This is a genomic window from Novosphingobium sp. PhB55 (assembly GCF_004368805.1).
GTDB lineage: Bacteria > Pseudomonadota > Alphaproteobacteria > Sphingomonadales > Sphingomonadaceae > Novosphingobium.
On sequence record NZ_SODQ01000005.1, the window covers coordinates 55,878 to 167,249 of the forward strand.

The 111,372-nt window shown below is 66.0% G+C and carries 105 protein-coding genes, 2 tRNA genes and 2 pseudogenes (2 of these 109 running past the window's edge); 58 read left to right on the forward strand and 51 right to left on the reverse strand.

Going from position 1 to position 111,372, the window contains the following annotated elements; translation table 11 throughout:
* A protein-coding gene (locus EDF57_RS12915) for a dicarboxylate/amino acid:cation symporter (RefSeq protein WP_134094615.1) crosses the window boundary here: on the reverse strand, positions 1-467 show its 5' portion. The gene continues 853 nt to the left of window position 1, outside the view; 467 of the gene's 1,320 nt are visible here — the first part of the coding sequence; its start codon is at positions 465-467; its stop codon lies off the left edge, out of view.
* A 116-nt stretch (positions 468-583) separates the two neighbouring features.
* A complete protein-coding gene (gene dapE / locus EDF57_RS12920) occupies positions 584-1,732 on the reverse strand; it encodes a succinyl-diaminopimelate desuccinylase (RefSeq protein WP_132264874.1) in 1,149 nt (382 codons plus the stop codon).
* Positions 1,733-1,800: 68 nt separating this feature from the next.
* On the opposite strand from dapE, the gene EDF57_RS12925 reads away from it, so the two are divergent.
* Positions 1,801-2,265, forward strand: coding sequence for a cupin domain-containing protein (locus tag EDF57_RS12925; RefSeq protein WP_134094616.1), 465 nt, complete (start codon positions 1,801-1,803; stop codon positions 2,263-2,265).
* A 15-nt stretch (positions 2,266-2,280) separates the two neighbouring features.
* Here the strand turns inward: EDF57_RS12925 and EDF57_RS12930 are convergent, their stop codons facing one another.
* The 8 genes from EDF57_RS12930 to rpmH form a co-directional block, all read right to left on the reverse strand.
* Entirely contained in the window at positions 2,281-2,943 is a 663-nt protein-coding gene (locus EDF57_RS12930; RefSeq protein ID WP_132264871.1) for a glutathione S-transferase family protein, read from the reverse strand.
* A 261-nt stretch (positions 2,944-3,204) separates the two neighbouring features.
* On the reverse strand, positions 3,205-4,206 hold the full coding sequence (locus tag EDF57_RS12935; protein WP_132264869.1) for an inorganic phosphate transporter: 1,002 nt from the start codon (positions 4,204-4,206) through the stop codon (positions 3,205-3,207).
* Between the two features lie 16 nt (positions 4,207-4,222).
* Entirely contained in the window at positions 4,223-5,374 is a 1,152-nt protein-coding gene (locus tag EDF57_RS12940) for a DUF47 family protein (RefSeq protein ID WP_132264867.1), read from the reverse strand.
* Positions 5,375-5,708: 334 nt separating this feature from the next.
* A complete protein-coding gene (yihA, locus tag EDF57_RS12945) occupies positions 5,709-6,350 on the reverse strand; it encodes a ribosome biogenesis GTP-binding protein YihA/YsxC (protein ID WP_134094617.1) in 642 nt (213 codons plus the stop codon).
* Positions 6,351-6,357: 7 nt separating this feature from the next.
* Positions 6,358-8,124: a membrane protein insertase YidC gene (gene yidC, locus EDF57_RS12950; RefSeq protein ID WP_132264864.1), complete on the reverse strand. Its 1,767-nt coding sequence runs from the start codon at positions 8,122-8,124 to the stop codon at positions 6,358-6,360.
* 58 nt (positions 8,125-8,182) lie between these two features.
* Positions 8,183-8,398, reverse strand: coding sequence for a membrane protein insertion efficiency factor YidD (gene yidD, locus EDF57_RS12955; RefSeq protein ID WP_132265338.1), 216 nt, complete (start codon positions 8,396-8,398; stop codon positions 8,183-8,185).
* A gap of 26 nt (positions 8,399-8,424) precedes the next feature.
* Positions 8,425-8,910 (reverse strand): ribonuclease P protein component, encoded by a 486-nt coding sequence (rnpA, locus tag EDF57_RS12960; protein WP_134094618.1) that lies wholly within the window; start codon positions 8,908-8,910, stop codon positions 8,425-8,427.
* A gap of 214 nt (positions 8,911-9,124) precedes the next feature.
* Positions 9,125-9,259: a 50S ribosomal protein L34 gene (rpmH, locus tag EDF57_RS12965; RefSeq protein ID WP_086494189.1), complete on the reverse strand. Its 135-nt coding sequence runs from the start codon at positions 9,257-9,259 to the stop codon at positions 9,125-9,127.
* A gap of 310 nt (positions 9,260-9,569) precedes the next feature.
* Here rpmH and EDF57_RS12970 point away from each other — a divergent pair, with 310 nt between their 5' ends.
* A complete protein-coding gene (locus EDF57_RS12970) occupies positions 9,570-9,812 on the forward strand; it encodes a hypothetical protein (RefSeq protein WP_243654159.1) in 243 nt (80 codons plus the stop codon).
* Positions 9,813-9,874: 62 nt separating this feature from the next.
* On the opposite strand, the gene EDF57_RS12975 is transcribed toward EDF57_RS12970, so the two are convergent.
* On the reverse strand, positions 9,875-11,077 hold the full coding sequence (locus EDF57_RS12975; RefSeq protein ID WP_166675273.1) for an acyltransferase: 1,203 nt from the start codon (positions 11,075-11,077) through the stop codon (positions 9,875-9,877).
* Positions 11,078-11,170: 93 nt separating this feature from the next.
* Entirely contained in the window at positions 11,171-11,989 is an 819-nt protein-coding gene (locus tag EDF57_RS12980; protein WP_243841051.1) for an alpha/beta hydrolase, read from the reverse strand.
* Between the two features lie 250 nt (positions 11,990-12,239).
* Here EDF57_RS12980 and EDF57_RS12985 point away from each other — a divergent pair.
* Both EDF57_RS12985 and EDF57_RS25790 read left to right on the forward strand, forming a co-directional pair.
* Positions 12,240-13,522: pseudogene (locus EDF57_RS12985) on the forward strand (YifB family Mg chelatase-like AAA ATPase).
* Between the two features lie 64 nt (positions 13,523-13,586).
* Entirely contained in the window at positions 13,587-13,763 is a 177-nt protein-coding gene (locus EDF57_RS25790) for a hypothetical protein (protein ID WP_208324869.1), read from the forward strand.
* Here EDF57_RS25790 and EDF57_RS12990 read toward each other — a convergent pair.
* Complete coding sequence (locus EDF57_RS12990) at positions 13,749-14,648, reverse strand: hypothetical protein (protein WP_134094620.1); 900 nt, start codon at positions 14,646-14,648, stop codon at positions 13,749-13,751. The two genes, EDF57_RS25790 and EDF57_RS12990, sit on opposite strands and share 15 nt — an antisense overlap.
* Before the next feature lie 201 nt (positions 14,649-14,849).
* On the opposite strand from EDF57_RS12990, the gene EDF57_RS12995 reads away from it, so the two are divergent.
* Positions 14,850-15,473, forward strand: coding sequence for a recombinase family protein (locus tag EDF57_RS12995; RefSeq protein ID WP_243841052.1), 624 nt, complete (start codon positions 14,850-14,852; stop codon positions 15,471-15,473).
* Here EDF57_RS12995 and EDF57_RS13000 read toward each other — a convergent pair.
* The 4 genes from EDF57_RS13000 to EDF57_RS13015 form a co-directional block, all read right to left on the reverse strand.
* Positions 15,451-15,714: a hypothetical protein gene (locus EDF57_RS13000; protein ID WP_134094621.1), complete on the reverse strand. Its 264-nt coding sequence runs from the start codon at positions 15,712-15,714 to the stop codon at positions 15,451-15,453. The genes EDF57_RS12995 and EDF57_RS13000 overlap by 23 nt on opposite strands.
* A 4-nt stretch (positions 15,715-15,718) precedes the next feature.
* Positions 15,719-16,003, reverse strand: coding sequence for a hypothetical protein (locus tag EDF57_RS13005; RefSeq protein ID WP_134094622.1), 285 nt, complete (start codon positions 16,001-16,003; stop codon positions 15,719-15,721).
* Between the two features lie 216 nt (positions 16,004-16,219).
* A complete protein-coding gene (locus EDF57_RS13010; protein WP_134094623.1) occupies positions 16,220-17,164 on the reverse strand; it encodes a hypothetical protein in 945 nt (314 codons plus the stop codon).
* 169 nt (positions 17,165-17,333) lie between these two features.
* Positions 17,334-19,109 (reverse strand): recombinase family protein, encoded by a 1,776-nt coding sequence (locus EDF57_RS13015; RefSeq protein ID WP_134094624.1) that lies wholly within the window; start codon positions 19,107-19,109, stop codon positions 17,334-17,336.
* Here EDF57_RS13015 and EDF57_RS13020 point away from each other — a divergent pair.
* The 3 genes and pseudogenes from EDF57_RS13020 to EDF57_RS13030 all read left to right on the forward strand — a co-directional run.
* Positions 19,086-19,469, forward strand: a pseudogene (locus tag EDF57_RS13020) (ATP-binding protein); the annotation flags it as partial. The gene EDF57_RS13015 and the pseudogene EDF57_RS13020 sit on opposite strands and share 24 nt — an antisense overlap.
* A gap of 15 nt (positions 19,470-19,484) precedes the next feature.
* Complete coding sequence (locus EDF57_RS13025; protein ID WP_134094625.1) at positions 19,485-20,432, forward strand: hypothetical protein; 948 nt, start codon at positions 19,485-19,487, stop codon at positions 20,430-20,432.
* Positions 20,433-20,517: 85 nt separating this feature from the next.
* Positions 20,518-21,402, forward strand: coding sequence for an EamA family transporter (locus tag EDF57_RS13030; RefSeq protein ID WP_134094626.1), 885 nt, complete (start codon positions 20,518-20,520; stop codon positions 21,400-21,402).
* 44 nt (positions 21,403-21,446) lie between these two features.
* On the opposite strand, the gene EDF57_RS13035 is transcribed toward EDF57_RS13030, so the two are convergent.
* Positions 21,447-22,172 carry an alpha/beta fold hydrolase gene (locus EDF57_RS13035; RefSeq protein ID WP_132265334.1) on the reverse strand — a complete coding sequence of 242 codons (726 nt, stop codon included), beginning with the start codon at positions 22,170-22,172 and terminating at the stop codon, positions 21,447-21,449.
* 77 nt (positions 22,173-22,249) lie between these two features.
* A complete protein-coding gene (locus EDF57_RS13040; protein WP_134094627.1) occupies positions 22,250-22,819 on the reverse strand; it encodes a DUF3617 domain-containing protein in 570 nt (189 codons plus the stop codon).
* A gap of 205 nt (positions 22,820-23,024) precedes the next feature.
* Between EDF57_RS13040 and uvrB the strand changes: the two genes are divergently transcribed.
* From uvrB to EDF57_RS13060, 4 genes are all read left to right on the forward strand, one after another.
* Positions 23,025-25,211 carry an excinuclease ABC subunit UvrB gene (uvrB, locus tag EDF57_RS13045; RefSeq protein ID WP_132264852.1) on the forward strand — a complete coding sequence of 729 codons (2,187 nt, stop codon included), beginning with the start codon at positions 23,025-23,027 and terminating at the stop codon, positions 25,209-25,211.
* Between the two features lie 349 nt (positions 25,212-25,560).
* Positions 25,561-26,670, forward strand: coding sequence for a helix-turn-helix transcriptional regulator (locus EDF57_RS13050; RefSeq protein WP_243841053.1), 1,110 nt, complete (start codon positions 25,561-25,563; stop codon positions 26,668-26,670).
* Positions 26,671-26,814: 144 nt separating this feature from the next.
* Positions 26,815-28,320, forward strand: coding sequence for an acetyl-CoA hydrolase/transferase family protein (locus tag EDF57_RS13055; protein ID WP_134094628.1), 1,506 nt, complete (start codon positions 26,815-26,817; stop codon positions 28,318-28,320).
* A 204-nt stretch (positions 28,321-28,524) separates the two neighbouring features.
* Positions 28,525-30,027 (forward strand): peptidase S10, encoded by a 1,503-nt coding sequence (locus tag EDF57_RS13060; RefSeq protein ID WP_134094629.1) that lies wholly within the window; start codon positions 28,525-28,527, stop codon positions 30,025-30,027.
* 55 nt (positions 30,028-30,082) lie between these two features.
* On the opposite strand, the gene EDF57_RS13065 is transcribed toward EDF57_RS13060, so the two are convergent.
* The gene (locus EDF57_RS13065) at positions 30,083-30,754 is read right to left on the reverse strand and encodes a glutathione S-transferase family protein (protein ID WP_132264847.1); all 672 of its coding nucleotides are present in this window, start codon (positions 30,752-30,754) and stop codon (positions 30,083-30,085) included.
* 286 nt (positions 30,755-31,040) lie between these two features.
* Here EDF57_RS13065 and EDF57_RS13070 point away from each other — a divergent pair, with 286 nt between their 5' ends.
* A complete protein-coding gene (locus EDF57_RS13070; RefSeq protein WP_132264845.1) occupies positions 31,041-31,430 on the forward strand; it encodes a VOC family protein in 390 nt (129 codons plus the stop codon).
* 68 nt (positions 31,431-31,498) lie between these two features.
* Here EDF57_RS13070 and metW read toward each other — a convergent pair whose 3' ends face one another.
* From metW to EDF57_RS13085, 3 genes are read right to left on the reverse strand one after another with little or no spacing between them, the layout of a single operon-like run.
* A complete protein-coding gene (gene metW / locus EDF57_RS13075) occupies positions 31,499-32,086 on the reverse strand; it encodes a methionine biosynthesis protein MetW (protein ID WP_134094630.1) in 588 nt (195 codons plus the stop codon).
* Positions 32,083-32,529: a GNAT family N-acetyltransferase gene (locus EDF57_RS13080; RefSeq protein ID WP_166675274.1), complete on the reverse strand. Its 447-nt coding sequence runs from the start codon at positions 32,527-32,529 to the stop codon at positions 32,083-32,085. Before EDF57_RS13080 ends, metW begins: the two co-directional genes overlap by 4 nt.
* Positions 32,526-33,647 carry a homoserine O-acetyltransferase gene (locus tag EDF57_RS13085; protein WP_134094631.1) on the reverse strand — a complete coding sequence of 374 codons (1,122 nt, stop codon included), beginning with the start codon at positions 33,645-33,647 and terminating at the stop codon, positions 32,526-32,528. Before EDF57_RS13085 ends, EDF57_RS13080 begins: the two co-directional genes overlap by 4 nt.
* A 262-nt stretch (positions 33,648-33,909) precedes the next feature.
* Here EDF57_RS13085 and hisC point away from each other — a divergent pair, with 262 nt between their 5' ends.
* The 3 genes from hisC (at position 33,910) to EDF57_RS13100 (ending at position 36,867) form a co-directional block, all read left to right on the forward strand.
* Positions 33,910-35,025, forward strand: a complete 1,116-nt coding sequence (gene hisC, locus EDF57_RS13090; protein WP_134094632.1) for a histidinol-phosphate transaminase — start codon at positions 33,910-33,912, stop codon at positions 35,023-35,025.
* Positions 35,022-35,945: a prephenate/arogenate dehydrogenase family protein gene (locus tag EDF57_RS13095; protein WP_134094633.1), complete on the forward strand. Its 924-nt coding sequence runs from the start codon at positions 35,022-35,024 to the stop codon at positions 35,943-35,945. The genes hisC and EDF57_RS13095 overlap by 4 nt, the downstream gene beginning before the upstream one ends.
* Positions 35,946-36,087: 142 nt before the next feature.
* Positions 36,088-36,867 carry a transglutaminase family protein gene (locus tag EDF57_RS13100; protein WP_134094634.1) on the forward strand — a complete coding sequence of 260 codons (780 nt, stop codon included), beginning with the start codon at positions 36,088-36,090 and terminating at the stop codon, positions 36,865-36,867.
* 3 nt (positions 36,868-36,870) lie between these two features.
* Here the strand turns inward: EDF57_RS13100 and EDF57_RS13105 are convergent, their stop codons facing one another.
* The 4 genes from EDF57_RS13105 to ftsE form a co-directional block, all read right to left on the reverse strand.
* On the reverse strand, positions 36,871-37,566 hold the full coding sequence (locus tag EDF57_RS13105) for a 1-acyl-sn-glycerol-3-phosphate acyltransferase (RefSeq protein WP_134094635.1): 696 nt from the start codon (positions 37,564-37,566) through the stop codon (positions 36,871-36,873).
* A complete protein-coding gene (locus EDF57_RS13110) occupies positions 37,566-38,117 on the reverse strand; it encodes a YdcF family protein (protein ID WP_132264833.1) in 552 nt (183 codons plus the stop codon). The genes EDF57_RS13105 and EDF57_RS13110 overlap by 1 nt, the downstream gene beginning before the upstream one ends.
* 26 nt (positions 38,118-38,143) lie before the next feature.
* Positions 38,144-38,992, reverse strand: a complete 849-nt coding sequence (locus tag EDF57_RS13115; RefSeq protein WP_243654178.1) for a cell division protein — start codon at positions 38,990-38,992, stop codon at positions 38,144-38,146.
* A 125-nt stretch (positions 38,993-39,117) separates the two neighbouring features.
* Positions 39,118-39,831, reverse strand: a complete 714-nt coding sequence (ftsE, locus tag EDF57_RS13120; RefSeq protein ID WP_132264831.1) for a cell division ATP-binding protein FtsE — start codon at positions 39,829-39,831, stop codon at positions 39,118-39,120.
* A gap of 147 nt (positions 39,832-39,978) precedes the next feature.
* On the opposite strand from ftsE, the gene EDF57_RS13125 reads away from it, so the two are divergent.
* Complete coding sequence (locus tag EDF57_RS13125) at positions 39,979-40,980, forward strand: MJ0042-type zinc finger domain-containing protein (RefSeq protein ID WP_134094636.1); 1,002 nt, start codon at positions 39,979-39,981, stop codon at positions 40,978-40,980.
* Positions 40,981-41,206: 226 nt separating this feature from the next.
* Positions 41,207-41,293, forward strand: a tRNA-Leu gene (locus EDF57_RS13130).
* A 188-nt stretch (positions 41,294-41,481) separates the two neighbouring features.
* On the opposite strand, the gene EDF57_RS13135 is transcribed toward EDF57_RS13130, so the two are convergent.
* On the reverse strand, positions 41,482-42,354 hold the full coding sequence (locus EDF57_RS13135; RefSeq protein ID WP_134094637.1) for an NTP transferase domain-containing protein: 873 nt from the start codon (positions 42,352-42,354) through the stop codon (positions 41,482-41,484).
* Between the two features lie 180 nt (positions 42,355-42,534).
* Here EDF57_RS13135 and EDF57_RS13140 point away from each other — a divergent pair, with 180 nt between their 5' ends.
* Entirely contained in the window at positions 42,535-44,007 is a 1,473-nt protein-coding gene (locus tag EDF57_RS13140; protein WP_132264825.1) for an ATP-binding protein, read from the forward strand.
* A gap of 123 nt (positions 44,008-44,130) precedes the next feature.
* On the opposite strand, the gene nadB is transcribed toward EDF57_RS13140, so the two are convergent.
* Positions 44,131-45,759 (reverse strand): L-aspartate oxidase, encoded by a 1,629-nt coding sequence (gene nadB / locus EDF57_RS13145; protein WP_134094638.1) that lies wholly within the window; start codon positions 45,757-45,759, stop codon positions 44,131-44,133.
* Positions 45,760-46,016: 257 nt separating this feature from the next.
* Here nadB and EDF57_RS13150 point away from each other — a divergent pair, with 257 nt between their 5' ends.
* The gene (locus tag EDF57_RS13150; RefSeq protein WP_134094639.1) at positions 46,017-46,199 is read left to right on the forward strand and encodes a hypothetical protein; all 183 of its coding nucleotides are present in this window, start codon (positions 46,017-46,019) and stop codon (positions 46,197-46,199) included.
* Positions 46,200-46,201: 2 nt separating this feature from the next.
* Here EDF57_RS13150 and EDF57_RS13155 read toward each other — a convergent pair whose 3' ends face one another.
* From EDF57_RS13155 to EDF57_RS13170, 4 genes are all read right to left on the reverse strand, one after another.
* Positions 46,202-46,534, reverse strand: a complete 333-nt coding sequence (locus EDF57_RS13155; protein WP_166675283.1) for an SMR family transporter — start codon at positions 46,532-46,534, stop codon at positions 46,202-46,204.
* Positions 46,535-46,571: 37 nt separating this feature from the next.
* Positions 46,572-47,519: an ABC transporter ATP-binding protein gene (locus tag EDF57_RS13160; protein ID WP_134094882.1), complete on the reverse strand. Its 948-nt coding sequence runs from the start codon at positions 47,517-47,519 to the stop codon at positions 46,572-46,574.
* Between the two features lie 82 nt (positions 47,520-47,601).
* Complete coding sequence (locus EDF57_RS13165) at positions 47,602-47,850, reverse strand: hypothetical protein (protein WP_134094641.1); 249 nt, start codon at positions 47,848-47,850, stop codon at positions 47,602-47,604.
* Positions 47,851-47,884: 34 nt separating this feature from the next.
* The gene (locus EDF57_RS13170) at positions 47,885-48,310 is read right to left on the reverse strand and encodes a helix-turn-helix domain-containing protein (RefSeq protein WP_134094642.1); all 426 of its coding nucleotides are present in this window, start codon (positions 48,308-48,310) and stop codon (positions 47,885-47,887) included.
* A 120-nt stretch (positions 48,311-48,430) separates the two neighbouring features.
* Between EDF57_RS13170 and EDF57_RS13175 the strand changes: the two genes are divergently transcribed.
* The 5 genes from EDF57_RS13175 (at position 48,431) to EDF57_RS13195 (ending at position 50,918) form a co-directional block, all read left to right on the forward strand.
* Positions 48,431-49,000, forward strand: a complete 570-nt coding sequence (locus EDF57_RS13175) for an FMN-dependent NADH-azoreductase (RefSeq protein ID WP_134094643.1) — start codon at positions 48,431-48,433, stop codon at positions 48,998-49,000.
* A 174-nt stretch (positions 49,001-49,174) separates the two neighbouring features.
* Positions 49,175-49,387, forward strand: a complete 213-nt coding sequence (locus EDF57_RS13180; RefSeq protein ID WP_132264813.1) for a zinc-finger domain-containing protein — start codon at positions 49,175-49,177, stop codon at positions 49,385-49,387.
* Between the two features lie 167 nt (positions 49,388-49,554).
* Complete coding sequence (locus tag EDF57_RS13185; protein WP_243841055.1) at positions 49,555-49,953, forward strand: hypothetical protein; 399 nt, start codon at positions 49,555-49,557, stop codon at positions 49,951-49,953.
* Between the two features lie 85 nt (positions 49,954-50,038).
* Complete coding sequence (locus EDF57_RS13190; protein WP_132264811.1) at positions 50,039-50,386, forward strand: hypothetical protein; 348 nt, start codon at positions 50,039-50,041, stop codon at positions 50,384-50,386.
* A gap of 16 nt (positions 50,387-50,402) precedes the next feature.
* The gene (locus tag EDF57_RS13195; protein WP_243654155.1) at positions 50,403-50,918 is read left to right on the forward strand and encodes a thermonuclease family protein; all 516 of its coding nucleotides are present in this window, start codon (positions 50,403-50,405) and stop codon (positions 50,916-50,918) included.
* 86 nt (positions 50,919-51,004) lie between these two features.
* On the opposite strand, the gene EDF57_RS13200 is transcribed toward EDF57_RS13195, so the two are convergent.
* Positions 51,005-52,057 carry a ribonucleotide-diphosphate reductase subunit beta gene (locus EDF57_RS13200; protein ID WP_132264807.1) on the reverse strand — a complete coding sequence of 351 codons (1,053 nt, stop codon included), beginning with the start codon at positions 52,055-52,057 and terminating at the stop codon, positions 51,005-51,007.
* A gap of 330 nt (positions 52,058-52,387) precedes the next feature.
* On the opposite strand from EDF57_RS13200, the gene EDF57_RS13205 reads away from it, so the two are divergent.
* The 5 genes from EDF57_RS13205 (at position 52,388) to EDF57_RS13225 (ending at position 59,018) form a co-directional block, all read left to right on the forward strand.
* On the forward strand, positions 52,388-52,648 hold the full coding sequence (locus EDF57_RS13205; protein ID WP_132264805.1) for a DUF2171 domain-containing protein: 261 nt from the start codon (positions 52,388-52,390) through the stop codon (positions 52,646-52,648).
* A 141-nt stretch (positions 52,649-52,789) separates the two neighbouring features.
* Positions 52,790-53,017 carry a DUF2171 domain-containing protein gene (locus tag EDF57_RS13210; protein ID WP_132264803.1) on the forward strand — a complete coding sequence of 76 codons (228 nt, stop codon included), beginning with the start codon at positions 52,790-52,792 and terminating at the stop codon, positions 53,015-53,017.
* Between the two features lie 236 nt (positions 53,018-53,253).
* Positions 53,254-55,704, forward strand: a complete 2,451-nt coding sequence (locus EDF57_RS13215) for a PQQ-binding-like beta-propeller repeat protein (RefSeq protein ID WP_243841056.1) — start codon at positions 53,254-53,256, stop codon at positions 55,702-55,704.
* Between the two features lie 343 nt (positions 55,705-56,047).
* Positions 56,048-56,551 (forward strand): META domain-containing protein, encoded by a 504-nt coding sequence (locus EDF57_RS13220; protein WP_166675275.1) that lies wholly within the window; start codon positions 56,048-56,050, stop codon positions 56,549-56,551.
* 10 nt (positions 56,552-56,561) lie between these two features.
* Positions 56,562-59,018 carry a mechanosensitive ion channel domain-containing protein gene (locus EDF57_RS13225; protein WP_134094646.1) on the forward strand — a complete coding sequence of 819 codons (2,457 nt, stop codon included), beginning with the start codon at positions 56,562-56,564 and terminating at the stop codon, positions 59,016-59,018.
* A 42-nt stretch (positions 59,019-59,060) separates the two neighbouring features.
* Here the strand turns inward: EDF57_RS13225 and EDF57_RS13230 are convergent, their stop codons facing one another.
* Both EDF57_RS13230 and EDF57_RS13235 read right to left on the reverse strand, forming a co-directional pair.
* Positions 59,061-60,407: a TldD/PmbA family protein gene (locus tag EDF57_RS13230; RefSeq protein ID WP_132264797.1), complete on the reverse strand. Its 1,347-nt coding sequence runs from the start codon at positions 60,405-60,407 to the stop codon at positions 59,061-59,063.
* 104 nt (positions 60,408-60,511) lie between these two features.
* Positions 60,512-61,009, reverse strand: a complete 498-nt coding sequence (locus EDF57_RS13235) for a hypothetical protein (RefSeq protein WP_243841057.1) — start codon at positions 61,007-61,009, stop codon at positions 60,512-60,514.
* Between the two features lie 212 nt (positions 61,010-61,221).
* Here EDF57_RS13235 and lptB point away from each other — a divergent pair, with 212 nt between their 5' ends.
* The 4 genes from lptB to EDF57_RS13255 all read left to right on the forward strand — a co-directional run bounded on the left by lptB (position 61,222) and on the right by EDF57_RS13255 (position 66,076).
* The gene (gene lptB, locus EDF57_RS13240; RefSeq protein WP_243654152.1) at positions 61,222-62,034 is read left to right on the forward strand and encodes an LPS export ABC transporter ATP-binding protein; all 813 of its coding nucleotides are present in this window, start codon (positions 61,222-61,224) and stop codon (positions 62,032-62,034) included.
* A 56-nt stretch (positions 62,035-62,090) separates the two neighbouring features.
* Positions 62,091-63,572, forward strand: coding sequence for an RNA polymerase factor sigma-54 (rpoN, locus tag EDF57_RS13245; RefSeq protein ID WP_134094647.1), 1,482 nt, complete (start codon positions 62,091-62,093; stop codon positions 63,570-63,572).
* Between the two features lie 177 nt (positions 63,573-63,749).
* Complete coding sequence (locus tag EDF57_RS13250; RefSeq protein WP_134094648.1) at positions 63,750-64,448, forward strand: energy transducer TonB; 699 nt, start codon at positions 63,750-63,752, stop codon at positions 64,446-64,448.
* A 260-nt stretch (positions 64,449-64,708) separates the two neighbouring features.
* The gene (locus EDF57_RS13255; protein ID WP_134094649.1) at positions 64,709-66,076 is read left to right on the forward strand and encodes a glycosyltransferase; all 1,368 of its coding nucleotides are present in this window, start codon (positions 64,709-64,711) and stop codon (positions 66,074-66,076) included.
* Positions 66,077-66,136: 60 nt separating this feature from the next.
* Here the strand turns inward: EDF57_RS13255 and EDF57_RS13260 are convergent, their stop codons facing one another.
* The 3 genes from EDF57_RS13260 to EDF57_RS13270 form a co-directional block, all read right to left on the reverse strand.
* Positions 66,137-67,186, reverse strand: coding sequence for a hypothetical protein (locus EDF57_RS13260; RefSeq protein WP_134094650.1), 1,050 nt, complete (start codon positions 67,184-67,186; stop codon positions 66,137-66,139).
* Between the two features lie 88 nt (positions 67,187-67,274).
* Positions 67,275-68,105, reverse strand: a complete 831-nt coding sequence (map, locus tag EDF57_RS13265; RefSeq protein ID WP_134094651.1) for a type I methionyl aminopeptidase — start codon at positions 68,103-68,105, stop codon at positions 67,275-67,277.
* A gap of 74 nt (positions 68,106-68,179) precedes the next feature.
* Positions 68,180-69,034, reverse strand: coding sequence for a DUF4163 domain-containing protein (locus EDF57_RS13270; protein ID WP_134094652.1), 855 nt, complete (start codon positions 69,032-69,034; stop codon positions 68,180-68,182).
* A gap of 48 nt (positions 69,035-69,082) precedes the next feature.
* Here EDF57_RS13270 and EDF57_RS13275 point away from each other — a divergent pair, with 48 nt between their 5' ends.
* The 10 genes from EDF57_RS13275 to EDF57_RS13320 all read left to right on the forward strand — a co-directional run bounded on the left by EDF57_RS13275 (position 69,083) and on the right by EDF57_RS13320 (position 80,855).
* Positions 69,083-70,504: a leucyl aminopeptidase family protein gene (locus tag EDF57_RS13275; protein WP_134094653.1), complete on the forward strand. Its 1,422-nt coding sequence runs from the start codon at positions 69,083-69,085 to the stop codon at positions 70,502-70,504.
* Between the two features lie 117 nt (positions 70,505-70,621).
* On the forward strand, positions 70,622-70,921 hold the full coding sequence (locus tag EDF57_RS13280) for an SH3 domain-containing protein (RefSeq protein WP_134094654.1): 300 nt from the start codon (positions 70,622-70,624) through the stop codon (positions 70,919-70,921).
* Positions 70,921-71,844 (forward strand): N-acetyl-gamma-glutamyl-phosphate reductase, encoded by a 924-nt coding sequence (argC, locus tag EDF57_RS13285; RefSeq protein WP_134094655.1) that lies wholly within the window; start codon positions 70,921-70,923, stop codon positions 71,842-71,844. The genes EDF57_RS13280 and argC overlap by 1 nt, the downstream gene beginning before the upstream one ends.
* Before the next feature lie 572 nt (positions 71,845-72,416).
* The gene (locus EDF57_RS13290) at positions 72,417-72,755 is read left to right on the forward strand and encodes a P-II family nitrogen regulator (protein ID WP_008832116.1); all 339 of its coding nucleotides are present in this window, start codon (positions 72,417-72,419) and stop codon (positions 72,753-72,755) included.
* A gap of 248 nt (positions 72,756-73,003) precedes the next feature.
* On the forward strand, positions 73,004-74,413 hold the full coding sequence (gene glnA, locus EDF57_RS13295) for a type I glutamate--ammonia ligase (RefSeq protein WP_132264777.1): 1,410 nt from the start codon (positions 73,004-73,006) through the stop codon (positions 74,411-74,413).
* Between the two features lie 302 nt (positions 74,414-74,715).
* Positions 74,716-75,978 (forward strand): hypothetical protein, encoded by a 1,263-nt coding sequence (locus EDF57_RS13300; protein WP_134094656.1) that lies wholly within the window; start codon positions 74,716-74,718, stop codon positions 75,976-75,978.
* 21 nt (positions 75,979-75,999) lie between these two features.
* Positions 76,000-76,569, forward strand: a complete 570-nt coding sequence (locus tag EDF57_RS13305) for a fasciclin domain-containing protein (RefSeq protein ID WP_134094657.1) — start codon at positions 76,000-76,002, stop codon at positions 76,567-76,569.
* 74 nt (positions 76,570-76,643) lie between these two features.
* Positions 76,644-78,587 (forward strand): M1 family metallopeptidase, encoded by a 1,944-nt coding sequence (locus EDF57_RS13310; protein ID WP_134094658.1) that lies wholly within the window; start codon positions 76,644-76,646, stop codon positions 78,585-78,587.
* Between the two features lie 7 nt (positions 78,588-78,594).
* Positions 78,595-79,005, forward strand: coding sequence for a metallopeptidase family protein (locus tag EDF57_RS13315; protein ID WP_134094659.1), 411 nt, complete (start codon positions 78,595-78,597; stop codon positions 79,003-79,005).
* Between the two features lie 62 nt (positions 79,006-79,067).
* Positions 79,068-80,855 (forward strand): bifunctional metallophosphatase/5'-nucleotidase, encoded by a 1,788-nt coding sequence (locus EDF57_RS13320; protein ID WP_134094660.1) that lies wholly within the window; start codon positions 79,068-79,070, stop codon positions 80,853-80,855.
* Between the two features lie 64 nt (positions 80,856-80,919).
* Here the strand turns inward: EDF57_RS13320 and EDF57_RS13325 are convergent, their stop codons facing one another.
* The 3 genes from EDF57_RS13325 to lgt form a co-directional block, all read right to left on the reverse strand.
* The gene (locus EDF57_RS13325) at positions 80,920-81,477 is read right to left on the reverse strand and encodes a hypothetical protein (RefSeq protein ID WP_243654151.1); all 558 of its coding nucleotides are present in this window, start codon (positions 81,475-81,477) and stop codon (positions 80,920-80,922) included.
* Between the two features lie 105 nt (positions 81,478-81,582).
* The gene (locus tag EDF57_RS13330) at positions 81,583-82,650 is read right to left on the reverse strand and encodes an SAM-dependent methyltransferase (RefSeq protein ID WP_134094661.1); all 1,068 of its coding nucleotides are present in this window, start codon (positions 82,648-82,650) and stop codon (positions 81,583-81,585) included.
* A 10-nt stretch (positions 82,651-82,660) separates the two neighbouring features.
* The gene (lgt, locus tag EDF57_RS13335; protein ID WP_132264763.1) at positions 82,661-83,560 is read right to left on the reverse strand and encodes a prolipoprotein diacylglyceryl transferase; all 900 of its coding nucleotides are present in this window, start codon (positions 83,558-83,560) and stop codon (positions 82,661-82,663) included.
* A gap of 232 nt (positions 83,561-83,792) precedes the next feature.
* On the opposite strand from lgt, the gene EDF57_RS13340 reads away from it, so the two are divergent.
* The 3 genes from EDF57_RS13340 to EDF57_RS13350 all read left to right on the forward strand — a co-directional run bounded on the left by EDF57_RS13340 (position 83,793) and on the right by EDF57_RS13350 (position 88,626).
* Positions 83,793-86,543: a [protein-PII] uridylyltransferase gene (locus EDF57_RS13340; RefSeq protein ID WP_132264761.1), complete on the forward strand. Its 2,751-nt coding sequence runs from the start codon at positions 83,793-83,795 to the stop codon at positions 86,541-86,543.
* Positions 86,544-86,648: 105 nt separating this feature from the next.
* A complete protein-coding gene (locus tag EDF57_RS13345) occupies positions 86,649-87,839 on the forward strand; it encodes a patatin-like phospholipase family protein (protein ID WP_134094662.1) in 1,191 nt (396 codons plus the stop codon).
* A 4-nt stretch (positions 87,840-87,843) separates the two neighbouring features.
* Positions 87,844-88,626, forward strand: a complete 783-nt coding sequence (locus EDF57_RS13350) for a 3-hydroxybutyrate dehydrogenase (protein ID WP_134094663.1) — start codon at positions 87,844-87,846, stop codon at positions 88,624-88,626.
* An 85-nt stretch (positions 88,627-88,711) separates the two neighbouring features.
* Here EDF57_RS13350 and EDF57_RS13355 read toward each other — a convergent pair whose 3' ends face one another.
* The 3 genes from EDF57_RS13355 to EDF57_RS13365 all read right to left on the reverse strand — a co-directional run bounded on the left by EDF57_RS13355 (position 88,712) and on the right by EDF57_RS13365 (position 91,549).
* The gene (locus EDF57_RS13355) at positions 88,712-90,061 is read right to left on the reverse strand and encodes a glutamate--tRNA ligase (protein WP_134094664.1); all 1,350 of its coding nucleotides are present in this window, start codon (positions 90,059-90,061) and stop codon (positions 88,712-88,714) included.
* 32 nt (positions 90,062-90,093) lie between these two features.
* Entirely contained in the window at positions 90,094-91,275 is a 1,182-nt protein-coding gene (locus tag EDF57_RS13360; protein WP_134094665.1) for a benzoate/H(+) symporter BenE family transporter, read from the reverse strand.
* A 198-nt stretch (positions 91,276-91,473) separates the two neighbouring features.
* Positions 91,474-91,549, reverse strand: a tRNA-Ala gene (locus tag EDF57_RS13365).
* Between the two features lie 292 nt (positions 91,550-91,841).
* On the opposite strand from EDF57_RS13365, the gene EDF57_RS13370 reads away from it, so the two are divergent.
* A complete protein-coding gene (locus EDF57_RS13370; protein ID WP_134094666.1) occupies positions 91,842-92,084 on the forward strand; it encodes a hypothetical protein in 243 nt (80 codons plus the stop codon).
* A 313-nt stretch (positions 92,085-92,397) separates the two neighbouring features.
* Here the strand turns inward: EDF57_RS13370 and EDF57_RS25500 are convergent, their stop codons facing one another.
* Complete coding sequence (locus EDF57_RS25500; RefSeq protein ID WP_021232409.1) at positions 92,398-92,571, reverse strand: hypothetical protein; 174 nt, start codon at positions 92,569-92,571, stop codon at positions 92,398-92,400.
* Positions 92,572-92,739: 168 nt separating this feature from the next.
* On the opposite strand from EDF57_RS25500, the gene EDF57_RS13375 reads away from it, so the two are divergent.
* The 6 genes from EDF57_RS13375 to EDF57_RS13400 all read left to right on the forward strand — a co-directional run bounded on the left by EDF57_RS13375 (position 92,740) and on the right by EDF57_RS13400 (position 100,480).
* Positions 92,740-93,744 (forward strand): metalloregulator ArsR/SmtB family transcription factor, encoded by a 1,005-nt coding sequence (locus EDF57_RS13375; protein WP_134094667.1) that lies wholly within the window; start codon positions 92,740-92,742, stop codon positions 93,742-93,744.
* Positions 93,741-94,643 carry a methylenetetrahydrofolate reductase [NAD(P)H] gene (gene metF / locus EDF57_RS13380; protein ID WP_134094668.1) on the forward strand — a complete coding sequence of 301 codons (903 nt, stop codon included), beginning with the start codon at positions 93,741-93,743 and terminating at the stop codon, positions 94,641-94,643. The genes EDF57_RS13375 and metF overlap by 4 nt, the downstream gene beginning before the upstream one ends.
* Before the next feature lie 113 nt (positions 94,644-94,756).
* A complete protein-coding gene (locus tag EDF57_RS13385) occupies positions 94,757-95,803 on the forward strand; it encodes a homocysteine S-methyltransferase family protein (RefSeq protein ID WP_134094669.1) in 1,047 nt (348 codons plus the stop codon).
* A gap of 4 nt (positions 95,804-95,807) precedes the next feature.
* Positions 95,808-96,335 carry a GNAT family N-acetyltransferase gene (locus EDF57_RS13390; protein ID WP_132264743.1) on the forward strand — a complete coding sequence of 176 codons (528 nt, stop codon included), beginning with the start codon at positions 95,808-95,810 and terminating at the stop codon, positions 96,333-96,335.
* Between the two features lie 36 nt (positions 96,336-96,371).
* Entirely contained in the window at positions 96,372-99,059 is a 2,688-nt protein-coding gene (gene metH / locus EDF57_RS13395; protein WP_134094670.1) for a methionine synthase, read from the forward strand.
* A 227-nt stretch (positions 99,060-99,286) separates the two neighbouring features.
* Entirely contained in the window at positions 99,287-100,480 is a 1,194-nt protein-coding gene (locus tag EDF57_RS13400; protein WP_134094671.1) for a cation:proton antiporter, read from the forward strand.
* 13 nt (positions 100,481-100,493) lie between these two features.
* Here EDF57_RS13400 and EDF57_RS13405 read toward each other — a convergent pair whose 3' ends face one another.
* Entirely contained in the window at positions 100,494-101,408 is a 915-nt protein-coding gene (locus EDF57_RS13405) for an SDR family NAD(P)-dependent oxidoreductase (protein WP_134094672.1), read from the reverse strand.
* A 168-nt stretch (positions 101,409-101,576) separates the two neighbouring features.
* Here EDF57_RS13405 and recQ point away from each other — a divergent pair, with 168 nt between their 5' ends.
* Both recQ and EDF57_RS13415 read left to right on the forward strand, forming a co-directional pair.
* Entirely contained in the window at positions 101,577-103,352 is a 1,776-nt protein-coding gene (gene recQ / locus EDF57_RS13410) for a DNA helicase RecQ (RefSeq protein WP_132265313.1), read from the forward strand.
* A gap of 77 nt (positions 103,353-103,429) precedes the next feature.
* Entirely contained in the window at positions 103,430-103,885 is a 456-nt protein-coding gene (locus EDF57_RS13415; protein WP_208324870.1) for a YaiI/YqxD family protein, read from the forward strand.
* 93 nt (positions 103,886-103,978) lie between these two features.
* On the opposite strand, the gene EDF57_RS13420 is transcribed toward EDF57_RS13415, so the two are convergent.
* The 3 genes from EDF57_RS13420 to EDF57_RS13430 form a co-directional block, all read right to left on the reverse strand.
* Positions 103,979-104,278 (reverse strand): hypothetical protein, encoded by a 300-nt coding sequence (locus EDF57_RS13420; protein WP_134094673.1) that lies wholly within the window; start codon positions 104,276-104,278, stop codon positions 103,979-103,981.
* Between the two features lie 205 nt (positions 104,279-104,483).
* On the reverse strand, positions 104,484-104,834 hold the full coding sequence (locus tag EDF57_RS13425; protein WP_243841059.1) for a hypothetical protein: 351 nt from the start codon (positions 104,832-104,834) through the stop codon (positions 104,484-104,486).
* A gap of 144 nt (positions 104,835-104,978) precedes the next feature.
* Complete coding sequence (locus tag EDF57_RS13430; protein WP_243841060.1) at positions 104,979-106,490, reverse strand: L,D-transpeptidase family protein; 1,512 nt, start codon at positions 106,488-106,490, stop codon at positions 104,979-104,981.
* A 201-nt stretch (positions 106,491-106,691) separates the two neighbouring features.
* On the opposite strand from EDF57_RS13430, the gene EDF57_RS13435 reads away from it, so the two are divergent.
* Together EDF57_RS13435 and acnA are read left to right on the forward strand one after the other, a co-directional pair.
* Positions 106,692-107,654, forward strand: coding sequence for a DMT family transporter (locus EDF57_RS13435; protein ID WP_134094675.1), 963 nt, complete (start codon positions 106,692-106,694; stop codon positions 107,652-107,654).
* Positions 107,655-107,797: 143 nt separating this feature from the next.
* Complete coding sequence (gene acnA, locus EDF57_RS13440) at positions 107,798-110,470, forward strand: aconitate hydratase AcnA (protein WP_132264729.1); 2,673 nt, start codon at positions 107,798-107,800, stop codon at positions 110,468-110,470.
* 232 nt (positions 110,471-110,702) lie between these two features.
* On the opposite strand, the gene EDF57_RS13445 is transcribed toward acnA, so the two are convergent.
* Positions 110,703-111,372, reverse strand: the 3' portion of a protein-coding gene (locus EDF57_RS13445) for a PEP-CTERM sorting domain-containing protein (RefSeq protein WP_134094676.1). 260 nt of this gene lie beyond the right edge of the window; the window shows 670 of its 930 coding nt (coding positions 261-930); the start codon falls outside the window, past its right edge; it ends in the stop codon at positions 110,703-110,705.

The following is a 111,372-nucleotide window of genomic DNA, read 5'->3' on the forward strand; positions in this document are numbered from 1 at the left end:
ACCAGGATCTGCAGGATATTGTTTTCGGCCATCGCGTCGACGGCGCTGCTCGGGAAGATCTCCAGGATGAAGTGGCGCAGCGTCAGTTCGCCCACGTCCAGCTTGCCGAGGTCGGCCCCGGTATCCAGCCCGGCGCCAACGCCCGGCTTGAACAGGTTGACCAGCACCAGGCCGAGGCCCAGTGAGATCAGGCTGGCCGAGATGAACCAGCCCAGCGCCTTGCCGCCGATGCGGCCCAGTGCCGCACTGTCGCCCATGCCCGAGATGCCGGTGACGATCGTGGCGAAGACCAGCGGCGCGATGATCATCTTGATGAGCTTGAGGAAGACGTCCGGCAGCAGCCGGAAGTAGTCCGACCACTGCACCAGGCGTGGATCGTCGGCAGCCAGGGTGGCATGAAGCGCCCAGCCCACGAGAATGCCGAGCACCATGCCGACCAAGATATAAAGCGTCAGGCGCCTGCCCATTCCCACCTCGCAACAAAATTGCTGGCAAGACTAACAGCGTGACCCGTGCGGTCAACGTCGCCGGCCGGACTTACCGTCAGTTCCAGCCACCGGGCCGCTCCCGCAGGAGCCGGCGTTCAGCCCTTCGCCAGCGCCGCTTCGGTCACGCGGCGGAAGATGCGGACCAGCACTTCGAGATCGGGGATCGCCACGGCCTCGTCGCGCTTGTGCATCGTCGCGTTCGAGAGGCCGAACTCGATCACCGGGGATAGGTCCTTGAGGAACCGCGCGTCGGAGGTGCCGCCGCTGGTCGAAAGCTCGGGCTCCACCCCGGTCTCGGCGCGGATCGCTTCGGCGAGCATGGCGGAAAAGGCGCCGGGCTCGGTGAGGAAGGCCTCGCCGGAGATCACCGGGCGCGCGGTGCCGCCGTGGCGCTCCGCAATCTCGGCCACGCGGGCCGAGAGGCTCTCGCCGGTGTGGAGATCGTTGAACCGGATCGAGATACGCGCCGAGGCCCGGGCCGGGATCACGTTGGTGGCGACGTTGCCCACGGTGAGGTCGGTCACCTCCAGGTTGCTGGCCTGGAACCAGTCGGTGCCTTCGTCGAGCACGAGGGCATCGAGTTCGGCCAGCATGGCGACCAGCCTGGGAATCGGATTGTCGGCCAGGTGCGGATAGGCGACGTGGCCCTGCACACCCTCGACCTCCAGCCAGATGTTCACCGAACCGCGGCGGCCGATCTTCATCATGTCGCCGAGACGGTGTACCGAAGTCGGCTCGCCGACGAGGCATAGGTCGGGGATTTCGCCCACCGCGCGCATATGATCGATCAGCGCCAGGGTACCGAAGCGCGCGGGGCCTTCCTCGTCACCGGTGATGATGAAGCTGATCGTGCCCGCATCCGCCGGGATCTGCGCGGCCGCCGCGACCATCGCGGCGATCGACCCCTTCATGTCCACCGCGCCGCGGCCGTAGAGCAGTTCGCCGCGCACTTCGGGCGCGAAAGGCGCGCTGCTCCAGCCCTCGCCCGGGGGCACCACATCGAGGTGCCCGGCATAAGCGAAGTGGCGCGAGCCCTCGGGGCCCTTGCGGATCGCGAAGAGATTTTCGACCGGACCGTCCGGCGCTTCTCCCGCCAGGAAACGGTGGACGTGGAAGCCGAGCGGCGCCAACTGGCCCTCCAGGCAATCGAACACCGCGCCGGTGGCGGGCGTCACACTGGGGCAGGCAAGCAGGGCTTCGGTGAGTGCCAGGACACTCGCGGGGGTCTCAACGGCTTCGGTCATGCCGCGGGCCATTGCACAGGACCGCGCCCAAGACCATAGCGGAACGGCCGTTTCGGGGAGTGATCGCCATGCCCAAGATCGATGTCGAGACCATCGCCGCGTCCAATCGTACCGGATATCCGGAACCGTTCGATGCGGCGGTTGAAGGACGATGGTGGCGGCGGCTCGCTCCGGCCGGCGGACTCAGCGAGATGGGCGCCAGCCATGTCGTGCTCAAGCCCGGCGCCTGGTCGAGCCAGCGCCATTGGCACGAAGACGAGGACGAGCTTCTGGTCATGATCACCGGCGAAGCGGTGCTGGTGGAGGACGGCGGCCGCACCCCGGTCCGCGCGGGCGAGATCTGCGCCTGGCCCAAAGGCGTCCGCAACGGTCATCACCTCATCAACGAGAGCGACGCGGACTGCGTGTTCGTGGCCATCAGCGCCGGCAACCCGGACGGTTCCGGCGCCTATCCGGACATCGACATGACGTTCGACGCCGAGGGCTATCATCACCGGGACGGCAGGCCGTATCGCACGGCTCGCCCCCGCTGATCGGCCGCTGATCGGCTATTCGACCGGGTTCTCGTACTGTTCGATCACCCAGTCCTCGGCCTCGGCAGCGTTGATCCACTGCTGCATCCATTCGTGCTCCCACACCGCCTGCATATAGGCCTGCGCGAAGCCGGGCACGCCGATGCCATACGTGAGGAACCGGCTGACGACCGGCGCATAGATGATGTCGGCCGCACCGAACGTGCCGAACAGGAAGGGACCGCCCTTGCCGAACCGCGCACGCGCCTCGGCCCAGAGCGTGAGTATGCGCACCACGTCGGCGCGCACGTCGTCGCCCAGCGAGACGCCCTGAACCCGGCTGCGGATATTCATCGGGCAGGCCCGGCGCAGCGGCATGTAGCTGGAGTGCATTTCTGCCACCATCGAACGGGCCATGGCGCGCGCGGCATCGTCCTTGGGCCAGAACCGGTCGCGGCCGACCTTGTCGGCAAGATATTCGATGATGGCCAGGCTGTCCCAGACCACGGCTTCGCCGTCCCACAGGATCGGCACTTTGCCGTGACTGGGCGCGAGATCGTCGGAGCTGCGCTTGGCCTCCCAGTCGTCTCCGAACAGCGGCACCGTGATCTCCTCGAAGGCCAGGCCCGACTGCTTGCAGGCCAGCCAGCCGCGCAGCGACCAGCTCGAGTAGTTCTTGTTGCCGATAATAAGCTTCACTGCGCAGTTCCCCGTAGGTCGATCATCGGGCCTATCGGTTCAGACTGGCAAAGTCGAGGATGAACGGCGTCGCAAGATGTCGCAGGAGAGCGAGGATCACGGCCGGAGATCGCCGACCTCCTGCGCCGCCAATACCTCAGTCTCGCGCCTTGCACCGCAGGACATGTCGGCAGCCCCGGAAGAGGCCCACGGCGCCGGGCGCCAAGCAGCATCGCCGTTCCGCGCGCCTGGGGGTCATCCCCCAGGACCGCTCCTGCCCGGTCAGAAAAGCCGCGTCAGTTCGAAGAACAGGGCGCCGACGATCGCGCTGGCCGGGATCGTCACGAACCAGGCCACGATCACGCGGCTCGCGACCGACCACCGCACGGCACTGGCCCTGCGCGCGGCGCCGGTGCCGACGACGGCGCCGGTGATGGCATGGGTGGTCGAGACCGGAATGCCCATCGCGCTCGCCCCGAAGACCACGATCGAGCCCGCGGTCGAGGCGCAGAAGCCCGAGTGGTGGTTGAGCTTGGTCAGCTTGGACCCCATCGTCTTGATGATCTTCCAGCCGCCCGAGAGCGTGCCGATGGAAATGGCCGCGTAGCAGCTGATCACAACCCAATCGGGAACGTGGAAACCGCCCTCCAGATGCCCGGTCGAATAGAGCAGGACGGCGATGATGCCCATCGTCTTCTGGGCGTCGTTACCGCCGTGGCTGATCGAATAGGCGGCCGAGGAGAACAAGTGCAGGGTCTTGAAGATCCCGTTGGACGCGCGCGGCGTGGTGCCCTTGAACAGCCAGGAGGTCAGCAGCATCATCGCCATGGCAATGAGGAAACCGAGCACGGGCGAGGCGACGATGGCGATCACCGTCTTCACCGTACCTTCGGATTCGATGACCCCCGGCCCCGCCGCCGCCACACCGGCGCCCAGCAGGCCGCCGATCAGCGCGTGGCTGGACGAGGAAGGGATGCCCTTGATCCAGGTCAGCACGTTCCAGAACATCGCGCCTACCAGCGCTCCGAACACCACGGCGGGCGTCACGGCGTCCTTGTCGATGATGCCCTTGCCCACCGTCTCGGCGACATGAAGGCCCATGATCCAGTAAGCCGCGAAGTTGCCGAATGCGGCGAACAGCACGGCGACGACTGGCGAAAGCAGGCGCGTCGCCACCACGGTGGCGATGGCGTTGGCGGCATCGTGAAGGCCGTTGAGGAAGTCGAACGCCAGCGCGAGCGCGACGAGGCCGATCAACAGCGGCAGTGCGAGCGTATGATCCATGGTGAAAGGCCGCCGGTCAGGCGTGGTCGATCACGAGACCGTCGATCTCGTTCGCGATGTCCTCGAAGCGGTCGACCACGCGTTCGAGGCGCCGGAACATTTCCTGCCGCACGATGAAGTGCAGCGCATCTCCCTTTTCGCCATTGGGGCCGGTATCGGCCTTGAAAACGCGCTTCAGGCCGGCCGCGTGGATCTCGTCGGCATGGCCTTCCATGCGCACCAGGCGCTCGGTCAACTCATGCAGGCGATTGCCGTTGTCCGCGATCTTGCGCAGGAGCGGCATGATCTCTGCCGTCAGACGCGCGGCGTCGACGATGATCGCCGCCATGTCGATCATCTCCGGTTCGAACTCCGCGACCTCATAGAGGTTCACGGCGTTCGCCACCTGCTGCATCTCGTCGATGGCATCGTCCATCGTGGTGATGAGGCTGGTGATCGACGAGCGGTCGAACGGGGTCAGGAACGTGCGGCGCACCGTCTGGAGCACTTCGCGGGTGATTTCGTCGGCATCGTGCTCGCGCTCACCCACTTCGCGGATGTGCTGGGCGCGGCCGGCCCCGCCCTGCGCCAGGCGGGCGAGAGCGTCGGCACCGGCCACAAGCGTGGCGGCCTGCCGCTCGAACAACTCAAAGAAGTCGCCCTGCTGCGGCAGCAACTTCTGGAACCAGGCAAACATGGTATTGATCCCTGTCTTGTCCGCCATCCGGTCAGCCACCGCGCCGATGAGGCGGGCGGGACTGGCCGCGGCGCGAAACTCGCGCGCGCCGAACGAACGGATCAGCGCGCGCAGGTCCTCTTCGTCGACCGCCTTAGCGGCCTCCGCCATCGAGAACCAGCGGCGTTCGCGCTGATGCTGTTCGTCCCAGGAGTCAAGTTCCTCGGTGACTGCAAAGGGAAATACATCAACATCCGCCCACACCGATGCGCCCGAGGCGCGCCGCTTGCGATAGCGATAGGAGCCGAGCGGAATGGGGCACGCCGCGCCGCGAACGCCGGCTTCTTCCTCTGCTTCCACGGCAGCCGCCGCGTGCGGAGGGAGGCCTTTCATCAGCCCGCCCTTGGGAATGACCCAGCGGCGCGTCTGGCGCGAGGTAATCAGAAGAATCTGAATCGGCGCATCAACCGAAGGCCCGGTGGCGCGATAGGGAAGAACGGCAATCTGGCGCATGGCGAGACTCCTTCTTCTCATTGACGCGACCGAGCGCCTCTAGGCGAACCATCACCGTCACGCAATCGTCACATTCGCACTTTTCCGGATGCTTCGTGCAAGTCCGTCCGGTCCGCAGCGATCATCGCCCGGCAAGCCGTGAATATCAAAGGAGAAAAGGGTCATTGCGGAGCTATCGCCGCACGTCCCGAAGCGGGACCGGGGCATCGGCAGGCGCCTATTGCGCCCCGCGGATCACGCCTGTCTCTGCCGCGAAACAAGCCGGGCGACAGAGGGGTATCGACAAGAGCGGGCGGGATCGGCGCCGTGAAGGCACCGATCCCGCCCATACGGTTCAGGTTTGCGAATCGGAGAGCACTGCAGCCCGAAGCTCGGCGATGCCCAGCCCCTTCTCCGAAGAAGTGACATGCACTTCGGGATAGGCCGCCGGGTGCTTGCGCGCCTCGGCGATCGTCTCGGCGTGAACCTTTTCCAGTTCGCTCGCCTTGATCTTGTCGGATTTGGTCAGGACGATCCGATAGCCGACGGCGGCTTCGTCCAGCATCTTCATCATTTCGGCATCGACGGTCTTCACGCCGTGGCGCGCATCGACCAGCAGCAACGTGCGTTTCAGCGCCACGCGGCCGCGCAGATAGTCGCGCACCAGCCGCCGCCAGGTCTCGACGACCGCAGGCGGCGCCTTGGCGAAGCCGTAGCCGGGCATGTCGACGAGGCGGAACTGCAGCGGCTCGCCCACTTCGAAGAAGTTCAGCTCCTGCGTGCGCCCCGGCGTCACCGAAGTGCGCGCGATCGACTGGCGGCCGGTCAGCGCATTGAGCAGCGACGACTTGCCGACGTTCGACCGTCCGCAGAAGGCGATCTCCGGCGAATCGCCATCGGGGAGGAACTTGAGCGCGGGCGCGCTCTTCAGGAACGTTACCGGTCCCGAAAAGAGCTTGCGCGCCTGCTCCATCAATTCTGTGTTTTCTTCTTCCATGTCAGTCTCAGGCCTTGCGTCCGGCGGTGCGCGCCTTGTCCTGCGCGTCCTTTTCGGCCTGCGCCCGCAGCTGCGGATGACGGCTGTAAAGGAACTGCTGCTGCGCAATGGTCAGGATATTCGAGGTGATCCAGTAGACCAGCAGGCCCGAGGCAAACGGCGCCATCACGAACATCATGAACCACGGCATCAGCGCGAAGACCTGCTGCTGGGCCGGGTCCATCTGGGCCGGGTTCAGCTTGAACTGGAAGTACATCGTCACGCCCAGCAGCAGGGCCAGCACGCCAATGGCAAGGAAGCCCGGCGGGTTGAACGGCAGCAGGCCGAAGAGGTTCAGGATGTGCAGCGGATCGGGCGCGGAAAGGTCCTTGATCCAGAACACGAAGGGCTGGTGGCGCATCTCGATCGCCAGCATCAGCACCTTGTAAAGCGCGAAGAACACCGGGATCTGCAGGAACATGGGCAGGCAGCCGGCAAGCGGGTTCACCTTTTCCTGCTTGTAGAGCGCCATGATCTCAAGCTGTTGCTTCTGCTTGTCGTCCTTGTAGCGCTCCTGGATCGCCTTCATCTTCGGCTGGATCGCGCGCATGGCGGCCATCGAGGCGAAACCGCGCTGGGCCACCGGGAACATGATGCCGCGAACGATCGCGGTCAGCAGGATGATGGCCACGCCAAAGTTGCCGACCAGGCTGAACAGCTTGGTGAGCAGCCAGAAGATCGGCTTTTCGAACCAGCGGAACCAGCCCCAGTCGATCGCCAGCCCGAAGTTGGCGATGCCCGACTTTTCGTAGGCGTCGAGCACCTTGTGCTCCTTGGCGCCGGCGAACAGCTTGGTTTCGCGGGTCAGGCTCTGGCCCGGCTGGATCACCGACTTGTCATAGACGACGTCGGCGCGGAAAATGCCGTTGCCCTGCGAACGGAAGGTGCCCTGGGCCTTGGCGTTGACCGGGATGACGGCCGACATCCAGTAGACGTCGGTAAACCCGATCCAGTCGGTATTGCCCGGCTGCGGCATCGTGCCGTCCTTGGCCAGCGCGTCATACTTCGGACCGAAAGCGACCGAACCGTCGAACGCGCCCACGCCGCCGGTACGCAGCGTCCAGGCATAGGCCGCCGCGGTGCGGTCCGTACGGTTCACCAGCGCGAAGGGCTGGATCGCCACGGCGCCCGAGCCACGGTTCTGGATCTGCTGGTCGGCCGTGATCAGATAGTTCTCATCCACCTTGAGGGTGATGGAGAAGAGTTGGCCCTGGCCGTTGTCCCAGGTGAGGACGACAGGCGTCGACGGCGTGAGCCGGGCGCCCTGCGCCACGGTCCATACCGTCTGCGCGGTCGGCGCGGCCACGCCTTCGCCGACCCAGCCGAACTGGGCATACTGCTGCGCCGGGGTTCCCGAGGGCGAGAACATGCGGACCGGGCCGGAATCCTTCTCCACCGTTTCGCGGTGGCGATTCAGGACGAGGTCGTCGAGCAGCGCGCCGGTAAGGTTGATCGAGCCCGAGACGCCGGGCGCGGCGATGGGAACCCGGCCGGGAGCGGCGAGCGCGGTCTTCAGGTCCTTCTGCTCCAGCGCCAGGTCGGCCGCATCGCGCAGGCCGCCTTCACGGGTGGGCTTGCCGGCACTGGCGGCCGCATCGGTCGGGTTTCCAGCATTCTGGGCGACCGGCGCCGGCTTGTTGGCCTGCGGATAGAAGTACCCCATCCCGGCTTCCCAGCCGAAGAGCACGAGCGCGGTCAGGACGACCGCCAGGATGATGTTGCGCTGCTTATCCACGAAGGTTTTCCTGTCGTATTCGCGTCCGCGGCAGCGACCAGGGCTGCCTCGATTTCATTCAGTCAGGGACGGGGTCGTAGCCGTGCCCACCCCAAGGTTGGCAGCGCAATATACGCTTGAACGCCAGCCAGCCACCCTTAATCGCACCATGCTTGCGGACCGCCACGATGGCGTACTGCGAGCAGGACGGCGCATAGCGGCAGGTCGGCGGCATCAGACGCGAGGGCCCGAGTTGCCAGGCCCGCGCCACCAGAATCAGCAGGAGCCCAGGCACGGAAGCCAGGATGGCGAGCGCCCTTTTCACGGCCGCGCGTCCTTGTTCGAGGCGTCCGAGCCACCGCCAGTGCCGCGCCCGTTACTGCCGCCCATCTTGCCGGGACCGCCTTTGGGCGGGCTGCCCTTGCCGCCCGGGCCACGCTTGCGGCCGCGATGGCTGCGGGGCGGATCGCCCTTGCCGGCCTGGGCGCGGCCGAGCGCCGCCAGCAATTCGTCGCGAAGCAAGGTGAAGTCCCGCTCGACGCCGTTTTCGCGGCCGATCAGGACGTGATCGGTATCGGCCAGGCCGTGCTCCGGCAGCATCTCGCGCAGCAACGCCCGAAAGCGCCGCTTCATGCGGTTGCGCACGACGGCATTGCCGATCTTCTTGGTGACGGTAATCCCCGCCCGCATGCCCTGCCCACCATTCGGCTTGGCCAGGAGCACGAAACCGGCGCGCGCGACTCGAAGACCGCCGTTGGCCGCAACGAAGTCGGCCCTTCTGGTCATCGTGGAATAGGCGCTGGTCATTGCGGTCGAAGATAGGGGCGACGGCTCTCGATCACAAACGGCACCCTTCGCAAATGGCAGGGATCGCCAGAACAGGCGATCGTGAGCCACGCGCGGCGCCGGATTGCGGCCGCCCCATACGGCGGCGGCCCGTGCCGCCACCCGAATCCCCGAAGGCAGGGGAACTCGGATGGCGGCACGGGCCGTGCCGCATCCAGCCGTGAGGCTGGAAGACTTAGGCCGAAAGCTTCGAACGGCCGCGAGCGCGGCGCGCACGAAGCACCTTGCGGCCGCCGACGGTCGCCGTGCGGGCGCGGAAGCCGTGACGGCGGGCGCGAACAAGGCGGCTGGGCTGGAAAGTGCGCTTCATGACGGTCCTCGAAATTCAAATACGGCCCCGAAGGACCCGAACAAAAAGGGCCGCCCAAAGAAGGTCGACCGCAAAACAGAAGCGCGCCGTTACTGGACCGGTGCGGGAGAGTCAAGGCAAAGGCACATGAAACGGCAGATCCGAAGAGGCCTCCGGCGCACCGAGGCTGCCCTGCCTGGATCGCCTTCGCCATTACCCACAATGCCCCCGCGCGTCTACTGGAGCGCCACGTCCCGAGCCTCTCCATCCATGTTAGCATCGCGGCCGAAGGCCGGTTTTCGGCGGCAGAAACGGTGGGTGCGGCGAAGCGATGGCGATGGAAGAGCGTATCAGCGTGCTGGTAGGATGGGCCTCGCGCGACCTTGGCCCGAACATCCTGCTCGAACTTCAAACCTTCGAAAAGGAAGGCTGGGACTCCGGTGACGAGCCCGACAACGCCCGATTCTTCCTGACCCGCAGCCAGGCCGCGGTCCTGGCGAATCACCTGCTTCAGGTCAGCGGGGCGCAGCGGCCCGCGCGGCGCAGCGGTTGGCTCGGCTCGCTCTTCAAATAGAACGCCTCGCAGGCCGCACCTTCTGCCAATTCGCCCGGATCCGCCCCCTTGCGCGCGAACGGTCAGCGCCAAGGCGCTCGGGCTAGGGGATTCGATTCGCTCCGGCGTGAGAAGGGCCCTGCCCTCTTTCCTTCTGCAGATCCCGTAAGGCGGCGGCAGAATCGCAGCAGGGGCCGCTCGACCATGAGGTGCGTCACGCCGCCTACGAAGCAGGCAAGGACGACCACGGGTAGCACTAGCAGATACTGCGGTATCCGCGCCACTTCCGGAGATCTCAGGGCCAGGCCGTAAGCCATCAAGACGAAGAAATGAGACAGATAGAGGGCGTAGGAAGCATTGCCCAAGGCAACGAGCGGCTGCACGACGCGCCCAATCCAGCCGCGGCCACCACTTTCCCGCACACCCAGCAGGCCGGCAACGATCACCGCTCCCGCCGTGCCCCAGGTAGCAACCCTGCCCCATCCGCTGAGGCCATGCGTTGTCTCGTGGGCGACGAACAGCGGTGCGACATAGAGCAGGGCGAAACCGCAAAGGACGAGCAAGACCGCAAGCCGGGTGCCGCGCAGGCCCGCGGTCAGCCCCGAATGAAACTGCGCCAAACCCAGGCCCAGCAGGAATTCGAGCGGGATCGGATCGGTAAGGAAGCGCCGGATCTCGCTTTCCGGCAGGCCATGAGCCAGCAGCAGGACCGAGACGATGATTCCGCCCGTCCCCAGCAGCACGGCCCTGCGAGAGCCCGCCATCAGGCAGACCGCGAAGACCAGATAGAAGTACACTTCGTAGACGAGCGTCCAGGCCACCCCGATGATCGGCTGTCCGCCGGGGAGCAGCGCCAGGCCGGCCACGATGTCTCCGGCCAAGAGCGTGCGCGATTGGAAGAACCCCAGGGCCATGAGCGACAGCATCGCCAGGCAGGCAAGCCAGTAGAGCGGATAGATCCGCGTGGCGCGCCTTTGCAGGAAGGCGGCGGGCGAAGGCGCGGGGCGCCCTGGAACAAGGCTGGTATGAGCCATGATGAAGCCGCTGATGACGAAGAAGATATCGACTCCGCCGGCTCCCCCCGTAGTGAGCCAGTCCGGACTGAAAGCGCCGGGGACGCCGTTCGACGTTTCCAGCGCATGGTGAAAAGTGACCGACAGGGCGGCCAGCGCCCTTGCCACCTGAAGCCCGGCCAGCGAACCCGAAGCGCCGCCATCGGCCGCGTCGGTCCTGTTCAGACGCTTTTGCCCGGGCCGGTTGCCCGTGCCGTTCTCCGCCAAATCCATTGCATCGACCTGCATTCCGCGCCAGCCCCCCGCCCGCGCAATGGATCGATCATGCTGTGGATCTCAGCTCTTCTCCAAAGGAAGACAGGTCCGTTATCGTTGCAACAGGGTAAGTTGCGTGGAGGTCCAGCTGCGCGTCCGGTCCAGCCTGACCCAGCGCGCCATCTCTTCCGCCCCGAACCAGCGCGCGGATTCGAAGGGAATGGCATTGGTCATCGCGTAGAAGGCCTGCGCTTCGCGAAGATCCATTCCCATCTGCTGGTAATAGTCCAGATATCGGCGGTTTTCCGGTGCATTGGCCGCATAGTCGCGCGGGGTGCGCCCGGTATCGTCAAGCCAGGCATGAACGGCGAATTCCGACCCCGGATCGGCATAGCGAAGCCGCCCAGCCAGAAACAGCTCCACAGCGCCGGATCGCACCGACCCACCGGTGGGTACATGAGTCGTAAGCCCGCGCGCCCGGATCATGCGTCCCAGCCGCAGATTGGCAAGATCGTCCTCAGTCCCCGGGCACTCAATCATCTCCAGTTCGGAGATATTCGGATAGTCCCGCAGCAACGCCGCAAACTGTTCGGGGCTGCGCGAATCCGTGGCATCCACGAGTGCGGCATGCGTGCCGTCGATCACGCGAAACGGGCCGTAGCGGGCGATCCCGCGCGGAATGCCGGCAGGCGCGGACTGCCAGAACGCAGCCTGCTGCTGCGCATCCTGCGCAAGGCCCTGCTCCTCGTCAGTCGCCGCCAGAGCGACTTGCTCGGCATAGCTGGGATCGACCAGCCCGGCGGGGCCGGAGCCGGTCCCGACCTCCACCAATTCGTAGGAGATCCTGCCATCCCGCGCCGCGACCGGGCCTGCTCCGAACAAGGCGGAGGTCAGGATCGCCAGAGCGGAAATGGAGGCAAATGCGCGCATGTCCATGAGATGCAGTCCATCTGCTTACTCAAGTCACTAGAGCTAAGGTTAAAACACTTTAACCTAATGGACAACTGCAATTACTTGGGTCAAATTTCGTTATACAACGTGCTTAATATTTTGATTACGGCCGCCGCTCTGATTACGATTGCATCAAGGAATTGCTTGCGTGGTCGCTCTCGTTTCCACTGTCGCCTACTTGGGGTTGGAAGCGCGTGCGGTTGAGGTCCAGTGCCAGGTCGCGCCCGGAATGCCGGGTTTCGCGCTGGTCGGACTGCCGGACAAGGCGGTGGGAGAAAGCCGCCAGCGCGTGAGCGCGGCCTTGACGGCCATGGGCCTGGCCCTGCCGCCCAAGCGTATAACCATCAACTTGTCCCCGGCCGATTTGCCCAAGGAAGGCTCGCACTACGATCTGCCCATCGCGCTGTCCCTGCTGGCGGCCATGGGCATCGTCGACAGCGAGCAATTGGCCGACTTCGTGGCGGTGGGCGAACTCGCACTCGATGGCCGGGTGATCCCTTCTCCCGGCGTCCTGCTGGCCGCGCTTCACGCCAGTGAGCGCGACCTCGGATTGATCTGCCCGGCGGCGCAGGGCAGCGAGGCACGCTGGGCCGACGGCATTCCGGTGGTGGCCGCGCCCAACCTCGTCAGCCTGCTCAATCACCTGAAGGGCACGCAAGTGCTGCCGCAGCCCGAACCCGGCCGCGCCGATCCGCCCAAGCGCGGACCGGACCTGAAACAGGTCAAAGGGCAGGAGGTCGCTCGCCGGGCGCTGGAGATCGCCGCAGCCGGATCGCACAACCTGCTGATGAGCGGCCCTCCGGGCGCGGGAAAGTCGCTGCTCGCCGCCTGCCTGCCGGAATCCTGCCCGAACTCACGGCCGCAGAGGCGCTGGAAGTCTCGATGATCGCCTCCGTCGCGGGTACTCTGGAGGAAGGCCGCATCAGCCGCGCCCGGCCGTTTCGATCGCCGCATCACTCCGCCTCGATGGCGGCCTTGACCGGCGGCGGCCTCAAAGTGCGCCCCGGCGAAGTCTCGATGGCCCATCTCGGCGTGCTGTTCCTGGACGAACTGCCGGAATTCCAGCGCGCCGTACTCGATTCGCTGCGCCAACCCCTGGAGATCGGAGAAGTCACCGTCGCGCGGGCCAATGCCCATGTCACTTATCCGGCCCGGGTCCAGTTGATCGCCGCCATGAACCCCTGTCGCTGCGGCTATCTCAGCGATCCCGCGCTCGCCTGTTCCCGCGTGCCCAAGTGCGCGGCCGACTACCAGAGCAAGGTCTCCGGCCCCCTGCTCGACAGCATTGCATCCCTTTTCAAGTCAATCAAGCGCCGATGGTCAGACCAACGCGGAAGGCACGTACGCGGTGGCACCAAATCTCCAGCGTTCGACCGCTCACATCCATGGGCAGATGACCTGACGCGGCTTGATCAAGCCGCCGCTGCGTTGATCCGGCAACAACGTAGCAGGGTGATCGGCGGCTCGGAGCATGCTCCGGCATTCCGACAGCGGGCGAGAACTACGCAGTAAGGACTCGCACTAGAACACACCTCTCGGGGTTGTATTGGCGTTTGCAGCATGCGAATCTAGCGGGATGCGTGGACCTGCACCTCAGAATGGCTCGACGAAGGGCTGGCTACTGCCGGGGCTTGCGGGCTTTGCGACATTGACGATCGTCGCCTGTTTCGATCGTAAGATTGCAATGGCCCTCGCGATTTGCTTCATCTCGTTCGCGGCGATCTCGATGCTGGCGGCTTTACTCAGGAAATAGCGTCTGCTGGCGACTGGCCGCAGGTTCACTGATATCGAGAACGCGAAGGACGTTACGCTCGGTCACAGTCCACACGCCATCGACGAGGCGTTCCCGCGATTCCAATTCAACATCCAGTTCGACGCCACCGCGCATTCGCACGCTGGTTTGCCCGGCAACGATGCTCTCTAGAAATGCACGATCCTTGATTGCCGCTCCGAATTCACCAGCGGGAGTTGCAAACTTCCAGCGGCGCGTGGTGGAAATTTCGAGCACCGGACTGAGAATGATGACTCTCGCCGGGCCGACTGCAACCCGATCATGCGAGGTCACAACGATAGGGGCTTGCCCGCTGTAGGCCTGGAAGTCCGACCTATCGACAATCCAGTCGGGAGTTTCGCGACTGATGTTCGCCGATACGCCCACGATTCCGGTGTCCCGGCCAATCTCGCGATAGAACTGCTGCTTCTCGCGAACTGCTACCTTGCCGCTGGAAGCAATCTCAATCAGTCTTTTGGCTTCCTCGACATCTTCATTCTTCGCTTCCGGCAGATACTGGTCGAGCAGAGGTTGCCATGCAATTTCGCGAGCCCGTTCGGCCGGGGGAGTCATGATCCACGCGAGCGCAGCAAGTGCCAAACCATACCGCGCTGGGTGGGCCTGATACTCTGCCTTCGCCTTGCCTACCAAAAGCACGAGGTCTTCCCACAGGCTGCCCTCGGTGTGCCCTTGGAGACCAATTTGCACTTGAGCAGACGGGTCGAGGACGTATGCCAGTTCCCGGATGCCGGAAATGAACGCGAGTGATGCGCGCGCTATCACCTCCGCACTAGCCGTATGATCAGGTGCCAGCCTGTAATACAACCGAAGCGGTACGCCTTCGCCTTCGTTCAGCAATTCAGCCATCAATACCCCACCATTTGCTACGGGTATTGCGCGACGCCATCGGCAAGTCAATTCGCTGCTTCGTTTGGATTTTTCGACACTCGCAGCGCCCAAGCATTTCGGAACTCACGCACGTCGCACGGAAACGACCGTTTTCGATACGCCCGAGACAACTGTATCGAAACTTAGCTTGACAGTATTTTCGATACATCTGATATATCGATGCACACCATCGATACAGAGGAAGACGACTTGGCCAGAACTTTCGCCTACTGCCGCGTGAGCACCACTGACCAGACTGCCGAAAACCAGATCGTCGAGATCGAGACGGCTGGCTTTGGCATCGAGGCCCACCGGATTGTTGCCGAGACGGTTTCGGGATCGACTCCAGCCTTTTCACGGACAGGTTTTGCAAAGCTGGTGGACCGCCTTGAAATGGGCGATGTGTTGATCGTGACCAAGCTTGATCGCCTCGGCCGTAACGCCATGGACGTGCGCTCAACAGTAGAACGACTGGCATCGGCAGGAGTGCGAGTTCATTGCCTTGCGCTGGGGGGAACTGACCTTGCCAGTGCGGCTGGCAAAATGACGATGAGCGTGATTGCCGCCGTAGCGGAATTCGAAAAGGACCTGCTCGTCGAGCGCACGCGATCCGGGCTTGCTCGCGCGAAGGCACAGGGCAAGCGCCTTGGCCGTCGCCAAGCACTATCGGACCTAGATCAGCGCGACATTCGCGCCGCGCGCGCAAGCGGGACATCCCTCGGGGAACTAGCCAAACGCTATGATGTCAGCCGTTCAATGATCCAGCGCGTGGAGGCGCGCGCTAGCCGCGCCCACGCCACATGATCGCGGCATACACTGCGTCGCCTTCCTCCGCGAACTCAAGGCTGAGGGTGCCCGTCGCGCGCGACGACACGCCGCGTCGCCAATCGCCCTCGCAGGTCGCGGTGCACCATTCGTAGATAGCTTTTCGCCGTATTGCCGCTCCATCCGATTCCCAGTCGTGGTCGATGCAAACAAGAAGCGGCAGCGATTTGCCCACCGCGCGAATCGCAATAATCTTACGAAAAATCTCCTCAGGAGTCATTTTGTTACAGCGCAACAGCCTTGGCGGCTTTGGCAAGTACCAATATTCTGTCCAGCAGCTTCGCATCGTCGTCTTGCTCGATCTCTTGACGGAGCCGCTCGATTTCCAACCGCTCGCGCTCATTCGCTAGCCGCAAGGCTTCAAGCCTTTCGCCTTCCTCGATGTCGTCGGCGCTTGCCCCATACATGATCGGCACGATGACATCGCTTTCGTGATCGTCCACCTCGCGCTGGATTCGCGCGATTTGGGCGCGTGCGGTCGGTGTTACCCCTCGCAATTCACGCAGCATTCCCGAGAACTCCCGATACCTCATGTCGTCACCTCATCCGTTTGCAAGTGCCTCGACAAAGCCCAGGGCACTAGATGTAAAGGACGGCTAGCCCATCTAAGACACGCTGTATTTATCCATGCCGCGCGCACAGTTATATAGTATAGTATAAAAGGTAAATAGGATGCTGTATTGATAGATATTACGAAATGAAAATAACGAAGAGACAAGATCGTTTTAACAATAATTCCCAAACCTATTCCAACGATACTTCTCTAAATCGGAGTATTCCTCAGAATCTTCATCATGACTGCGAGTACGGGAACCGACCTTATCCATCACGACCCGCCACGGGCGAAAGCCGGATGATGTCGAGTAGATCACAGTGTGCAGATCGGCCATCCACGACGCTGGGTGAGTATCGATAGCGCCGCCCTGCTCGCCATAGAGCATCCGGCCGATCGTCGATTTGAGAGCGTAGTTCGTGGTCGTGAACAGCGCGACATCCATCGACTGTCCGTCGTACTTCGCTTGGCTACAAGGTTGGACATCGACGGCGTGCTCAGCAGGCCATTGACGCTGCAGCGCGTCCCGCACACCTTGCCAATCTACACGGGGGTGATGGACGATTACGTGCATGTGCACGATCCAACCGGCGTCAGAGTCGAAGAAAAGCGGCGGCCCGTTCTCGTCGAGATATTCGCGCATGCGCGATTGCATCAGTGGGACTTGCGCCGCGTCGAAAGGGTCCGCTTCCATCCAGCCAGTCAGTTGCACGTCGTTCCACCGAACCGACTCGCGCCTCATTGCCTTCACTCGATTGCGGAGGGCTTCTCGCCCTTTCCTCCATACGTCAGGAATGTCACGAACATCGGAGGGCACCCCCAACAAGATCGTGACCAACGACAAGTCGCACTTTGCAATCCCGGCGAACCTCGTTTGAAGTGCTTTGGCCTGCTGACGGGCATAGATGCGCTTGCACCGGAAACACGCCGGTTGGCGGCAGTACCATGTATTCCCCAGCCATTTGTCGGTAGAACCGCAATCTTCGAGACGCCGCGCGAGCGCCTTTGATGTTTCACCCCGACCATCGCGAAGAGCCGCAACCAGCCTCGCTCTCGCATTTTCCAGTTCGATGGTAGAATGTTGCGTCTTTTGGTAGTAATTTGTACTTATATTCATCCTTGCTCGTCGATCCAGAACCGCAGCTAGCAGCGCTGGACCTCATCCATATGCATCACCGGTATTTACCCGGAAATCGGAATTCCGTCCATTTTCTCGTGATCGCGATATTGCACCGGAAGGTGGGCAGTCTGGGCCCACGACCAAACCTTTCGCGGCCTTGCCGTCATCACCCCTTCGATCGATCGTAGCCAGTTGCGGCGCGGCGCTGCCGGAAACCAGTGACCAATGCTCTGCGATCTGGAGGAAGGGCATCGATACTCCGTTCTTTCGACAGATCGAAATGCGCGGACATCGCACCATTCCGTTCGATCCAAAAAAACGCGATGCCCTCAATCAAGCGCACCGTTGCACGGCCAGACGCCGGATCGAACGTGATCTCGTCAATGACATCTTGCAGCGCAGCTTTGACGCGCCGACGCGCGTCAAACACAAGGTCGGGGTCATCATGATCCAGTAGCGCCTGCACCTCCGCCACCCTACGCATGTGTTCAGCCGGAGAAACAGCACCTTTCGCGCTGTGGTATGCTTCCTCGGCTGTTGCGGCAGCGGCTTCAGCGCTCGTCAGGTCGGCACGCAGCGTGTTGTATCGGTCTCGCGTGAAGTGATCGAAATCACCGGAGTCGCTACCCTCGACTAATGCAATGACCGATTGAATGCTCCGCCCAATCTTGGCCACCCGCTCGCGGGAGGCGTACATGTCTGCTTCCAACAACCGCAGGTGCCGCTCATCGGCAGCAAAATGCGAATCGTCCAGTACGAGCGACAGCAGCCTTTCCAGCAATGGTCCTTCGATGCGGTCATATGGCCATCCCATTTGGTTCGAACAGCCTTTGCCGCGTTTCGCGGCCTCGCAGTACAAGTAGTAGTGCCTTGTCTTCGTGCCGTCCTTGCCGATTCGATATCGCGCGGACCCGAGGGCTGCCATTTGGCCGCCGCATGAGGCGCACCGCGCCTTCCGCCCGATCAGATTGCTCAGGCCTATCCCGCGCCCCTGCTCAACAAGGGCACCAGCACGCCTGCTGCTGTTCGCAAGCGCGAATGTGGCGTCATCGATCACGCGCGGGTAGTAACCTTCGACTGCTTCGCCTGCGATTGTTCGCCTCGCATCTTTGCGGGCCCAGTTGTGTGGCTGCCACTCGCCCACAACCGCTCGGTTCCGAAGGATACGGCCGATATAGGTCGGGGCCCACATCTTCACCTCCCAAGGAAGGTATGCTGGGTTTGTCTGTGCGATCTCGTTCAGACGCTTAGCTATCAAGCCCTTCCCGAGACCCTCGCCTGCCCAAGCGAACACCTGCCGTAATACCATTTCTCGATCGGGAATGACTGCGAAAGCACCGTCCTCGATCGTCACCCACTTCGGGTGCCGATGGTTGAGCGTCACTGGCTGACCTGCTCGTGCCGCGTTGCGCTTCACTTCCCATGCCGCAGCTACGCGCTCGGACTCCTTCCGGCTCTCTGTGTAACTGCCGAAAGCAACGACCAGCAAATTCATCAACCCGCCCATATCGCTGTTGAGCATGGATTCGTTGATGACCTGATTGGTCTGTGTGACGACGATATCAGCACCCGCCCTGACGAGCGGCGAAAGCCAAGTGAGCATCACGTCGGCCGGTTGACGCGAGAGCCGGTCAAGTTCCTCGACAACGAGAATCGGCCGTCGAATGCTTCCCGCCACAACGTCATCATGGAATGTGCCAAGCCGACCATCGCGGATGTTGTCGCCTGTGTAGGCCGATCTGCCACTATCAATGATCGGCGGGCTCGCGAGCTTCCAGCCCTGCCCTGCGACGTAGGCAGAGCAATTTTCGATTTGGCGAGTGAGCGTCGAGCCCTTCACTTGTTCTAAGGACGACCATCGCGCGTAAATGTAAACAGGCCTCATGTGCTCTCTGTATAGGACTTGAAAAGGGATGTCATGCTTGACCGTATCGATCTTCATGTGGAAGTGGACCCGGTGCGCGCGGCAGACCTTGCGCTTCCTCCGCCCAGCGAGGGCAGCGCGCAAGTTGCCGCCAGGGTCGGCCAGGCCCGGGCGGTCCAGACCGCACGCCTGGCGGGAACAGGCAACCGCACCAACGCCGAACTCGACGGCGACCTTCTGGAGACATACGCAACGCCCGACGAGGCCGGCCGCAAGCTGCTCATGCAGGCGGCCGAGGCAATGCATCTCTCTGCACGAGGCTACACGCGCATCCTTCGGGTTGCGCGCACGATCGGCGATCTGGCGGGAGAGGAACAGGTAAAACGTATCCACGTTGCGGAGGCGCTCAGCTATCGTCGGCGGCCACCGACGGGCTGAGCAAGAGGATGACGCATGCCTTCGATGCCGGCAATCCTGGTTTCTTGCCTGGCCCTATCGCTCGGAGCAACGCCCGGGCGAAGCGAACCGCCCTCGATCACACCTGCTGCCGAGACCTGCCCGGTGCCGGAAGGTTGGGCCGAAATCGCGAATCTGCAGCCGCGTTATATCGTCTTCGGGGAGCTTCATGGAACGCAGGAAAGCCCTGCATTCGTCGGTGATCTGGCGTGCGCGCTCGCCGCGCAAGACCAGCGCGTTCTCCTTGCCATCGAATTTGACTCGGGCGCCGATGCCGCCTTGCAGGACGCTTGGCGATTACCTGCGAACCAGTTCGCGCAAGCCTTGCAGAAGTTCGGATGGAAGGGGCGCACGGATGGCGTCGCCAGCGAGGCGATGTTCGCGATGCTGGTTCGTCTTCACCGGCTGAAGGATGCAGGCCGCCCGATCGACGTGGCGGCGTTCAACGGCCCGCGCGACGAATCCCAGCGCAAGCGCTTCGCCCATCTTGCGGGGCAAGGTCCGCATGAGGCCGCCCAGGCGGAGAATATTCACAATGCCGCGAGCAACGGCAGCTATGACCGCGTCCTGGTTCTGGTCGGCGGGTTTCATGCCGAAACGGTTCCTTACGGCGAAGGCGCAAAGAGCTTCGACCCGATGGCAGCACGCCTCGCCCGTACCGGCCGCGTGGTCAGCCTGAAAATGCGCTTCGCTGCCGGCAGCGCGTGGAACTGCATGGCCAAGCCCGGCAGGCGTTTCGAGCCAGGACAGGCCATTCCCAAGGACGCGATCGAGTGCGGCAACCATCCCGCCAAAAGCGACGTCGATCTGAAACGCGCCCCCTTCATGCAACTGGGTACCTTTCCGGGAGAAGCGCCGATAGCAGGCTTCGACGGCTTTTTCTGGCTGGGATCGGTCCACGGGTCTGCGCCTCAAGTTCGGGCGGATCCACCGGAGCAGCGATAGGCAACACCACAAAGAGAGCAGCGGAAATCCTGCCCTCCCCACTATCGGCTTGCCCCGCGTCGCCAGTGCAGGCATCGCGCGGGGCATGACCGCGACGACCGACCGCACCGTACTTCTTGCCGGCCTCTCCATCGTCGTGGCGCAAGCCTCGATCAATCTGGGCGCGGCCTTTGCCAAGAGCCTGTTTCCGGTCGTGGGGCCGGAAGGCGTCGCGGCCCTGCGCACGACGATTTCGGCCGTGATCCTGCTGATCCTGGCCCGCCCCTGGCGCAGCCGCGTGACCGGGCGGCAGCTTCGCTGGCTGCTGGTCTACGGCCTCGTGCTCGGCGGCATGAACCTGATGATCTATTGGGCCTTCCGCCGCATCCCCATCGGCATCGCCGTCGCCATCGAGATCTGCGGACCGCTGGCCGTGGTCCTGGCGACCTCGCGGTCGCTGCGCGACTTCCTCTGGCTCGCCCTGGCGCTTGGCGGACTGGCCTTGCTGATACCCTGGCCCGGCCGGGCGCAGCCGCTCGACCTGGCGGGAATCGGCTTCGCCCTGGCCGCCGCGGCTTGCTGGGCACTCTATATTCTCTGCGGAAAGCGCGCCGCCGAAGTGGGCAGCACGACGGCGGTCTCGATCGGCATGACCGTGGCCTGCCTCGTCACCGTGCCGTTCGGGATCGCCTCGGCACCGGCGAGCCTGCCGCTCCACGCGCTCGGCCTGGGCATCGTCGTCGCGATCCTGTCTAGCGCCCTGCCTTACATGCTGGAGATGCGCGCGATGGGGCAGCTCTCCAGCCGAATCGTCGGCCTTCTGAGCAGCATGGCCCCCGCGCTCGGCGCCATAGTGGGGTTCCTGGTGCTGGACGAGCGGCTGACGGCGCTGCAATGGCTGGCCGTGGCGATGATGATCGCGGCAAGCGCCGGGTGCTCGCTCGGCGCGAGAGCGCCAGTGGCCAAGGCGCGCGACGACGTGATGGCCTAAGCGGAAGCCCGCATCGGGGCATTCGCAAGCCAGCGTCGCCCCGCTCAGTCCTCGATGTCGAGTTGCCGGAGCACTTCGGCGATGACTCGCGGATCGCTGGCGAAACCCAGGTGCGAGCAGCGGATCGGCACGGCCCGGTCGCGTTCATGCGGCCAGCCGCAGGCCGAGCGCGGGTGGATCACCCCGTCGCGCGGGCTCCACAGCGCCACTGTCGGCACCGGCGGTTTCTCGGCGAAGTCGCAGTCGATCGGCGGCGCGTCCACGGAGTGCCCGGTCACCACCTGATAGGCGCGCCAGGCATTGTTGGCCCTGGGATCACCGGAAAACGGCGTGCCCATCGTCACCACTTTGCCCACGCTTGCGGGTTGCCGACGGGCGATTTCGCGCGCGAACAGGCCGCCGAGGCTCCAGCCGACCAGGGTGATCGGGGCGCGGTGCCGCCGGGCCAGCGCGCCGACCCGGCGCATCAGGAACTCAAAATTGTGCTGGTTGGGGCCGAAGTTGAAACCAAGGCCCCATTCGTGAACTTCGTGCCCGGCCTGTGTCAGCGCCTCGGCCATCGGCTTCATCCGGTTGGGATGGGCGCCGAAACCGGGCAGGAGCATGACGGGCTGCGGGTGAAGCGCGGTCTCGATCCCGAGCAGCTTCTTGCCGCCCCGGCGCAGCGAGGCCAGTTCGGCAAAGAACAGCCGCAGCGACGGCTTGCGGACACCCTCCGGATGCGGCTCGCGCGCAAGCGCAGCGCGGCGCACGATGGCGCTGCGCATCATGTCGAGTTGGCGCGGGGCCTGACCGTTCACTTTACCTTTCTAACTCCTGTACGGTCGGGCCCTGCCGAAACGGGGCCTTATCCCTGACAATCTCCGATGCGTTTCGTGGTGACATGCATCGTCATCTTCATCTGCCCACCGGGCTGGGAGCCCATCTGGGGCCCACCGCTCATATCCATCTTCACGGTGATGTCCGAGTTGTCCTCGGCCACCGTGCCGTCTAGCGTCAGAACGGCCTTGCCGCCTTCCTTCGACGCACATTCCATTTGGGCATCCAGCTTCCCGCCATCAACGTCGAAGCGCGAATAAGTGCATTCCCGGCCCTGCCCCACATCGTGGAACATGTCGCGATAGCCCTTTTCGGCTTCGGCGGACGTCAGGCAGAAGTTGCTGACCTGAGACTTCTGAAGCGTCGACTTCATCTGGTCTGCCATCTGCTTGGGCAGCCCTGGAACGTCGATCTGCTTCACTTCGCTGGTCTGCGCATACTGTCCGGGGCGCGGTTTGTCGAGCTTGGCGGCTTCCTGTCGTACTTCTTCCTGCGACTTGCCCGGTGCGCCCGCCGCCTCGCCGGACTTCTCCTTCGATCCGCAGCCGGCCGCCAGAAACGCCAGGCCCATCGCTGCAAGGGTCATATACGGCTTCATATCAGCACCTTCCTTCGCACCGTTTCATGACGCAAGACGTATCACCGGCCCGTCCCCGCCACCATACCGGAGGGGCTGCAGGGCGCGCGGGCGCCGGTGCCATATAAAACAGCCGAACCGCCGTTTTCGCCCGACTGCCGGGTCGGATCCCCATAGAGCCCGACTCCCATTGCGGGCCCGTGGCACATACCCCATATGTTCTGCCATGGCAGAGCTGATCATTCGCCGGGGCCTTGAGGAACCGGACACCTCGGGCACGTTCGTCCCCCACAAGCCGCAGCGACCCGACAAGTCGATGCCCGGCCGGCCCTTCAAGGTCGTTTCCGAATATGAACCGAACGGCGACCAGCCGACGGCCATCGCCGATCTCGTTTCCACGGCGGGCGACGGCGAGAAGACGCAAGTGCTGCTGGGCGTCACCGGATCGGGCAAGACCTTCACGATGGCCAAGGTGATCGAGGAATTGCAGCGCCCGGCGCTGATCCTGGCGCCGAACAAGATCCTGGCCGCCCAGCTCTATGCGGAAATGAAGGACTTCTTCCCCGAGAACGCGGTGGAATACTTCGTCTCCTACTACGACTACTACCAGCCGGAAGCTTATGTCGCCCGGTCCGACACGTACATCGAGAAGGAAAGCTCGGTGAACGAAGCGATCGACCGCATGCGCCACTCGGCCACGCGCGCGCTGCTGGAACGCGACGACGTGATTATCGTCGCCTCGGTTTCGTGCCTCTACGGCATCGGTTCGGTCGAGACGTACTCGGCCATGATCTTCGACCTCAAGACCGGCGACACGCAGGACCAGCGCGAGATCATCCGCAAGCTCGTCGCGCTCCAGTACAAGCGCAATGACGCCGCCTTCACCCGCGGCACCTTCCGCGTGCGCGGCGACAATCTGGAACTGTTCCCCTCCCACCTTGAGGATACCGCCTGGCGCATCTCGTTCTTCGGGGACGAGATCGAGGAAATCGCAGAGTTCGATCCGCTCACCGGCAAGAAGGGCTCGGCGCTCGAAAAGGTGCGGGTCTATGCGAATTCGCACTATGTGACGCCCGGCCCGACGATGAAGCAGGCCAGCGAAGCGATCCGCTTCGAACTGACCGAGCGCTTGAAGGAGCTGGAAGCCGAGGGCCGCCTGCTCGAAGCCCAGCGGCTGGAACAGCGCACCAATTTCGATCTCGAAATGATCGCCGCCACCGGCTCCTGCGCGGGGATCGAGAACTATTCCCGCTTCCTCACCGGCCGTCTGCCGGGTGAACCGCCGCCGACTTTGTTCGAATACCTGCCGGACAACGCGCTGCTGTTCGTGGACGAAAGCCACCAGACGGTGCCGCAGATCGGCGCCATGTCCAAGGGCGATCACCGCCGCAAGATCACGCTGGCCGAATACGGCTTCCGCCTGCCGAGCTGCATTGACAACCGCCCGCTGCGCTTCAACGAGTGGGACGCGATGCGGCCGCAGACCATCGCCGTCTCCGCCACGCCCGGCCATTGGGAAATGGACCAGTCCGGCGGCGTCTTCGCCGAACAGGTGATCCGCCCCACCGGCCTGATCGACCCGCCGGTGGAGATCCGACCGGTCGAGGATCAGGTGCAGGACTGCATCGTCGAGTGCAAGGCCACCGCCGAGAAGGGCTATCGCACCCTCGTCACCACCCTCACCAAGCGCATGGCCGAGGACCTGACCGAGTTCATGCACGAGGCCGGGGTGCGCGTGCGCTACATGCACAGCGACGTCGAGACGCTGGAGCGCATCGAACTGATCCGCGATCTGCGCATGGGCGTCTACGACGTGCTGGTGGGCATCAACCTCCTGCGCGAGGGCCTCGATATTCCCGAATGCGGGCTGGTCTGCATTCTCGATGCCGACAAGGAAGGCTTCCTGCGCAGCGAAACCTCGCTGATCCAGACCATCGGCCGCGCCGCGCGCAACGTGGATGGCCGGGTGATCCTCTATGCCGACCGCATGACCGGATCGATGGAGCGTGCCATCGCGGAAACCGACCGCCGCCGCACCCGCCAGGAAGAATACAACACCCAGCACGGCATCACTCCCCAGACGATCAAGCGCCGCATCGCCGACATCGTGGCAGACACCGCCAGCCGCGACGGCGTGCTGGTGGACATCGACGCAGAGGGCCAGAACAACCTCGTCGGCCACAACTTGCGGGCCTATATCGAGGACCTCGAAAAGAAGATGCGCGCTGCCGCTGCCGACCTCGAATTCGAGGAAGCCGGCCGCCTGCGCGACGAGATCAGGAAGATGGAAGCCAGCGAACTGGGCATCCCCGACGAGCACAAGAAAGCGCCGATCGTCGGCCGCAGCAACGAAGGCAAGCCTGGAACCCGCAAGACGCGCTATGGGAAAGTGCAGCGAAAGTGGGGCAAGTAACCGGCTTCCGGGCGTAAATCAGCTCCAGATGTCGAGCTGGCTGCCAAAGGCCGCCTGAAGGCTTCGGCCGAACACGGCATGCCGATCCCGAGCCGCGCTGCCACCCGTCCATCCACGCGGCCGGCCGATCTGGCGGCCTCGCGCCCGTCCCCGCGAAAAGAAAAGCCCGAGACCTGCGGTGCAGGCCTCGGGCAGTTATCTCAGGATGGCTTGTCGCCGATCCCTCGGGTCGCGATTCGGTTGTGGACCCGTTTCGGATCAAGGGCATACCATGTTCATGGTAGCCGCCCGGAAGCTGCGTTCGATAACAGGACTTGTTAAGCACGCCCGGCCGTTCCATGACGGATTCGTGGGCAGGGACAGGGACGAGACGCGCGCGGACGATCTGGCTGGCCTTTTCGCGCGCGCGCCGTTCGAGGCCAATGGCTGGGACACGGCGCTGAAAGCGCTCGCCAGCCACACCGGCTCGGCCCGCGCGCAATTGCTGGCGCTGGGCGAACGGCACGCCGCATTCAATTGGGTGACGGACGCCAATCCCACGTTCCTGACGGAATTCGACACGATCGGGGGATATCGGCCTGACGTTAACTACCGGGTCGCTACCACGCGCGCGCCGCTGGAACTGACCTGGGAAGTTCATTACACCGCAGCACGCGCCATTTCGACGAACGAGGCCTACCTCGATTACGTGCGCCGCCACGATGCCGAATTCGGGGTGCAGATGGTGCTCAGCCAGCGCCCCGGCGTGCTCTTCGGACTTGCCGCGCTTCATGGCCAGGCCGAAGGGCATACGACCGAGGCCCAGCGCGAAGTATTCCGCCGGATCGGACCAACCGTGCTCGATGCGATCCGGCTGCAGGACGCGATCGAGCACCAGGGCGCCGCGCTGTTGAAGGGCTCCCTCGAATCGATGAGCAGCGCGGCCATCCTGCTCGACGCAGTCGGCAAGGTCTGCGGCATGACCTCGGCCGCGCAGGCCCTGCTTGGGCCCTGGACGCTACAGGTCCGCTCGGCCGCACTCCATGCGGTGCGGCAGGATATCGACCAGCGGCTCCAGGCCCGGATCGCCGCCGCGCTGGCCGGTCTGGACACCGGCCCCGCCGATCTGTGGCTGCGGAGCGAGGACAGCCTGATTCTCATCGACGTGCGCACCCTGCCGCGGCAGGACTGGTCCTTCGGCTTCGCCCCGCGGGTGCTGGTCACCTTGCGCGCACCGCTTGCTGCCAGCCACGTCCCTGCGCGGAGACTGGCCGAGGCGCTGCACCTGACCACGGCCGAAGCGGAAGTCGTGATGTTGCTGGCCCAGGGCCATTCGCGCCAGACCGTGGCGCAGATGCGCAAGGTCAGCGTCCAGACCGTCGTCGCGCAGTTGCGCACCATCTTCCAGAAGTGCGGCGTCAACCGCGAGGCGGAACTGGTGGCGATCGCCCGAACGGTGATAGAAATGGCCTCGCGATAAGGCCGGAAAAGGGCGCGGAGCATCGGCCGCAGGGCCATTTTGTCATGCATCCGCCGCAACCGTCTGGTTGGACTTTGCACTGGATTCGCCGCCCCCGGAGGCCGACTGGCGCAGCAAAGGTCAGTCAGAAAGGATGAGGTTGCCATGCGCATCGAGAGTGTTGAGCTTCGTTCAAAGGTCATGCCCGCAGAAGAGGCCGCGCGCCTGATCGAAAGCGGCACCGCCGTGGGCATGAGCGGTTTCACCGGATCGGGCTATCCCAAGGCCGTGCCGCTGGCTCTGGCCGCGCAGATCGAGGCCGAGCACGCCGCCGGCCGCGCTTTCAAGGTTCGCATGTGGACCGGCGCATCGACCGGCCCCGAACTCGACGGCGCGCTGGCCAAGGCCGACGGCATCGAATTCCGCCTGCCCTACAACTCCGATCCCATCGCCCGCGAACGCATCAACAAGGGCGAGATGAACTACTTCGACATGCACCTTTCGCAGGTGGCGCCGATGGCCTGGCAGGGTTTTCTCGGTCCGCTCGACACGGCGGTGATCGAAGTCTCGGGCATCCGCGCCGACGGCAGCCTGATCCCCTCTTCCTCGGTCGGCAACAACAAGACCTGGCTGGACCGCGCCTCCAAGGTGATCCTCGAAGTGAATTCGTGGCAGAACGAGGCGCTGGAGGGCATGCACGACATCTACTACGGCACCGCCCTGCCTCCTTCGCGCGTGCCGATCCCGCTGGTGAAGCCCGATGACCGCATCGGCGAGCCTTACCTCAAGGTCGATCCCGCCAAGGTCGTCGCCGTCGTCGAAACCGACCGGCCGGACCGCAACGCGCCTTTCAGCCCGCCGGACGAGAAGGCCAAGGCCATCGCCGGCCACATCCTGGAATTCCTGAACCACGAAGTGAAGCTGGGCCGCCTGCCCTCGGCGCTGCTGCCGATCCAGTCGGGCGTGGGCAATATCGCCAATGCCGTGCTGACCGGCCTGGTCGACTCGCCGTTCGACAGCCTGACCTCCTATACCGAAGTGATCCAGGACGGCATGCTGGACCTGCTGGATTCCGGCAAGCTGCGCATGGCCTCCGCCACTGCCTTCTCGCTCAGCCCCGAGGCCGCCGCGCGCGTCAATGCGGACATGCACCGCTACCGCGACAAGATGATCCTGCGTCCGCAGGAAATCTCGAACCACCCCGAACTGATCCGCCGCCTGGGCTGCATCGCCATGAACGGCCTGATCGAGGCGGACATCTACGGCGCGGTGAACTCCACCCACGTCATGGGGTCACGCATCCAGAACGGCATCGGCGGTTCGGGCGACTTTGCGCGCAATGCCTATATCTCGATCTTCATGACGCCCTCCACCGCCAAGGGCGGCAAGATTTCGGCCATCGTGCCGCAGGCCAGCCACGTCGATCACATCAACCAGGACGTGCAGGTGATCGTCACCGAGCAGGGCCTGGCCGATCTGCGCGGCCTCAGCCCCAAGGAACGTGCCAAGGTCATCATCGCCAACTGCGCGCACCCGGACTATCGCCCGCTGCTGGAAGACTACTACGCCCGCGCGCTGAAAGGCTCCTATGGCCTGCAGTCGCCCTCGCTGCCGGGCGAGGCGCTGTCCTGGCACCAGCGCTTCATCGATACGGGTTCGATGCTGCCTTGAAGAATTCGGGCGGCACCCCCGAGCCGTCCGAACGCCTGACCTGCCCTGCCTTCCGATGGACCATTCCCATGGCCCGATCTCCGGAAGGCAGGACGGGCCAGGCACCTTTTTCCCGCTCGGACCCTTGTCGTATACTATTTCAAGGTTCTACTGATCGCCCCTGACGTCCGTTCGGACGCATCGATAAAAGGGGTCGTTCCTTCCATGCGCAAAGTTTCGCTGGCCTGCCTGGCCATGGTGCTCGCCGCCTGTTCCGTCCCGGCCTTCGCTGCCGACAAGCCTGCCGAAAGCGCCGAAGCGAAGAAGGACGCTGAGGGCGACGAAATCCCGCTGCTGCCCGCAGCCAAGTCGATCAAGCAGAGCGCGGTGATCGGCGGCAAGACCGTCAACTACGTCGCCACCGTCGGCGCGCTGCCGATCAAGGACGAGAAGGGCAAGACCATCGGCGAGGTGGTCTATACCGCCTATACCGTGCCCGGCGCGCCTACCTCGCGCCCCGTCACCTTCGCCTTCAACGGCGGCCCCGGCGCGGCCTCGGTCTACCTGAACCTCGGCGCCATCGGCCCCAAGCGCGTGCAGTTCGGCGCGCAGGGCGATGCGCCGTCCGACCCCGCCGTGCTGCACGACAACCCCAATTCGTGGCTCGACTTCACCGACCTGGTCTTCATCGACCCGATCGGCACCGGCTTCTCGCGCAGCCGCGTCGATGCCGAGGCGACCAAGAAGGCGTTCTACACCTCCGAGAACGACATCAAGTACCTCAGCCGCGTGGTCTATGACTGGCTGAACCAGAACGGCCGCCTGACCAGCCGCAAGTATCTCGCCGGCGAAAGCTACGGCGGCTACCGCGTGCCGCGCCTGGCCTACAATCTCCAGACGCAGATGGGCGTAGGCATTTCGGGCATGACGCTGGTTTCGCCCTATCTCGATCCGCCAGCCATCGGCGAGGACGATGCGCTCTCGCCGCTGCCCTGGATGATCAACCTGCCGGCCATGGTCGCCGGCCACTTCGAGCGCCAGGGCAACCTGAGCGAGGCGAGCATGGCCCCGGTCGAGCAGTATATCCGCACCCAATACGTGCAGGACTTCCTCGCCGGCCCGCAGGACAAGGAAGCCACCGACCGCCTTTCCGCCAAAGTCGCGGAACTGACCGGCCTCGACCCCGCGCTGGTGCGCCGCATGGACGGCCGCGTCGACATCGCGACGTATTTGCGCGAGATCCGCCGCGATCAGGGCCTCGTGGGGTCGGTCTACGATTCCAACTACACCGCTTACGATCCTTTCCCGGCCAGCGCCCGTCCGCAGTACAGCGACCCGCTGCTGACCACGCTGATCGCGCCGACGACCTCGGCCATGGTCGATTTCGTGACCCGGCAGGTCGGCTGGAAGATCGACGCGCGCTACAATGCGCTGTCCTACGAAGTGAACGAGGCCTGGACCCGCGACGACAGCGACAACCCGGTCAAGGACTTGCGCCAGGCGATCTCCATCGACCCGAAGATGACCGTCGACATCGTCCACGGCTGGGACGACCTTTCGTGCCCCTACTTCGGCTCGCGGCTGATCATGGCGCAGATGCCGCAGTTCGGCCGCCCGGACCGCGTGCGCCTGCACGTCTATCCCGGCGGGCACATGTTCTATTCCCGCACCGACAGCGGCGCAGCCCTGCGCCGCGACATTCTGGAAAGCTACCGCGCCGCGTCCTGAGGGATAATTCTACCGTCGTCCCGCACTTGAACCGGGACGACGGTAGCAAAAAGCCTCAGGCATCCACTTCGGCGTAGTGGCTGGGCGGCTGGATCACTTCCATCCGCTCGCTCAGCAGCGGCCGGAACGAGGGGCGCGACTTCATCACCAGATACCAGCCGCGCGCCTGTTCGTGGCTCGACCAGTCCAGCCCGCCGAGATAGTCCGCCACCGAGATCTGCGCCGCGGCGGCAAGGTCGGCCAGCGTCATGGTCGCGCCGGCCAGCCAGGGGCGGTTGTCGATCAGGTAATCGATGTAGTCGAGATAGTCGTGCGCCAGCTTCATCGATTCGCGCAGGATCTTGGCATCCGGCGACTGGCGCAGCACGAGACGCTTCTTCATCCGCTCATGCAGCAGCGGACCGGACACGTCGTTGTAGAAATTCTCGTCGAACATCGCGATCAGGCGGCGGATTTCCGCGCGCTGGACGGCCGTGCCGCTGATCTGCGGGTTACGATCGACGGTTTCCTCGAAATATTCGCAGATCGCGCGGCTGTCGACGACCACGGTGCCGCGTTCGGTTTCCTTGACCACCGGCGTGCGCCCTGCCGGGTTCATCTCGAACAGCCGGTCCTCGCCTTCCCAGGGACGCGCGGTCTGGAGTTCGTAGGCGATGCCCTTTTCGGCCATGAGCAGCCGGACCTTGCGGCTGAAGGGGCAGAGCGGAAACTGGAAGATGTGCCACATGGCGATTTCGAATGCCAAACCTGCCCGCGAGCGTCCACCCGAAGCACAGGCCCCGCCCGGAGAGGGGGGCGAAACGCGTGGATAAGTCCCGCCTTCGCCGCATCGCCCGCAATCATCGTGGCGGCGGAGAAGCCGCGATTGACCGGGCGCGGGCCGCGATCCACACCCTTGGCGTTCGCTGCAGCGCGCCCATCGTGACGCGGCCGGGCGGACAGCCAGTTCAGGGTAAAAAGGCCCAACTGGCGGCACCGACCCGGCTCGGTGCGACAATCGGAGGAGGAAGAAGATGATCCTGAAGAGCCTGCGCCTCGGCACCAACGATCTCGGCAAGGCCCGTGCCTTCTATGATGCGACGTTCGCCGCTCTGGGCGTCGCGCCCTGCGCCGCGTCCAGCGAATATCCGATCGTGCTGTGGGACCTCGACGGCTTCAAATTCCTCCTCGGCCCCGCCCGCGATGGCCAGCCCGCCACCCATGCCAATGGCGGAACGATCATCTTCGAGGCGCCCGACGAAGACGCCGTCCGCGCCTGGCACGCAGCGGGCCTTGCCAATGGCGGCACCAGCGAGGGCCAGCCGGAACCCAAGCCCCAGGCCCGGAATGCCTTCGGCGCCTATATGCGCGACCCGGACGGCAACAAGCTCGGCATCTACTGCGGCCTGACGATGGGCGGCTGACCGGGGCGACGGTAACCGCGCCGCGGCAATGACCGCGGCCGGGACCGGTGCATCGGAACGCCCCCGGCCTAGCGCGTCAGCAGGAATACCGCATGCTCGGCGCGGAAATTGGCCGCTGCCGGACTGCAGGTCTGGTCGCCCGAGAGGAACCACGCGCCCTCCACCGTGATCCCGCGCGAGCGCACCAGTTCCCGGAAATCGTCGACCGTCAGGTGGTGGATGTTCGGCGTCTCGTACCAGGCGACCGGCAGCAGGCGCGTCACCGGCATTCGCCCGCCCCAGAGCAGCGAGAGCCGCACGCGCCAGTGCGCGAAATTCGGAAAGCTGACGAAGGCGCGGCGGCCGATCCGCAGGAGTTCCTCCAGCACCCTGTCGGGTCGCATGGTCGTCTGCAGGGTCTGCGACAGGATCGCATAGTCCACCGACTGGTCGGGATAGAAGGCAAGGTCCCTGTCGGCATCGCCCTGGATCACCGAGAGGCCCTTGCCCACGCAAAGGCCGACATTGGCGGAATCGAGTTCCATGCCGCGCGCGTCGCACCCCTTGTTGCGCAAGGCCAGCATCAGCGTGCCGTCGCCGCAGCCCACGTCCAGCACGCGCGATCCGGGGGCGACATTGGCGGCGATGACGGCAAGATCGGGCCGCAGCAGGCTCACGAACCCGCCTCCAGGATCGCGGCGAACGGCCCCGACAGCTTCTCCATCAGCCAGTCCGGCCGCACCAGCGGGGCAAAGCCGAGCCGCGCATAGACGCCGTGCGCGTCCTTGGTGGCCAGCATGAAGCGGCGAATATCCGCATAGTCCGGGTTATCGAGGAACCAATTGACCATCCGGCGCCCCAGCCCCTGCCCGCGCACGCTTTCGTCCACCCATACATCGGCCAGCCAGGCGAAGCTCGCGCGGTCGGAAATGACCCGCGCGAAGCCCAGTTGCGTGCCATCGGCGAGATAGGCGCCCAGGCAATGCGAACCGGCGATCTGGCGCTCGACTTGCGCACGCTCGACTCCGGGCGTCCAGTAGCTCGACGCCAGCCAGCCGTGGACGCGCGCTATGTCCAGACGCGCAGCGTCGTCGCTGAGTTCGATCGGCGCCGCGTTCAATGTCCTTCTCCCAGGAAGCCTTCGACGACACGGTCCAGCGCGGGCACATCCAGCAGGAAGGAATCGTGTCCATAGGGCGCCGAAAGCTCGACGAAGCTCACCGGCAGCCCCGCCGCGTTCAGCGCGTGGACGACATTGCGGGAATCGGCGGTGGGGTAGAGCCAGTCGGTATCGAAGCTGACCAGGCAGAAGCGCGCCTTCGACGCGGCAAAGGCATGGGCCAGCAGGCCGCCATGCTCTTCGGCCAGGTCGAAATAGTCCATGGCGCGGGTGATGTAGAGGTACGAGTTCGCGTCAAAGCGGTCGGTGAAGGCGAGCCCCTGGTAGCGCAGATAACTTTCGATCTGGAAATCGGCGTCGAAACCGAAGGTCTTTTCCTCGCGGTCCTGCAGGCGGCGGCCGAACTTCTCGGTCAGCCCCGCTTCCGACAGATAAGTGATATGCGCCGCCATGCGCGCCACGGAGAGGCCCTTTTCGGGGCCCTTTCCGCCATTTTCGCGGGCTTCGTAATAGGCCCCCTCGCGCCATTCCGGGTCGGCCATGATCGCCTGGCGGCCGACTTCGTGGAACGCGATATTCTGCGCCGAATGCCGCGCGGTGGAGGCGATCACCAGTGCCGCGCGGGTGCGGTCCGCGAAGTTGGAGGCCAGGCTCAGCGCCTGCATCCCGCCCATGGACCCGCCGACAACGGCATGGAGGCTCTCGATCCCCAGGGCATCGAGCAGGGCGACGTGGCCGCGCACCATGTCGCGAATGGTGATGACCGGGAACCGCATGCCCCAGGGCCTGCCGTCCCCGGCCAGGCTGGCCGGCCCGGTCGAACCCATGCAGGAGCCGATGACATTGGCGCAGATCACGAAGAAGCGGTCGGTGTCGATCGGCTTGCCCGGCCCGACCATGCGCACCCACCAGCCGGGCTTGCCGGTCTTGGGGTGGTCGGAAACCACATGATGGTCGCCGGTCAGGGCGTGGCAGATCAGGATCGCATTGTCGCGGGCCTCATTGAGCGTGCCCTGCGTCTCGTAGGCGATGCGCACGCCGGGAAGGCTCTGGCCGCCGTCGAGCGCGAGCGGCTGGGCAAGGTCTAGGAACTGGCTGGTGTCGGTGCTGGTAGACATAGTGCAGGAAGGGAGGTGAGGGAGCGATGCAGACCTGTCAATCGTGCCCGCCCCGGTGAGGTCAGTTCCCCGCCTGCGGGTTGATCGTCAGGACGGTCGCAGGAAGGAGGTCATCCGGGCAGAAAATGCAGCGCCTCTCTGCCGCATTTCCCGAGTCGCCAGATGATTCCATCTGACTTGAAAATGCAGCGCCTCTTTGCCGCATTTTCCGAGTCGTCAGATGATTCCATCTGACTTGAAAATGCTCTAAGGCCGGCGCGTCATGACCGATAGCCAGATCACCAGCAAGCAAGCCCCGCAGCCCAAGCCATGGATCGAGGCGATCCATGCCTATGTTCCGGGCAAGTCCAAGGGCAAGGACGGGCGGCCGTTGATCAAGCTTTCGGCCAACGAGAATCCGCTCGGCACCAGCGAGGACGCCCTCGCGGCCCGCGCGCAGGCTCCCGCGCTCTATCCCGATCCCGACAGCACCGCCCTGCGCGAAGCGATCGCGGCGAAGCACGGGCTCGCCGCCGCGCGGGTGGTCATGGGCACCGGCTCCGACGAGCTGCTCAACCTTGCGGCCCAGGGCTACGCCGGTCCGGGCGACGAGGTGATCTACGTCCGCTACGGTTTTTCGGTCTACGACATCGCCGCGCGCCGCTGCGGCGCCGTGCCGGTGGTGGCGCCGGACGCCGATTACGGCACGGATGTCGATGCGCTGCTGGCCCTCGTCACCGAGCGCACCCGCGTGGTCTTCGTCGCCAACCCGAACAATCCCACCGGATCCTACCTGCCCCGCGGCGAGATCACGCGGCTCCACGCCGGACTTCCCGCCAACGTCCTGCTGGTGCTCGACCAGGCCTACGGCGAATATGTCGCGCCCGAGGATGACGACGGATCGCTGGCCCTGGCCGAAGCGCATGACAACGTGCTGGTAACGCGCACGTTCTCCAAGATCTTCGGCCTCGCCGGAGAGCGCATCGGCTGGGCGACCGGCGCGCCGGGCATCGTTGCCACGCTCAACCGCATCCGCGGGCCCTTCAACGTCTCCAACACCGGACAGGCCATGGCGCTGGCCGCGTTGGGCGATGCCGCCTTCGTCGAGGCCAGCCGCATCCACAACCGGGACGAACGCGCCCGCTTCGTCGCAAAGCTCGATACCCTGGGCAACCACGGGTTGCGGCCGCTGCCGAGCCAGGCCAATTTCGTGCTGGTGCTGTTCGAAGGCGCGCTGACGGCCGAAGCCGCTTTCGAGGGTCTGGCCGATCGCGGCTATATCGTTCGCTGGCTGCCGGGGCAGGGCCTGCCCCAGGCGCTGCGCTTCACCATCGGCAAGCCGCAGGACATGGACACGATCGCCGAGGCCCTGCGCGAAATGGCGGAAGCCGCGCAATGAGCTTCCAGAACGTCGCCATCATCGGCCTGGGCCTGCAGGGCGGATCGATCGGCCTTGCGGTGCAGGAATACCTGCCTGGCGTGGCGACCACCGGCTACGACCTCAGCTCCGCGCACCGCCAGCGCGCCGCCGAGCGCGGCCTGGTTGCGAAAGTCTGCGACACGGCAGCCGAAGCGGTGGCCGAGGCAGACCTGGTGATCTTCTGCGTCCCGCCGGGCGTCATGGGCATCGCCGCCGAACAAGTGCGCGAAGCCCTGCCGCTCAACGCGCTGGTCAGTGATGTCGGCTCCAGCAAGCAGGCCATCTCCAAGGCCCTCGGCACGGCCCTGCCCGATCATATGGTGATCCCCGCGCACCCCGTGGCCGGCACCGAAAACTCCGGCCCCGACGCCGGCTTTGCGCATCTGTTCCGCAACCGCTGGTGCATCGTCACCCCAGCGGCGCGGACCGATCTGGTCAAGCTGAGCGAACTCGTCGGCTTCTGGGAAGCGCTGGGCGCCAATGTCGAGATCATGACGCCCGAGCATCACGATCTCGTCCTGGCCGTCACCAGCCATGTCCCGCACCTCATCGCCTATACCATCGTCGGTACCGCGTCCGACCTGGAGGACGTGACGCAGGGCGAAGTGATCAAGTATTCGGCCGGCGGCTTCCGGGATTTCACGCGTATCGCCGCCTCCGACCCGACGATGTGGCGCGACGTGTTCCTGTCCAACAAGGACGCGGTGCTGACCATGCTCCAGCGCTTCACCGAGGATCTGACCGCGCTGCAACGCGCGATCCGCGTGGGCGACGGGCAGGCCCTGTTCGACCAGTTCACGCACACCCGGGCCATCCGCCGCTCGATCATCGAGGAAGGCCAGGACGATTCCCGCCCCGACTTCGGCCGCGGCGACCATGAGGGCGAACAGAAGACGTGACGACCTGGCGGGAGCCAAGGCCCGGTTCGCGCTTTGATCGGAATGCGGTTCGAACGCGAATTTCCGTTCAGGCACCAATCTTCGTTCAGGCCCCACTCCTCGTTCAGACGCGTCAGCCGGCGCAAGGGACTTCCGACGCCTCATGAAGCTCTCGATCTCCGCGCTGCTCGACTACTCCCTGGCCGGTCCCACCGACGTTCTCCTCCAGCTGGAGGCGGCGCTGCTGCCCGAGCAGATCGTGCACCGCGCCCATATCACCCTGCCGCCTTTCGAGCATTTCGCGCGCCTGCCGGGCCATGACCAGATCGGCGACCGCATCTGGCTCCACGTCACCGACCGGCTGACCGTTCGCTACGAGGCCGTCGTCGAGCCGCGGCGGTATCTCGCGCCGATCGAAGGTCTGCCCGCCATGCCGCCGCATCTGCTGCCCGGCGAGACGGTGGATTACCTCCTGCCCTCGCGCTACTGCCCTTCGGACACGTTCCTGCAGTTCACGCTCGACATGTTCGGCACGCTTGCTGGCGGCGAGCGGGTCGCGGCCATGCGCGACTGGGTGAGCGGCCACATGCGCTACGTCCCCGGCTCCAGCAATTCCCTGACCACGGCGGCGGACAGCTTTGATTCGGGCGAAGGCGTCTGCCGGGACTATGCCCACCTGATGATCAGTCTCTGCCGCGCCAGCGCCATCCCAGCGCGTTTCGTCAGCGTCTACGGGCTGGGCGTGGAGCCGCAGGACTTTCATGCCGTGGCCGAAGTGTTCCTCGACGGGGCCTGGCACCTCGTCGACGCGACCGGGATGACCCGGCCGGAAGCCATGGCGAAGATCGGCGTCGGGCCGGACGCCGCCGGCGTCGCTTTCCTGACCAGCTACGAGCCGATCACGCTGCAGGCCCAGTCGGTGGAAGTGCGCGAGGTTCCCTGAACGTCAGGTGTTGAGCGCGTTGATCGCGGTGAGGACTTCCGCTTCCACTTCCTCGCGCGGGCGGCCCGGCTCGATCCTCTGGCCGACGCGCATGACGATCGTGCCCGGTTTCTTCCAGAGGCGGTGATAGAGCCGCCCGCTGTCCACCGCCACGGGGACCACGGGCAGGGCCAGAAGCTTGTAGAGCCCGGCAAAGCCGGACTGAAGCGGGGCCTGCTCGCCATGGGGAATGCGCGTTCCTTCGGGGAAGATCGCCAGCGGCCGCCCCAGCGCCGCGAAGCCGCGCGCGGAACTGACCATGGCGCGCAGGGCCTTGGCGCCCTGGTCGCGCTCCACCGAAACCACGCCATACTTGCGCGCCGCCCAGCCCCAGCCGGGCAGGCCGACCAGTTCGGCCTTCGGGAAAGGCGCCGGGAAGTTCATCAGCGCGGGCAAGTCGATCGCCTCGTAGAAGCTCTCGTGCTTCAATGCCACCAGCACGCCTTCCTCGGGCATCGTGCCCTCGATCCTGAGCCGTATCCCCAGCAGGTACCGGCAGCAGAGGCGGTGGAACTGGCTCCAGCCGCGCACGGTGCGGCGCATCGGCTCGGTGCCGATCAGCGATGTCAGCCCCACCCCGGTGACGAAGAACAGGGTTCCGGGATAGAACACCAGGTAGAACAGAAGACTGCGAACGACGTCGAGCGGGGTAGCGCGCATCAATTGGCTTTCCAGGGGGGCCGGTTCCAGAGGTCGAGTGCCATACGCCCAAAATACTTATGGTACTCGAGGAAAAGCGTGCTCAGGCTCGGACGGGAGGGCACCCCATCCTCGAGAATGGCAATATGGTCGGGCAGTTCGCGCGCCAGCTCGTAAGCGGCGCGGCGCATGTGCCAGTCGGCCGTGACCAGCCGCACCGAACGCGCTTTGCGCCGGGCCAGCCAGTTCGCCGCCTCCACCGCGTTCGAGCGCGTGTCATAGGCTTCGTAGCCCAGCGTGATGCAGCATTTCATGAGCCGGTCCGGGATACGGAACTCCGCCGCCAGTTCGCGCGGCTTCACCTCGCGGTCGACCCCGGAGATCAGCAGGCGCGGCGCGCGGCCCGCATCGAGCACGGTCAGCGCCCGTTCGATGCGCCCCTTGCTGCCGGTCAGCACGATCACGGCATCCGTGCGCACGGCATCGTCCAGCGGCCCCGGAAGCGTCACCGCGAACCAGAGGAACCCGAAAAGCCAGATCAGCAGGAGGAAGGCGGCGGTGCGACGGAACATGAGCGATCTATAGCGACTTGCGTAGACTATAGCATCTTGCGCAATGCGTGCAGCACCGTCAGGCGTGCCGTCAGCATGGCGAGCAGGGTGGAGAGCAGCGGGACCAGCGCCAGCAGCAGCCAGTCGCTCCAGACCAGGGCGCCGCTGTCCACCAGCCCGGCGCCGAGACTCGCGAAACGACGGCCCAGCGAAAGGATCACCACCATCGCCAGGGCCAGTCCCACGGTACCGCCGCCCGCCGCGTCATAGCCGATGGAGCGCTGGAACACGCGGGCGACCTGGGTATCCGTTCCGCCCAGCAAGTGGACGATCTCGATCACGTCGCGATTGGCGCCCAGCGCCGAGCGCGCTGCCAGCAACACCGCCGCGGCCAGGGCGCCGGCGAGCAGCACGACCAGCGAGATCGACAGCACCTGCAAAGATACCATCGCGTCGAACACCGGCTTCAGCCAGGTGGATTGGGCATCGACTTTGGCCGAAGGCGCGACCCGCGCGATGGCCTGTTCGATCGCGCCGAGCTGCTGCGGCGTCGCCGGCCCCTTGAGGCGCACGTCGATCAGCGAAGGCACGGGAATCGCCGCGCCGGTGGCAGCGGCAATGCCGGTGCCGAGCCAGGGTTCGATCAGGGCGTCCAGCTCGGCCTGGGGCACCTGGCGCAGGCCCGCGACATGCGGCAGGCGCTTGATCGCCTCCACCGCAGCGGCGGCTTCCCTTGCGCGAATATCGTCGCGCGGCTCGATCACCTGGATGGTGACGCCGCCCTCGATCTCGGCCCGGGCCGAGGAAATCGCATTGCCGAGCGCAAGCCCGGCCGCGAGCGCGATGGCGGTCATCGCCACCATGATCGCGATCACCCAGGGCATCGGCCCGGACATGCGCGTCTGCGGGATCAGCTCCGCGCCGCGCACGCCCAGCCGCCGCCAGCCCCAACTCCAACGGGAACCCGCGCCCTGTTCGGCCCCTCGGCGGGACCGACCCGCCCCGGAGATGTCGTCCCCGCTCATGACGGCCGCCGTGGGGGATAGCGCAAGGCGCCGGTGGGATCGGCCAGGCGCCCGCGGTCCAGCCGCATGATCAGGCTGTCCGGCACCTTGCGCAGCAAGTCGAGATCGTGCGTGGCGACGACGACGGTCGTGCCCTGCCGGTTGAGCATCTCGAAAAGGCGCAGCAACTTGAGCGCCATCTCGGAATCGACGTTGCCGGTCGGCTCGTCCGCCACCAGGATCGCCGGGCGCGCGATCACCGCGCGGGCAATGGCCACGCGTTGCTGCTCACCGCCGGAAAGCGTCGCCGGGCGGGCGTCCATCTTGTCCGACAGGCCGACCCATTCGAGAATGTCCCGCACGGGGCCGCCGATGTCGCGCTCCTGATGGCCGGCGACACGCAGCGGCAGGGCGACGTTATCGAAGGCCGAGAGATGCGGGATCAGGCGAAAATCCTGGAACACCACGCCGATCCGCCGCCGCAGCCCCGGCAGACGGCTGCGCGGCAGGGTTATGGCGTCGGTCCCGAACATGCGGATCGCCCCGCGCGAGGGCCGCTGCGCCAGATAGAGCAACCGCAGCAGCGAGGTCTTCCCCGCGCCGCTCGCCCCGGTGAGAAAATAGAACCGCCCCGCGAAAAGCGTGAAGGTCAAATCGGACAGCACCTCGCGCTCCGTACCGTAGCGCAAGCCGACATTGTCGAAATGAACGATTTCCCCGTCGGCGATCATGCTCGTATAATCTATGCTGCGTCTGGTCCGAACGGGCGACCCTATGCGCTATAGCGAGCATTGAATGTGGAAAAAAGGGCGTTCCGGCTTGTGCCCACAGGTCGATGCCTTGTCGTAAGAGAGTCACTCGTGCTTTAGCTTGTTATCATGATCATTGCCTGCCCAGCTTGCTCTACACGATATGCCGTGCCGGACAGCGCGATCGGCATCGACGGCCGCACGGTACGCTGCGCCAAGTGCCGCCACAGCTGGTTCCAGGAAGGCCCCGAGGCTGCAGCCGAACCCGCCCCGGTTCAGGACGCGCCGACTTACGCGGCAGAGCCCCGCCCCGCCGAACCACGGCCGGTTGAACAGCGGCCAGTTGAACAGCCGCCCGCGGAAACCTGGCACGCGGAACCCGCGCCTGTTGCCGCGCGACCGACTCCCGCCGCGCAGCCGGCTCCCGCCGTGCCCGTGCAGCAGGCCGCGCCGCGCGAAGCGATCCGCGTTCCGGGCCGCACCGCCGCCCAAGCCGCGCCGGAACCGGCACCGGCCCCCACATCGGCAAGCCCCCAGGGCGAGGCTTCCCGCGAGACCGAACCGGTATCGCCGCCCGCCGCCGTTGCCGGCGACAGCGAACGGAGCACCCGCAAGTCCGGCGCGGTCTACGACGACACCACCGCCGTCCACTATGCGGACGAGGGCCATTCCAGCTTCGACTTCGCCCCGCCGTTCCGCCCGCGCCGCAACTGGACGCGGATCGCCACGTTCGGCTCGGCGCTCTTTGCCGTCGTCGCCCTGGGGCTGACGGGCGCAGTGGCCTGGGGCGGCCTGCCGGACTGGCTGCCGATCCCGCACCAGACCTTTTCGCAGGCCCAGCCCGATCTCCAGCTGGACTTTCCGCGCAAGCGGCAGGACCGCAAGCCCCTGCCCGACGGCACCGAGTTCTTCTCGGTCAGCGGAACGATCAGCAATATCGGCAGCGTGGCCCGCAACGTGCCCTCCCTGCTGGTGGTGCTGCGCGACAAGCGGGACCGCATCGTCTACGAAAAGGAAGTGGTCCCTTCCAAGCGGAAGCTGGCCCCCGGAGAAGCGATCACCGTCAACGAGGCCCTGACGGACATTCCCAAGGCCGCCGCCGCCGCCGAAATCGGCTGGAAGCCCGAATAATTTCCGCAGCATCGGCCGGCGCTCCGCTGCCGGCTTTACAGCGCGCCCGGCCGCAAGGCCTGGGCGCGTTTCTGCATGGTCACGCGAATCCGCCACAAAATCGGTGACCTGCAAAATAATTCGATCTTTTTGAAAATAATTGGCGGAAGCCACTTGCCGGGTTCGGAACCCTTTGCTAGTGGCGCGCTCCTGCCAAGGGGCGGCTTCGAAGCCCCCCGGTGATTTAGCGGTCATGGCGGAATTGGTAGACGCGCAACGTTGAGGTCGTTGTGGGCGAAAGCCCGTGGAAGTTCGAGTCTTCTTGACCGCACCATCACTCTTGTAGATCAAGATTGGACGAAGCCTTCGGGCCCCCGCAAGGGGGCCCGAAAGTCGTTTGGGCTCCTGAGAATCGTTGCCTCGCCAGCCGCGCAGCCGACATGGCGGACTGCCCGTCCAGGCTTCCATTCCATCTCTATAAGCAGATCGCGGCGCCGCTGCCCTCAAGTGCAGCAGGATGCCTCAGGCGACGGCGCGCGCCACGCCTTTGCCGAGTTCGTCGGGAGAGACAGGCGTGCTGTCGCCCAGCAGGTCGCGCACGATCGCGTAAGTCCGGTCGTTGTCGACATCGATGGCCTGGGTGCCGTCGGCCATGATGACGGCGCGCACCCGCAGGCCCATGCGGCGCGACGCGCGCACGACGGCGCCCGACAGCGATTCCATGCCCAACTTGATCATCACCAGCCCCACCAGGCCGATCGCCCGCAGGATGCGTGCGCTTTCCCGTCCGCCGATGCGGGCGCCGCGAAACACGTCCACGGCATCCACGAAGCGGGCCCCCGCCATGCCGTAGAGATCGCATGTCGCGAACTCGCCGTCGCGCAGCGCGATATAGTTGCGCAAGGCGCTGGGATGCGCCGCCTCCACCGCATCACGCCGGGCAAGCGCGAACGTCACGTCGCAGCCCTCCAGCATGTCGGCCATGGCATCGATCGATTCCGGGCTGAGCAGCGCATGATCGGCCGTGGTGACGAGCAGCGGCCCGTCCCAGTCTTCCGCCGCGGCGCGCACGCTTTCGGCGATGTCCTCTTTCGCTTCGACCAGCGCAATGGTGCCCCGGCCCGGCAGGCGGGTGAGCACGTCCCAGATCGGATCGAACGCCTCACGCTCGACGCAGACGGCCAGGCTGGCGACGCGCGGATGCTGCGCGGCGGTCTGCAGCACATGGGCGATCAGCGGCCGACCCGCCAAGGGGATCAGGCAGCGGTGCTTCTCTCCGAAGCGTTCCGCCAGAGGGTCGACGCCCGCCGGGCCCAGCCCATGACCGGCCAGGACGACCAGGCGGAGGGGTGGGTGTTCGATGTCGTCGATATCGGGAGAAACCGGAGGAGTCATGATCCCTGACGCTATGCCCCGTACTTGTGACAGCGCCGTGACTTCGGCCACCGCCCTGCCGCGCGCCGGGCGCAGAACTCCGCGATTCTCGCAGGCGGATCGGCCGCCGGATGTTCAAGCTATGGATAACGCGCCCGCTTCGGCTTGCCTCTCGCCGCCCGCTTGCCCAAGGCAGCAGACGTGAGCGCCAATATCGTGATCGGCCAGACCCCGCAGGGCGAGTCGATCGAGATCGACATCAAGGAACTACTCGCGACCCGCCTGCTGGTGCAGGGCAATTCCGGGTCCGGCAAGTCGCATCTGCTGCGCCGCCTGCTCGAAGAGAGCGCCTCGGTCGTGCAGCAGGTGGTGATCGACCCGGAAGGCGACTTCGTCAGCCTTGCGGAGGAATTCGGCCATGTCGTGATCGACGGCGCCGCTTATGCCGAAAGCGAGATCGTCCGCCTCGGCGCACGCATCCGCGAGCACCGCGCCTCTGTCGTCCTGGCACTGGACGAGCTGGAAATCGACCAGCAGATGAAGTGCGCCGCGCAGTTCCTCAATGCCATGTTCGATGCCCCGCGCGAGCAGTGGTATCCCGCGCTGGTGGTGGTGGACGAAGCGCAGATGTTCGCGCCCGCCGCGGCCGGCGAAGTCTCCGAAGAAGCGCGCCGGGTCAGCCTGGCGGCCATGACCAACCTCATGTGCCGCGGACGCAAGCGCGGGCTGGCCGGCGTGATCGCCACCCAGCGCCTCGCCAAGCTGGCCAAGAACGTGGCGGCCGAAGCCTCGAACTTTTTGATGGGACGCACGTTCCTCGACATCGACATGGTGCGCGCGGCCGACCTGCTGGGCATGGAACGGCGCCAGGCGGAATCGATCCGCGACCTGGCACGCGGCCAGTTCCTCGGCCTCGGCCCGGCGATCAGCCGCCGCCCGGTGGCGGTCAACATCGGCTCCGTGCTGACCGGCGCGAAGTCGGTCACCCCCGGCCTGATGCCGCTGCCCACCGCCTCGACCGACGAGCTGCGCGAACTGCTGCACGACAATCTGCACGTCGAGCCGGACCGCCCCGAATTCGCCCGCCCCGCACCGCGCCCGGCAGTGGACGTCGACGCGTTGAGCGAAACGATCGCCCATGGCCAGCCGGCATCCGCCGCGGCGCCCCCGCGCCTCGAACGCCCGGAACCCGAGCCCGAGGAAAACCGCGCGGCGATGCTCGAAATCCTCAACACCATGGCCCAGGACCCGGAATGCACGTTCCAGTCCTCGACCACGCTGTTCCAGGACTTCACGATCCGCTGCCGCATGAAGGGTATCTCGGTGCGCGGGGTGGACGCCACGATGTTCCGCCGCGGCTTCGCGGCCGCCATGGCCGGTATCGAAGATCCCGACGACGAGCGCTGGTTCGATCTCGTGAACCTGGCCAAGCACGTCCCCGACGATGCGCTGGCGCCGTTCTACATGATCGCCCGCGCCGCGATGGACGGGCTGCCCTGCCCGGATGACATGACCCTGGCCCGGATCTACGGCACCAGCAGCCCCCGCCGCGTCGCGCGCCTGCTCGACTATCTGGAGAAGGATGGGCTGATCGTGGTCCGCACGGACTTCTCCGGCAAGCGCTCGGTAGGCCTGCCCGACCTTGGCGTCACGACGGCACCTGTCGAGGGCTGAAGTTCCAGGACCTCCTGCAAGAGGTGCAGGCCCCTTGCTCCCCGAACAATCGGCGTTGGCCGGCTCGTTTCCGCGCCGCTTTCTCGTCCTGACCCTCGGTCAAGGCATGCCGGAATTGCCGCTTCAGGGCACCAGCACGGTATCGTGCGGCTCGGCCTCGGCCCGGGGATAGTCCAGCGTGAAGTGAAGCCCCCGGCTCTCATGCCGGTGCAGCGCCGAGCGGACAATGAGTTCCGCCGTCTGAAGCAGGTTGCGCAGTTCGATCAGGTCGGTCGAGACGCGGAAGTGGCGGAAGTATTCCTCGACCTCGCCGTTGAGCATCTGGATGCGGTGCATGGCGCGTTCCAGCCGCTTGGTGGTGCGTACGATGCCGACGTAGTTCCACATGAACCGGCGGATTTCCGTCCAGTTCTGCTTGATGACGACTTCCTCGTCGGAATCGATCACCCGGCTTTCGTCCCAGGCGCGGACGGGGGGCGGACTGTCGAACGCGTCCCAGTGGTCCAGGATATGGGCCGCGCAGGATTCGCCGAAGACGAAGCATTCGAGCAGCGAATTGGACGCAAGCCGGTTGGCGCCGTGAAGCCCGCTCTCGGTGCATTCGCCCGCCGCATAGAGACCCGGCAGGTCGGTCTTGCCGTCAAGGTCGATCAGCACGCCGCCGCAGGTGTAGTGCTGGGCGGGCACGACCGGGATCGGCTCTTTCGTCATGTCGATGCCCAGGCCCAGCAGCTTCTCGTAGATGTTCGGGAAGTGCTCGCGGATGAATTCCTCGGGCTGGTGGCTGATATCGAGGTGAACGTAGTCCAGCCCGGAGCGCTTGATCTGGTCGTCGATGGCGCGGGCCACGACATCGCGCGGGGCCAGTTCGGCGCGCTCGTCGTAGTCGGGCATGAAACGATGGCCGGTGACCGGGTGGAGCAAGTGCCCGCCCTCCCCGCGCACGGCCTCGGTGATGAGGAAGTTCTTGACCTCCAGATTGTAGAGGCAGGTGGGGTGGAACTGCATCATCTCCATGTTGGAGACGCGCGCACCCGCGCGCCAGGCCATGGCGATGCCGTCACCCGTGGCCCCGCGCGGCGCCGTGGAGAACTGGTAGACGCGTCCCGCGCCGCCTGTCGCCAGGATCGTCGCGCGGGCGGTATGCGCGGCGACCCGGCCGGATTTCTCGTCGAGCGCGTAGACGCCCCAGACCCGCCCCGAACCCGAATAGCGCAGTTCGTGCCGGCCGGTGATCAGGTCGATGCACGACTGCCCGGGCAGCAGCGTAATGTTGGGATGGTCTTCCGCGGCCTTGAGCAAGGCGCTCTGCACCGCCCAGCCGGTAGCATCGGCGACATGGACGATACGGCGATGCGAATGGCCGCCCTCGCGCGTGAGGTGAAGCTCGCTGCCCTCGGTGTTGAACGGCACGCCCAGTTCGACCAGCCGCTCGATGGCATGGGGCGCGCGCTCGATCACGAACTCCACCGTTTCGCGCCGGTTGAGGCCCGCGCCGGCCACCATGGTATCCTCGATATGTTCGTCGAACGTATCGCCCGCATCGAGCACCGCGGCGATCCCGCCTTGCGCCCAGGCCGTGGAGCCGCCGGTCAGCCCGCCCTTGGCCAGGACCAGGACCTTCAGCTTGTCGGCCAGTTCCAGCGCCGCGGTCAGCCCGGCCGCGCCGGAGCCGATCACGATCACATCGTGTTGCGGCCAATCGGACGGGGAAGGGTCTTGCGCGGGGACGGGATCAATATTCGTAACCATTCCGGCTCCATGCCGGGACTGGGCGCGTCACGCAATATTTAGCTTTGCCCGCCAAGGCCGCCCGCAATCATGTTGCAGTGCAGCGTTACAGTCTCTAAACTCGCCGGATATTCATTAAGAGGGTAACATCGCCCCAAACCGGCCCGCGCAGAGAAAGCCGGACCGTTTCTCGACCGACTTCTTCAAGGTCAGCTTCTTCGGGCCCGCGTTTTTCGGACCCGCATTCTTCAAGAAGCTTCTGCAGGGAGCATGCCGGGATGACTGCCTTTTACCGACACCCCCTCCAGACTATGTTCTGCCATTTCGACCGGCACGCGCCGGACCGCGATTCCGTGCATTGGGACGGCACGCATTACGCGGCGATCTGCAGCCTCTGCAGCCGGACGATCCGCCGCCATGCACACAGGGTCTGGAAGGAATTCCCCGAAGGCCGCGCCTGAGGTCAGTGTGCTGCGGCCCGGGAGAACAAGTTCATCACGATCACCCCGGCAATGATCAGCGCCATGCCCAGGATCGCGGGCAAGTCCAGCTTCTGCCCCTGGAATATCCACGCGATCCCGGCAATCAGCACGATCCCCGCGCCGGACCAGATCGCATAGGCCACGCCGGTCGGCATGCCGCGCAGCGCCAGCGACAGGCAATAGAACGCCACCATATAGCCCGCCGCCATGATCAGCGTCGGCACCAGCCGGGTGAACCCGTTCGACTGCTTGAGAAACGACGTGGCGATCACTTCGGCGACGATGGCGATCGCCAGGTAGAGGTAGCTCACCAGGCCGATCCCTGACGGCAGCACCCTACCGGCGGCGCGATCACGCCGCGACCGAACTGGTGAGGCTGACGAAGACGTCCTCCAGGTCCGCCTCGCGCGTGGTCACGTCGATGATGGCGAAGCCCTGCGCCTGTACGGCCGAGAGGATCTCGCCCGCGTTGCTGCGGTCCTTGTCGTAAGTGATCTGGAGAACGCGCTCCCCGGTCATCTCGCACTTGAGGAAGCCGGGGTGGCTGGGCAGCGCCGAGACGTCGCGGTCCAGCGTCAGCACCAGGATCTTCTCGCGTGCCATGCCCACCAGTTCGCGGGTCGGCTTGTTGGCGATCAGTTCGCCGTGATTGATGATGGCGATCCGGTCGCACAGTTCCTCGGCCTCTTCGAGGTAGTGCGTGGTGAGCACGATGGTCGCGCCTTCGCGGTTGAGTTCGCTCACCAGTTCCCAGAGCTGGCGGCGCAGTTCCACGTCCACGCCGGCGGTCGGCTCGTCGAGCACCAGCACCGGCGGCTGATGGACCAGCGCCTTGGCGATCAGCAGACGGCGCTTCATGCCCCCCGAAAGCGTGCGGGCATAGGCGTCGCGCTTGTCGGACAAGTGCACCGCGCGCAGCAGCTCTTCCGAGCGGCGCAGCACTTTGGTGATGCCATAGAGCCCGGCCTGGTTCTCCAGCACTTCGAACGGCGTGAAGAACGGGTCGAACACGATTTCCTGCGGAACGATGCCGATCGAGCGCTTGGCGTTGCGCTGGTTCCTGTCGATATCGAAGCCCCAGATATCGATGGAGCCCGAGGTCTTGCGCACGAGCCCCGCCATGATGTTGATCAGCGTGGACTTGCCCGCGCCATTCGGGCCGAGCAGCCCGAAGATCCCGCCTTCCGGAACGTCGAAGGATACGCCCTTGAGCGCCAGCTTGCCCTCTCCGCTTCCGGCGGGGGCGTAGCGCTTCTTGAGGTCGCGGATCGAGATGGCGGCGGACGTCGTGCTGGTCATGGCCCGCATGTGGGGCAGGACGGCGTCCCAGTAAAGGCCCGGCATGCGCTCCCCGGCGCTTCAAGTTCCGAAAAACGGCCGCTCAGTGCCGGGGCGGGTCGATCAGTTCGCCCTGGTTGCCCTCGTCCGCCTCGCCGATTTCCTGGTGCTGCCGGATCGTCTGCAAGGCGCGGGCCCGGGCGGGATCGAAAACATCGAAAGCGCCCTCGAACCCCATGCCGATCGCACGGTCCTGGCGCTTGCGCCGCGCGCGCCGCATCATCCGGCCAATCAGCGCCGGCATGGCGATCAGCAGAACCAGCGCCGTGCCCAGGACGACGACCGCTTCCATGGTGCCCCCTTGTCCTGTCCCCTCGGCGCCCGGATCAGCTGTCCGCGCTGCGGCTATCGAAGAAATTGCGGCTCGCCTCGATCGCCGGACGGTTGGCGAAGGCCCAGGCTCCCAGTTCCTTCACCGGCAGCGAAAGCGAGCGGCCGAGATCGCTGAGCGCATATTCGACGCGCACGGGTACGCTGGGATGAACGGTGCGCAGCACCAGCCCGTCGCGCTCCAGCGCCCGCAAAGTGCGCGAGAGCATCTGCTGCGAGATGCCGTCGATCGCACGCTTCAATTCGTTGAAATGACGGTCGCCTTCCAGCAGCGTCATGACCACCAGCATCGACCACTTGTCCCCCACCCGGCTGAGGATATCCCCGATCACCCGGCAGGCGCCGGCGGAATGCACCATGTCCGGCGCCGCGGCGGAGACCGGCGCTGCGGGAACCGGCTTCTCAAGGGTAGTCATCTTCATGGTACCTGGTCCTGAAAAAATGCGCTCTTGGCGTTCTTCGCAGTGCAACATAGCTAGAGCCAGTCATTATTCCAGACCAACGCCATTTTCCAGACTGCCCTTCCAGAAAGGCCAAACGTCATGAAGCTTCTCCACCTCGATTCCAGCATCCTCGGCGAAAACTCCGTCAGCCGCGCCGTTTCGGCCGCGATCACCGCCTCGCTGACCAAGGCCGATCCCTCGCTGGAGGTTTCCTACCGCGATCTCGCCGCCGAGGCCCTGCCGCACCTCACCCTCGACGTGCTCGGCAATCCTGAAGGCACGCCCGAACTGGCCGAATTCCTGGCTGCCGACGTGGTCGTGATCGGTGCGGGCATGTACAACTTCACCATTCCCAGCCAGCTCAAGGCCTGGTTCGACCGCGTGCTCGTGGCCGGCAAGACCTTCCAGTACACTGCCGAAGGTCCGCAGGGCCTGGCCGGCGGCAAGAAGGTCTACATCGCCCTTTCGCGCGGCGGTTACTACGGCGAAGGCCAGCCCGGCGCCGCGGTCGAGCATGCCGAGAGCTATCTGCGCGCGGTCCTGGGCTTCATCGGCATCACCGATCCCATCTTCGTGCTCGCCGAAGGCATCGCCATCGGCCCCGACGTTCGTGAAAAGGCGCTTGCCGACGCCCTTGCCGAAGCAGGCACCCTGGCTGTCCCGGCCTGACATCCAAGGCATCTTCCGGCCGCGCGGCCGGGCACAAACGGGCGCCCGCCCGTTTTTGAGCGGCACCGGCCCGGGTTTGACCCGGGCCGGTGCCGCAAGCCATTCGGAAGTGATGAGCCCGCTAAGCAAAGACTCGCTGGAAATTCCCGTGAAGGCTTGGTAATCGGCCGATCCATGAGCACGCAGCCCGAAACCGTCTACACCGATTCCCACCGCGTTTCCTGCGACGGGGCCACCGACATCCGCGCCGCCGGCAACTATGTGCCCGCCGCCCTCGGCCACCCGCGCGTGTGGCTGGAGATCGACGAGAAGGGCTATGTCGACTGCGGCTATTGCGACCGCCATTTCGTCCTGAAGAACGGCCCCGCCGACCAGCGCGCAGCCTGATCCGCATTCCGGGCGCGACCGGGCCCATGGCGGCCCGGCGCCCGATCCTGCCTTCCTCTCCCAGCTACCTGCGTCCTCCCAGCCGGGGAACGCGGGAAAATCCAAGTCTTGCACGCTTGTCATAAACCGGGCAGCATCCCGGTCCGGGAACAGCATGGAGGAAAGCCATGGACGACCTGGACCGCATGAAGGCGAATTCCGGCCCGGATACCGAACGGGGTCCCGGCACGACTCCCGGCTTCGAATTCAATCACCCGACGATCATCAGCCTGCTCTACCTGGCGTCCTGCATCACCGGCGTCACGGCGATCGTGGGCGTCGTCCTTGCCTACGTCTGGCGCGGAGAAGCCGGGGGTGGCTGGGAACGATCGCATTACCAGTACCAGATCAACACATTCTGGATCGGCCTGGTCGGCTCGGTCCTGGGCGTGCTGCTCCTGGTCGTGGTGATCGGCTTCCTGGTGCTCATGGCCGTGGCCGTGCTGGTGATCGTGCGCAGCGTGATGAGCCTGCTCAACGCGCAGAAGCACGAGCCCATGCCCGATCCAGCGACTTTGTGGATCTGAACGCCGCCGGCGTCGGTAACCGAATGATAAGAATGATACGCCATATATCGTTTAGAGGGATGCCGGGGGGCGACTGCCTGTGAACATGCTCAGAATACGTGCGCATCAGCGCTATGCCCTTCGCCGCGAAGCGAGCATCCTGCGTGGGTCACGCCGGATCGGCACCGGCCTTCTTGTGGAAGTGTCGCAGGAAGGCTGCCGGATCGGCTGCGTCATGCCTGCCGACCTGCTGCCCGACCCCATCGAGAACGGCGAAGTGCTGCTCATCGCCCCGGATGGCGCGGAGCCGTTCGAGGCGCGGGTGCGCTGGAGCGGCAACGGCACGCTGGGCTTCCGTCTCCTGCGCGCTTTCCACCATCATGAGCTGGACAGGCTGATTCGCACTTGCCGGGGCGAATTCGACGCCCCAGATGCGCGCGAATACGGAACCTGAGGACGCTTCTTCCCCCATGCCAAGACCTTACCGCCGGCCCTCGCACCGGCGCTGGCACCCGGCTTCGATCTGGCTGCTGCTGCCCCTCGTTCTCGTGGCCGGGCTCTATCTCTGGCACGACCAGCGCAGCGGCGCGCCCACGCTGGGCGGCGGCCTGTTTCCCGCCGCGCCCGATACCGAGACCGCGCGCTTCGCCCATTGCTCGGGTCCGGTACGCAAGACCTGCGTCGTCGATGGCGACACCTTCTGGTACCAGGGCACCAAGATCCGCATCGCCGACATCAACACCCCCGAGACCAGCACGCCCGAGTGCCGCGACGAGGCGCAGCTCGGCGCGGAGGCGACGCGCCGCCTGATCGCCCTGCTGAACGCCGGTCCCTTCACGCTCCAGCCCGGCGGCGATGGCCGCGACAAGGACCGCTACGGCCGCGCCCTGCGCATCGTCACCCGCAAAGGCCGCAGCCTGGGCGCGACGCTGGTGGAGGAAGGCCTGGCGGAGCAGTGGCAGGGGCATCGCCGCAGCTGGTGCTGATCGGCACACCGCCAGGAAACGGACCGGCATGGAAAAGGGCCCGGAAGCGCTGCTCCCGGGCCCTTTCCTGTTTCTCGTGAACCGGCTTATTCGGCCGCTTCGGTCGCACCGAACATGTCGGGTTCGGTACCGTCGGCCACGAGCACTTCGTCGTTGGCCTTCACCTTGCGGCGCGAATCGAAGTTCGACCACACGTCGTTCCAGTTGCCGCGCGTCGCGCCCTTCGAATATTCCGTCGAACGGGTTTCGAAGAAGTTCGCGTGCTCCACGCCGTTCAGCAGCGGCTGAAGCCAGGGCAGCGGGTGATCCTCGATCAGGTAGATCGGGTTCAGGCCCAGCTGGCTGAGGCGCCAGTCGGCGATGTAGCGGATGTACTTCTTGATGTCCTTGGCGGTCATGCCGGGGACCGGACCCATCTCGAAGGCCAGGTCGATGAAGGCGTCTTCCAGGCGAACCGTGGTCTGGCACTGGTCGGCGATGTCGTCCTTCACGGCCTTGGTAAGGCAGTTACGCTCCTGCACGAAGGCGTGGAACAGGCGGGTGATGCCCTCGCAGTGCAGCGATTCGTCGCGCACGGACCACGAGACGATCTGGCCCATGCCCTTCATCTTGTTGAAGCGCGGGAAGTTCATCAGCATCGCGAAGCTGGCGAAGAGCTGCACGCCCTCGGTAAAGCCGCCGAACATGGCCAGCGTGCGCGCGATGTCCTCGTCATTGTCGACGCCGAACTTCTGCAGGTAATCGTGCTTGGCCTTCAGCTCCTCGTATTCGAGGAACATGCCGTATTCGCTTTCGGGCATGCCGATGGTGTCGAGCAGGTGCGAGTAGGCGGCGATGTGCACCGTCTCCATGTTGGAGAAGGCGGTGAGCATCATCTTGATCTCGGTGGGCTTGAAGACGCGCGCGTACTTCTCGTGGTAGCAGTCCTGCACTTCCACGTCGGCCTGGGTGAAGAAGCGGAAGATCTGGGTGAGCAGGTTGCGCTCATGCTCCGAGATGTTCTGCGCCCAGTCGCGGCAATCCTCGCCCAGCGGAACTTCCTCGGGCAGCCAGTGGATCTGCTGCTGCGTCTTCCAGAAGTCGTAAGCCCAGGGGTATTCGAAGGGCTTGTAGGTCTTGCGGGCTTCGAGAAGGGACATGGGCGGACAACTCCGGGGGTTCGATTCGCATGGGGCGCCGGGCGATTCGAAAGGCCGATACGCGGCCTTTCGCGCCTTTCCCGGCGCATGATCTTGGAGGCCCGGAGCAAGCTCCGGGGCCGATGCCCGCCACGATACCCAAATTTGATCGTTTTTGGAGCGGGTTGGCAAAAGTTTGCACAGCAAAAAGGCACATCTTGCGCCTTGACCAATATGGGGACGCAAGGGCTTGTGGGCCAGCGGTAAGTGGCGAATCGTGGAACCGGGCCGGTTTGCAGCGCTTTCTCCCTTATCGACAAGCCCGTCCCGCCCTTCACGGAGGAATAAGCCATGCCCCCTTCACCATCGGACTTCGACCCCGTCCAGACCTCCTGGCCCACCGAATCGGGCGTCGTCAAAAAGGGTATGACGGTGATCGCGGCGGACGGCAGCGCGATCGGCACGGTCGATCATGTCGACGGGCAGGAAGTGGTGCTGGAAGGCGAAGGCTCGTCCTTCATCGCGGTGTCGGAGATCGACGGTGTCGACGGCGACAGGATCCTCCTCTCCCCGCGCGGCGATGCCACCTTCGGGCTAGGGGCCGAGCCCTGAGCGCGCCGGGCGCGGGAACCCTGATCCGCCCTGCCGCAGCCTCGCACGAGCCGTTTTGCCTGCGGGACCAAATGCCGGAACGAAGCGCCGAAGCGGGCCGTTAGAAAGGCAGATACTCTCACCCGCACAGGAGAACCCCTCATGTTCGAGAAGCTTCGCATCCGTGAGCACATGGAAGTCACCGATTATACCGGCAAGCATGTCGGGACCATCGACGAGGTCAAGGACGACCAGCTCAAGCTCACCCGGTCCGACAGTTCCGATGGCGCCCATCATTTCATCGCTTTCGACAACGTGGACCGCATCGAGGACAACCGCGTCTACCTGAAGGAAGGCACGCCGATCCCCATGGGCGCCGGCACCAACTGACGCCTTCGTCCCTGGATGACAGATAAGGGAAGCGCGCTCGCTTCCCGACGGAACCCCGGCCTCCCGCCCCCGGACGGCCGGGGTTCCTGCGTCTGCCGCCGCTCTTCGCTCGGGCGATGGGCGCGCAAGTTATGATACACAAAGGCTAGCAACTCTTCCCAAGCCCGCGCGCGGCTGATAGCCCGTGCAACAAGAACAGAAGACGGGCCAGAATAACAGGTAACGGGGGAAGAGCCGTGATTGCACGCCCAAGCACTGCCGCGCTGCGGCTCCTGATCGCGGCCCTGCTGCCGCTCGCCCTGACCAGTTGCGACAAGCCGGCCCAGCCGATCGAACAGGCCATGGTCACTGACCCGGACGAATGGCCGAGCTGGGGCCGCACCGGCAGCGAAGCCCATTATTCCCCGCTCGATGCGATCGACACCGACACGGTAGGCCGGCTCAAGCTCGCCTGGCACTTCGACCTCGAACCCGGCTATACCGCCAGCACGCCGCTGATGGCGGAGGGCAAGGTTTTCCTCACGTCCGGCCACTCCCACATCCGCGCGCTGGATGCCGTGACCGGCAAGCAGCTCTGGGAATACGACGGCGGCACGCGCGAGCGCGCGACTTCGGCGCTCCAGATGTCCTGGGGCAACAAGGGCATCGCCTATGAGGCCGGCGGAAACGGGACGGGCCACGTCTTCCTCGTCACCACGGACGGCTACGTGATCTCCCTTGATGCAAGAACCGGCAAGGAAGTCTGGAAGACATACGACTTCCCGGACGATTCCCCGCGCAATTCCAACGGCGCCCCGCGCGTGTTCGGCGGCAAGGTGATCGTCGGCTTCGGCGGTGCGGACATCAGCCCGGCGCGCGGCTTCGTCTCCGCCTACGATGCGCGAACCGGCAAGCTCGCCTGGCGGTTCTACACCACGCCGGGAGACCCGGTGACGCCCGGGAACGAAAAAGCCGAAGCGGTCATGCGCAAGACCTGGCCCGGCGGCTGGACAAACCCCGACGGCACCCGCCGCGGCGGCGGTGGCACGGCCTGGAACGCCTTCAGCTACGATGCCGAACTCGGCCTCGTCTACCTCGGCATCGGCAACGGCTTTCCCTATAATCAGGCGAAGCGCAGCCCCGGCGGCGGGGACAACCTGTTCCTCGCCTCGATCGTGGCGGTGGACGTGAAGACCGGCGCTTACAAGTGGCACTACCAGGTCTGCCCTGCAGAGCAGTGGGATTGCACCGCCACCACCGACATGACGCTGGCCACGCTGAAGATCGACGGCAAGGACCGCAAGGTGCTGATGCAGGCGCCGAAGAACGGGTTCTTCTACGTGATCGACCGCGCGACCGGCCAGTTCATCTCGGCGCAGAAGATCGCCAAGGTCACCTGGGCCGACCATATCGACGGCAAGACCGGACGCCCGGTGGAAAATCCCGGAATCCGCTATGCCGGCAAGCCCGGCCTGTTCGAACTCTGGCCCGGGCCTACCGGGGCGCACTCCTGGATGCCGCAGGCCTACAGTCCGCTCACCGGGCTGGTCTATCTCCCGGTCATCGAACAGGGCGCGCTCATCGGCGACGGCCAGAAGGGCGGCGGCGAGATCACGGCAGGCATGGGCGTGACGCTGATCCCCGAAGTGGAACTGCCGGGCAGCCACAAGAGCTTCCTGCGCGCCTGGAACCCCGTCACGCAGTCGCTCGCCTGGGAAGTGGAGCTGCCGGGCAACTGGCCGGGCGGCGTCATGGCCAGCGCCGGCGGCCTGGTGTTCCAGGGCCAGATCGACGGCAGGTTCGTGGCGCGGGACGCCAGGACCGGCAAGCAGCTCTGGTCGTTCAAGACCGAAAGCCCGATCGTGGGCGCACCGATCACCTATCGCATGAACGGGCGGCAGTACGTCACCGTCATCACCGGCAGCGGGGGCAACGGCGCGGGGATCAATTCGCCCGGCAATGCCGCCTTCCGTACCGACTATCGCCTGCCGCGCCGGGTCCTCACTTTCGCGCTGGACGGCCAGGACACGATCCCGCCCTTCGTCATGCCGGACCTCGTCCCGCCCACCGATCCGGACTTCAAGCCGGACCTCGCCCGCGCCCAGGCCGGCGCCATGCTGTTCGGCACGCGCGCCTGCCTGGTCTGCCACGGCTGGAACGCCGTGGGCGGCGGTGCCGCGCCGGACCTGCGCTATTCCCCGATCATCACCGATGCGGCCACGTTCCGGCAGGTGGTGAAGGAAGGCGCCCTCAAAATGAACGGCATGCCGCCGTTCCCCGCCTTCACCGACGAGGAACTGGAAACCATGCGCTTCTACTTGCGCGCCAGGGCCCAGGCCGCCCCGGCCGAGCAGAAGGCGCTGCTGGACAAGGCCAGGACCGCGCAAGCCAGCCATGCAAAGCCGCAGGACTTCGCGGGCACCTGGAACATCGTGATCCAGACCCCGGTCGGCGCGCAGAAGGCGGTCATGGTCCTGAAGGTGGCGGGCAATATGGTGACGGGCAAAGTCAGCGCCGACCAGGGCACGGTGGAAGTCGCGGGGGGCGTGAAGGACGGCCGCGCGAAATTCCAGGGCAAGGCCTCGATGCCCATGCCGATCACCGTGAGCTACGACGTCACGGTGCGCGACGGCAAGCTCAGCGGCGAAAACGCCAACGGCCCCTTCGGCAGCTTCCCCCTCACCGGCACGCGGCCCCAGGCGCGGTAGCCGGGGCCATCGAAGGGCGGAGGGCCTGGCTCTTGCGGGCGGGACGACAGACCCCGGAGCGGCGCGCGCTGCTCTCCTAAGCCTTCTTCCGGGGCCCGCGCGCCTGGTACAAACCGGAATCGGCACGGACGTTTCCGATCAACAGCCGCCCCCGAACCGCAAGACGTTCCGGGCGGGCTGGAACACGCGATCGACAAGCGCTTCTCGTTTTATGGCTTTGCAGGCTATACCCATATCGATTCCAACGTGCCGACCCGCGACTACCGGGGCTTCGTCGGCCGTCTGGGCATCCGCTGGAACATCGGCCTTACCAACTGACCGCAACAGCACCGGGAGCCAGGCAATGAACAGGTTTACCGCCGTTACCGCCCCAACCGCCGCTCTGGCCCTTGCCCTCGCGACCGGGCTGGCCACGCTCGCCGGCTGCGCGGCGGACGGCGCCCCGCCGCCGTCTGCAGGCCCGGCACCCACGCCTTCCGCCAGCCCCGCTGTTCTGGCAGGCACCTCCTGGAAACTCGTGCAGTTCCAGTCCTCGGATGACGCCCAGGGCACCAGTACGCCGGGGGAGGGTCGGAGCTATACCCTGGAGTTCGCCGCCGACGGCGCGCTGGGGATGCAGTTGGACTGCAATCGCGGGCGCGCCACTTACACGGCGGCGCCCAGCGGAGAAGGCGGCACCCTGTCGATCGGTCCGGTCGCCTCCACGCGCGCACTCTGCCCGCAGCCGGACATCGGCCAGACCCTTGCCGCCCGCTTGCCCGACGTGGCCAGCTATACTTTGCGCGGCGGCCACTTGTTCCTTGCCCTCAAGATGGATGGCGGCATCTTCGAACTCGCGCCGCTCTGAGCCGCCCGGCGTGACATCCCGCACTTTCGGTACCGACCGCCGACAGGGCCGAGCCTGGTTGGCGCGCATCTGCATGGCGCTGGCCGCAGCCTGCTGTCTCGTCGGTGCCGCGCCGCCGCAGCACCCTTCCGTCCCGGAAGTGCTGGCCTCGGCCGTCCCCGCCGTGCGCCAGAAGGACGCGCCCCCTCCGCCGCCCAAAGCCGACGACGCCTCCGACCCCGCCCTCACCGCCGGCTTCGAGGCCGATGCCGCCAGTGCCAAGGCCATCCTGCGCAAGCCCCCCAGCCGCTTCGACTACGACGAAGTGCACAAGCTCAACCTGCTGCGCGACCGTCTGGCCGCCGACCGCGACCTGGCGCGCGAACTGGCCGATCGCAGCAACCTGGACGCGCGGATCATCCAGGCCCAGATCAATGCCCTCGGCCCGCTGCCCGAAACCGGCAAGACCGAGGCCTCGGCCATTACCCAGCAGCGCAAGGTACTGGACGCAAAGCTCTCCGTAGCGCTCGCCCCGGTGCTGCGCGCCCGAGAGGCGCAGGCGCGCGCGGCAACGCTGGTGACCGATCTCGACAACCGGATCTCTACCATCGAACGCCTGCGCAAGGGCGAGCGCGCCCGCTCGGTGCTGGACCCGCGGCTGTGGGTGGATTTTGCCTGGGACGTGTCGCACGGCATGAGCCTGGTGGCTCACAATGTGGCCGGGGCCTACGCTAAGGAAGGCTTCGGCGGCCTGGTCGGCCGCCTGCTGGGCGCCACGGCGCTGGTGCTGCTTGGGCCGTTCGCATCCACCTGGGCCTTGCGCGCGGGCAGCCGCGCGCTGGAAAAGCGCATTCCCACCAGCCAGCAGCTTTCAAGCCGCCTGCCTCTCGTCGTGCTGGAGGACGTGACCGGCGCAATCGTGCTGTTCTTCGGCATCGGCTGCACCATCGGCGCATTCGTCCTCGTCCTGAAGCCGTTCATGGCCATGCCAGCGCTGGTCACGCTGAGCGTGCTGCTGGTGCTGGCGGCGCTGATGGTCGCCATCGCCCACTGGCTGGGCCGCAGCACGCTGCGATCCCCCTTCACGGAACTGCGACTGGTGCAATTGCGGCCGGAACTGGTGGACAAGGGCGTCTCGACCGTCCGCTGGATCGGCATCGTCATGGCACTGGAGGCCGTGGTGGAGGGGCTGGAGCAGGGCGGCTTCGCCTCCGGCACCGTGATCGACCTGATCTCCGCCCTGCTGCTGATCGGCGGAGGCTGGTTGATCTGGACCCTGGCCAACCTGCTGCGCGACGGCCGCCAGGAAGAGGCGCACGAAAAACACACCGTAGGCGATGCCCTCGATTTCGCCGCCCCGTTCAGCCGTGTCCTGAAACTCCTGGTGATCGGCAGCGTGAGCGCCGCCGCGATCGGCTACATCGTGCTCGCGCGCGAGATCTTTTCCGACGTCGTTGCCTCCATCGCCATCATCGCCATCGCCATCTTCCTCCACCGCCTGATCTCCGCCGTGCTGGACATGCTCGCCCAGGGCCGGCTCAAGCGTTATCACCGCACCCTGCACATCATCCCGATGGTGACGGGACTGCTGCTCACGCTCGGCACGCTGCCGCTGCTGGCCGTGACCTGGGGCTACAACAGCCGCGAGATCGGCGACGGCATCGTGGCGCTGCGCAGCGGCGTGACCATCGGCCGCGTCAACCTTTCTGCCGGAGACGTGCTGACCTTCTTCTTCGTTTTCCTGGGCGGTTACGCGATCACCCGCTGGCTCAAGCGCGTGCTGGACCTGACGGTGCTGCCGCAGTTCGGGCTGGACCGCGGCTCGCAGGCCTCGATCGTGACGATGATCGGCTATGTCGGCGTCGTCCTCGCCACCGTGCTCGCCATCGCCAGTACCGGACTGGACCTGTCGAGCCTGACCTTCGTGGCCGGGGCGCTTTCGGTGGGGCTGGGCTTCGGCCTCCAGTCCACCGTCGAGAACTTCACGAGCGGGATCATCCTGCTGGTCGAACGGCCGATCCGCGAGGGCGACTGGATCGAGGTCGGGAATTTCTCGGGCATCGTGCGCAAGGTCTCGGTGCGGTCCACCCATCTGGAGAGCTTTGACCGCCACCAGATCATCATACCCAATTCCCAGCTCATCACCGGCAGCGTCAAGAACCTAAGCCTGGGCGCGGCTCTGGCCCGTGTGGTGGTGCCGGTGAACGTGGCCTACGGCTCGGATCTGGAGAACGTGCGCATCGTCCTGCTCGACATCGCCGCCACCCATGCGGGCGTGCTGCAATCGCCCGCACCCACGGTGACGCTGGACGGCTTTGCGGAAAGCGCCGTCAACTTGCGCCTGCTCGTCTTCGTGCCCGATGCGACGGATGGTTCCGCGATCGCCTCGCAGCTCCGCTTCACGATTGCCCAGCGGTTCGGCAAGGAAGGCATCCAGATGCCCTTCCCCCAGCGCGAAATCCACATCCGCAAGGATCGGGACGCCTAGCCAGGCCAGTTGCGCGCGACGGGAAAACGCCCTGCGGCCCGCTCAATCTCCGGCGATGGTCATCCCGTCGACGCGCAAGGTCGGCACGTTGATGGCGCGGTGCCATTCCAGGTCGTTGGCGGCGCTGAGGCCCGCGAACATCGCCAGCAGGTTGCCCGCCACCGTGAACTCCGCGATCGGTCCTGCGATCTGACCGCCGACGATGCGGAAGCCCGAAGCGCCCCGGCTGTAATCGCCGGTCACGCCGTTGACGCCGTGGCCGATCAGTTCGGTGATGTAGACCCCGTCCTCGATGTCCGCCATCAGCGCTTCCGGCGTCGCCGTGCCGGGCTGGAGATGCAGGTTGCCCACCGAGACGCCCGGCGCCCCGCCGCCGCCGCGCGCGGCGTGGCCGGTCGGCGCAAGGCCGAGCTGGCGGGCCGAGGCGCTGTCCAGCAGCCAGCCGGTAAGGCGGCCGTCTTCCACCAGGTTGCGCGTCCGCGTGGCCAGTCCCTCGCCGTCGAACGGGCGCGAACGCAGGCCGCGCCGCGTGTGGGGTTCCTCCACCAGGACGATGCCCGGCGCGAAGATCTGTTCTTCCAGGCGGTCGAGCAGGAAGCTGGAGCGGCGCGCGATGGCGCTGCCGGAAATGGCGCCCGTGAGATGACCGATCAGCGAGCCGCCCACCCGCGGGTCGAAGACGACCGGCATCGGCCCGCTGGCCATGCGCCCCGGATTGAGGCGGGCCACGGCGCGTTCGCCGGCCAGCGCGCCGATCTCGGCGGGCGGCGGCAGATCCTCGCGGTGATGTGCCGAGCGCCAGGCATAGTCACGCTGCTTGGCCGAACCTTCTCCCGCCACGATCGACACGCTGACCGAGTGGCTGGTGGAGCCATAGGCGCCGGCAAAGCCATGGCTGGTGGCGAGCGCGAAGACACCGCTGCCGGCGCTGGCTGTGGCGCCATCGGAGTTGGAGACGCCGGCAATCGCGCGGGCGGCTTCCTCCGCCTCCAGCGCGGCGGCGCGCAGCGCCTGCGGGCTGGGCTCGGCCGGGTCCAGCAGGTCGAGTTCGGGCCAGGGCGCGCGGGTCAGCAGGTCTTCAGGCGCCAGCCCCGCGAAAGCGTCTTCGGGCGCTGCCTTGGCCATGGACAGGGCGCGGGCGGCGAGTTCGTCGAGCGCCTGGGGGGAAAGATCGGAGGAACCGATGCTGGCCGAACGCCTGCCGACGAAGACGCGCAGGGAAATATGCTCGCTTTCGGACCTTTCGACATCTTCCAGATTGCCCAGGCGCACCTGGATCCCCTCGGACGAACTGGCGCCGAACACGGCGTCGGCGGCATCGGCGCCGGCCTTGCGTGCACGGTCGGCGAGGTCCTGGGCGCGGTCGAGCGCTTCCTGGGGGCTGAGCATCTCTTCGGGTCTCCATGCCCTGCGAGACCGGCGCGATACCGGCACAGGGGGAGCGCAGCCCTAAACTCCGCGGCGGCCGAGCGCAAATCTCGCGTGAGGATCGTTCACGCCGTCAGCAGGGAAAGGCCCTTGAACAGCCCGGTGATCGCGAAAGGCAGCCCGATTGCCAGCACCCACAGGAGTATGCGGTCGCGGCGAAAATAGGGGCCCAGCGCGGGATCGTGGGCCTGCTCGTCGTCCAGCCGGTTCCAGCGCGCCTCGAACCGGCGGCAGGCCGGAATGATCGCGACCACCAGGATCACCAGCGCAAGATAGGGCAGCAGCGATTCGCCATGGGCCTTGAGCGCGCCCACCGTCACGAAAATCTGCAATGCGGTGTAGACCAGCAGGGCATAGGCGATGTTGTCGCTCATCTTGCGGCGCCAGTCGGTCTTCGACCAGTCGTGCATGGAACCGCCTTCGGGCGCCACGGGCTTGTCGGGAAGATGGCCGCCGCGCGATGCGGCAAGCGGATCGGGCAGGGAACCGCGCGCATCCAGGGGTCGGTTCCGGGGCAGGATCCCGGTGCGAGGCGCCGTATCTTGTTTGCCGATCCTGTCCATCATGGTTGTCCCGTCTTGTCTGCGACCTTTGATCTGTCCTGGAACCCACTAGATCACTTGAGCGGGTGGATTTCAAGTTTACCCTACAACCCGCAACAATCTTGCCCGGTTCCGCAAATGCGCCGAACCATGCAGGAAACCTGCCATTTGCCTCCATATCCGGGAATTGCCCGCTTGCCGAGCAACGGGGGCATGCGTAAACCGCTCTGAACATGACCGGAACCACCGAACTCCCCCCGCACCCGGCTGACTCCGGGCCGGACCGCCAAGGTGCAGGCCACCACGTGCCAACCGTCGCCGAAGCCGGCGGACTCGAAGTGATCTCGATCGCCAAGAGCTACGACAAGCGCGCGGTGCTTACCGACATCTCGCTGTCCGTCGCCAAGGGAGAGGTTCTCGGCCTGCTCGGCCCCAACGGCGCCGGCAAGACGACCTGCTTCTATTCGATCATGGGCCTGGTGCGCCCCGATTCGGGCCGCATCCTGATGGACGGCGTCGACGTGACGCGCTTGCCGATGTACCGCCGCGCCGTGCTCGGCCTCGGTTACCTGCCGCAGGAAACCTCCATCTTCCGCGGCCTGACGGTGGAACAGAACATCGGCGCCGTGCTCGAACTCAACGAGCCCGACAAGAACGTCCGCGCCAGCGAGCTGGAACGCCTGCTCGACGAATTCGGCCTCACCCGCCTGCGCTCCAGCCCGGCCATGGCGCTTTCGGGCGGCGAGCGCCGCCGCTGCGAAATAGCGCGCGCGCTGGCGGCCAAGCCCTCGATCATGCTGCTGGACGAACCGTTCGCCGGCATCGACCCGCTGTCCATCTCCGACATCCGCGACCTCGTGCGCGATCTCAAGACGCGCGGCATCGGCGTGCTCATCACGGACCACAACGTGCGCGAGACGCTCGACATCGTCGACCGTGCCTGCATCATCTACGGTGGCCAGGTCCTGTTCGCCGGCAGCCCCGAAGCCCTGGTGGCGGACGAAAACGTGCGCCGGCTATACCTCGGCGAAGGCTTCACGCTGTGACCCTCGCGGCAGGCTCATGCCTGTCGAAAGGCCCGCTCACGCAGGCCCGCTAGGCCATGGCCCTGGGACCGCGCCTGGACCTCAGGCAAAGCCAGTCGCTGGTCATGACCCCGCAGCTCCAGCAAGCGATCAAGCTGCTGGCGCTGTCCAACCTCGAAGTGGAAACCTTCATCGGCGAAACGCTGGAGGCCAACCCCCTGCTCGACGTGGGCGGCGAACCGGCTGCACCGGCCTCCGAAACCGTCGACGTGCCCGAAGAAGCGCGCCGCACCACGCTTGAGGAATCGCCGGTGGACCGGCTCATCGGCGAAGGGCGGGGAGAGGACGACCGCCCGCTCGATATCGACGCTTCCGCGCTCGACCGCGACCGCGACACCGGGGAATGGTCCGCCGACCTGCGCCTCGGCGGCGGCGAGGAACTGCCCGCCATCGAGGAACGCGGCCGGGGCGAAGCGACCTTGGTGGAGCACCTCGAAGCACAAGTCGGCGCTGCCACCGGCGACCCTCTGCTGGCCGGGATCGCCCGCTACCTGATCGGGCAACTGGACGAAGCGGGCTACCTGCCGGTCGCGCTCGCGGAAATCGCGGAAGACCTCGCCGTCGATCCGGCCGAGGCGGAGGCGGCACTGGCCGTCGTCCATTCGCTCGATCCCACCGGCGTCGGCGCGCGAACCCTGTCCGAATGCATCGCTCTCCAGGCGCGGGAGGCCGACCGCCTCGACCCGCTGATGGCGCGGCTGATCGACAATCTCGACTTGCTCGCGCGCGGCGAACTGGCCCGGCTCAAGCGGATCTGCGGCGTGGACGATGAGGATTTCGCCGACATGCTGTCCGAGCTGCGCGGCTACGACCCGAAACCCGGCCTGCGCTTCGGCGGCGAACCCAGCGCCGCCGTCACCCCGGATATCCTCGTCACGCCGCGCAGCGACGGCGGCTGGAATGTCGCCGTCAACCAGGCCAGCCTGCCGCGCCTGATCGTCAACCGCAGCTACTACGTGGAATTGAAAGGCACATGCGCCGACAAGGGCTCGCGCGCCTGGCTCTCGGAAAAACTGGCGGATGCGAACTGGCTGATCAAGGCGCTGGACCAGCGGCAGAAGACCATCCTGAAAGTCGCCAGCGAACTGGTGAAGCAGCAGGAAGGCTTTTTCAGCGGCGGCATATCGCAGCTCAGGCCGCTGACTTTGCGCACCGTGGCCGAGGCGATCGGCATGCACGAATCGACCGTCAGCCGCGTCACCTCGAACAAATATCTCAGCTGCCCGCGCGGGACTTACGAACTGAAGTTCTTCTTCACCTCGGGCGTCGCCGCCACCGGCGGCGAAGGCGCTTCGGCCGAGGCGGTCAAGGCGGCCATCCGCCGCCTTGTCGACGCCGAAGATCCGAAAGCCATCCTGTCCGACGATGCCCTGGTGGACCTGCTGAAGGACAAAGGCTTCGAACTGGCCCGCCGCACCGTCGCCAAGTACCGCGAGGCCATCGGGCTGGGCAGTTCGGTGCAGCGCCGCCGCCAGAAGGCTATTGCTGCGGTGCGGTAAGAACTAAGCAAGCAGATGATAAACAAGACATGTTAAATGCTTGTTGTGCTTAGTATAATTCTATTTGAATTGTTTCGATTCGTGATAGCCTTCTTTCCATGAAGTGCACCGGACTTGCGACCAACCGCAAGCTCGTGACGTCGCAAGAACGCGGTGCACCCATGGAGAGGATTGCCGATGTCCTACGTCGATCGACATTCCACAAAAAGTCTGGCCAACGGAAGCCAGAAGGCGCTCACCGGCGGCATCGTGGCCTTGATACAGGGTGGGCTCGTCCTCGCCCTGGTCAACGGTTTCGCGGTCACCCTGCTCAGGAGCGATCCGCCGAAGAACCCCGAAGCGACCCAGATCAGGCTGGAACCGATCCCGGTTCCACCTCCTCCCGAACCCCAGGCGCAGCCCGATAGGCCCGTGGATCAGCCGCTGCTGACCGCCCCGACGCCGCGAATCCAGCTTCCTGCCCAGGATCCGGTTCAGGTCTCCACCACGGTGCCCACGGCCACGCCCAGCGCCTTCGAACCCACGGAGAGAGTCGCGGTGGCGCTGCCCACGCCAACCGAGACCCCGGCCCGGTTCCAGCCGCGCGGGGCGCTTCCCAGCAATGCCGCATCGGGCTGGGTCACCACGCAGGACTACCCCACCGCGGATTTGCGCGCCGAACACCAGGGCAGCGTCCGTTTCAGGCTCGACATCGATGCGCGCGGGCGCGTCAGCCAATGCGCCATCGTCGCGTCGAGCGGCTTCACCGGCCTCGACGAGGCCACCTGCAAATACGTCAGCAGGCGTGCCCGGTTCGAACCGGCCACCAATGCCGAAGGCCAGGCGGCCTCCGGCAGTTACCTGGGGACGATCCGCTGGATCATCCCGCGGGACTGACCTCTAAACCCCCAGAGGTCACCCGCCCGGAGCGGCACCGCTTCCGCACTTTGTGTGCCGCTCCGGCTGATGCTCCCGCCCTCGGTGGGGGATGGGCCTGCTTCGCATGTCGCGGAGCAGGCCCGCTTCTTTCTTTACCCGCTTCTCTCATGGCCCGGATCGGCCCTTCTCGGGACAATTCCCTAGCGCCCCTTCGGACTTGATACACTGCATCGCTTTAGCTCTCGGCAGGAACGCCCTCTTCCGCCGGGAGCCGCCTGATGATTCCGAAGAGCTTCCATTTCATCTGGGTGGGCGACGAGGCCCGCCGCCCCGACAATTGCATCGAGACCTGGCGCGCTGCCCATCCCGATTGGCAGTTTCGCCTCTGGGGCAACGCCGAACTGGACGGGCGCAACTGGGTGAACGCGGCTCACATGCGGCAGATGGCCCCGCGCGAACTCAACGGCGTGGCAGACATGATGCGCTGGGAAATCCTGCTCGAACATGGCGGCCTGGTTTTCGATGCCGATTCGATCTGCCTGCGCCCGCTCGACGAAACCCTGCTCGACTGCGAGGCGTTCGCCTGCTGGGAAAGCGAAATCGCCCGCCCCGGCCTGATCGCCGCCGGCTATTTCGGATGCGAGGCCGGCAATGGCTTCGTGCGGCAAATCGTCGAGGACATCGCCGCCAGCCCCTCGGTCATCGGCGACATGGCCTGGAAAACCGTGGGCCCGCAGCGCCTGACCGACTGCTACCGCAAGTTCGCCTATACCCCGCTGCGCATCTACCCGAGCCACATGTTCATCCCGCGCCACTTCACGGGCGTGACGTATGGCGGCAGCGACCCGGTCTATGCCCATCAACTCTGGGGTTCCACCCTGCGCACTTACGAGGACATGCACAGGACCGACATCGGCGCCATGGCAAGCCAGTCCCGGCAGCCCCCGGAAACGGCGCCTCCATCGCCGCCGGCAGTGACAGCACCCACTCCGGCAGTGCCATCGCCATCACCCCCGCCGCGCGCATCTTCGCTCGAAGGCATCCACGCCCCGTACTTCCTGCAGCGCGTGCAAGTGGGCGCCGAACTGGCCTCGCTCGGCAGGATGGAGGTTCTCGCCAGCCTGCTCGCCGGTCAACGGGTGCTGCATGTGGGCTGCGCGGACTGGCCGATTACCGATCCGCGAACCTCGCTTCATGTCCAGCTTGAAGCGCATTGCCGGCAACTCGATGGGCTCGATCCCCATGGCGAGGCGCTGGAACAGCTGCGGCCGTTCGTGACAGGACGGCTGTTCACCGACTTCGCGCAAGTCACGGACAGCTACGATGTCGTGCTCGTTCCCGAAGTGATGGAGCATGTCGCGGACGTCGAGGCGTTCCTCGGCCAGATCGCGGCGGTGGACGCCAATCTCTTCCTCATTTCCGTGCCTGACGCCTTCCAGTGCCGGTCGCGCCATTTCGACTACGTGGCCGAAACCGAGACGTTCCTGGAAGCCGTCCACCCCGATCACAATGTCTGGTATACGCCTTATACTTTCGCCAATACCCTGCGGAAATACAGCGGCCTGGAATTGCAGCGGATGTGGTTCTTCAACCGCATCTCGCTTCTCGCGCTTCTGAGCAAGCCGGTGCAGGCCGCGCCGCCGTGAGCGAAGCCCGGGGGCCGCAACCCTCGGCCGAGAGCCGCAACACGCCGCCTTGATGCGCCTCTATGACTCCATCACACTCGGCTTGCTGGAGCGCTCGATCATGCCAGTCGTGCTCTGCCCGTCCCACGTATAGAAGGCGTGGCTCTGCTGGACGAGCGGGAAGTCCGCGGGCCAATCCACCGGCTTGGCGAACCCGCCGCGCGAACGGACATTGACGAATGTCGTGCCCGCGATCGCCACGCGGCGGCCGTTGACGGTTTCGAGCACGCAGGACACATCCTCGCCGCCGGTGACGAAGCGGCGCAGCCACGGCACTTCCACCGGGCGCGCGGGGGTGCGGACACCGTCGGTATCGATGATCCAGCCCTCGGCATAGTTCGGCTCGCCGTCCTCGCGCGGGGGATAGATATTGAAACCGAAGGCGCGGCCATCGGGAAAGACCGCCGATTGCCAGCAATGGCCCCAGAAACCGGCGAAGGCGCGAAAGCCGGTGCGCCGAATGCGCAGCCCGTTGCCCTTGAACGGGCGGACCACGCCGTCGACGGTGAGCGTGCCGCTGCAGCGAAAGAGCTGCTCGTAGCGCGGGCTCATGAAGCTGCCCTGCTCGCCGCCAAGCGCTGCGGCCGCTTCGGGCAGGAGCGATCCCGGCACCCAGGGCGGCGCGGCCATGTCCATTTCGGCCGCGATCTCCAGGTCGCTCCAGCGGGTTTCCTTGAAATCGGGATCGTCGATTATGGCCTGTGCCGAAGTCTCCGCCGCCTGCCCCCGGTAGGAGACGGTCCAGCGGCGGAAGGGGTCCTCGCATTCGAAGCGGACCGGGCCAGTGCCGCGCACGGTCGGGCGGCCATCGGCACCGTAAGGTGCATGAACCGCTCCGTCCCCGCGTTTCGAGAGCAGGCGGCCATCGGCAAAGGCAACGTCGAGCCAGAATTCGTGCCTGTCCCAGGCATTGCCGACCGCCTCGACGCCGATCCGCATGGCGAAGAGGCCGTTCTCCTCCTCGATCCACACGTTCACGGCATCGCGCAGCCCGTCATCGGGCTTTTCCGCGACGACGAACTCGCGTTCTTCCGGGACGCCGCCGGTAAGATCGAATGCTGCGGTGGCCATGGCTCTCCCTTCCCTGTGTCGGGAAAGGAGGCTGTCATGGCGAAGACGTCAGGTCACGCCCGGGCGCGTACGCCGGGGCGATGACTCGTCAGGCGTAGGGCGGCTTGTGAAGACCCTGGGGGCTGGTGGTGAAGATCTCGCAGCCGGTTTCGGTGATGCCGATCGAATGCTCGAACTGCGCCGACAGCGACTTGTCGCGCGTCACTGCCGTCCAGCCGTCGGACAGCAGCTTTACCGGCGGCTTGCCCAGGTTGATCATCGGTTCGATGGTCATGAACATGCCGGGCTTCAGCAGCGGCCCGGTGCCGGGGCGGCCGGCATGCACGACTTCGGGTGCGTCGTGGAACAGGCGGCCGAGGCCGTGGCCGCAGAATTCGCGCACGACGCCGTAGCGGAACGACTCGGCATAGGCCTGGATCGCCGCGCCGATGTCACCCACGCGGTTGCCGGGCCGGGCCTGCTCGATGCCGATCATCAGGCATTCGTATGTCACCTCGACCAGGCGGCGCGCCTTCAGCGAGACATCGCCCGCCAGGTACATGCGGCTGGTGTCGCCGTGCCAGCCGTCCAGCAGCGGCGTAACGTCGATATTGACGATATCGCCGTCCTTGATCGCCTTGTCGGAGGGAATTCCGTGGCAGACCACATGGTTGATCGAGATGCAGCACGAATGGGCATAGCCGCGGTAGCCCAAAGTGGCGGGCACGGCGCCGCCGTCCAGCGTAAGTTCGCGCACTTTGTCGTCGATGGCGGCCGTGGTCACGCCCGGCTGCACCATCGGTGCGATCTCGTCGAGGATCATGGCGGCAAGGCGGCCGGCCTTGCGCATGCCCTCGAAGCCCTCGGGGCCGTGCAGCTTGATGGTGCCGTCGCGCAGGACGGTTTCGCTTCCGGGTTCGACGGTCTGGTATTCGGTCATGAGGGCTACATAACAATTGCGCGCGCAAAATGCGAGATCACGCGTGAGCGCGCGCTATTGCCTTTCGTGCCTTCCTATTTCGCCACCGAGAAGCTGGATCGGTACTGCGGCTTGAGAGCGGCCATGACCGCGCCCGTCACCGGCACCGTCACTTCATAGCTGCCCTCAGCATAAGGACCGGCATTGTAGGGCGGCACGAGCAGGCCGATGCGGTCGAACGTCTGCCGGTTGGTCGAGCCCAGGATCACCACCTGTTCCACCGGATCGATGCATTCGGAGAACATCTCGTCGCTCTTGTCGATCGGGCCGCCGCGGCGCTTGACGCGCTCCTTGTCGAGCGCGGCGCAGAACGGGGTGCGCAGCGCCTTGGACAGGGCTTCCTTGCTGGTGAAGAGGTCGATCGGCTTGCGCGCGGTTTCGGCATGGCGATCCCAGAGAAGCCCATCGAAAGCGGTCATGCCATGAGCACCGCCCGAATAGACGTAGGATTCCGAAGACAGCGAGAGCCACCCCGGCAGGCTGGTCACGACCTTCCAGTCCTCGCCGTAGCTGTAGGTGTGGTAGGGGAAGTCGTTCTTCTTCGCTTCGGCCTGCCCTTCTTTGGCGCTGCTCACCAGATCCGCGCGGGACGTATCGAGCTGCTGGTCGAGATTGGCCTTGAGCCCTGGAATCGCGCCTGCGGCATCGGGATAGGAATAGGAGAATTCGTAAAGATCGTTCTCGGTCTTCTCCGCGCGGCCGCCGCCCACGACGACGTCACCGGCCTCGGTGCTGGTCTCCGTCGTCGTTTCGGTAGCGCTCTCGGTCTGGGCCGAAATCCCGGCCGATGCGGTTTCCGACGGGGCAGGAACGGACTTTTCGCCCTTGCAGCCGCTCACCAGCAGGGCCGCAGTTGCAGCGGAGACAAGACACCAGGCACCAGATCGCATCATTTTTCCTCTCGGCTCATGCTCGCAGCAAGGCTAGAGAATGGGACCATGACCGACAAGAACGCATTGATTCAGCCCGATCGCGGCCAGAAGGCCGTCGCCATCCACCTCGTTTCCAAGGACGGGGAGAAGGATGGACTGGAACAATTCATCAAGGGCCTGTCGGTTTCGCAGCGCGCCGCGCTCGAAGCGCAGAAATTCGTGGGCGATGCGGGAAGCCATGCGATCCTTCCCGATGGTGACGGCTGGCTTGTGGCCGCAGGCGTATCCGATCCGGCCAGGCTCACCACCTGGTGCCTGGCGAAGCTGGCCGATGTCCTGCCCGCCGGCACTTATCGCCGCGCCGGCGCCGATGGCGCCAAGGCCGAGATCGGCAAGGCCGCGCTGGGCTGGATCGCCGGGCAATACCGTTTCGACCGCTACCGCTCCGAGCCGTCCGAGGAAGGTCCGCGCATTCTCCTGACCACCGAGGTCAAGGCGATCGACGCGGTGATCGCCGAGGGCGAGGCAATCGAGCTGGTCCGCGATCTCGTCAACACCCCGGCCGAGGACATGGGCCCGGGCCAGCTCGAAACCGAGGCGGAATCGCTCGCCAAGGCGTTCCGTGCGGAGGTGAAGATCACCCGCGGAGAAATGCTGGAGCGCGAATACCCGATGGTCCATGCCGTCGGCCGTGCGGCTGGCCGTGCCCATGCACCGCGCCTGATCGAGCTGGAATGGGGCGATCCCAAGCATCCCAGGATCGCCGTCGTCGGCAAGGGCGTCTGCTTCGATTCGGGGGGCCTCGACATCAAGCCCGGCGCGGGAATGCTGCTGATGAAGAAGGACATGGGCGGCGCCGCGCACGCCCTTGCCCTCGCCCGCCTGATCATGGGCGCGAACCTGCCGGTGCGCCTGCATCTGGTGATCCCGGCGGTGGAGAACGCCATCGCCGGCAATTCCTTCCGCCCCGGAGACGTGCTGCGCAGCCGCGCCGGCATCACCGTGGAAATCGGCAATACCGATGCCGAAGGCCGCCTGATCCTGGGTGACGCGCTCACCCGCGCCGGCGAGAAGGAGCCTGAACTGGTGATCGACTTCGCCACGCTCACCGGCGCCGCGCGCGTCGCCGTCGGCCCGGACCTGCCCGCCCTGTTCGCCCGCGATGACAAGACCGCGCAGGACATTCTCGATGCCGGGCTTTCCGTGGACGATCCCTGCTGGCGCCTGCCGCTCTACGATGGCTACCGCGAATACCTGAAGTCCGACATTGCCGACATCAACAATGCCGGCTCCAGCGGCTTCGCCGGGGCCAGCACGGCGGCGCTGTTCATGGACCGTTTCGTGCCGAAGGGCATGGACTGGGCCCACTTCGACACGTTCGCCTGGCGTCCCGCCGCCAAGCCCGGCCGTCCCAAGGGTGGAGACGCCCTCGGCCTGCGGGCGGCGTGGCTGATGTTGCAGCGGCGCTACACCGGCGAGGGCCGCTGAACTTGCGTCTTGGCCATGCCCCCGCTAAGCGCGCGCATCTTTGCATTTGGAGAAGCACCCGCGTTGGCCACTGAGGATTCCTATACCCGCCCTCCCCGGATCGATGGACTGCTGGCCATGACCGGACCGAGTGTGACCGCGGATCCCGGATGCCTTCCCGTGCGCGGCGATCTGGCGCACATCAAGCTGGCCGGTCTCTACTTCGTGCCGCACTATGCCGTGCCTATGCCGCATGTGGTGCTGGACGGCGCCGTGCTGCGGGTGATGAGCCGCGCCGATGCCGAAGCGATTCGCGACCTGCCCTCGGGCGACACGTTCAACGTGCTCGACATGGCGGGCAACTGGGCCTGGGGCCAGCTGGGCGAAGACGGCCAGGTGGGCTATGTCGCGCTCGACGCATTGAAGGCACATAGCTGATGACGAAGACGGTCTTCATCGACGGCGCCGCCGGAACCACCGGCCTCGAGATCGCCGAACGGCTTGCCGGCCGCGCCGAGTTCGAACTGATCGTCCTCGATGAAGCGCGCCGCAAGGACGACACGGCCCGCGCCGAAGCGCTGAACGCGGCTGAATTCGTGATCCTCTGCCTGCCCGACGAAGCCGCCAAGGCCGCCGTGGGCATGATCCGCAATGAGACCACCCGCGTGATCGATGCGTCCTCGGCGCACCGCGTGGCGCCGGACTGGACCTACGGTTTCCCGGAAGTGATCGGCCGCGACGCCGTGGCCGCCGCGCGCTTCGTCAGCAATCCCGGCTGCTATCCCACGGGCTTCATCGGCCTCGTCGCGCCGCTGGTGAAGGCGGGGCTGCTGCCTGCCGACTGGCCTTACGTCTGCCACGCCGTCTCGGGCTATTCCGGCGGCGGCAAGGCACTGATCGCCCGTTTCGAGGAAGACCGCGACGTGGCCTTCCGCGCCTACGGCCTGGCGCTGGGCCACAAGCATGTGCCTGAGATGGTGGCGCATGTCGGCCTGTCGATCGAACCGATCTTCGCGCCGGCCGTCGTCCCCGCGCATCGCGGCATGCTGGTGGAAGTGCCGCTGCACTTGTCCGCCATGCCCAAGGCGGGATCGCCGGCCGATCTTCGCGCCGCCCTGGCCGATTTCTATGCGGACAGCACGATCGTCTCCGTGATCGACGACCAGCCCGACGAGCTGCTCCTGCGGGCCTCGATGGCGCCGGTGGACACGCTGACGCTGCGCGTACTGGGTGCCAGCGACGGATCGCAGGCACGCCTCGTCGCCATGCTCGACAATCTCGGCAAGGGCGCGAGCGGGGCTGCGGTGCAGAACCTCAACCTCATGGCGGGCCTCCCCGAGACCGCCGGGCTGAGACTCTAAACCCCAATATGTCGACCGCGCAAAGAAGGCGCCGGAAGCCCCAGCGGTTTCCGGCGCCTTCTTGCGTTATCTTATAGGCCTCGCTTTTCGCTTGCCCCCTCCCCATTCGTTCGCCCGTGCGTTCCTCCAGCTTTCCCCACCTCTTCGTCATTGCGAGCGCAGCGAAGCAATCCAGGGCGGCGCGGCGCGACTCTGGATTGCTTCGCTGCGCTCGCAATGACGAAGAGGTGGGTGCTGCACTCGCGGAGCAGGGAGGCATGCGGCCAGCACGGGGGTGACGGGTTCGAAGCAAGCCTTCCCTCGCCCCCACAGCACCCGTGCACAATTTTGAGGCAGGGCGTGCCCGAAACTTGAACACATAATGTCGCCAACCCGGCGCCGCTCGCATGACTCAGAGCATTTGGGATGTCGAAACCTACGATTCCGGTCTTTTCGCGGCTGCACAGTTGGCCTACGAGAGGGCCATCCGCATTGGCACGATTCTTGATGGGAATCGCGCGCGAGGCATCTGGTTCCCGGACCGGAATTGTCTTCGGAAAAAGATCCGGGACCATGCAGGGGTCAACACAGGCGTGAAAAAGATCGAAGCTATCATCAAGCCGTTCAAGCTGGACGAAGTGAAGGAAGCACTGCACGAAGTTGGCGTTTCGGGCATCACCGTCACGGAAGCCAAGGGCTTCGGCCGCCAGAAGGGCCATACCGAACTCTATCGCGGCGCCGAATACGTCGTCGACTTCCTGCCCAAGGTGAAGCTCGAAGTGGTCGTTCCCGACGCACTGGCCGAACGCGTGGTGGAAGCCATTGCCGACGCCGCGCAAACGGGACGCATCGGTGACGGCAAGATCTTCGTCGTGCCGGTCGAAACCGCCGTGCGCATCCGCACCGGCGAGCGGGACGACGACGCCCTGTAAATCACGGAAAGCGAAAAGGCTTCGCCCGCGAAGGATTTTCGAAAGCGCAGGACCAGAAGGGCGGGCTTTCCCGCCGCCTGTCGCATCCAAGCCGGCGTGTGCCGGAATTCGATTGCCCGGCTTCGGCAGGATCGAAATGATCCTCCGGGCCGGAGCGGGACGAACCGGCGGGGGCCGGGTCTTCCCGTGGACAATGCAACACCAAAGCCTCTTTCGGGATCGGAAGAGCATCACTGGAGACTACTCTAATGGCTAGTGCAAAGGACGTCCTCAAGAGGATCAAGGACGAAGAGATCGAGTGGGTTGACCTGCGTTTCACCGACCCCAAGGGCAAGTGGCAGCACCTCACCATGGTCGCTTCGATCCTCGGCGAGGACGAGCTGGAAGACGGCCTGATGTTCGACGGTTCGTCGATCGAAGGCTGGAAGGCCATCAACGAGTCGGACATGATCCTCAAGCCCGACCTCGACGCCGTCTATGTCGATCCGTTCTCGGCCACCCCGATGCTCATCCTGTTCTGCGACATCGTGGAACCCTCGACCGGCGACCTCTACGCCCGCGATCCGCGCTCGACCGCGAAGCGCGCCGAGGCCTTCGTCAAGTCGGCCGGTTTCGGCGACACCGTCTATGTCGGCCCGGAAGCCGAATTCTTCATGTTCGACGACGTGAAGTTCTATGACGGCTACGAAGGCAACGGCTTCAAGCTGGACGACATCGAACTGCCGGGCAACTCGGACAAGTCGTACGACACGGGCAACCTGGCCCACCGTCCGCGCGCCAAGGGCGGCTATTTCCCGGTCGCTCCGGTCGACTCGGCCGTCGACATCCGCGGCGAGATGGTCACCACCATGCTCGAAATGGGTCTGCCCTGCGACAAGCACCACCACGAAGTGGCGGCTGCCCAGCACGAACTCGGCCTGACCTTCGGCACGCTGGTCACCACCGCCGACCGCATGCAGATCTACAAGTACGTCGTCCACATGGTCGCGCAGGCCTATGGCAAGACCGCCACGTTCATGCCGAAGCCGATCATGAAGGACAACGGCTCGGGCATGCACACCCACATCTCGATCTGGGACAAGGGCAACCCGCTGTTCGCCGGTAACGGCTATGCCGGTCTTTCCGACATGTGCCTCTACTTCATCGGCGGCGTCATCAAGCACGCCAAGGCCCTGAACGCCTTCACCAATCCGACCACCAACAGCTACAAGCGCCTGGTGCCGGGCTACGAAGCCCCGGTTCTGCTGGCCTACTCGGCCCGCAACCGCTCGGCCTCGTGCCGCATCCCCTACGGTGCGGGCGACAAGGCAAAGCGCGTGGAATTCCGCTTCCCCGACGCGATGGCCAACCCCTACCTCTGCTACGCCTCGCTGCTCATGGCCGGCCTCGACGGAATCAAGAACAAGATCCACCCGGGCGAAGCCATGGACAAGAACCTCTACGATCTGCCGCCGGCCGAACTCGCCGAAGTGCCGACCGTCTGCGGTTCGCTGCGTGAAGCGCTCGACTCGCTCCAGGCCGACCATGCCTTCCTTCTCGAAGGCGGCGTGTTCACCGTGGACCAGATCGAATCCTACCTCGAACTGAAGTGGCCGGAAGTGCTGCGTTGGGAAACCACGCCGTCGGCCGTCGAGTTCGACATGTACTACAGCGCCTGATCGCGCTTCCTTCCTCCCGTTTCTTCGGAAAGGGGGGAAGGAGCATCAGTTCGCCGAGTGGGGCGCCCGGAGCAATCCGGGCGCCCTTTTCGTTGGCCGTCCGAGCGCATCCGCAGCGGCCGGAGACCGGCTCCCTCGACCGACCGCGCCTCACGCAGCACGAAAAGAACCTTTGCGCTCAATGCGAAACGGGGGCGGACAGCCCGCTCCTGCCGCGCGACGTTCCACCGCGACGCTTGGCGACAATCGTGACAGGAACAGCTATCATCCCGCCGCGTTGCCCCCGCAAAGGAGAAGCAGCGATGCCCAATACGCGCAGGCCCAGTACCCGCAAGCCAAGCACCGGCAAGATCGTCACCGGGGTAACCGCCCTGCTCGCCCCTGTGGCGATCGGCATCGCAGGCGGCCACATGACAAGCGCGCAAGCGGCGCAGGATCGGCCCGGCGAGAGCCGTCCCCAAGGCGACCAGCCGCGTTCGGAACAGCAGCATGCCGAACAGGCACGGCGCGCCCAGCCGGAGCGTCAGACGGGCGGCGACCGCGTCCCGCCGCATGCCGAAGCCCAGAACCGCGAAACCGCCCAGCGCGAGCAGCGCCAGCAGGAAGCGGCCCGCCGCGAGCAGGACCGGGGCGACCGGGAACGCCGTGCGTCCACACAAGGTGATCGGCCCGCAGAGGGGAACCGTCCCGCCCAGCAGGATCCCGAAGCCCGGCGCGCCGATCGGCCTCAGGTCCCGCCGAAGGAGCGCGGCAGCACGCCGCCGGCCGACCCGCGCGAGGGCCGCCCGCAAGAGACCCGCGTCGATCCCGGCCTGACCCCGCCCGCACCGCGCGGCGATGTTCGGCAGGTAAGCTACAGGGACGGGCGCGGCCACGAATTCCGCGTCCCCACCAACGACCGCGTGAAGGTGGTCACCGGCCGGCAGGACGCGAGCTGGACCGCCCCGGGCAGGGGTCAGGCGATCGACGGCTGCCCGGCCGCCATCTCCGGCAAGTACCAGGGCTGCAACCTGCCACCCCGCACGCACCCGCCGGAAAAGGCCTGGCATGACCCGCGCTGGTTCTCCCGCGATTTCGATGACGACACCCGCTATCGCTACAGCGAAGGCTACCTGCTGCGCCTGGGCGGAGCGAGTGGCGGCGCCCCCGGCGGAAGCAGCGCCGTGGTCGGCTACACGCCGCTGCTCGGCGGCGCGCTGACCGTGGGCCGCGCATGGCCCGGCACCTACCGGCCTGTCGCGCTGCCCGGCTACTACACCCGCTACTACGGTCTCGGCGGCGAAGGCTCCTATCGCTACTACGACAACACGATCTACCGCGTGAATACGGGCGATGCGGCCGCTGCCGATCCCACCATCACCGGCATAGCGGCCCTGCTGCTGGGCGAGACGATCCGGATCGGCCAGCCCATGCCGGGCGGGTACGACGTCTACAATGTCCCCGGCCGCTACCGCGACCAGTACCGCGACGGTCCTGACGCACTCTATCGATACAGCGACGGCTACATTTACCAACTCGAACCCGCCACACGCCTGGTGCGGGCCGCCATCGAACTGATCGCCTGAACGGCGTCAGGAAGGGAATTCATGCGCAAGACCGATCTCGCACTCACGCTGCTGGCCGCCGCCGGCGTCTCGCTAGCCGCCTGCTCCGACAGGAACAGCCCGGAGGGACAGGCCAGCGCCACCGCCGATGCGGCCGCCGCCGTGTCCGAGACCCTGCCGCAGGCGCTCGACAATGCCGCCGGCCTCCAGACAGTGGCCGAAGCGCTCAAGGAAACCGGGATCGAGGGCGTGTTCCAGGAAAAGGCCAGCTACACCCTGATCGCCCCGGAGGACGACGCCTTCGCAAAGCTGGGCGATCCGGGCAAGCAACTGACCGAGGCCGACGATCACGCCGCACTGGCAGCGCTGCTCAAGGACCACATGCTCACTGGCTACATGACGCCGCAGGACATCTCCGCCGCCATCAAGTCCAGCAAGGACGGCAAAGTCCTGATCTCGACCTTGGGCGGCGGCACTTTGACCTTCACGCAGGCGGGCGGCACCGTCAACGTCTCAGCCGAAGACGGCACCCAGGCCAGCTTCGACGGCGATCCCGTGACCGGGGGATCGAGCATCGCCATTCCCGTGACCGGGGTTCTCAAGAAGCTCTAGCAGGTTCGGCCTTTGCGCCTTTGCAACACAGGTTCGCTTGCACAGTGCCATGGGCGTGACCATAAGTCGCGGCCATGCGTATTCTTCTTGTCGCCGCGCTGCTCGCCGGAACCGCCGCCCCCGCTTTCGCCCAGACCGTCACGGATGCCGGTGCGCCGATGAAGGCGTCGGGGACCGTAACGGGAGCCGGCACGCCGCCCGCCCCGATCCTCACCACGCCCGAGGCGAAGGACGTCTGGACGCATGCCGAGCCGCAAGTGGCCCGCGTCACCCATGTGGCGCTGGACCTGGACGTCGATTTCGCGACGAAGACGCTGGGCGGCAGCGCCGTGCTGGACATCCTGGCGGCGCCGGGCGCCACCCGGATCGTGCTCGATGCACGGGATCTCGATATTTCCGCGATCACCGACGAGGCGGGCAAACCGCTCCGGTGGACGCTCGGCCCCAAGGACGCGGACAATGCGGACATCGGCTCGGCGCTGACCGTCGAACTCGCCGGGGCCAGCCGGATCCGTATAACCTATCGCTCCATGCCGGGCGCGACTGCGCTGCAATGGCTGCCGCCGGAAATGACCTTCGGCAAGAAGAAGCCGTTCCTGTTCAGCCAGGGCCAGGCCATTCTCAACCGCTCGTGGGTGCCGACGCAGGACAGCCCCGGCATCCGCCAGACCTGGGAAGCCACCTTGCGCATCCCCGGCGATCTCGTGGCGGTGATGAGCGCAGAAAAGCTCTCGGGCGACAAGGGCGAACTGCTCGCCGACGGCCGGCGCGCCTTCCGCTTCCGCATGGACAAGCCGGTGCCGCCCTATCTCATCGCCTTCGCCGTGGGCGACCTGAAGTTCAAGGCGCTCGGCCCCCGCTCCGGCGTCTGGACCGAGGCGCCGATGCTGGACAAGGCGGCCAGGGAATTCGTCGATGTGGAGAAGATGATCGACGCCGCCAGCAAGCTCTACGGCCCGTATCGCTGGGGCCGCTACGACATGCTGCTGCTGCCCCCGGCCTTCCCCTATGGCGGCATGGAAAATCCCATGCTCACGTTCCTGACCCCCACGATCGTCACGGGCGACCGTTCGAACACCGACGTCGTCGCTCATGAACTGGCGCATTCCTGGTCGGGCAACCTGGTCACCAATGCGACCTGGTCGGACTCCTGGCTGAACGAAGGCTTCACCACCTACTTCGAGAACCGGATCATGGAGTCGCTCTATGGCAAGGAGCAGGCCGCCACGTATGCCGACCTCGACTGGGACGTGATGAGCCGCGAAATCGCGGCCGGTGGCGGCCAGACCGGCGCCGTCACTCGTCTTCACGGCGATCCCGGCGCGGGCGAGGTGGACTATACCAAGGGCTCGAATTTCCTGCGCATGATCGAGCATACCGTGGGCCGCGCGAAGTGGGATGCCTATCTCACCTCCTATTTCGACCGCCACGCCTTCCAGCCCCAGACCACTGCGGGCTTCCTGGCCGACTTGCGCGAACGCCTGCTGAAGGGCCAGCCGGAGCTGGAACTCTCGCTCCAGCTCGACCGCTGGTCCTACGGTGCGGGCCTTCCCGACAACGCGGTCCATGTGCGGAGCGAGACGCTGGCGAAAGTCGACGCGCGGCTGGCGGCCTTCAATGGCGGCGGACCGGCCAGCGCCGTGGAGACGAAGGGCTGGACCACGCAGGAATGGCTGCGTTTCCTCAACGGCATCGACCGCCGGCAGACGCCTGCGCGCCTGGCCGAACTGGACAAGACGCTGGGGCTTTCCGCTTCGGGAAATGCCTATATCCAGTCGGCCTGGTTCGAACTGGCCATCGCCAACCGCTACGATCCTGCCCTCCCCTTCCTGCGCCGCTACCTTTCGCAGATCGGGCGCGGGTTGCTGGTCTATCCGCTCTACAAGGGCCTGATGAAGCAGGACGAATGGGGCCAGCCGAAGGCGCGCGCCTTCTTCGAGGAAGCCCGGCCGACCTACCATCCCTCCACCGCCGCAGGCATCGCGCGGATCGTCGCGGCGGGGGCAGCACAGGAGTAGCCCCGCCATGTCTTCTCCCACCCCGGGCCGTTTCGGCAATGCCCCCGGCCCCGCCGTGTTCGAGGCGCTCGCCCATGCCGCCTTCGCGCGCATTCCCGAGCCCTTCGCACAGCACCTCGAAGGCATCACCGTCCACGTCGAGGAATTCGCGGACGAGGAAACCCTCCATGCCGTGGGGCTTGAGGACGCCTGGGAACTGACCGGCCTCTATCACGGCCGCCCGCTCGACGAGGAATCGGTCTGGGTCGCCGGAGAATTCCGCCCGCGCATCACGCTCTACCGGCAACCGCTGCTGGCCGAATGGTGCGAGACAGGCGTGACGCTGGAAGACCTCGTCACTCATGTGGTGGTGCATGAAGTCGGCCATCATTTCGGCCTGTCGGACGAGGACATGCACGGGCTGGAGGATGAAGCGTAATCTGCTCTGCGGGAGAGGAAAAGCCATTGCCCCGTCATGAAACGATCCGATAGGACGCTGCCATGACTCTCCCCTTCACCCGCAGCCTTCCGCTGCTGACCACCTCGCTGATGGCCGCCCTGCTCGCCGGCTGCGCCACCACGCCCGGAACCCGCCAGCCCGCCTCTCCGGCAGCCTCCTCCGGGCAGGCCGGGCCGATCGAAGTCGGCGTGATCGCGATCAACGATTTCCACGGCGCGCTCGAACCGCCGAACCAGTCGGTCGACGCGCCCGACGGCCACGGCAACGAAGTCTCGGTGCCCGCAGGCGGCGGCGCCTGGCTGGCCTCTGCCGTGGATTCGCTCAAGGCCCGTCACGCCAACAACGTCGTCGTGGCCGCGGGTGACCTCACCAGCGCCTCCCAGCTCGCTTCCTCGCTCTATCTCGACGAGCCGGCCGTCGGCGTGATGAACCGCGTCGGCGTGGAATTCAACGCGGTGGGCAACCACGAATTCGACCGCGGCTGGCAGGAACTGCGCCGCCTGCAGAACGGCGGGTGCGAGAAGAACACCCGCCTCCAGCCGTGCCAGCTGGAGCCGTTCAAGGGCGCCAATTACAAGTACCTGGCCGCCAGCACCACCCTGGCCGACGGGTCTCCGCTGTTCCCCGCCACCGGCGTGAAGACTTTCGGAGAAGGCAAGGACCGCATCACCGTCGGCTTCGTCGGCCTCTCGCTCAAGTCCGTGCCCACCCTCGTAGCGCCCGACCGGGTGGCCGGGCTGAAGTTCGCGGACGAGGCGGATACCATCAACCGCGCCGCAGGCCAGCTCAAGGCTGCCGGCGCCGATGCCGTGGTCGTGCTGATCCACCAGGGCGGCCGCACGGCGGGCACGCCCGATCCCAACGGCTGCAACGAGATGACCGGCGATATCCAGCCCATCCTCGATCGCCTGAACCCCGGCGTGGACGTGGTCGTCTCGGGCCACACGCATTGGGCCTATGTCTGCGACTACGGCGCCAATCCCCGGACCGGCCCGATCCTGCTGACCAGCGCGGGCGTCTACGGCAAGCTGGTGACCGACATCACGCTGCGGTTCGATCCGGTGACGCACAAGCTGCTCGGCCGCCAGGCGAGCAATCTCATCGTCCAGTCGCCGGCCTACAAGTCGGCCAAGGGCGAAGTCCCGAATTCCGACGCCTTCCCCCGGTTCCAGCCGCGGGAAGACGTGGCCGCTTATATCCAGCGCTACAAGGACGCTTCGCTGCATCTGGTCGCGCGTCCGGTCGGCCGCCTTTCCGGCCCGCTCGCCAAGGAAGAGGAAAACGGCGTTGGCAAGGGCGGCGCGCTGGGCAACCTGATCGCGGATTCGCAGCTTGCCGCCACCCGCAAGGCCGGCGCGCAGATCGCCTTCCTCAATCCCTTCGGCATCCGCACCTCGCTGATCCCCGCTGCCGACGGCACCGTGACGTTCGGCCAGATCTACGCGGTGGAGCCGTTCAACAACGAGATCGTCACGATGTCGCTGACCGGCGCGCAGATCCGCGCGACCCTGGAGCAGGGGCTGGACGATAGCGGCGACAAGCAGATCCTGGCACCCAGCCAGGGCATGCGCGTGGCCTTCGACATGCGCCGCCCCTCCGGTGCGCGGATCACCGGCATCACTCTGGACGGCAAGCCGCTCGACCCGGCCAAGAGCTACCGCGTCAGCGTGGTGAACTTTCTGGCCGAAGGCGGCGACGGCTTCAGCGGCTTCGCCCAGGGCACGGAGCGCACGCGCGGGGCCATCGACCTGGAAGCGCTGGAGGACTGGCTCTCGGCCGTGCCGCTGCGCAAGGTGCCGGAAGACGACCGGACGCCGGAAGCCCGCTGAAAGGCAGAGGCCGGGTCCAGGAAAACGGGAGGGAGCGGGCGATGCCTGCTCCCTTTTTCGTTTCTCAGCCGAACAGCCAGTGGCCGAGCAGGCGGTTGAACGGGAAAGTGAAGAAGCCCGCGATCAGCAGGGCGCCGATGATGAGGCCGCGAACGGTCCGGCGGTGACGGACGCCGTTGTGCCGCCTTGCCGCCAGCACGAGCACCGGCACCATGACCAGCACGAACACGGAAAGGACGTGGATCAGGCTGAACCGGCCCGGCCCGCCCGAATGCACGAAAAGGCTGTCCAGCGCCGTCAGCATCATCGCCCCGCTCCAGACATAGCCGTAGACGCGGTGCCGTGCGTCTCCCCGGCGGCGCCACAGCAGCACCGGCGTTAGCACCAGCGCGACGAGGATGGTGGCCAGATGGACCCAGACCACCGAGGGCACGCGCGCCCATTCGTCCCGGCCGCGCAGCAGAGCAGCGAAGATGAAGCCCAGCATGACCAGCGCCAACAGCCCCAGCACGCGTTCCAGCCTGTCCGGCCCGCGCAAGTCCTGCGGCGTCAGGCCTCTGGGAGGCTTAGGCCCTGCCCCCGCAATCGCCGCCTCGCCCATGTCTGCCCCCTGCACTGCCATGATCGTTTCCCTGTTGAACCCCTGTTCCGATCTTACTCCGCGACGGGCCCGGCCGTCATCGGCCCGGCGTCCCCCTTCGCCGGACCTGCGAAGCACTGCCGCGTTCTAGAATCCGGCGCCTTGCGGCCATTGCGGCCCGCTTACGCCCATGACCTTGAACAGGCTTCCCATCTGCTCATCGCTGATAAGCCGATCCTTCGCCCTTTGAATAGTATCGGCATGATGCGGCGCCGCGGCGGCCAGCTTGGCGGCGCGCAGATCGATCCCCAAGGCGCGCAGGAAGGCGCCCTGCGTCACGGTGCCCTGCCATGTCGCGCCCTCTTTCACCGCGATCTCGGCCAGGACGGCGAAGTCCACCAGACAGGTAAGGTCAGCCTCCCCCGGGGCCGTGAAGGGATCGACCTTGGTATGGGCCCGCAGCGCCTGAAGCGTCGAGCCGGTCTGCGGCTCGGCATAGCCATAATCGATCAGCAGCGCTGCGCCGCCCTGAGCCGCAAGCCGCCCGGAAAGCTCCTGCATGACCGCAGCGGCGCCGGGGCATGTCTCCAGCAGCGTGCCTTCTTCGGCATCGGCCAGCACGCCCGGAACCGCGGCGTCCATCGGCTTTTCCCCCGCGACCGGACGGAAGCGGTCCTCCGCCCAGTCGACCATGCGTTCGCGCCAGCCCTTGGCCGTCCTGACCAGCTGGCGAACCGGAAGGGCATCGAGGAATTCGTTGCCGACCACCAGCAGCGGCGCGTCGGTGGGAACGGTGCCGAGGTCGTCGTGCCATTGCGCCTGCGGCACGGCCTGGGCCTGGAGCGCCTTGAGCGCGCGGGAGCTTTCGACGAAATGCACCTGCGGATCGAGGCCCACGCGTTTCATCGTGCGCAGCGCGTCGCGCGCCAGGGTGCCGCGGCCCGGACCCAGCTCGACATAGTGGACCGGCACGGGGCTGCCCGCGCGCATCCAGACGTCGGCCAGCCAGAGCCCGACGAGTTCGCCGAACATCTGGCTGATTTCCGGGGCCGTGATGAAGTCCCCCGCCGTGCCGAGCGGGTCCTTGTCGGCATAGTACCGGGCGTTCGATTCGCCCATGTAGTGCAGCAGGGAGAGCGGCCCGTAAGTCCCGATCAGGCGCCGGAAAATGGCCGTGAGCGGTTCGGCGCTCGCCCCGATATCGTCTGCGGTCATCGCGCCGGGATCAGGCGGTGACCGGACGGACGGTGGCCAGCGCCGGCTTCGCCAGGGCGCGGGCGACCAGCAGCAGGCCGAGCAGGATCAGCGGGATCGTCAGCCACTGGCCCATCGACAGGCCGGTGCGCGCGGCGAAGTCCTGAAGCTGGGCGTCAGGCTCGCGGAAGAACTCCACGGTGAAGCGCGCGCAGGCGATGCCGGTGGTGAACACGCCGACCAGCAGGCCCGGGCGGAACCGTGCCCGCGTCTTCCAGAACAGGGTGAGCATGATGACGATCATCGCCAGGCCTTCCAGGCCGGCTTCATAGAGCTGGCTGGGATGGCGCGGCAGCGGGCCGGCATCGGGGAAGACCATGGCCCAGGGCAGGTTCGGGTTAGTGACCACGCGGCCCCAGAGTTCGCCGTTCACGAAGTTGGCAAGGCGGCCGAACATCATGCCGAACGGCACGCAGACCGCGATATAGTCCGCCACTCGCAGGAAATCGAGCTTGCCGCGCCAGGATACCCAGGCCATCGCCAGCAGCACGCCGATCAGGCCGCCGTGGAAGCTCATGCCGCCGTGCCACAGCGACAGGAGCGCGCCCGGATCGGACCAGAGGCTGGGAATGCCGGTGTCGCCGCCGGTGTAGAACGTCGCATAGCCCAGGCGGCCGCCCAAGATGATGCCGATCGTGCAATAGAAGAACAGGTCGTCGGCATGGCGCTGCGCCAGCGGCGCGCCGGGCGCCTTGATCATGCGCGAAAGGTGCCAGTAGCCGAGCATGATGCCCGCCAGATAGGCCAGCGAATACCAGCGCAGCTCGAAGCTGCCGATCCGGAACAGGTAGTTCTTGAGGCCCAGGTTGACCCAGTAGATCGGCTGGTGAACTTCGGCGGCGGCGGCTGCGGCAAGTGCTGTCAGGGACAAGTGCTCGACCTCGTAAATCTCGTAAGGTCGCCGGGCCGGACGGCCTCGGCGGTGCTGGGCGCCCGTGCTTGTGCAGCGGTGCTGGGCGCCCGTGCTGTGCGCCTTCTGGCATAGGCTGCGGGGCGATGGTAGGCCGGATTTTGCGTCGCAGCCCCCAGGACGCCGCAAAATCTGCTGGATGCGACACGTCGCTGTTCCCCCCAAGCCCTTGAATGTCTAGATATCGCCCGACATGAGCGTAATTCGCATTCCCTCGCCCCGTTCCGTGATCGACCGCCGCGCGCTGGTCGAGGCCATCGAAGCCGTCGTTGCCGGTCCGGGGGCCGCCAAGGGCCGCAAGCAGGTGGTCGAACTCCTGCGCGAGGCGCTGGAGCAGGGCCGGGCCGAAATCGCCCGCCGCCTCGTGGAAAAGCCCTCCGCCGGGCACGAGGTGGCCGAAGCGCAGGCCTATCTGGTCGACCAGCTGCTGCGGGTGATCCACGATCACGTCTCCACGCACGTCTATCCGGCGATGAACCGCTCCAAGGGCGAGCGCCTGTCGATCATCGCCGTGGGCGGCTATGGACGCGGCGAGATGGCGCCCCACTCCGACGTCGATCTCGCCTTCCTCACCCCGATCAAGCAGACCGCCTGGTGCGAGCAGGTGATCGAGGCGATGCTCTATTTCCTCTGGGACCTGGGGCTCAAGATCGGCCATTCCAGCCGCTCGGTGGACGACATGGTCCGCATGAGCCGCTCGGACCTCACCATTCGCACCGCCATGCTGGAAGGCCGCTACGTCTGGGGCGACCAGGACCTCTACGAGGAAGTCCGCGCGCGGTTCTGGAAGGATGTCGTCGCCGGGACGGAGCGCCAGTTCGTGGTCGAGAAGCTGGCCGAGCGCGAGGAACGCCACAAGCGCATGGGCGACAGCCGCTATGTGGTCGAGCCCAATGTGAAGGAGGGCAAGGGGGGTCTGCGCGATCTGCACACGCTCTACTGGATCGGCAAATATATCCACAAAGTGCGCGACCCCAGCGAACTGGTGGACGTGGGCCTGCTCACTCACAAGGAATACCGCGCCTTCCGCCGGGCCGAGAACTTCTTCTGGGCGGTGCGCTGCCACCTCCACACGATCACCCGCCGCGCCGAGGACCGCCTGACTTTCGACCTTCAGCGCGAGGTCGCGGCGCGGATGAACTATTCCGATCGGCCGGGAAAGAGCGCGGTCGAGCGGTTCATGCAGATGTTCTTCCTCCAGGCGAAGATGGTCGGCACCCTCACCGGCGTGTTCCTGGCCCAGCTCGACGACCAGTTCGCCAAGCGCCAGCCGCGCGGGCTGCTGGCGGGCTTCCGCGCCCGTCCGCGCACGCTGAAGGGCTACAAGGTCTTCGGCGGCCGCATCATGGCACCGGGCGAGACATGGTTCGAGGCCGATCCCGTGCGCCTGATCGAGATCTTCGTCATCGCCGACCGCGAAGGCCTGGAAATCCATCCCGAGACCATGCGCCTGGTATCGCGCGATGCCGCCCTCATCCGCGAGGACGTGCGCCGCGACCCGCGCGCCAACGAGCTGTTCATGGAACTGCTCACCAGCCGCAACAATCCCGAAGTGGCGCTGCGCTCGTTCAACGAGGCGGGCGTCTTCGGCCGTTTCGTCACCGAATTCGGCCGCGTGAACGCGCAGATGCAGTTCGACATGTACCACCACTACACGGTGGACGAACACACCATCCGCGCCATCGGGCTGCTCGCCCGCATCGAGAAGGGCGAGCTGAAGCAGGACCATCCGCTCAGCCACGAGATCATCCACAAGGTCCGCTCGCGCCGCGCGCTCTATGCCTCGGTGCTGCTGCATGACATCGCCAAGGGCCGCGGCGGCGACCACTCCGAGATCGGCGCCGAGATCGCGCTGAAGCTCTGCCCGCGCTTCGGACTGGACGAGGAGGAGACCGAGCTGGTGTCCTGGCTGGTGCTGCACCACCTCATCCTGTCCGCCACCGCCTTCAAGCGCGACTTGTCCGACGCCAAGACGATCACCGATTTCGTCGAACTCGTGCAATCGGTGGACCGCCTGCGCCAGCTGACGCTCCTCACCATCGTCGACATTCGCGCGGTGGGGCCCGGCACCTGGAATTCATGGAAGCGCCAGCTCATCGGCGAACTTTACGGTGCCACCGAAGAACGCCTGCGCCTTGGCCACGTCGAGTTCGGCCGCGAAAAGCGCGTGGCCGCCAAGAAGGCCATCGTCGCCGACAGCGCCGCCGAGAATGCCGCGCTGGTCGACGAACTCGGCACCCAGTTTGCCGATGCCTACTGGATCGCCGAACCCGAAGACGTCATCATCAAGAACCTGGCGCAGTTCCACGCCTCGCAGGAAGAGCCGCTTTCGATCGCGACCGAGTACTATCCGGCGCGCGGCGCGACGCTCGTCACCGTCATCGCCTCGGACCATCCCGGTCTGTTCTACCGCATCGCCGGCGGCATCCACCTGGCCGGCGGCAACATCATCGATGCCCGCATCCACACGACGCGCACCGGCCGCGCGGTGGACAACTTCCTGGTGCAGGACCCGCTCAGCCGGCCCTTCATGGAGGAGACCCAGCTCGCCCGCCTGCGCTCCTCGATCGAGAACGCGCTGGCCAACCGCATCAAGATCCTGCCGCAACTCGTGGCCCGTCCCGATGCGCGGCCCCGCGCCGATGCCTTCGACGTGCGCCCGCGCGTGCTGGTGGACAACAAGGCCTCCAACCGCCTCACCGTGGTGGAAGTGAACGCCCGCGACCGTCCGGCGCTGCTCAACCGGCTGGCCCATGCGCTGTTCGAATCGAAGCTCATGGTCCACTCCGCACACATCGCCACGTATGGCGAGCGCGCGGCGGATACTTTCTACGTCACCGATCTGCTGGGCGAGAAACTGACGTCCTCCAGCCGGATCAAGGCCCTGGAGCGCCGCCTGCTCGAAGCGGCGAGCGAAGGGAGCCTGAGCGAAGTGGCGGCGTGACGAGGTTGCGGCGCTCACCAGATCCCCTCCGAATAAACTATTGAAAGCCCGGCCCTACGGTCCCACTTGTTGCATCGCAACATCCCCATGCGCAGGACCCTGCCCATGAATGCCGAAAGCGCTGCCGTTTCGTCTTCGTCTTCCGACGCCCCGCAGTCGGTGCTCGTCCTGCAGGGCGGGGGCGCTCTCGGGGCCTACCAGGCCGGTGTCTACGAGGCGCTGGCCGCAGAGGGCCACGCGCCGGATTGGGTGGCCGGCATCTCGATCGGCGCGATCAACGCGGCGATCATCGCCGGCAACGCGGCCGAAGAGCGGGTCGGCAAACTGCGCAGCTTCTGGGACGGGGTAAGCCACGAGCTGCTCTACCGGCTGGACGTGGGCAACGGCTTCGCCCGCCGCGCCTTCAACGAGACTGCGGCCGCCTGGGCCGCGACGTTCGGCGTCCCCGGCTTCTTCACGCCGCGCATTCCCACGCCTCTGCCGGAATGGCCTGACGAAATCGGCCGTCTCAGCTTCTACGACACCACCCCCTTGCGGCAGACCCTGCTCGACCTCGTCGATTTCGACCGCATCAACCACGGCGAGACCCGCTTCTCGGTCGGCGCCGTGAACATGATGACGGGCAACTTCGCCTATTTCGACAATGCCAGGGGATCCGGCGCCAGCGACCGCAAGATTGGCCCCGAGCATATCATGGCCAGCGGCGCCCTGCCTCCCGGCTTCCCCCCGGTGGAGATCGACGGCGAGTGGTACTGGGACGGCGGCCTCGTCTCCAACACGCCGCTGCAATACGTGCTCGACAATCGCAGCCCTTGCGAAATGACGGTGTTCCAGGTCGACCTCTTCCCCTCGCGCGGGGCGGTGCCCAAGACCATGGCCGACATCGCCCAGCGCGAGAAGGACATCCGCTTCTCCAGCCGCACGCGCCTGAACACGGACTTGTCCAAGCGCCTCCAGGACATGCGCGCTGCGGCTCAGCGGCTTTGCCACAAGCTGCCGCCCGAACTGCAGGACGACCCGGACTTGCGCCAGTTGCTGGGCTGCCGCCCCGCCGGCGCGGTGGCGGTCCTCCACCTCATCAACCGCCCGCGCGGCTATGAAACCATGTCGAAGGACTACGAGTTCTCGCGCATGACGGTGACCGAGCACTGGGAAGCCGGCAAGGCGGACGCGCATTTTTCCCTGCGTGACGGCCGCTGGACCGGGCGCCGCCTCAAGCCCGACGAAATCATGACGTTCGACCTCGCAGGCAAGCGCCGGCCCAGGCACCCCCAGGGATCGAACAACGAGGAGTAGGTAGATGAAACTGAAGGACAAGGCCTGCATCGTCACTGGCGCCGCCAGCGGAATCGGCAATGCCATCGCCCACAAGTACGCGGCCGAGGGCGGGAAAGTGGCGATCGCCGACCTCAACATAGACGCCGCGCAGAAGGCGGCCGACGAGATCGAAGCCAAGTACGGCACTGCCGCTCTCGCCGTCGCCATGGACGTGACCAGCGAGGATCAGGTGAATGCCGGCGTCGCCAAGGTGGTAGAGGCCTGGGGCACCGTGGACGTGCTGGTTTCCAATGCCGGCATCCAGATCGTCAATCCGGTGGACCAGTTCGCCTTCTCCGACTGGAAGAAGATGCTGGCCATCCACCTCGACGGCGCCTTCCTCACCTCCAAGGCCGTGCTGCCGCACATGTATGCGCAGAATTCCGGCTCGATCATCTTCATGGGTTCGGTCCATTCGAAGGAAGCGAGCCCGCTGAAATCCGCCTATGTCACCGCCAAGCACGGCTTGCTCGGCCTGGCGCGCGTGATCGCCAAGGAAGGCGGCAAGAAGGGCGTCCGTTCGAACGTGATCTGCCCCGGCTTCGTGCGCACGCCCCTGGTGGACAAGCAGATCCCCGAGCAGGCCAGGGAACTCGGCATTTCCGAGGACGAAGTCGTCAGCCGGGTGATGCTGGGCCAGACCGTCGACGGCGAATTCACCACCGTGGACGACATCGCCGAAGTGGCGCTGTTCTTCGCAGGGTTCCAGACCAACGCGCTCACCGGGCAGTCGCTGGTGGCGAGCCACGGATGGTTCATGGAGTAACGCAAGAAGCGCACCGCGTCAGGCGGCGCGCGGCGAACCCATTCCGAGGGTCTGGGGGATCATCCCCCAGACCTTCTTTATTTCTCTAGCCCGCCACGACCTTGAGCCGCGCCAGAGCCTCTTCGCGCCCGATCAGCGGCAGGAGCGCGCCCATGTCAGGCCCATGCTCCATCCCCGTCAGCGCCAGGCGCAGCGGCAGGAACAACCCCTTGCCCTTGCGCCCGGTGGCATCCTTGAGCGCCCCGGTCAGCGCCTTCCACACCCCGTCGCTCCATTCGAGCTTCGACAGTACGGCGACGGCCTCGGCCAGATAGGCGCGGTCTTCCCCGGCCAGCGTGGGCACCTCGATCGGACCGATCACCACGGTCCACCAGTCGGCGGCCTCGTGGACATATGACAGGTTGGGGCGAATCGTTTCCCATGCCCCAGCGTCCATTTCCTCCGGGAGCCGGTCGGAGACGGCCTCGAAAGGCAGCGCATGGACCACGGCGGCATTGACCCGCTGCAGTTCCACCTCGTCGAAACGGGCGGGCGCGCGTCCGAAGCGGGAAAGATCGAAGGCCGCCGCCAGTGCTTCCGCATCCAGCGCGGGATCGACCGGATCGCTGGTGCCAAGGCGCCCGAGCAGCGCCACGACGGCCTGCGGCTCGATGCCGATTTCCCGGAAATGTGCGACGCCCAGCGAGCCGAGGCGCTTGGACAGCTTGCCTTCGGTGCCCACCAGCAGCGCCTCGTGCGCAAAAGCGGGGACCGGCGCGCCGAGCGCGGTGAACATCTGGACCTGCGCCGCGGTGTTGGAGACGTGATCCTCGCCGCGCAGGATCTGGGTGACACCCATGTCCACGTCGTCGATGGCCGAGGGCAGCATGTAGAGCCATGAACCGTCAGCGCGGCGAATCACCGGGTCGCTCATCTGCGCGGCATCGAACTTCTGGGGGCCGCGAATGCCATCTTCCCAGACGATGGGTTCGTCCCGGTCGAGCAGGAAGCGCCAGTGCGGCAGGTCGCCGCTGGCGATTCGCGCCGCCTTCTCCGCTTCGGACAAGGCCAGGGCGCCGCGATCGTAGATCGGCGGCAGGCCGCGGCCGAGAAGGACCTTGCGCTTCAGCTCCAGTTCCTGCGGCGTTTCCCAGCAAGGATAGACCCGCCCGGCGGCCTTCAGCTTCTCGAATTCCCGCTCGTAAAGCGCGAAACGGGCCGACTGGCGCTCCTCGCCGCTCCACGCGATGCCGAGCCAGGACAAGTCGGCGCGGATGTTCTCGACATATTCCTCCTTCGAGCGCGCGGCGTCGGTGTCGTCGATGCGCAGCAGGAACCGGCCGCCCGCCTGCCCCTCGGCACTTTTTCGTGCCAGCAGCCAGTTGTGCAGCGCCGTGCGGATATTGCCGACGTGGAGGTGCCCGGTGGGCGAGGGAGCGAAGCGGGTTACGGTCATGTCCCGCGCGTTACGGCGGGCCGGCCGGGAGGTCAATTTCGGCGCGCGAAAACCGCCTTGGCCGCCAGGGCCGCAAAGCCGGCCAGCAGCCCCCAGAACGCCGAGCCGATGCCGAGCAGCGAAACGCCGGACGCCGTCGCCGCGAAAGTCAGGATCGCGGCATCGCGCTCGGTCTTCTCGATGAGCATGTTCTCGATCGCACCCGACAGCGGCGCGATCAGGGCAATGCCGGTGAACGCGGCGATGGAGGCCTTGGGCATGGTCAGGAAGAACTGCACGAGCGGCGCGGAGAACAGCGCCAGGGCCAGGTAGAACCCGGCGTAGATCAACCCCACCGTCCAGCGGCGCGCCTGATCCGGGTGAGCGTCCGAGCTGGTGCAGATCGCCGCGGTGATGGCCGCCAGGTTGACGCCGTGGGCGCCGAACGGCGCAAGCAGCATCGTCGCCAGCCCCGTGCCCAGCAGCAGGGGCTGCGGCCGAGGCTCGTAACCGGCGGTCCGCAGCACGACGAGGCCGGGCAGGTTCTGCGAGACCAGCGTGACGAGGAACAGCGGAACGCCGATGCTGGCCACGGCCTTGAGGTCGAAAGCGGGCATGACCGGCTCCAGCCCGCCGATCAGCGAGCGAGGCGCGAATCCGGCAACATCACCGCGCGTCAGTACGACCGCCACGCCCGAGACGAGCACCAGCAGCAAGGCATAGAGCGGAAAACGCTGCCGGGCGATGACGAAGACCAGCAGCAGGACCACGACCAGCAGCGCGTCGGTTTCCAGGGTGCGGAACAGCTGGAGGCAGAACGGCAGCAGCACTCCCGCAAGCATGGCCGAAGCCACCGAGGCGGGAATGCGCGCGGCCAGCCGCCCGAGTGCGGGCACCAGCCCCAGCAGGCACATCAGCGCCGCTGCCGCCATGAAGGCACCGATCGCGACCGGCCAGGCCGCGCCGCCGTTGCTCGCGGCGAGCAGAGCCGCGCCCGGCGTGGACCACGCCAGCACCACCGGCATGCGCGTCCACAGCGAGAGAATCGCCCCGGCCACCGCAATGCCGAGGCAGAGCGCCGTCACTGCCGAGCCGACCTGCCCGGCCTCGGCCCCCAGCGCCTGCATGGCCTGAACCACCAGGGCAACGGTGCCCCCGAACCCGATCAGAGCGGCGATCAACGCGGAAGTCCAGGAAGCGAGCGGCGGCAATGACGCAGAAACACGGGAAAGCATGGCGGTGCTATGGGCAGGTTTGTCCGGGATGGGAAGACCTTGGGCCCGGCCCTGCAGTGCAGCGCCATTGCCGGACCGGGATGGCCTGCACCCCGTCCGCGCTTCTCGCGAAGCTGGCAGGCAATGAGCATCGAACAGGCGATGCGCCTGACAGCATCTCTCTGATAAATCGGGAAGTTCGCGAATGTCGCGGGGAAATGGTGGAGCCTAGCGGGATCGAACCGCTGACCTCCTGCATGCCATGCAGGCGCTCTCCCAGCTGAGCTAAGGCCCCGTCCATTTCAGCGGATCGCACCTGGGCGGCCGATCCGGTCCCCCGCGCAGCGGCGTGGGAGGCAGCCCTCTAGATCGGCTTTTTCGATCTGACAAGAGAAACATTCACGGGTTTCGAAAGTTGTTCGAATGGTCATGAAACGAAGAGCGCGGAAGCGCCGACCGGCAGCGGGGCGGGCACAGCCGTCCGGCAGCACGTAAAGCTTCAGATGGCCAGGTTCATACGGGCGACATCTCGCCCGGCGCAGGCAAGTGCAGAGGCATTGTGCGAAGGTGCGAAAGGGAGAGCGATCATGATTCGCAAGTTGATGACCGTCGCCGCGGCAATCGGCGTTCTGGCAGCCACCCCATCAGTGGCAGCCAATTCCTGCCGCGATGCGCAGGGCAAGTTCGTGCCCTGCAAGACCGTGACGACGAAGAAGACCACCACCAAAGTCACCACCGCCAAAGTCACGCCCGGCGTGGTCAAGGGCACGGACGGCAAGTGCCGCTTCAGTTCGGGCGCCAAGAAGGGTCAGTTCACCAAGTGCCCGTGACCTGAATGTCGCCGGGAGTTTCCAAGGCGGATTTTTCGCTGCGGGCTCCCGAGCGTCTGCCTGGAAAATCGGGCGATAGGAAATGAAGCGTGCACGTATCGGGCAGCGCAGCCATGCAAATAATGCTGTGCAAAATGCCTCTCGCCCAGGGCAAACGCGCCTTCGCGGTGCGGGCAAATAAAAAACCCTCCCGGAGGGGAGGGCTTTTTCCGTCTCGGACGGACTTTCCGTGATCCCTCTTGATTTCCAAGAGAGGCGGAAAGCAACTGGGGGCCGGCAGACCAAGAAGGTCGGTGCGCGGCCCCCGAACCGATTACTCGGCAGCCGCGGTGGCTTCTTCGGTAGCCGCTTCGGTGGTAGCAGCCAGAGTTTCCTCGGGCAGGGTCTCAACCGACTCGGTAGCAGCTTCGGTGGGCTTTTCGCCACCGCAAGCAGCGAGCGACAGAGCGGCAGCCGACGCGAACGCGGCAAAAGCAATCTTCTTCATGCGAATCCCCTTGCATTGTTTGGCGCACAGGCCAACGCTTGCAGGCAAGCCTGCGGTGCCATTCTTTAGACGAGACAATGGTGCAACGCAAACGGGAAGTAAGGGGCCGGAAATCCGCAGAAATCCTAGGGCTTGCACACATATAAAGATATCTTTATATGCCAGACCATGCAAATCGACCCCCTTCTGAGGGCTCTTTCCGAGCCGACGCGGCTACGCATCATGCGTCTGCTCGCACACATGGAACTGGCGGTCGGAGAGCTGGCGCAAGTGCTCGGACAGAGCCAGCCGAGAGTGTCCCGTCACGTCAAGATCCTGTGCGACGCGGGCCTCGCCCAGCGCCGCAAGGAAGGTAGCTGGGTCTTCCTGCGCACGGCCGTGAAGGAAAAAAGCGAGCCGCCGATGGGCGCCGCCGCCGCACAGCTGCTTGCCATTGCCGAACGCGACGATCCGGCCTTTTCGGCGCGCTGCAACGAGGATCGCCGCCAGCTTGCCGCGATTCGCGAGGCCCGCGAGGCCAGCGCCCAGGCCTATTTCGCCAGCCATGCCGAGGAATGGGATTCGCTGCGCCAGCTTCATGGCGCGGACGGCCCGGTCGAATCGGCACTGCTCGCCGCCTTCGGACGCCAGAAGCTGGGTGCGCTGCTCGATGTCGGCACCGGCACCGGACGCATGGCCGAGCTGCTCGCGGGCAAGGCCGGCCACGTCACCGCGCTCGACAAGAGCCCGGACATGTTGCGAATTGCTCGTGCACGGTTGCAATCTTTGCCAGCGGACAAGGTTTCGTTGCTGCAGGGCGACTTCACCGCCCTGCCCTTCGTACCCGCCAGTTTCGACACCGTGCTGTTCCACCAGGTGCTCCACTATGCACAGGCCCCCGGCATCGTCCTGACCGAAGCCGCCCGCGTCACGCGCGAGGGCGGGCGCATCGCCGTGGTCGATTTCGCCGCGCACGAACGCGAAGATCTGCGCGAACGCCACGCCCACGCCCGCCTCGGTTTCGCCGACGAGCAGATGGAGACGCTGCTGACCGACGCGGGCTTCGCGCCGGAACCGCCGGTGGCGCTGCCCAGCGATGCGCTGACCGTAAAGATCTGGACGGCGCGGCGCTTGCCCGCTGCCGAACCCTCCGAAAATCCCGAGACTCAAGACAGAAAGACCGAACTCCCATGACTTTCGCCGAACGACCGGTCTCAGCCCCGCTTTTCGAGGACCTGCCGGGCGACATTTCCGTTTCCTTCGAGTTCTTCCCCCCCAAGACGGAGAAGATGGAGGAACAGCTCTGGGACGCGATCACCCAGCTTGCCCCGCTCGACCCCAGCTTCGTCTCGGTGACTTACGGCGCCGGCGGCTCCACGCGTGAGCGCACGCACTCCACCGTTTCCCGGCTGGTTCGCGAGACGCAGCTGGTCCCCGCCGCCCACCTGACCTGCGTGGGCGCGAGCAAGGACGAGATCGCCGAGATCGCCGACCAGTACTGGGAGGCCGGCGTACGCCACATCGTCGCCCTGCGCGGCGATCCGCCGCCGAGCAGCGGCGGTGTCTTCACCCCGCACCCGCAGGGCTATGCCGGCGCCGCCGACCTCGTTGCGGGCCTGAAGGCACGGCACGATTTCGACATTTCGGTGGCGGCCTACCCCGAAGTCCATCCGGAAGCGGCAAGCGCCGATGCCGACCTCGACAACCTGAAGCGCAAGCTGGATGCCGGTGCGAATCGCGCGATCACGCAGTTCTTCTTCTCGACCGACGCCTATTTCCGGTTCCTCGACAAAGTGCTGGCCGCAGGCATCTCCGCGCCGATCCTGCCCGGCATCATGCCGGTGACGAGTTTCGCCGCGATCCGCCGCATGTCGGGCAATACGGAGATCCCGGGCTGGCTCGAAACCATGTTCGAGGGCCTGGACGAGCGCCCCGGCCCGCGCGCGCTGGTCGCCGCGGTCGCCGCTGCAGACTTGTGCCGCAGGCTCTATGAAGGCGGCGTGCGCGATCTTCACTTCTACACGCTCAACCGCGCCGAGCAGGCCTATGCGATCTGCCAGCTCCTCGGCCTGCGTCCGAAACCGGGCGCCTGAACGCGGACGAGCATGCAGACTTGTCTCCGGGCCGTTCGTGCAGCAAGGCGCGATCGGCCCGAAGCGGACCCGGAACAACCGGCCCCGAGTGCGGGTGAGTAAGGACGAAAACCATGAGTGCCAGAGAACAGTTCCTCGCCGAAGCCGCCAAGCGCATCCTCATCACGGACGGCGCCTTCGGCACCGAAATCCAGCGCTGGAAGCTCAGCGAAGCGGACTATGCCGGCAACCTCGGCCTTACCCATGACCAGAAGGGCAACAACGACATCCTCGCGCTGACCAAGCCCGAGGTGCCGGAATCGATCCACCGCGCCTATTTCGAGGCCGGGGCCGACATTGCCGAGACCAACACCTTCTCGGCCAACCGCATCAGCCAGGCCGACTACGGCGCCGAGCACCTCGTGCGCGAGATCAACGTCGAATCGGCCAAGCTCGCCCGCCGCCTGGCCGACGAGTACCAGGCCAGGGACGGCCGCCCCCGCTTCGTGGCCGGCGCGATCGGGCCGACGAACAAGACGCTCTCGCTCAGCCCCGACGTCAACGATCCCGGCTACCGCGAGATCGACTGGGACGAGCTGGTCGACGTCTACAAGGAACAGGCCGCGGCCCTCGTGGAAGGCGGCGCGGACTTCATCCTGATCGAGACCGTGTTCGACACGCTCAACGCCAAGGCCGGGATCATGGCCGTGCGCCACCTCGAAGCCGAACTGGGCCGCGAAGTGCCGATCATGATGTCCATGACGCTGACCGACCTGTCGGGCCGCAACCTTTCCGGCCATACGGTGGAAGCCTTCTGGCACGCGGTGCGCCATGCCCGGCCGGTGACGATCGGGCTCAACTGCTCGTTCGGCGCCACCCAGCTTCGCCCGCATGTGAAGACGCTGTCCGAACTCGCCGACACGCTGATCATGATCTATCCCAACGCCGGCCTGCCCAACGAACTGGGTGCCTACGACGAAATGCCCGAGACCACCGCGGGCTTCGTGGGCGAATGGGCCGTGGCGGGACAAGTCAACGTGCTGGGCGGCTGCTGCGGCTCCACGCCGGACCACATCGCCGCCATGGCGCAGAAAGTGGCGGGCCTGCCCCCGCGCCAGCTGCCCGCCCTGGCTCCGGTCACGCGCCTTGCCGGCCTTGAACCTTTCACCATGGTCGGCTGACGGGATGACCGAATTTCCGATCTGGCGCATTCGCCCGGCGGGCGCCGACGATGCCGATGCGCTGTCCCTCGTGGCCGCCGCGACGTTCCTCGAGAGCTTCGCCGGCCTCGTCGACGGCGCGGGCATCGTCGCGCATTGCCTCAAGCAGCATTCGGCCGAGAACTACCGCAAATACCTGGCCAATGGCGCGCGGGCCTGGCTGGCCGAAGTCGAACCGGGCCATGCCCCGGTCGGCTATGCCCTGCTCTGCCGGCCCGAACTGGAACTGGCGGGTGAAGGCGACCTCGAACTCAAGCGCATCTATCTGTTCTCGCGCTTCCAGGGTTCGATGATGGCCGGCACCATGATGCGGATCGTGCGCGAGGCTGCCGCGACCAGCCACTCCCGGCTGCTGCTGGGCGTGAAGAACGACAATCACCGCGCCCTCGCCTTCTACGCCAAGCACGGCTTCGAAACGATCGGCACCCGGACTTTCGACGTGGGCGGCAAGACCTACGACGATTTCGTGCTCGCGCTCAATTTAGCGAACTGATTCGCTGGCCAACTGATTCAACGAGAACCACACACCATGACCTCGATTCATTCCGGCGCCCGTTTCGTCAACATCGGCGAGCGCACCAACGTCACCGGCTCGGCGAAGTTCAAGAAGCTCATCATGGCCGGCGACTATCCCACCGCCGTCGACGTGGCCCGCCAGCAGGTGGACAACGGCGCGCAGGTGATCGACGTCAACATGGACGAAGGCCTGCTCGACGCGGTCGAGGCCATGACCACCTACCTCAAGCTGATCGCCGCCGAGCCGGATATCGCCCGCGTGCCGGTGATGATCGACAGTTCGAAGTGGGAAGTCATCGAGGCCGGGCTCAAGTGCGTGTCGGGCAAGCCGATCGTCAATTCGATCTCGATGAAGGAAGGCGTCGAACCGTTCCTGGCCCAGGCCCGCAAGTGCATGGATTATGGCGCCGCCGTCGTGGTCATGGCCTTCGACGAGACCGGCCAGGCCGATACCCGCGAACGCAAGATCGAGATCTGCTCGCGCGCCTACAAGCTGCTGACAGGCATCGGCTTCCCGCCCGAGGACATCATCTTCGACCCCAACGTCTTCGCGGTCGCCACCGGCATCGAGGAGCATGACCGCTACGGGCTGGACTTCATCGAGGCCGTGGTCGAAATCCGCAAGGCCTGCCCGCACGTCCACTTCTCGGGCGGGCTTTCCAACCTCTCGTTCTCGTTCCGCGGCAACGAGACGGTGCGCCGGGCGATGCACTCCGTATTCCTCTACCATGCGATCCCCGCCGGGCTCGACATGGCGATCGTCAACGCCGGCCAGCTCGACGTCTACGACCAGATCGACCCCGCCCTGCGCGAGGCTTGCGAAGACGTCATCATGATGCGCCGCCCCGGCGTAGGCGAGGATGGCAAGACCTCCACCGAACGGCTGATCGAACTGGCCGAGAGCTTCAAGGGCAAGGACGCCGTGGCCGAAAAGGCCGCCGAGGAATGGCGCGGCCGGGACGTGGTCAAGCGCATCGAACACGCGCTGGTACGCGGCATCGACGCTCATGTCGTCGAGGATACCGAGGAAGCCCGCGCCGCGATCGCGGCTCGCGGCGGCCGCCCGATCGAAGTGATCGAAGGCCCGCTGATGGGGGGCATGAACGTGGTCGGCGACCTGTTCGGCTCGGGCAAGATGTTCCTGCCGCAAGTCGTGAAGTCGGCCCGCGTCATGAAGAAGGCCGTGGCCCACCTCATCCCCTTCATCGAAGCGGAAAAGGACGCCAAGACCAAGGCGAAGGGCCGGATCATCATGGCCACCGTCAAGGGCGACGTCCATGACATCGGCAAGAACATCGTCGGCGTCGTGCTTCAGTGCAACGGCTACGAAGTGATCGACCTTGGCGTCATGGTGCCCTGGAGCAAGATTCTCGAGGCCGCCAACGAGCACGAGGCGGACATCATCGGCCTCTCGGGCCTCATCACCCCCTCGCTTGACGAGATGGTGACCGTGGCCGAGGAAATGCAGCGCGCCGGGATGACCATTCCGCTGCTGATCGGCGGCGCCACGACCTCCAAGGTCCACACCGCCCTGCGGATCGATCCCGCCTACGAAGGCCCCGTCGTCCATGTGCTCGACGCCAGCCGCGCAGTCGGCGTCGCCTCGCAGCTGCTGTCCGACACCCAGGCCACCGGCTTCATCACCTCGACGGCGGACGAATACGAGAAAGTCCGCGTGGCCCGCGAAGGCAAGGGTCAAAGCGAACTGCTCTCCATCGCCGACGCCCGCGCCAACGGCTTCTCCGCCGACTTCGCGCAGAAGCCGGGTGCACCGGTGAAGCCCGGCCTCCATGTCTTCGAGGACTGGAACCTGGACGAACTGGTCGAGGTGTTCGACTGGACGCCGTTCTTCCGCGCCTGGGAACTGGCAGGCACTTATCCTGCCATTCTCGAGGACGACGTGGTGGGCGAAAGCGCCCGCAGCCTGTTTGCCGACGCGAAGGCGATGCTCGCGCAGATCGTCGAGGAAAAGTGGCTAACCGCCAAGGGCGTCTGCGCATTCTGGCCCGCCGCGACCAAGGATGACGACGTGATCGTCGGCGCCGGCGGCATGGACCCGCAAGTCGTCTACGACGCCATCCAGCAGGGCGTCCATGAAGGCCCGGACTTCGTCCGCCTGCCGTTCCTGCGCCAGCAGTTCAAGAAGAGCCGCGGCCGCGCCAACTACTGCCTGTCCGACTTCGTCGATCCGGCGGGCGACTGGCTGGGCGGCTTCGCGGTGGGCATCCACGGCATCGAACCGCACCTCGAACGCTTCCAGGCCGCGCATGACGACTATTCGGACATCCTGCTCAAGGCGCTGGCCGACCGCTTCGCCGAGGCCTTCGCCGAACGCCTGCACCAGCATGTCCGCACGACGCTCTGGGGCTATGCCCCGGACGAGCAGTTCACCAACGAAGCCCTGATCCGCGAGGAATATCGCGGCATCCGCCCGGCGCCCGGCTATCCGGCCTGCCCGGACCATTCGCTGAAGCCGATGCTGTTCGACCTGCTGAAGGCGCAGGACAATGCAGGCATCACCCTGACCGAAAGCCAGGCCATGCTGCCCACCGCTGCCGTCTCGGGCTTCTACTTCGGCCACCCGGAAAGCCAGTATTTCGGCGTGGCCCGCATCGGCCGCGACCAGCTCGAAGACTATGCCGAACGCCGCGACGTGGACCTTGCCGTGGCCGAACGCTGGCTGCGCCCCAACCTCGACTGACAACAAGGTAGGGCATCGCCCGAATTACATGAGCGTGAGACCTTCTTTTCGTCGCCCGACGAAATGGGGGTCTCACGCTCCAGGAAATGAGGCGTGAGGGCGGCCGGCAACGCACTCATTCGATTGCAATCCGGAAAACTCCCGGAAAAACCCGGCGGTCCCGATTGTCCATTCCGACCGGGCAAGGCATCCATCCCCCCGATAAGAAACATGGGAATGGGGACCCGATGGGGACGACCGAAATCTATCTGATCGCGTTGACGATCATCCTCGGCGCGCCGTACCTGGTATGGCGGCTGCTCCGCACCGAACATTGGGCGCCGCTGGTCGTCGTCCAGATCATCGGCGGCATCCTGCTCGGCCCCGGCGTGCTCGGCCATGCCGCGCCCGCATTCCATGCCTTCGTCTTCAATCCGCAAGTCATGACCGCGCTTAACGGCGTGGCATGGTGGGCGGTGATGATGTTCGTCTTCGTCGCCGGGGTGGAACTCGATCTTTCCGACGCCTGGAAGCACCGCGGCGAGACCACGCTCACCGCCGCCTGCGCCTTGCTGACGCCGCTGCTGTTGGGATCGATCGCCGCGGCCCTGCTGCTGCGCACGCCCGGATGGATCGGGCCGAAGGGCACTTATCCGCAGGCCGTGCTCGGCGTGGGTATGGCCTGTGCGGTCACGGCGCTGCCAATCCTGGTGCTGCTGATGGAAAAGCTGGGCGTGTTCCGCGAACCGCTCGGCCAGCGGCTGCTGCGCTATGCCAGCCTGGACGATATCGCCATCTGGGGCGTGCTCGCCCTGATCCTCGTCGATTGGGAGCGCGTGGGACGGCAGGGCCTGTTCCTTCTCGCTTTCGCGGCGGCCTCGTTCCTGGTCCGCGCCCTGTTCAAGCGCCTGGGCGAACAGGACCGATGGTTCGTGTCGCTGATCTGGCTGGCGCTGGTCAGTTTCGCCGCAGACTGGTCCGGCCTGCATTTCATGGTCGGCGCCTTCCTTGCCGGTGTCGTGCTCGACGCCCGCTGGTTCAGCCGCGAGAAGCTGGACCTGTTCCGCGAATTCCTGCTGCTCACGGTCATGCCGGTATTCTTCCTCAGCACGGGGCTTCGCACCGACTGGGGCATGGGCGGCCTGCTGGTCATGGGCGCGGCGCTGCTGTTCCTGCTGGCCTCGGTGGCAGGCAAGCTGGCCGGCGTGCATCTGGCCGGGCGCCTGCTGGGCTGGAAGAAGGGCGATGCCACGGTGATCGGCTGGATGCTCCAGACCAAGGCCCTGATCATGATCATCTTCGTCAACGTGCTGCTCGACAAGCGGATCATCACGCCCGAGACCTTCACCGCCCTGCTGCTGATGGCGGTCATGAGCACCATGCTGACCGTGCCCATCGTCAAGCCCCGCCTTGCCCGGATGGGGCAGGACGGGGCCGTCTGACCCGAAGCCGATTTCACCCCGGGCCGTTGCCGACCTGGCCCACGCCTTCCCGGCCGGACAGTTTCTCCGCCGCCTGCCAGAACGCCTCGACGAAAGCCGCGTCCTCGACCAGGGGATTGGGCTTTCGGCGCGCCCGTTCGAACCAGTAATCGCCGCTCGATTCGCCCGGTTCTGCCGCCGTCGCCAGCCAGATCACCGTATCGGCGCCCTGCGCCGGCGACAGCTTGGGCGCGTCACCGTAAGCAGCCTGGACGCTCTCCGGCGTGTGGGAGAAGAAGTTGCTGCCCACCGTGCCGGGGTGGACCGAGTGCGCGACGATCCCATCCTTCGCCAGCCGGGGCGCCAATGCCCGCGCGTGCAGCACATTGGCAAGCTTGCCGCTGCAATAGGCCGCGCCGGGGCTCCAGTTGCCCAGGTTCTGGAGGTCTTCCAGGTTGATCGCGGGAATCATCTCGCTGCCGTCCGAGGCGGTGTTGACGATCCGGACGCTGCCGGCCCCTGCCCCGCCGCTCCTGGCCGCTGCCTGGCGCAGCAGCGGCAGCAGCCTTGCGGTCAAGGCGAAAGGCCCCAGGAAATTCGCCGCGTAGTTCGCCTCGAAACCCTCGGCCGTGATGGCCTGTTCGCGCGCCATGCCGCCCGCATTGTTAACCAGCACGTCCACGCGGTCGACCTTTCCGGCGATCTCGTCCGCCAGACGGTCCACGTCGGCCAGCAACGAGAGATCGGCGCGGAGCATCTCCGCTTCGCCGCCGCCTGCGCCGATCTCGGCCGCAAGCGCCGCCGCGGCTTCGGCGCAGCGCCCGGCATCGCGGCCCACGCCGATCACCCGGAAACCCTGCCGCGCCAGCGCCTTTGCCGTCTCCAGACCGATGCCCGAACTGGCGCCCGTCACCACCGCCACGCGCCCTGATTGTGCTCCAGACCCCATGCTTCACGCTCCTCTCGCTTCTCGTTGCCGCCATTTCGACTACTCGCGCGGCCAAACCGCAAGCGATTGGGGCGGAAACGGAGGAAATCATCGGTTCGGCGGTTTTCAGACCTGCCATCGCTCTGCCATAAGCGCCCCGTGCCAGACGCTGACCCTCTTGCCGATCTCCTGCCTGACGCGCACGAAGCGCTCCATGCCACATTCGGCTTCAACGCCTTTCGCGGCGTGCAGGAACAGGTGGTCACGCGCGCGCTTTCGGGCCGCTCCACCCTGGCGGTCATGCCGACCGGCGCGGGCAAATCGCTGACCTATCAACTGCCCGCGGTCATGCTGGAGGGCACGTGCGTGGTGGTTTCGCCGCTGATCGCGCTGATGCACGACCAGTTGCGCTCAGCCACTGCCAACGGCATCCGCGCCGCCACGCTGACCAGCGCCGATGCCGATCGCGGCCTCACCATGGACCGCTTCCGCGCGGGCGAGCTGGACCTGCTCTACATCGCCCCCGAACGCGCGAGCCAGCCCCATTTCCGCGAGCTGCTCGAACAGTCGCGCGTTGCCCTTTTCGCCATCGACGAAGCGCACTGCGTTTCCGAATGGGGCCACGATTTCCGGCCGGACTACCGCCTGCTGCGGCCTCTGCTGGATGCTTTCCCGCAAGTGCCGCGCCTCGCCCTGACGGCCACGGCAGACCATCATACCCGCACCGACATTCTCGCCCAGCTCGGCATTGCCGAAGAAGGGCTGATTGTCGCCGGGTTCGACCGTCCGAACATCCGCTACACCATACGCCCGCGCGACAATGCGATGCGGCAGCTGAAAGCGGTGATGGAGGAGAACCCCGGCCCGGGCATCGTCTACGCCCCCACCCGCGCCCGCGTGGAGCAACTGGCCGAGACTCTGGCCTCCGCCACCGGGCGGCGCGTGCTGCCCTATCACGCCGGGCTCGATCCCGAAGTGCGCGCCCGCAACCAGGCCGCCTTCGTGGCCTCGGAAGACATGGTCATGGTGGCCACGGTCGCCTTCGGCATGGGCATCGACAAGCCGGACGTGCGCTTCGTCGCCCATGCCGGCATTCCGAAGTCGATCGAGGCCTATTACCAGGAAACCGGCCGCGCCGGGCGCGATGGCGATCCTTCGGTGGCGATGATGTTCTGGGGAGCCGACGATTTCGCCCGCGCCCGCCAGCGCCTCTCCGAGATCGAACCGCACCGGCTGCAAAGCGAACGCCAGCGCCTCGATGCCCTCGCGGGTCTTGTCGAAACCGCCGAATGCCGCCGCGCGGTCCTGCTCCGCCACTTCGGCGAGACGCCCGCGCCTTCCTGCGGAAACTGCGACAATTGCCTGGAGCCGGCAGGCGTGATCGACGTGACGGAAGTGGCACGCAAGCTGCTTTCGGCCGTCTATCGCACCGGCCAGAGCTATGGGCTGGGCCACCTCGAAAAAGTCCTGACCGGCGCCAGCGACGACCGTGTGCTGCAGCGCGGGCACGACCAGCTTTCGGTCTTCGGCATTCTCACCGAGGAAGAGCAGCCACTGCTCAAGCCGCTGGCCCGCGCACTCCAGGCCCGCGGCAGTCTCTTGCCGACCGAACATGGCGGCCTCTCGCTGGGCGGAGACGCGCGCGAAATCCTCAAGGGCGAGGCTTCGGTGCAGATCGTCGTCCCACCCAAGCGCGAGAAGAAGCGCCGCGGTGGACGCGGCGCGGCGGACGGCGGCGCCAACCCGGTCGGCGATCCCCTGTTCGATGCCCTGCGCGCCTTGCGCCGCGATCTCGCCCAGGAAGCGGGCGTGCCGCCCTATGTCGTGTTCCATGACGCCACCTTGCGCGAAATGGCCGCCGCCCGCCCATCGTCGCTGGCACAGCTCGGAGAGATCGGCGGCGTCGGCGCCCGCAAGCTGGAAGCCTATGGCGAGGCCTTCCTCGAAGTCCTGCGGCAGTTCTGAACCTTCCCGTCCCGCGCCGAGCCGGGTCGATCACGCCTCCGGTCGCCACTTGCCGCCCAAAGCGCTAAAGGGCCCACATGATCCGCATATTGATCGATGCCGACGCCTGCCCGGTGAAGGACGAGACCTACAAGGTTGCAGCCCGCCACAAGGTGCCGGTGGTCGTCGTCAGCAACAGCCCCATCCGCGTTCCGCAAGGCCCGCTGGTCTCCCGCAAGCTGGTGAGCGACGCGTTCGACGCCGCTGACGACTGGATCGTCGAGAACACCGGCCCGGGCACGGTCGTGATCACCGCCGACATCCTGCTGGCCGACCGCTGCCTCAAGCTCGGCGCCGAAGTGGTCGCGCCCAACGGCAAGCCTTTCACCACGTCCTCGATCGGCAGCGCCATCGCCACGCGGGCGATCATGGCCGACCTCAGGGCAGGCGGCGACGTAGTGGGAGGCCCGCCGCCCTTCAGCAAGACCGACCGATCGCGCTTCCTCTCCAGTCTCGACGAGACGCTGGTGCGATTGCAGCGCCGCCAGTTCTAGGCCGCGCGGGCTCATGACGGACCACCGGGAGACGGCTGCCCGCCCCGGGTCCGCGCTGCGCGGCGGCCGGTACGCGGGCTGGGAAACGATCGCCTAGCCCAGCCGATAGGGCGTGGGATCACCGCGTTCACGGATCAGCATCTGCCGCGCATCCTTGCGCAGGCGCAGGCAGACTTCTTCGCGGGCCTCGTCGCCCAGCCTTTCGGGAAATCCGCGGAGCGCCGCCTCGTATCCGTGTTCGACGAGCGCATCCAGCACCGCCGCTTCATCGGTTGCGAAAGCCCGCGCCATCAACTTGAGGGTGCGGACGGTTTCGCGAAATTCGAAATCGGTAAGGCGGCCGGATTCGAACTCTTCCTTGCGAAGCAGCGCCCGCCGCAGATCCCACACCATGATCGGCCTCCCCAAGGAAACCGCGAACCGGTCCAAGGTCGTGATCGCATGAATAGCGCCATCGAGGTTTGAGGTGAAATGGTTCGGCGCCAGGCAGGAAGCCGCAGGAATAACCCGGTGGTTCACAGGCTCCCGGCATGGCGAGAGACCTTTTCGGGCAAACCCGGACGGCCCGCCAAGATTGCGCCGCTTACGCGGTCACGGCCTAATCCTCGCGGCCGTCGAAGGAAACCGGCACCGCCAGGCGGAATGGCAGGTCGGGGGAGGCGATGCGCGATTCCGTGCCGTTGTCGTGGATCAGGACGGCCCGTCCGACGCCCGGCGTCGCCACAACGGCGACGACACTGTCCACCCAAGCGTGCAGCAGCGCTTTGGCGCGTGCGAGTTCGGAGGCTTCGCGGGTCGTGGTGCCGGATGCTTCGAGTTCGGCTTCCAGCTCGGCAATGCGCGAGGTGGCTTCCGCGATACGATCGCCGTGAGCGCCTTCACCCAAGGAGTTGCCGCCCAAGGAAATGCCGGCGCCGCTGCCGGTTTCTTCGCTGGCCTGTTCGCTCATGCTCTGGTCTCCCGCGCCCGGCTGGTTCTTGTTGCCTGACGACTAGGTGGCCACCGGGACCAAGAGAGGCAAGGCCCCGGCAATCGCTCTCGCGGTAACCGGGGCCCTGGAACGTCTTTCCGCGATCGACGCGGGTTCCTCAGGTCAGAGAGGATTGTCGAGCTTGATGATCTCTTCCTCGCTGGCACGCTGGGTCGTCTTGAGCTGGCGCGGGCCGGCAAAGCTGTCGAGCACCGGCTTGTCGCGGGCATAGAGATCGTCGAACGGCTTGAGCTGGCCGTCGATCGAGCGGGCATACGTGAAATAGGTGAGGTAGACCGGGAAGGTCCGCGTCATCTCGACCTTGGTATAGTCGCCCGAGCGGGAGATCTCGGCGGCTTCGGCGGCGGTCTTCTTGGCGCCGAGGATCGCCATGGTCATGCCCAGTTCCACGGCGCGCTCGGTGCGGATGCAGCCGTGGCTGAAGGCGCGAACGTCCGAGTTGAAATACTGCTTCGACGGGGTGTCGTGCAGGTAGATCGCGTGGGGGTTGGGCATGTCGATCTTCATCAGGCCGAGCGAGTTGTTGGCGCCCGGCTGCTGGACCACCGTGATCGTGCCGTCGCCGTTCTTGGTGGCCTTGTAGCCTGCCGAACGCGCCCAGCCGGGGTTGTTCAGAACTTTGGCGCCCAGGCCTTCGCCCTTCACGATCGACTGCGGCACGGTCCAGGTGGGGTTGAAGACCACTGCGCTCACCGTCTCGGCCAACTGCGGCGTGGCCGTGCGGCCGGGCTTGCCAACCACGGTCTTGTAGCTGCGGATGATCTTGTTCTTGACCACCAGGCGGAGCTGGAATTCCGGAATGTTGGTCATCAGGTAGACGTCGCCCAGGTCGCGGGCGAGCCAGCGCCAGCGGTCCATGTTGGCCTGGATCAAAGCGCGGCGCGCCTTGTTGGCCATGGGCGTGGCGTTGAGATCGGCCTTGAGCGCGGCATAGTCGGGGTTGGTCGGCGCGAGCTTGTCCACCACGCCGGCCACGTCATGCTCGGAAAGCGACTGCGCCATGATCTGCGCGGTGGGCATCACGTCCTGGTCGGGGTCTACCGCAAACCACTGCACGCGGGCCTTCATCGGGGTGCGGCCGTCGCGCAGATCCTCGATCAGCCAGCCGAACACGCGGCTTGCCAGCGCGTCAAGCTCGTCGCCTTCGCCCTTGGCGATCGCGGCGCGCAAGGCCGAGGGCTGGTAGTCGGCCGGCACGAGACCTTCCTTGCCGATATATTCGACCGTGGCGAGCAGGGCCTTGGCGTCCGCCATGGACCAGGCCATGACCGGCTCGGCCACGACGACGTCTTGCACCACCGGCTGCGAAACCGTGGGGATCGCGGTGGGAACCACGGCAGGCGGGACCACCGGCTGCACCGCTGCCGGGCGCGTGGCCGTCTTGGCGGCGGGCTTCGCAGTCGCCGTGGGTTTGGGCGTTGGTGTGGGCGTGGGGGTCGCCTGCGTGGTCGGCAGAATAGAGGTGGGCGCCGAGACGGTCTTCTTCTTCGCCGCATCGGCCTTGGAGGACGCGGTCTTGGTATCCGTCTTTCCGTCCGACTTCTGGGCCAGAGCCGGCTGCGCTGCAAGACCCGTCGCCGCCATGACCGCCAGCACGCTGCAACCGAACCTCATGAAACTCGCCATTGTGATCTGAACCTGCCCTTGGTGATGCTGGAATGATATCGAGGGAAACGCAGCCAAGGATAACTGGCTGCAGACCTTGCCGCTTTGCCCCCATATAGTGCCTTCTTCAAGGATTTCGCCTGTCCCTGCGATGAATTGCTTGCATTGGCGCTTGCGCGGGGCCGCGCGGGAGACGAGAGCCGGGGCCTGATGAGCGCTCCTGCCGCCCCTGATATAGAGTCTTCGCCTGGCTCGCCGCTCGGCCTGCACCCCGCCGGTCGCCACTCGGCGCTGCCGGTGCTGGCCGTCATTGCCGGGATCGCCACGTTCAGCGCCATGGACGCGATGATAAAGGGCGCCGGGCTCGCGGTGGGCGTCTATACGGCGCTGCTGCTGCGCAATCTCTTCGGCACGGTCCTGACGTTCCCGCTCTGGCTCTCGGCAGGGCGACCGCTGCCTTCCCGCGCAGTGCTGAAGGTCCATGCCCTGCGCGCGGCGATCACTTCGGCCATGGCCGCACTCTTTTTCTATGGCCTGGTACGAATTCCTATGGCCGAGGGAATCGCCATTTCCTTCGTGTCCCCGATCATTGCGCTCTATTTCGCAGCGCTTTTCCTGGGCGAGACGATCCGGCCGCGCGCCGTCGTGGCTTCGCTGCTGGGCATTCTGGGCGTGCTGGTGATCACTGCCGGCCGGCTCGGATCGGGCGCCTATTCTGACGAAGCGATAGCGGGCACGGCGGCGATCCTGCTCTCGGCCGTGTTCTACGCCATGAACCTGGTGCTCCAGCGCAAGCAGGCGCTTCTGGCCAGGCCGGTAGAGATCGCGCAGTTCCAGAACCTCCTGGTAACGTTGATTTTCCTGGTGTTTTCGCCCTGGCTTGCGGTCATGCCCGATCCCCGCAGCCTGCTGCTGATCCTGGCCGGCGCCGTGCTGGCGACATGCGCGCTGCTGTTCCTGTCCTGGGGCTATGCCCGCGCCGAGACGCAAGTGCTGCTGCCGATCGAGTATACCGGCTTTTTCTGGGCCGCCCTGCTTGGCTGGCTGATGTTCGGAGAGCGCCTTGATCTCGCAACTGTTGCCGGCACGATACTGATCGTTATCGGCTGCTGGACAGGTGCACGCAACGCAAGAGTCGAGTCCCAGGTACCACGCAAGCCCCCCTTGACCTGAGGGCCGCGAGCGCGCATCGGCGGGGCCGAAGAATCCGCTTGTCGCGATGCAGCACGGCGATCATTTTCGGAACCTGGGCTAGTGGGTTGCGAAATAGCCGCTCTTCTCGTGGCACGCTCCATACAGAAGGGGATAATACCCAAATGACCCAGGTCGGACAGGACACGCTCGGCACCCGCAGCACCATGACAGTCGGCGGCAAGCAGATCGCCTACTACTCCCTCAAGAAAGCCGCCGAAAAGATCGGCGACGTTTCGCGCCTTCCCTTCTCGATGAAGGTCCTTCTCGAGAACCTCCTGCGCTTCGAAGACGGCGGCTTCACCGTCGCCACCAAGGACATCCAGGCGATTGCCGACTGGCAGAAGAACCCTGCCACGGGCGAGGAAATCCAGTACCGCCCGGCCCGCGTTCTGCTTCAGGACTTCACCGGCGTGCCCTGCGTGGTCGATCTGGCCGCGATGCGCGACGCCATCGCCACCCTCGGCGGCGACACCAGCAAGATCAACCCGCTGGTCCCCGTGAACCTGGTGATCGACCACTCGGTCATGGTCGACGAATTCGGCCACCCCAAGGCGTTCGAAGAGAACGTGGAAATCGAATACCAGCGCAACATGGAGCGCTACGACTTCCTCAAGTGGGGCTCGAAGTCGCTCGACAACTTCTATGCCGTTCCCCCGGGCACCGGCATCTGCCACCAGGTCAACCTGGAGAACATCGCCAAGACCGTGTGGTCCAGCGAAGACCAGAACGGTGAACTGGTCGCCTATCCCGACACCTGCGTCGGCACCGACAGCCACACCACCATGGTCAACGGCCTGGGCGTGCTGGGCTGGGGCGTCGGCGGCATCGAGGCGGAAGCCGCGATGCTCGGCCAGCCGGTCTCGATGCTCATCCCCGAAGTCGTCGGCTTCAAGCTGACCGGCGAACTGAAGGAAGGCGTGACCGCCACCGACCTCGTGCTGACCTGCACCGCCATGCTGCGCAAGCACGGCGTGGTCGGCCGCTTCGTCGAATACTTCGGCCCCGGCCTCGCCTCGCTGTCGCTGGCCGACCGTGCGACGCTCGCCAACATGGCTCCGGAATACGGCGCCACTTGCGGCTTCTTCGGTATCGACGACAAGACGATCGACTACTTGCGCCTCACCGGCCGCGAGGAAGAGCAGATCGCCCTCGTCGAAGCCTATGCCAAGGAGCAGGGCTTCTGGATCGACCCGGCCGCTGCCGACCCGATCTTCTCCTCGACCCTCGAACTCGACATGTCGACCGTCGTGCCTTCGCTCGCCGGTCCCAAGCGCCCGCAGGACTGGGTCGCGCTCCCCGACGTCGACGACGTGTTCAACAAGGACATGGCCGAGACCTACAAGAAGACCGCCGCCCGCGTTCCCGTGGAAGGCAAGGACTTCGACATCGGTGACGGCGACGTCATGATCGCCGCCATCACCAGCTGCACCAACACCTCGAATCCGGGCGTGCTGGTTGCCGCCGGTCTGGTCGCCAAGAAGGCCGACGAACTGGGCCTGAAGCCCAAGCCCTGGGTCAAGACCTCGCTGGCGCCGGGTTCGCAGGTCGTCACCGACTACCTCGAAAAGGCCGGTCTCCAGTCGCACCTCGACAACATCGGCTTCAACCTCGTCGGTTACGGCTGCACCACCTGCATCGGCAACTCGGGTCCGCTCGCGGAGCCGATCTCGAAGGCGATCAACGAGAACGGCCTGGTCGCCAGCGCCGTGATCTCGGGCAACCGCAACTTCGAAGGCCGCGTCTCGCCGGACGTGCGCGCCAACTTCCTGGCCTCGCCGCCGCTGGTCGTCGCCTACGCTCTGAAGGGCACCGTGGTGGAAGACTTCACCACCACCCCGATCGGCGTCAGCAAAGACGGCACGGACGTGTTCCTCAAGGACATCTGGCCGACCAACCTCGAAGTCAGCACCACGATGAACGCCTGCGTCGATCGCGGCATGTTCCAGGCCCGCTATGCAGACGTCTACAAGGGCGACAAGCACTGGCAGGCGATCAACGTCGTCGGTTCGGACACCTACTCGTGGCGCGCCGGTTCGACGTATGTCGCCAACCCGCCGTACTTCGAGGGCATGGAAATGACCCCGGCGCCGGTGAACGACATCATCGAGGCCAAGCCCCTGCTGATCCTCGGCGATTCGATCACCACCGACCACATCTCGCCGGCCGGCTCTATCAAGGCCGACAGCCCGGCGGGCCAGTGGCTGATGGAGCACCAGGTCGCCAAGGCGGACTTCAACTCCTACGGTTCGCGCCGTGGCCACCACGAAGTCATGATGCGCGGCACTTTCGCCAACATCCGCATCCGCAACGAGATGGTCCCCGGCATCGAAGGCGGCATGAGCCGCTTCGGTGAAGAGGTTCTGCCGGTCTACGACGTCGCGCAGAAGTACAAGGAGCAGGGCACGCCGATGGTGGTCGTGGCCGGCAAGGAGTACGGCACCGGTTCGTCGCGCGACTGGGCGGCCAAGGGCACCAACCTGCTGGGCGTCCGCGCCGTGATCGTCGAGAGCTTCGAGCGTATCCACCGCTCGAACCTGGTCGGCATGGGCGTGCTTCCGCTTCAGTTCAAGGACGGCGACAGCCGCCAGTCGCTCGGCCTGACCGGCGACGACGCCTTCACGATCAAGGGCGTCGCCAGCCTCAAGCCGCGCCAGGACGTGGAAGTGGAAGTGACCCGTCCGGACGGCTCGACCTTCACCTTCACCGCGCTGTGCCGCATCGATACCGCCAACGAAGTGGAATACTTCAACAACGGCGGCATCCTGCAGTACGTGCTGCGCAAGCTGGCCGCCTAAAAAGCAGCCAGCCGCAAGGCTGCGAAAAACCCCGTCCCGCGTTCGCGCGGGGCGGGGTTTTCTTTTGGGAGAAGATGTCCGGCCTCTCCGCCAGGCCGCGGAGAGCATTTCCGGCGCGCGAAGGGGCTTGCTTCCACACGCCCGCCCCGCACACGAAAAAGGGGTGAGCGCCCCCCGACGCTCACCCCCGTCTCCAGCTGGCCGCGTATCGCGGCGCGCTGGCTGCCTGCCCTCAGCCGGACTTCTTGCGCACCAGACGCTGGCGGCCGACTACCGCTGCCGCAGCCGCGCCGAACAGGATCAGCATCGGCGGGGCGGGAACGTCGGTCGGCGGCGTGGTCGGCGGCGGATTGTCGCCGCCCGAGGATGTCGAGGTAGAGCTGGAGGTCGAGGACGACGTCGAACTGGAGCTGCTCGACGACGAGGACGTGGAGCTGGACGAGCTTGTGCTGGTCGAGACGTTGCCCGAGCTGGACGAACTGGTGCTGGTAGAAACATTGCCCGAGCTGGAAGAGCTGGTGCTCGTCGAGACGTCGCCCGAGCTGGACGATGTCGTCGTCGAGGTGATGCCGCCGGACGTCGTCGAGGTGATGCCCCCGGTCGTCGTCGTCAGTCCGCCGGTGGTGGTCGTGGTCGTCAGGCCGCCGGTCGAGCTGGAGGACGAGGTGGAACCGCCCGTCGTGGTGGTGGTCAGGCCGCCGGTGGACGAAGAGCCCGAAGTGGAGCCACCGCTGGAAGTGGACGAAATGATGACGTTGCCGCCGCCCGATCCGCCGCCGCCGAAGAAACCACCGAAGAAGCCGCCTCCGAAACCGCCGAAGCCGCCGCCACCGCCGCCGACCACCACCGGGGCACCGCCGCTGCCGCCCGCATAGGACGGCGCCGGGGCGGGCGGGATATAG

Excerpts from the sequence above, each read along its gene's own strand:
- EDF57_RS13275 (WP_134094653.1), top strand. The coding sequence starts at position 69,083 with ATGACCGACAAGAACGCATTGATTCAGCCCGATCGCGGCCAGAAGGCC.
- EDF57_RS13300 (WP_134094656.1), top strand. The coding sequence starts at position 74,716 with ATGCCCAATACGCGCAGGCCCAGTACCCGCAAGCCAAGCACCGGCAAG.
- EDF57_RS13160 (WP_134094882.1), bottom strand. The coding sequence starts at position 47,519 with ATGACCAGCACGACGTCCGCCGCCATCTCGATCCGCGACCTCAAGAAG.
- EDF57_RS12980 (WP_243841051.1), bottom strand. The coding sequence starts at position 11,989 with ATGCGCGCATTTGCCTCCATTTCCGCTCTGGCGATCCTGACCTCCGCC.
- EDF57_RS13305 (WP_134094657.1), top strand. The coding sequence starts at position 76,000 with ATGCGCAAGACCGATCTCGCACTCACGCTGCTGGCCGCCGCCGGCGTC.
- EDF57_RS12925 (WP_134094616.1), top strand. The coding sequence starts at position 1,801 with ATGCCCAAGATCGATGTCGAGACCATCGCCGCGTCCAATCGTACCGGA.
- uvrB (WP_132264852.1), top strand. The coding sequence starts at position 23,025 with ATGGCAGAGCTGATCATTCGCCGGGGCCTTGAGGAACCGGACACCTCG.
- glnA (WP_132264777.1), top strand. The coding sequence starts at position 73,004 with ATGGCTAGTGCAAAGGACGTCCTCAAGAGGATCAAGGACGAAGAGATC.
- EDF57_RS13185 (WP_243841055.1), top strand. The coding sequence starts at position 49,555 with ATGGACGACCTGGACCGCATGAAGGCGAATTCCGGCCCGGATACCGAA.
- metH (WP_134094670.1), top strand. The coding sequence starts at position 96,372 with ATGACCTCGATTCATTCCGGCGCCCGTTTCGTCAACATCGGCGAGCGC.
- dapE (WP_132264874.1), bottom strand. The coding sequence starts at position 1,732 with ATGACCGAAGCCGTTGAGACCCCCGCGAGTGTCCTGGCACTCACCGAA.
- EDF57_RS13370 (WP_134094666.1), top strand. The coding sequence starts at position 91,842 with ATGATTCGCAAGTTGATGACCGTCGCCGCGGCAATCGGCGTTCTGGCA.
- EDF57_RS13125 (WP_134094636.1), top strand. The coding sequence starts at position 39,979 with ATGATCATTGCCTGCCCAGCTTGCTCTACACGATATGCCGTGCCGGAC.
- EDF57_RS13135 (WP_134094637.1), bottom strand. The coding sequence starts at position 42,354 with ATGACTCCTCCGGTTTCTCCCGATATCGACGACATCGAACACCCACCC.
- yihA (WP_134094617.1), bottom strand. The coding sequence starts at position 6,350 with ATGGAAGAAGAAAACACAGAATTGATGGAGCAGGCGCGCAAGCTCTTT.
- EDF57_RS12940 (WP_132264867.1), bottom strand. The coding sequence starts at position 5,374 with ATGCGCCAGATTGCCGTTCTTCCCTATCGCGCCACCGGGCCTTCGGTT.
- EDF57_RS13165 (WP_134094641.1), bottom strand. The coding sequence starts at position 47,850 with ATGGAAGCGGTCGTCGTCCTGGGCACGGCGCTGGTTCTGCTGATCGCC.
- rnpA (WP_134094618.1), bottom strand. The coding sequence starts at position 8,910 with ATGACCAGCGCCTATTCCACGATGACCAGAAGGGCCGACTTCGTTGCG.
- EDF57_RS13195 (WP_243654155.1), top strand. The coding sequence starts at position 50,403 with ATGCCAAGACCTTACCGCCGGCCCTCGCACCGGCGCTGGCACCCGGCT.
- ftsE (WP_132264831.1), bottom strand. The coding sequence starts at position 39,831 with ATGATCGCCGACGGGGAAATCGTTCATTTCGACAATGTCGGCTTGCGC.
- map (WP_134094651.1), bottom strand. The coding sequence starts at position 68,105 with ATGACCGAATACCAGACCGTCGAACCCGGAAGCGAAACCGTCCTGCGC.
- EDF57_RS13200 (WP_132264807.1), bottom strand. The coding sequence starts at position 52,057 with ATGTCCCTTCTCGAAGCCCGCAAGACCTACAAGCCCTTCGAATACCCC.
- nadB (WP_134094638.1), bottom strand. The coding sequence starts at position 45,759 with ATGGTTACGAATATTGATCCCGTCCCCGCGCAAGACCCTTCCCCGTCC.
- rpoN (WP_134094647.1), top strand. The coding sequence starts at position 62,091 with ATGGCCCTGGGACCGCGCCTGGACCTCAGGCAAAGCCAGTCGCTGGTC.
- EDF57_RS13355 (WP_134094664.1), bottom strand. The coding sequence starts at position 90,061 with ATGACCGTAACCCGCTTCGCTCCCTCGCCCACCGGGCACCTCCACGTC.
- EDF57_RS13095 (WP_134094633.1), top strand. The coding sequence starts at position 35,022 with ATGAGCTTCCAGAACGTCGCCATCATCGGCCTGGGCCTGCAGGGCGGA.
- EDF57_RS13010 (WP_134094623.1), bottom strand. The coding sequence starts at position 17,164 with ATGAATATAAGTACAAATTACTACCAAAAGACGCAACATTCTACCATC.
- EDF57_RS25790 (WP_208324869.1), top strand. The coding sequence starts at position 13,587 with ATGCGTGGACCTGCACCTCAGAATGGCTCGACGAAGGGCTGGCTACTG.
- EDF57_RS13000 (WP_134094621.1), bottom strand. The coding sequence starts at position 15,714 with ATGACTCCTGAGGAGATTTTTCGTAAGATTATTGCGATTCGCGCGGTG.
- EDF57_RS13435 (WP_134094675.1), top strand. The coding sequence starts at position 106,692 with ATGAGCGCTCCTGCCGCCCCTGATATAGAGTCTTCGCCTGGCTCGCCG.
- hisC (WP_134094632.1), top strand. The coding sequence starts at position 33,910 with ATGACCGATAGCCAGATCACCAGCAAGCAAGCCCCGCAGCCCAAGCCA.
- EDF57_RS13420 (WP_134094673.1), bottom strand. The coding sequence starts at position 104,278 with ATGGTGTGGGATCTGCGGCGGGCGCTGCTTCGCAAGGAAGAGTTCGAA.
- EDF57_RS13270 (WP_134094652.1), bottom strand. The coding sequence starts at position 69,034 with ATGCGATCTGGTGCCTGGTGTCTTGTCTCCGCTGCAACTGCGGCCCTG.
- EDF57_RS13205 (WP_132264805.1), top strand. The coding sequence starts at position 52,388 with ATGCCCCCTTCACCATCGGACTTCGACCCCGTCCAGACCTCCTGGCCC.
- rpmH (WP_086494189.1), bottom strand. The coding sequence starts at position 9,259 with ATGAAGCGCACTTTCCAGCCCAGCCGCCTTGTTCGCGCCCGCCGTCAC.
- EDF57_RS13150 (WP_134094639.1), top strand. The coding sequence starts at position 46,017 with ATGACTGCCTTTTACCGACACCCCCTCCAGACTATGTTCTGCCATTTC.
- EDF57_RS13040 (WP_134094627.1), bottom strand. The coding sequence starts at position 22,819 with ATGAAGCCGTATATGACCCTTGCAGCGATGGGCCTGGCGTTTCTGGCG.
- EDF57_RS12970 (WP_243654159.1), top strand. The coding sequence starts at position 9,570 with ATGGCGATGGAAGAGCGTATCAGCGTGCTGGTAGGATGGGCCTCGCGC.
- EDF57_RS13235 (WP_243841057.1), bottom strand. The coding sequence starts at position 61,009 with ATGGACAGGATCGGCAAACAAGATACGGCGCCTCGCACCGGGATCCTG.
- EDF57_RS13030 (WP_134094626.1), top strand. The coding sequence starts at position 20,518 with ATGACCGCGACGACCGACCGCACCGTACTTCTTGCCGGCCTCTCCATC.
- acnA (WP_132264729.1), top strand. The coding sequence starts at position 107,798 with ATGACCCAGGTCGGACAGGACACGCTCGGCACCCGCAGCACCATGACA.
- lptB (WP_243654152.1), top strand. The coding sequence starts at position 61,222 with ATGACCGGAACCACCGAACTCCCCCCGCACCCGGCTGACTCCGGGCCG.
- EDF57_RS13375 (WP_134094667.1), top strand. The coding sequence starts at position 92,740 with ATGCAAATCGACCCCCTTCTGAGGGCTCTTTCCGAGCCGACGCGGCTA.
- metF (WP_134094668.1), top strand. The coding sequence starts at position 93,741 with ATGACTTTCGCCGAACGACCGGTCTCAGCCCCGCTTTTCGAGGACCTG.
- EDF57_RS25500 (WP_021232409.1), bottom strand. The coding sequence starts at position 92,571 with ATGAAGAAGATTGCTTTTGCCGCGTTCGCGTCGGCTGCCGCTCTGTCG.
- EDF57_RS12995 (WP_243841052.1), top strand. The coding sequence starts at position 14,850 with ATGCACACCATCGATACAGAGGAAGACGACTTGGCCAGAACTTTCGCC.
- EDF57_RS13110 (WP_132264833.1), bottom strand. The coding sequence starts at position 38,117 with ATGTTCCGTCGCACCGCCGCCTTCCTCCTGCTGATCTGGCTTTTCGGG.
- EDF57_RS13025 (WP_134094625.1), top strand. The coding sequence starts at position 19,485 with ATGCCTTCGATGCCGGCAATCCTGGTTTCTTGCCTGGCCCTATCGCTC.
- EDF57_RS13100 (WP_134094634.1), top strand. The coding sequence starts at position 36,088 with ATGAAGCTCTCGATCTCCGCGCTGCTCGACTACTCCCTGGCCGGTCCC.
- EDF57_RS13315 (WP_134094659.1), top strand. The coding sequence starts at position 78,595 with ATGTCTTCTCCCACCCCGGGCCGTTTCGGCAATGCCCCCGGCCCCGCC.
- EDF57_RS13400 (WP_134094671.1), top strand. The coding sequence starts at position 99,287 with ATGGGGACGACCGAAATCTATCTGATCGCGTTGACGATCATCCTCGGC.
- EDF57_RS12935 (WP_132264869.1), bottom strand. The coding sequence starts at position 4,206 with ATGGATCATACGCTCGCACTGCCGCTGTTGATCGGCCTCGTCGCGCTC.
- EDF57_RS13230 (WP_132264797.1), bottom strand. The coding sequence starts at position 60,407 with ATGCTCAGCCCCCAGGAAGCGCTCGACCGCGCCCAGGACCTCGCCGAC.
- EDF57_RS13250 (WP_134094648.1), top strand. The coding sequence starts at position 63,750 with ATGTCCTACGTCGATCGACATTCCACAAAAAGTCTGGCCAACGGAAGC.
- EDF57_RS13005 (WP_134094622.1), bottom strand. The coding sequence starts at position 16,003 with ATGCTGCGTGAATTGCGAGGGGTAACACCGACCGCACGCGCCCAAATC.
- EDF57_RS13325 (WP_243654151.1), bottom strand. The coding sequence starts at position 81,477 with ATGGCAGTGCAGGGGGCAGACATGGGCGAGGCGGCGATTGCGGGGGCA.
- EDF57_RS13175 (WP_134094643.1), top strand. The coding sequence starts at position 48,431 with ATGAAGCTTCTCCACCTCGATTCCAGCATCCTCGGCGAAAACTCCGTC.
- EDF57_RS13340 (WP_132264761.1), top strand. The coding sequence starts at position 83,793 with ATGAGCGTAATTCGCATTCCCTCGCCCCGTTCCGTGATCGACCGCCGC.
- EDF57_RS13220 (WP_166675275.1), top strand. The coding sequence starts at position 56,048 with ATGAACAGGTTTACCGCCGTTACCGCCCCAACCGCCGCTCTGGCCCTT.
- EDF57_RS13190 (WP_132264811.1), top strand. The coding sequence starts at position 50,039 with ATGCTCAGAATACGTGCGCATCAGCGCTATGCCCTTCGCCGCGAAGCG.
- EDF57_RS13180 (WP_132264813.1), top strand. The coding sequence starts at position 49,175 with ATGAGCACGCAGCCCGAAACCGTCTACACCGATTCCCACCGCGTTTCC.
- EDF57_RS13310 (WP_134094658.1), top strand. The coding sequence starts at position 76,644 with ATGCGTATTCTTCTTGTCGCCGCGCTGCTCGCCGGAACCGCCGCCCCC.
- EDF57_RS13115 (WP_243654178.1), bottom strand. The coding sequence starts at position 38,992 with ATGTCCGGGCCGATGCCCTGGGTGATCGCGATCATGGTGGCGATGACC.
- EDF57_RS13015 (WP_134094624.1), bottom strand. The coding sequence starts at position 19,109 with ATGAAGATCGATACGGTCAAGCATGACATCCCTTTTCAAGTCCTATAC.
- EDF57_RS13065 (WP_132264847.1), bottom strand. The coding sequence starts at position 30,754 with ATGTGGCACATCTTCCAGTTTCCGCTCTGCCCCTTCAGCCGCAAGGTC.
- EDF57_RS13070 (WP_132264845.1), top strand. The coding sequence starts at position 31,041 with ATGATCCTGAAGAGCCTGCGCCTCGGCACCAACGATCTCGGCAAGGCC.
- EDF57_RS13170 (WP_134094642.1), bottom strand. The coding sequence starts at position 48,310 with ATGAAGATGACTACCCTTGAGAAGCCGGTTCCCGCAGCGCCGGTCTCC.
- EDF57_RS12975 (WP_166675273.1), bottom strand. The coding sequence starts at position 11,077 with ATGGATTTGGCGGAGAACGGCACGGGCAACCGGCCCGGGCAAAAGCGT.
- EDF57_RS13105 (WP_134094635.1), bottom strand. The coding sequence starts at position 37,566 with ATGCGCGCTACCCCGCTCGACGTCGTTCGCAGTCTTCTGTTCTACCTG.
- EDF57_RS13430 (WP_243841060.1), bottom strand. The coding sequence starts at position 106,490 with ATGAGGTTCGGTTGCAGCGTGCTGGCGGTCATGGCGGCGACGGGTCTT.
- EDF57_RS13415 (WP_208324870.1), top strand. The coding sequence starts at position 103,430 with ATGATCCGCATATTGATCGATGCCGACGCCTGCCCGGTGAAGGACGAG.
- EDF57_RS13280 (WP_134094654.1), top strand. The coding sequence starts at position 70,622 with ATGACCGGACCGAGTGTGACCGCGGATCCCGGATGCCTTCCCGTGCGC.
- EDF57_RS13055 (WP_134094628.1), top strand. The coding sequence starts at position 26,815 with ATGCGCATCGAGAGTGTTGAGCTTCGTTCAAAGGTCATGCCCGCAGAA.
- EDF57_RS13035 (WP_132265334.1), bottom strand. The coding sequence starts at position 22,172 with ATGATGCGCAGCGCCATCGTGCGCCGCGCTGCGCTTGCGCGCGAGCCG.
- EDF57_RS13345 (WP_134094662.1), top strand. The coding sequence starts at position 86,649 with ATGAATGCCGAAAGCGCTGCCGTTTCGTCTTCGTCTTCCGACGCCCCG.
- EDF57_RS13330 (WP_134094661.1), bottom strand. The coding sequence starts at position 82,650 with ATGACCGCAGACGATATCGGGGCGAGCGCCGAACCGCTCACGGCCATT.
- EDF57_RS13425 (WP_243841059.1), bottom strand. The coding sequence starts at position 104,834 with ATGAGCGAACAGGCCAGCGAAGAAACCGGCAGCGGCGCCGGCATTTCC.
- EDF57_RS13320 (WP_134094660.1), top strand. The coding sequence starts at position 79,068 with ATGACTCTCCCCTTCACCCGCAGCCTTCCGCTGCTGACCACCTCGCTG.
- EDF57_RS13390 (WP_132264743.1), top strand. The coding sequence starts at position 95,808 with ATGACCGAATTTCCGATCTGGCGCATTCGCCCGGCGGGCGCCGACGAT.
- EDF57_RS13210 (WP_132264803.1), top strand. The coding sequence starts at position 52,790 with ATGTTCGAGAAGCTTCGCATCCGTGAGCACATGGAAGTCACCGATTAT.
- EDF57_RS13255 (WP_134094649.1), top strand. The coding sequence starts at position 64,709 with ATGATTCCGAAGAGCTTCCATTTCATCTGGGTGGGCGACGAGGCCCGC.
- EDF57_RS13060 (WP_134094629.1), top strand. The coding sequence starts at position 28,525 with ATGCGCAAAGTTTCGCTGGCCTGCCTGGCCATGGTGCTCGCCGCCTGT.
- EDF57_RS13360 (WP_134094665.1), bottom strand. The coding sequence starts at position 91,275 with ATGCTTTCCCGTGTTTCTGCGTCATTGCCGCCGCTCGCTTCCTGGACT.
- EDF57_RS12990 (WP_134094620.1), bottom strand. The coding sequence starts at position 14,648 with ATGGCTGAATTGCTGAACGAAGGCGAAGGCGTACCGCTTCGGTTGTAT.
- EDF57_RS13385 (WP_134094669.1), top strand. The coding sequence starts at position 94,757 with ATGAGTGCCAGAGAACAGTTCCTCGCCGAAGCCGCCAAGCGCATCCTC.
- EDF57_RS13405 (WP_134094672.1), bottom strand. The coding sequence starts at position 101,408 with ATGGGGTCTGGAGCACAATCAGGGCGCGTGGCGGTGGTGACGGGCGCC.
- EDF57_RS13350 (WP_134094663.1), top strand. The coding sequence starts at position 87,844 with ATGAAACTGAAGGACAAGGCCTGCATCGTCACTGGCGCCGCCAGCGGA.
- EDF57_RS13085 (WP_134094631.1), bottom strand. The coding sequence starts at position 33,647 with ATGTCTACCAGCACCGACACCAGCCAGTTCCTAGACCTTGCCCAGCCG.
- EDF57_RS13260 (WP_134094650.1), bottom strand. The coding sequence starts at position 67,186 with ATGGCCACCGCAGCATTCGATCTTACCGGCGGCGTCCCGGAAGAACGC.
- argC (WP_134094655.1), top strand. The coding sequence starts at position 70,921 with ATGACGAAGACGGTCTTCATCGACGGCGCCGCCGGAACCACCGGCCTC.